Genomic DNA, 87,137 nt, shown 5'->3' with positions numbered 1-87,137 from the left:
ACATCTGTTTTGTTAAATTCGTACAAGATATTCTGTTTTTCGTTTTCTCCGACGAAATCCATATCTTTTATCAGCTGGCTCGGATCGTTCAGTGCGTTTTTCAGCACAGTAAGCAGATGGTGTTGAATCCGTTTGACTTCATCCGGTGTAAACAGACTTGTTTGATAGTCGAAATTAAGTTGGATGGTTCCGGTATCTATACGTTCTTTAATTAAGATAGACAGCTCGTTTGCGGTATGCCCGCTGAAATACATAGCCGTTTCATAATTCAAACAATCAGCCTGCTGCCATTGAAGAGGCTGATATTGCATCGAGATGCCCACAAGATTATGCAGGTCCTTGTATTCTTTTCTTAACTCATTAACGAGCAAATTATAAGGAAACCTCTGGTGACGCATGACAGAGAGCTGCTCCCTGCCGACACTGCGGACAAAAGAAAGAAAATCTTTGTCGGGATCAACTGTCATTCTAATTGGCAAAGTGCTGACAAACATCCCCAACATTTCTTTTTCGGCCTTGGAGCCTCGGTTACCATAGTAGGTTCCAATCGCAAGGTCGTGTTTAGATGTAAGGCGGCTGATACATATGTATAGAGAGGCCATAAACAAGGAAATGATGCTGATTTGCTGTTCTTGGCAAAAGTCTCTGATATTTCGTTCTACGTCATGTGAAAGAGTGAGTGTATCTCTGGAAGCGGTTGTGCCGTGCGTTTGAACGGAAGCCCGGTCTGTTAATGAGTGATATTCAGGCGGTTTGCGATAGGCTTGCGTCCAAAATAAACGGTCTTTTTCAAAACGGGAAGAATGTAAGTATTGGTTCTCTTTTTCTATGTAGCTAAGATATGAAGGTTCGTGGTGTGTAGGTACAGGGTCTTTTCGGATGAGTGTCAGATAGAGATCGATTATTTGATTTCCCATCAGGTTCAAAGAAATGCCATCCATAATGATATGGTGAAATTTAGCATATAGCCAAACTTCTTCAGTGTTAATTCTAAGGAAGTAAAATTGGTAAAGAGGCGAATGAAACAGCTTGAATGGAATGGAGGTCTGAACATGAATCCATTTTTCGACTTCTTCCAAGCTTTTATTTGCAAAATCAATAATCTCAATGGACATCGGTTCATGTTCAGTGAGGTAAAGATGAGGTTCTGTGTCTGTTCCTTCTGTCAGCCGAAATCTTATTGCGTCATTCCGGGAGATTGAAAGGTTCAATGCCTGTTGAAGAACTTCCAGGTCAACTGCACCTCTGAATTTCACGCAGGCGGCGAGATTGCAGATGCTTGTGCCGGGCTCCAGCAGTTCTGTAAACCATACTCTTCTTTGAGCATGAGTTAAAAAATAAGTGTTTCTTTTCAACGTATTCCCTCCAGTTCTAATTTTAAGAGGATAAGAAAGTGAAATAATGACAAAAAACAAAATAGTATATTACTTAATAATCCATATAAGCACTATTTTAAAACATATTTCATAAAGTACAATATAAAAATTTTAAAAAAGTTTAAATTTTTATAACATTTTTTTGAATTTACATCATTTTTCTTCTTATCCTCTTATTTTTCAACACTTATTTTTGAACTGGAAAAGATAGAAATCCTATGTTCTGCTCATTCAAATTTAGTTGTAAGCCTTCATGCTGAGCTGAGGACCGAAGCGTTCCACATGAATAGAATCTGCCGGCGCGCCAAGCTCTGTGGTAATCAGATGCTGCATATGAGCCATAAACGCCTCGGAGCCGCATACATAATAATCTGCTTGCGGATTTACAACCAGCCGATTAATCAAGCTCTTATCAATGCGCCCTTCACAAAAAGCGATACCTTTTTTGTAATCATCATTTGTCGGTTCACTGTATATAAAAACCGGTTGTGCAAAAGAGTCTTTTGCGACCTCTTCCGTTTCTTGGCGAAAAGCATGGTGTTCGCTGTTTTTAGCTGCATGAATAAATAGAATGTGGCGTTCCGGCTGCTGTTTTACTGCTGTGTGAAGCATACTCATCATCGGAGTAATCCCGACTCCCGCGCTAATCAGTACTAAAGGCTTTTCAGAGGAGTCATTTAAAACAAAGTCTCCGGCAGGCGCACTGACTTCTATTGAATCTCCCTCCTCTAATTGATCGTGCAAGTAGGTTGAAACAACGCCGTCTTTTTTGACTGAAATACGATACACATTTCTATGAAAAGCGTCTGACAGGCTGTATTGGCGAATATGTGTGTATGCAGATCCAGGAATACGAACTTTGACACTGATATACTGTCCTGCTTCAAATGGTGGTAAAGACTGTCCGTCGGCCGGCTGCAGGTAAAAAGATGTAATCTCCTTGCTCTCTTCCTCCTTTTTCAAAATGAGAAAACGTTTATAATCGATCCATCCGCCCTTTTGTTCACCCGCATGCTGGTACATGTCTTTTTCAATTCCTATGAACGCATCTGCGATTACGCCATAAGCTGTTTCCCAGGCTTGCATAATGTCAGGTGTGGCTTTGTCTCCTAACACATCCTTGATCGCTTTTAGTAAGTATGTTCCTACAATTGGATAGTGTTCAGGTTTTACTCCGATACTGCGGTGTTTATGGCTGATCATTTTTACTACAGGAATAATGTTTTCCAGCTGATCAATATTGGCTGCTGCTGCGTAAACCGCGGCAGCTAAAGCTGTTCTTTGTGTTTTTTTCTTTTGGTTGGTTTGGTTAAACATGTTTAGCAACTCAGGGTGAGCTTGAAACATGAGATCATAAAAGCGTCCTGTTATTTCTTCTCCGTGGGTTTCTAATACCGGCACTGTACTTTTGATTATGCTTATTGTTTGTTTACTCAACATGATTCATCACAACCCTTTTATAAGATGTATTACTAATACATGTTTATAATAAGGGTTATTTTGTATTAAAGATATATTTAAAATGAATGTTTAATAAAGTTGACACATTATTGTTAAATTAAAGGGATTTCTAGGGTTTTAAAAGATATCATATAGTAAAAAAGAAACGCATAAAAAAGACCAGTTTTCATTAAAACTGGCCTTAAAGTCATAACTTGCTCGGTGACAATTCACTGATTTGCCAAAACCACGGCGATTTTATCTTCAACGTCTTTGCCTTTAGAGTCATCTATCAGATGATCTAAGAGAATAGAAAAAACAAGCGTTTCTCCGCTTTTTGTATCGACATAGCCTGAAAGGGTGCTGACAGTGGTTAGAGAGCCGGTTTTCGCTTTCACTTTTCCTTCTGCAACCGTGTTTTTCATGCGGTCACGCAGTGTGCCTCCCGTTAATCTGTCACTTGCGCCAGCGACAGGCAAGGCATTTATATAAGAGGGAAACCACTTTTCATCTTGAACGGAATATAAAAGAGCAGACACTTGATTAGCAGAGACCAGATTGATGTGGGAAACACCCGACCCGTCTCTTATTACTAATTTGCTTGTATCTACATCAAATGTAGGCAGTTCTTTTTCTAGCACCTCAAGCCCTTTTTCCCAGCTTCCCTCCCCTTTTTGCACCTTCCCCATTTCTTTTACAAGGATTTCAGCGTGCCCGTTGTTGCTTAATTTCATAAATGGAATCATCAGCTTTGATAATGGCATGGAATGGTGAGTTGTTAAGAGACGGGAATGTTTGGGGGCAGCGCCTGTTTTTACTTTTCCGCGCAATGTTATGCCATGTTCCGCCAACGATTGCTTAAATAAGTCCAGCGCGTATCCGGTTGGCTCCCACACAGAGATCCATTCCCTTGTCCTTGAGGCGCCGACAGGTATCGTGCCTTCAATGGTAATCGTATTGGTTCCGTGCTTCCGCTCAATGGTTATGTCTTTGTTTTCATCTGCTGATACGGTTTTAGCATGATTCTCTATATTCACATAGTCGGTTTTCGGTGATAAGGTCACCAATGGCTTTTTTCCTGATTTGCTGTCGGGATTTACCTCTACGATAATAGTGCCTGCATCGTAATCCTCGTTTGGTGATGCTGTCAGCGCCGATACTTGAGCTCCGTAATACGTATGCTCATCACTCCACGGCAGGTCGGGCGAGTAACGGATGTCATCGTACCAAGTATCATCACCGATGAGGTGTCCGCGGATGACTTTTATCCCCTGTTGCTTGATTTTTTCCGCAAGCTTATCAAAATCGGATTTTAAAAGGGTGGGATCTCCCTTTCCCTTCAAATATAGATTTCCATTCAGATTTTTTCCTTTTATCGACCCGTCTGTTTGGACTTCTGTTGCGAAGCTATAATCTTCTCCTAATACAGAAAGAGCCGCAGCAGCGGTAAAAAGCTTCATATTCGAAGCGGGTCTTAAGCGGGTATCACCAAGATGATCATAAAGAATATCACCTGTATCAGCTGATCGGATACTAATACCTGCCAGCGCTCCATCTAAGATCGGATCATGATTCAATAAGTCATCCAGTTGTTCAGCCAGATCCCCCTTATTTTCAGCGGCAATAGCAGCATTGGCTGTATCATGGATGTAAGGAACCAATGCAAAAATGAAGATCAACAAAATACAGACACTCAATTTAAGCTTTTTTCTCATCATTTTTCCTTCCCGCCTTTCGAATGGTTCCTTCCCACTACATAATATGGATGACAGCCATTCATTATATGATAACGGATATCTCAGTTTTTACAGTTGCTTGTTCTCCTGGCTTCAATTCTCTGAGACCTGTAAGGGATGGCGGCAATTTGAGATTGGGCGCGTTGGTTACCCAAGTATACGGCTCCACACTTACAAAGCCTTGTGTGCCGTCTGCGTTGTACACAACCCAATGTTCAATATGTTCATCTCCTCGATAAACGACTTTTACGCTGGGATTTTGATGGTAAATGACTGCTTGATTTTCTCTGCCGCAAGAGTCAGAAGAAAGAAACACATCATCCAGCGCCTTATTTTTAAGGCTGATTCCTGCGTGTAACTGCTCTTTTTCCGCAATGTCCTCTACTTGTCCTGTCGGCAAAAAACGTTCATCTAATTCCCATTTTTGATCTGCCGTTAAAGAAAAGGCGGAGCTGTCTTCCGGGAAGATAAATGAGGTGTGATAGCCGAGACCCCATGGAAACGCTTCTTCCCCTTTATTGGTAATCACTGCGTGCTGACGGAGTGTCGCTTCTTCAAGGATATAAGACATTCGGATGACCGCGCGGCGGGGAAATTGCTTATAAATATGAGGATGCTGGGAAATATCAATTTCAGTTTCAAGAATCACTTGATTTCCCGCTATTTTTGACATTGTAACCTCCCATTTTTCTTTGTAAAGAAAACCATGGATATGATTATGTTTATCTTTTTCGTTTATTTCAAAATGATAGGTTTGTCCCTTGTAATCAAAAGTACCGTCACTAATCCGATTGGGCGGAAACAAAATCGGCGTTCCATATAAGATGGGATTGTCATGGAATTGTTTCTCGGATTCGGGTTCTCTTAATAAATGCATGTCTGTTTCCTTATGCACAATAGAAATGAGATTGCTTCCCCATTCTGGAACGAGGATAAACTCCATGTGCTGATTCCCGGCTCTTATCGCCGGTGCGCCAAGATATGTGGTTTCTTCAATAAAGTTTGTCATCGCCATTCAACCTCTCCTTTTTATACTGACCGTTTGTATAGAAATTCAATGTCATCAGCCATACTCCTTTTAAAATCGCACAAATGGTTATGAAATATGTCATTTTCGACACTTTAATCTTGGCCATGAATAGAGTAAAACAATCTATCATATATATAAAAAGACGTGAAATGTAAGTCCGGAAAATTTTTCTTGAAAAACTATTGTAATCTATACGTAATTATTGTAACATTTGTAACATAAGAGTAAGACAATTTTTCTTAAGGAGAGAGAGACATTGAAAAAACTAATCCTATTTCTAATAACGGCATCATTATTTCTATCAGTCGGCACGGCATCTGCCGCAAAAAATACATCTAGTGATTTAACACAAAAACAAGCATTGCAATTGGCGCTTCAGGCGCGTGAACATTTTTGGAATACAATGAGCGGGCATAATCCGAAGGCGAAAAACTCAACTTGCACGAACAAAACGTTTGAATATCAAAACCTTCAATATATTTATATGTGCAGTGAGTTCGATACAAAAGCAAAAGTCGTACATTACTTAACGCCAGTCTTTACAAAAGAAGCTGTTACAAATGGTTTAAAAGATTATCACTTTACGGTTTACAAAGGAAAATTTGCAGTTCCGATCGGTGATGGCGACAACCTTCTGAATTGGGAAAAAGCATCATCCAAGCTAGTATCTAAAAAAGGCAGCGTTCGAACATACGAATTCACAGTGCCGCTCTTAGATGGTTCCCCTGCAGTGAAGCGGAAAGTGACGTATGTGAAAGAGAATAACAAATGGAAGATCAATCAGTTTGATGCAGTGATTTAGAGAAAAGCCCGCCATTTGGCGGGCATTTTCTTTTTACTTGTCTCCGGCCTCGCTATAATAAAAATAAAATACTGTTCAGGCGAAGCACTAAATGACCGGATTTGATTCCTGTCAGCTGATACCATAAATGACAGAGAGGGGCGGCGGGAGCATGCTTGAAGATCTGAGTAACAGCCTTGATTATATCGAAGAGAATTTACAGGAAGATATAACGATTGAAGTGATTGCGAAAGCGGCGTACACATCAAAATTCCATTACCAGCGAATGTTTTTTATGCTGACAGGATCGACCGTATTTGAATATATCCGAAGGCGCAGGCTGACATTGGCGGCCCAAAAGTTAGCCGCTTTCAAAGCAAAAGTGATCGATGTCGCCTTAAAATATGGATATGATTCGCCTGAATCTTTTTCGAAAGCTTTTCGGAAGCTTCATGGCATCAGCCCTTCCCAAGCGAGAAAAGAAGCGCTCCGCTGCGGGCTTTTCCTCGTCTCTCCTTTCAATTCCAATTACAGGGTGTTGAAGATATGAATTGCAAAATTCAGCAAAAAGAAACATTTCAATTGATCGGAAAGGAAATTCGCGTCACGATCGAAAATGAGGAAAACAAAAGATTCCTGCTTTTTGGGAAGAAAGCAACAGCAATGGCTTTACGAATCAGCTTATCGCTTCAACTGGTGCTTCTCATGTCTATGCGGTTGGCCTGATGGATGCAAAGTAAGAACGATACCAGCGGCAACTTGGGCCGTGTTCGAGGATCGGGTATAATGTCCCTAATATAAAATGTAGTTGGATATAATACAATCATCCATAATAACGTATTTAAAATATGTTTAATTGCTTTAAAGCTAAACATTTGTTCTTTTGAAACCAATTTTCGTTCAACAACATAGCTGAAAAAAAGAAACAGGTTTAATATTCTTTAAAATAAAGAATATACAAGTTAAAATACCAGGATCTTTAATAACTTAAATAATTCACTTAAAGCTTGATCTAAACTCATTTAGTTCCCCTTCTCACTTATTATTTCCATTTCATTCTATCAATTTATAATCTCCTCCTCAACGCCTATGCTGCAGCTGCATTTGGCACGCATTTGGCCGGATTTCTATATTTAAACTAAGTTCACAAAACATTAACAAAAATTACCTTGTATATTTTTGCATATAAAGAGATAATACAGTTGTACTAAAAAAACAAAGGGAGTGTTTAAAATGAAATTGAAAAAAGTTTTAACTGGTTCTGCATTGTCCCTTGCTTTACTTGTTTCTGCCGCTCCTGCCTTTGCTACAAGCCCTACAAACCATAGTACAAATCACGAATCAGTATCACCCCAAGCAGTTTTACAAGATTATTATCTAGGGGCTAATTCTAGAGCAGAACTGAAAAATGTAATTGAAGTTTTCGGTACAAAATTTTATTTAAAAGATGCATGGCAAAATAGTGACGGATCTTGGACTGGCTTTTATCAAGGCTGGGTTTAATCTTTTCAGGAGATAGGGACTTTCATCCCTATCTTTTTTAATTCTGTTGTATTGAGCGTAATCATATTCAGGGCAGCTGCATTCGATCAAACACCGCACATCCCTTCCCACTCATTCAAAAAGTGATCAATGTCGAGCTGATCCTCATTGAAATCAATTTCCTCCAATAATTAAAGAACTCCGTGAAGAAGATACACGAAACACCCTTGAATTATTTGAAAAAATGCCGACCGCGAAAACATTTGTATAGCAATGTGCAAAAAATGTGCAAAATAATATAAATTCACATCGTTTTCCAGCGGGTTCTTACACAAATAAAAAACTCACGAAAACGACAAAAACCCTTGTTTCACAAGGGTTTTTCTGTTTTACAGACATTATTAACCTGCACCTATCTTATGTAAAAAACGCTCTAGGAGAGATTCGAACTCCCGACCTACAGTTTAGGAAACTGTTGCACTATCCGCTGTGCTACTAGAGCCTGAACCACTTATCTATCTTAGCGCGTAAAATGATAATTTTCAAGAACTTTGTCTTTACAATCCACCGAATACTTTATAAGCCGCTCTTGTCGTATCTTCGTCAATTCCGATATACCTCATGGTAATCGACGGAGAAGAATGGTTTAAGATCCGCTGCAGTTCAGCAATGTCTTTGGTCCTCTGATAAAAATGGTAGCCGAATGTCTTTCTGAGTGTATGTGTGCCGATTTCTTCAAGTCCGCATGCCGCCGCTGCTTCTTTTAATATTCGATAAGCCTGAATTCTCGAGATCGGCTTGTTTGTTCTGATGGATTTAAACAAATATTCATGCTCCTTCATGTCTCTCGTATAAGCATAAATCTCAGCTTTCAATGATTCTAGTATGAGGATTTTCCGCTTCTTTTTTGTTTTGCTTTCCGTTGCCCATAGATGGTCTTTGTTTCTCACATCCTTTACTTTAAGCGGCAAAATGTCAGAAATCCTGAGCGCGCTGTTGATGCCGAAAATAAACAAAAAATGATCACGTTTGTTTTTTCGAATTAAATAGTTTTTTATTTCTTGAATTTTTTCTAAATTTCGTATGGGTTGAACGATATGCATCTTGCTTCTCCTTTAAAATTGCAGTCATTATGATGTCTCGGACAAATTGCCCTCAAAATCCTCTTTTTTAGCCTATGTAACGTTTTGAGTCTATTGTTACTAGTATAATAGAAAACCCTTGATTAATAAAGCTTAAACCTCTTTATGTAACATAATATACATAGTGTTACATAAAGGGTAAAAAACCTTAAAATGATCATCAATCTCATAAAAAGCATTTAACGGCTTGATATGCTGTTTTTCCTCTAGCGAGACTTATAGTATTCAAATGAACGAAAAAATTGATTACAGCTCAATCTGAGACCTCGTCAATTTTGATATTTTTAAAAAATATGTAAAAAAAGACACAATATGAAATTGTGTCTTTTTAATCTTCATCCTTTACATCAATGTCTTCGGGAATCGGCTCATTTAATATTTCCTGTATCAGTTCTTTGTATGTTTCCAGCTGTTCCAAATGGGTATTAAATTGTTCTTTGTTAATTAAGTACTGCTGCCCGTCATGGACGGCGCGAATTTTATTCGCCATGACTAGATTTTCAATATACGCTTCAGGAAGATTAGTAAACTCTGCTGTTTCTTTAATCGTTAAATACATGACCCAACTTCCTTTCAGACTCATATTCTCCGGCCATTCTGAGCCTTTAAAGAATGGCTTGCTTTTTATTTGTTGCCTGCTCCGTATTCTCAGATTTTATAATGCTTGATAAAATAAATCAATAGAATGAATTTAATGGCTTTCTTAAATATAATAACCTTGTTTCATTGAGCTATCCGTCTTGAGACAAATGACTAGTCTCATCTAATCAAATATACACATAAATACTCTCTATAAATATTCAGAATATTTCGTTTGTCACTTGTAAAATCATCATAATTTCCTTACGCTATAGATGTAAGATATTAACTTTAGGAGGGAGAATATGAAAAAAACGTGGAACCTCTGTTTAACCGTCCTGCTCAGTGTCATGTTGGCCGCCGGAATTGCGCCTTTCCAGGCAGAGGCGAAAAAGCCGCCAAAAAACTATGATGAGTACACTCAGGTAGATGTCGGGAAAGACGGCATGGTCGCAACCGCCCATCCCCTTGCGTCTGAAATCGGGGCTGAAGTCTTGAAAAAAGGCGGAAACGCCATTGACGCCTCAGTTGCCATTCAATTTGCATTGAATGTGGTTGAACCTATGATGTCCGGCATTGGTGGAGGCGGATTCATGATGGTCTATGACGGCAAGACAAAAGACACTACGATCATTAATAGCCGTGAACGCGCTCCAGCCGGTGCCACTCCTGATATGTTTCTTGATGAAAACGGAAAAGCGATCCCATTTTCTGAAAGAGTAACAAAAGGAACAGCTGTTGGTGTACCTGGGACATTGAAAAGTCTTGAGAAGGCTCTGGATATGTGGGGAACGCGTTCGATGAGGCAATTAATCGCTCCTTCTATTAAACTCGCAGCAAAAGGATTTCCTATTGATTCTGTCTTAGCAGAAGCTATTTCAGACTATCAAGACAAATTATCCCGCACTGCAGCCAAAGATGTTTTCCTTCCGAATGGCGAGCCATTAAAAGAAGGTGACAAACTAGTTCAGAAAGATCTTGCGAAAACCTTTAAATTAATTTGGCTTAAAGGCACAGACGCCTTTTATGACGGAAAATTCGCCAGAACCTTATCAAACACGGTGCAAGATTTTGGCGGATCAATGACTGAAGAAGATTTAGAGAACTATGATGTGACGATCGATAAGCCAATGTGGGGAGAATACCAAGGCTATCAAATCGCCACTACGCCTCCTCCGAGTTCAGGCGGTGTATTCTTACTGCAAATGCTGAACATTTTGGATGATTTTAACCTTTCACAATACGATATCCGCTCATGGGAAAAATATCAACTGCTGGCAGAAACGATGCATCTGTCTTACGCAGATCGCGCGGCTTATGCAGGTGATCCTGAATTTGTAAATGTTCCTCTCAAAGGTTTGCTCCACCCCGACTACATTAAAGAACGCCAAAACTTAATCAGTTTAGATAAAGTGAATAAAAAGCCTGCAGCCGGTGATCCATGGGTTTACGAAGAAGGTTCAGCAAATTATAAGCAGGTTGAACAGCCGAAAGATAAAATAGAAGGCGAAACCACCCATTTTACCGTGGCGGATCGCTGGGGCAATGTTGTTTCCTATACGACAACGATTGAACAACTATTCGGAAGCGGTATCATGGTTCCGGGATATGGTGTTGTCTTAAACAATGAATTAACCGATTTTGACGCAGTCCCAGGCGGGGCGAATGAAGTTCAGCCGAATAAACGGCCGTTGAGCAGCATGACCCCAACCATTTTATTTAAGGATGATAAGCCTGTGTTAACTGTAGGTTCACCAGGCGGCGCAACCATTATTTCCTCCGTTCTCCAAACCATCCTTTACAACATCGAGTACGGGATGGAACTGAAGGCAGCCGTTGAGGAGCCGAGAATCTATACCAACAATATCAACTCTTATCGATATGAAGATGATGTTCCTGAAGACGTGATCAGCAAGTTAAATGGCATGGGGCATAAATTCGGCAAAAGCCCTGTGAAAATCGGAAACGTACAAAGCATCTTTATAGACCATGAAAACGGAACTTTTAAAGGAGTCGCCGATTCAAGCAGAAATGGAGCGGCGATTGGTGTTAATTTAAAGCACAAGCGATGATCTGTTAACCGAACAACATCAACAAGCCGTTTTTATCCAAAATCGGCTTGTTTTCTATTATTATTTTATTGATTGATCATATTCTCCGCTCTATTAAACTCAGTAATTCCTTTCAAAAATTCATTCTTCTTTACTCCAATCAAAGCGAACTATGCGGCATTTTTTTCAAATCGTCAATCAATTTTTGAAAAGCGCAAGTCGCAAAAAGGTCCTTCCTGTAAATAAATGATACATTCATTTCCCGGTATGGCTCAGGCAATGTATGAATGTATAAATTCTCTTTATTTCTCAAATGGCTAAGAGTCGATTTCGGCAGTAATGATATCCCTAATCCGGCGGAGACGCCGCCTAAAATCGCCTCTAATGTCCCGAATTCCATCATTTTATGTTGTAAAATACCTTCTTCGTTTAGCAATCTCTCCACTCTTGCCCGGTGAGAGCAGCCCGCCCCAAAAAACAGCAAGGGCCTTTGCAGTAATTCATTCAGCGTGCTTTCTTCTGTTTCTGAAATTAATATTAATTCCTCATCAAAAGCAGCAATTTGCTTAAGATCCGGATGTTCAACGGGTCCGTATACAAAGGCGCCGTCCAGTTCATAATGGAGAACTTTTTGTACCAGGGTGTGCGTATCCCCTGTGATCAGTGATAAATCAACCTCGGGAAACCGGCTATGATAGGCCGCCAAAAGCTGCGGAAGATGAATCGCGGCTGTGGTTTCCAGTGAGCCGAGCCGCAGCGGCCCTTTTGGATACTCTGTCAGCTGCGCCGATTTTTCAGCTTCCTTTAATAAGTGCAGAATGTTGTTTGCATAAGCCAATACATTTTCTCCTGATGCTGTTAAGACCATTCCCCGATTCGTTCTATAAAAGAGTTTGGTGTTTAGGTGGGACTCCAGCTTATGAATTCGATTTGTTACGTTGGACTGTACATAGTTTAAGGCATCAGCCGCCTTGGTGATGCTTTTTTCCCTGGCAACAGCCTGAAAAATTTTCAAATCTCCGCTTTCCACTTAAATCAGCCTTCCTGATATTATTTATATTGATCGCGTCTATCACTTTTGTTCATTTTACTTGATGTGAACAGATGTGTAAAATATGTAAATACAAAAGAGATCTCATCATTTAGGGGGAGAATGAAATGAAAGCGATTATTCATGATGGAAAGAGCGGCATTGAGGGACTGAAATATAAGGACGTGCCTAGTAAAACACCGGCGTACGGCGAAGTACTGGTGAAAATAAAAACAGCGGGATTAAACCACCGTGACTTATTTTTAATGAAAGCCAGAACTGAAAATGATCCAGCTTTCATTCTTGGTTCTGATGGTGCAGGCATAATCGAAGCAGTAGGAGAAGGTGTAAAGGGTCTTTCTGCCAATACAGAAGTCATTATCAATCCAACGATGAATTGGAAATCAGCTGATAACCTCCCGGAGGTTTTAGATATTTTAGGAGGACCTTCTGACGGCACATTCTCTGAATATGTAATCATACCTGCGGAAAATGCAGTGAAAAAACCAGCCTATCTGTCATGGGAAGAAGCGGGCGTTCTGCCATTATCAGCACTGACAGCCTATAGGGCACTTTTTACAAAAGGCAAGTTAAAAAAAGATGAACACATCATTATACCGGGAATCGGAGGCGGTGTGGCGACTTTCGCTTTATTAATGGCAAAAGCTGCGGGAGCGAAAGTAAGCGTCACCTCCCGCAGTGAAGATAAAAGGAAAACAGCTTTAACCATCGGAGCCGACTTCGCCTTTGACAGTTACGGCAATTGGAAGAAAAGCCTGAATGGCGAAAAGGCTGATATCGTTCTGGATAGTATAGGTCCCGCAGTATTCTCTAGCTATTTTGAAGTCCTGAAGCCTAACGGCCGCATTGTAAGCTTTGGGGCAAGTTCAGGTGATACAATTGACATCCCGCTGCGGTCCCTTTTCTTTCCGCAGATCAGCATACTGGGTACTTCAATGGGCAGCAGTGAAGAATTTACTCGCATGGTTCATTTTATGGAGCAGCATTCGCTTCGGCCTATTATTGATCAAATGTATCCTTTGCAGGAAGCTGCTGCTGCATTCAGCCGGATGAAACACGGAGGCCAATTTGGGAATATCGGACTTTCCGTGATTTGAAAGATTTATTTTCTTACGACACGACATTTTAACAAATTTAGACACCAAGCCTTCCTTGGCATTTTTTCTTACTGGGGTACCATCAGGAAAATGCGGATTTACAACGCTAAGCAATTTTCAAGACGATTCCCCTGTCTTTAACAACGTTAAGAAAGTTTTAGTGGTCCTAAAGAATGTAATGATACCAATTTCTCCGAATTAAAATGGTATTCTCCTAGTAAATTAATAATGTTCCCAGCCTAAAGATGACATATGATGATATGCAACTGCTTTTGTTAGATGTAGAGTATTCCCAATTAAATCACTCGCTGTCACTAAAGCATCTTCATATAAACCCCGTTAAAGCTTAGACGAATCTAGTAAACTTTCACGGAGCGAAGTGATAAATCCTTATTTTATATTAGATTCTATTTCTAGCGAAACATTACATCGAAGAATTCGGGATTGCAATAAATAAAGATTAAAAATCTATACATAAGCCAAATTCCTAAACATACAGGAATTTGGCTATATTTATGTTGAAATTTACTTCCGAAAAGTTATCGGTATCCCATTTTAGAATTTCTTTAACGGTGTAAAATAAGCACTTTCCTGACGCTCCCCCTTACTCACAGATTTGAAATGTATGAAACCTGAATAACGGCCAAAGATATTCGGATTTAACGCAAATAAAAAATTCAGGAACCGACTAATGCAAAACCGGTTCCTGAATCATATATAAAAACCCCTTTATTTACGGTAATACTGAACTCCCCATCAAATAACGGTCAACTTCGCGCGCCACTTCACGGCCTTCGTTAATTGCCCATACAATTAAGCTTTGGCCCCTTCTGGCATCCCCTGCAGCGAAAACTCCGTCAATATTTGTTTTATAATCCCCATATGCTGCGTTAATTTTATGATTTGTTGAATCTACGCCAAACTGTTTTAACAGCGGCTTTTCTGTGCCTTCAAAACCGATGGCGATAAAGACAAGCTGAGCGGGCCATACTTTTTCCGTTCCAGGCAGTTCGTGGAATTCGTATTTTCCGTGCTCATTTTTTACTTTTTCCATTTGAATGGTATGAAGCTCTTTTAAACGTCCGTTTTTGTCAGCGACGATTTTTTTGGTTTGAATCGAGTATTCTCTCGGATCTCTTCCAAACTTGGCTTCTGCTTCTTCATACGCATATTCAAGTGTAAAGACGTGAGGCTGTTCAGGCCACATGTTGTCGCTAGTGCGGGCTGCCGGAAGCTTAGGATGCTTACCGAATTGATACACACTCCGCGCTTTTTGGCGCAATGCCGTTGCCACACAGTCAGCACCTGTATCTCCCCCGCCGATGACAATAACATCTTTCCCTTTTGCGTCAATGAATCGTTTGTCTTTAAAATTAGAATCTAAATAACTTTTTGTAGCAAGCGTTAAGTAATCCATCGCTAAGTGGACACCTTTAGATTCCCTGCCTTCCATTAATAAATCACGCTGTTTTTGAGCCCCCGTACAAAGAATGACAGCATCAAATTGCTCTTTCAATTCATCAGCCGTGATATCCACGCCGATTTCGGTATTTGTGACAAAGTCGATTCCCTCTTGTGTCAGCAGTTTGATGCGGCGTTCTACAATTCCTTTTTCAAGTTTCATATTCGGAATCCCGTATGTTAAGAGGCCGCCTGCCCTGTCTGCGCGTTCAAAGACAGTGACGGAATGCCCGGCTTGGTTCAGCTGGTCGGCGCTGGCAAGACCGGCCGGACCCGAACCTACAACAGCAATTTTCTTGCCTGTGCGTTTTTTTGGTATTCTCGGTGTAATCCAGCCGTTTTCAAACCCTTTGTCAATAATAGTCCGTTCAATATTTTTAATTGAAACGGACGGGTCAGAAATCGCTACTGTACAAGATCCTTCACATGGAGCGGGGCAAACCCGCCCTGTGAATTCCGGAAAGTTATTCGTTTTAACGAGACGTTCTAAAGCTTCCTTCCATCTGCCCCGATAAACAAGGTCATTCCATTCGGGAATCAAATTGTATATCGGGCACCCTGATGTAAATCCGTTAATGTCCGCACCGATTTGGCAAAACGGTGTACCGCAATCCATACACCGCGCCCCCTGCCGTTTCGATGCTTCCTCTGAAAAAGGAGCCGAATATTCTTTCCAATCTTTTAAGCGAGTGAGAGGGTCCCGCTCAGCTGGTTTTTCTCGTTTGATTTCCATAAATCCAGTTGGTTTCCCCATGTTCCTCTCCCCTTTCTTACTGTGCTACTGCTTGTTTTTGATCTGCAGATGCTTTCGTTTTTGCCGCCGGCTTCGTGTTGGCTTCAAAAGCATACATAATAGCCTCTTCTTCTGATAAGCCCGCCGCTTTTTGTTCTTCGATGCTGAGGAGCATTTGTTTATAATTTTTCGGAATGACCTTCACAAACTTCTTAACGGTTTCTTCCCATTGAATAAGGAGATTTTCCGCTTTTGAACTGTCTGTGTATGCCGCGTGTTTTTCAATCATTGCCTTGACGTCTTGAATTTCTTGCTCATCCTCTAATGCTTCGAATGAGATCATTTCAAGATTACATTTGCGTTTAAACGCTTTTGGATCATCCGTTAAGACGTAGGCGATACCGCCAGACATCCCGGCCGCAAAGTTTTTGCCTACATCTCCAAGTACGACAACCCGGCCTCCGGTCATGTATTCACACCCGTGATCCCCGATCCCTTCAACAACAACGTTCACTCCGCTGTTCCGAACGGCAAAGCGTTCTCCGGCACGCCCGCTGATATACGCTTCTCCATTTGTAGCACCGTAAAATGCCACGTTGCCGATAATGACATGATCGTGTGAGGAGCAATTGAAGGTCTCAGGCGCTTTGACGATAATTTTCCCGCCAGAAAGTCCTTTTCCGACATAGTCATTTGAATCTCCAGTCAAATAAAGTGACATGCCTTTCGGGACAAATGCGCCGAAGCTTTGGCCGGCCGATCCTGTGAAACGGAGCTTAATGGTGTCATCCGGAAGGCCTTCCGCACCATAGCGTTTTGATATTTCGCTTCCCGTTACGGTTCCTGCCACACGATTTGTATTATTAATCTCTACATCGACAACCGCTTCTTTTCCTGATTCAATCGCTTCTTTTACAGCAGGGAAAATCGTCGTAATATCAAGAGATTGATCAATTTTATGGTTTTGCGGTCTTTGGAATGTACGCACACCCTCTGGCTGATACAGAAGTGTGGACAGATCAAGCTGGCTTGCTTTCCAATGAGCTTTCGCCCGTTCGCTGATTTGCAGCACATCCGTACGGCCGATCATTTCATCAAATGTTTTGAAACCTAATGCTGCCATAAATTCACGGACTTCTTCAGCGATAAACAGCATGTAGTTCACAATATGGTCAGGGTCGCCCATAAATTTTTTGCGCAGCTCCGGATTTTGGGTCGCCACGCCGACCGGACATGTATCTAAATGGCAGGCGCGCATCATGACGCAGCCGAGAACAACTAGCGGAGCTGTCGCAAATCCGAATTCTTCCGCTCCTAGTAATGCTGCCATTACCACATCACGTCCCGTCATCAGCTTCCCGTCCGTCTCTAATACGACGCGTTCGCGCAAACCGTTTAACATCAATGTTTGGTGTGCTTCGGCAAGCCCGAGCTCCCATGGAAGACCAGTATGCTTAATGCTTGTTTTCGGTGAAGCGCCAGTGCCTCCGTCGTAACCGCTGACCACGATAACATCCGCGGTTCCTTTTGCAACGCCGGCAGCAATCGTTCCGACTCCCGCTTTTGAAACCAATTTGACACTGATTCTGGCGTCACGATTCGCATTTTTCAAATCATGAATCAGCTGTGCCAAATCCTCAATCGAATAAATATCATGGTGAGGCGGCGGTGAAATTAGTCCGACTCCCGGTGTTGATCCGCGAACGTCCGCAACCCAAGGGTATACTTTGTTGCCCGGAAGCTGTCCGCCTTCTCCCGGTTTCGCGCCTTGCGCCATTTTTATTTGCAGCTCATCTGCATTAACAAGATAATGGCTCTTCACACCAAAACGGCCGGATGCGATTTGTTTTATCGCACTTCTTCTGTCATCACCGTTTTCATCAGGGGTGAACCGTCTTGGATCTTCTCCGCCTTCTCCGCTGTTGCTCTTTCCGCCAAGGCGGTTCATTGCAATCGCCAATGCTTCGTGTGCTTCCTGACTTAATGAGCCAAATGACATCGCTCCGGTTTTAAAACGTTTTACAATAGATTCAGCCGATTCTACCTCTTCAACTCTGAGAGGTTTCCGGCCATCATGGAAGGAGAACAAGTTGCGTAAAAATCCGATTCGTTCTTTATCAGCCGCTTTAGAGTACTGCTTAAATAAATTATAATCATTATTGCGACAAGCCCATTGCAAGGTATGAATGGTTTTCGGATTGAATGCGTGATGCTCTCCGCCGTTTCTCCATTGGAAATCACTTCCGGAATCAAGCGTTTGGGTGTAATCATCATGGTAGGCGTCTTGATGGCGGCGTTTGGCTTCTTCCGCAATCGTATTCAAGTCAATTCCGCCAAGCTGTGATGCCGTACCGGTGAAGAAACGGTCAATGACATCGCTGCTGATTCCTACAGCTTCAAAGATTTGGGCGCCTCTGTAACTTTGCACAGTGGAAATACCCATTTTAGACATCACCTTTACGACACCTTCTGTAATGCTTTTTCCATACTTGCTGACAGCCTCTTCATAGCCGATATTCAGCCGGCCTTCGTCAATTTCTTGTTTATAGGTTGCATAAGCTAGGTATGGGTTGATGGCGTCTGCTCCATATCCGATTAATGCCGCGAAATGGTGAACTTCACGCGCTTCACCGGATTCAACGATGATACTGACTTTTGTGCGTTTGCCTTGCCGTATTAAGTGCTGATGCAATGCACTTACTGCAAGAAGCGGCGGTATTGGAGTCAGGTTTTGATTCATCGCTTTATCGGACAAAATCAATAGGCTCACACCTTGGTTAATGGCTTTCTCAGCTTGTGCAAACATATCCTCAAGGCCGCGCTCCAAATCTTCATCGAACAAGACATTGATTTTTTGGCTTTTAAAATCAGGATGGACGATTGTTTTCAGTGCATAAAATTGCTCATTTGATAAAACCGGTGTGTATAGCTTAATACGGCGCGCGTTTCTTTCATTTGGGTGAAGCAGGTCTCCTTCCGCCCCGAGCCAAGTCATCGTGGATGTCACAAGCTGCTCGCGGATTGCATCAATCGGCGGATTCGTCACCTGGGCAAACAGCTGTTTAAAATATTGGAACAATGATTGCGCGCGGTCAGATAAGACGGCAAGCGGCACGTCATTCCCCATGGAGCCTAGCGGGTCTTTGCCTTCCGTAATCACCGGGATTAAATATTTTTGAATATCCTCATACGTATAGCCAAAGGCTTTTTGACGGACTAGAAGGTCTTTAAACTGTTCTTCTTCCCTTGTCTCAGGGTCCGGGTTCACTTGGACAAGCTCTTCCTCAAGCCACTTCTGGTATGGGTATTCATTTGCAATTTCAGATTTTACTTCTTCATCTGAAATAATGCGCCCTTCTTCAAGGTCAATCAAAAGCATTTTTCCAGGCTCCAGACGATCTTTAAACAGCACATTTTCCTGCTCTACCTCAATGACGCCGACTTCAGATGAGAAAATGATATGATCATCCTTTGTGACGTAATAGCGTGCCGGGCGAAGACCATTACGGTCCAAAATGGCGCCGATCTGTCTGCCGTCAGTAAACGAAATGGCAGTCGGCCCGTCCCATGGTTCCATCAGTGAGCTGTGATATTCATAAAATGCTCTTTTTTCTTTAGACATGTGTGTGTTTTCTGTCCATGGCTCAGGAATCAGCATCATCGCTGTGTGTGCCGGTTTTCTTCCTGCCATGACAAAGAATTCAAACGCGTTATCGAGAATAGATGAGTCACTGCCTTCTGCATTCAAGATTGGTAGGATCTTTTCGAGATCGTCCCCAAAACTTTCAGATACAAATTGCTGTTCACGCGCTCTCATCCAGTTGATATTGCCGCGCAGTGTGTTAATTTCTCCGTTGTGGATCAAATATCGGTTTGGATGCGCTCTTTCCCAAGTCGGAAATGTATTGGTGCTGAATCGAGAATGGACAAGTGAAAAAGCTGAAACAAAGGATTCATCCTGCAAATCAATATAAAAAGCGTCAACCTGCTCAGGCGTTAACAGCCCTTTGTAAACAATGGTTTGGCTAGACAAGCTTGCAAAATAGAAATCGAGTTCCTCTTTGACTCCCCAATTTTCAGCCTGTTTGCGAATGACATACAATTTACGTTCGAAGGCAAGATTGTCTTTCACCTCTGAACCTGCCCCGATAAATACTTGCCGGACGAACGGACAGGTGCCTTGTGCCACTGTTCCGATTTTTCCGACATTTACAGGTACAGTTCTCCAGCCAAGAACGGTTTGCCCTTCCTGTTCAATATATTGATTGATTTGTTTTTCAATTTTTTTTCTTTCCTCCGCCTTATTTGAGAAAAAGACCATTCCTACCCCGTAACGTCCTTTTTCCGGCAGCTCCATCTCTCCGCACTCTTTTTTAAAAAAAGCATCAGGGATTTGAACCATTAAGCCTGCACCGTCTCCGGTATCCGGATCGCTGCCTTGACCTCCTCTATGGTCTAGCTGGCAAAGCATCTTAAGCCCTTGTTTGACGATGTCATGTGTCGGATGGCCTTTCAAGTGTGCATATAGGCCGATTCCGCACGCATCATGTTCAAATTCTGGACGGTAGAGACCTTGAGCTTTCGGCATGTGATTGTAAGTCATAATTCCTCTCCCCCGATCAATTTCCGTTAATTACCGGTCATAAAATCTAACAACTCTATGTTCATTGTAGGTTTTCAAAACAATATAAACAATATATAATTTAGATCAAAAGCATCTCAAAATGAGATAGATGGGTGTGAGACTAGAATGGAACTGCGCCAGCTGCGTTATTTTATGGAGGTCGCTGACAGAGAACATGTGTCAGAAGCCGCTGATCATCTGCATGTCGCCCAATCGGCCATCAGCAGACAAATCGCAAATCTCGAAGAGGAACTGAATGTTACTTTATTTGAACGGGAAGGCAGAAATATTAAGCTGACACCAATAGGAAAACAGTTTTTAGATCATGTAAAGACGGCCATGAAAGCAATTGACTACGCGAAGGAGCAAATTGATGAATATCTTGATCCGAATCGCGGAACGGTAAAAATCGGCTTTCCGACAAGTCTTGCCAGTCAGCTCTTGCCGACTGTAGTCTCAGCATTTAAGGAAGAATATCCGAATGTAGCATTTTTGCTGCGCCAAGGCTCTTACAAATTTTTGATAGAAGCCGTGAAAAACAGAGATATTGATATCGCTTTACTAGGACCCGTTCCGACCCATTTCCCAGACATAGCAGGAAATATTTTATTCACAGAGAAAATTTACGCGCTTGTTCCATTAAATCATCCGCTTGCAAAACAAAAAAATGTTCACTTGGTTGATTTGCGAAATGATCAGTTTGTGTTGTTTCCGGAAGGTTTTATACTTAGAAATATGGCGATCGACGCTTGTAAACAGGCTGGCTTTGCCCCTATTGTCTCAACAGAGGGCGAGGATTTAGATGCGATAAAAGGGTTAGTTTCTGCCGGGATGGGTGTGACTCTTCTGCCTGAAAGCACTTTTGCCGAGACCATTCCGCGCTTTACTGTGAAGATTCCGATTGAATTTCCTGAAGTGAAACGAACTGTCGGCATCATTAAGCCGAAAAACAGGGATCTTGCTCCGTCGGCGAAGGATTTTTATGAATTTGTCATTCGCTTTTTCTCCAGACTGGAGCAATATAAATAAATGAAAAAACCCGAGCTTCAACATGAAGCATCGGGTTTTTCTGTGCCCGTATATCTTATTTCTTCTATTAAAGAGGCATAGACAATTCAACATGACAAACAAACGCTTCTTGGTCAATCACTGCTTTGTTTAACATGTCTTTATGCTTCAGAGGGTCTTTCTGCCAGGTTTGAAGCTGGGCTGAAGAAAAGTTTACAATGCCGAGTCCGAGTTCCTCGTCATTTTGATCCAGCAGCCGGACGACTGATCCGCTGCTGAACCTCCCTTTAATTTCATTTACCCCTTCCGGATATAAGCACAATTGTCCGCCCGCGATTTGATCAGTGCATTCATCAGCAAGCACAATTTCGCCTTCCGGGCCGGAATTAAATGCGATCCACTGTTCTTTATGATTTAAGGGAAGTGTTCCTTCCGCTTCAAAATAAGTGCCCTCGGCTAATTCAGTAACCGCATGCCGCAGAATATCCGGAGAATCCGCCTGACCGAGAAACCCTTTAATGCCAGAGGCCATAACGATTTTAAAGGCATCAAGCTTAGATCGCATTCCGCCAGTCCCGACCTCGCTGCCCGCGTCACCCGCGCATGCTTCTATGTCCGGTGTGATGTCACTGACTTTCTTTAATCTTTTTGCTTTAGGATTCCTTCTCGGATTATCATTGTATAAGCCGTCGATATCAGACAAAATGGCAAGCATATCGGCGTCGATTAATCCGGCGACCTTTGCAGCAAGCGTGTCATTATCCCCGAATTTAAGACGATTGACCGTTACGGTGTCATTTTCGTTAATGATCGGGATAATCCCGCGCTCCAGCAGCACATTCATAGTATTACGAACATTGTTATACCGATATTCATCCGAAAAATCACTTCTCGTAATTAGAATTTGAGATGCAATATAACCGTGTGATAAAAACAATTTCGAGTAAGCTTCCATGAGAAGTCCCTGCCCGATTGAAGCTGAGGCTTGCTTTTCGGGCAGACTCTCAGGCCTTTGGATTAATCCGAGCTTGCGGTATCCCGCTGCAACAGCACCGGATGAAACCAAAATTACTTCATATCCGCTATCTTTAAGTTTAACAATTTGATCGACTAATGTTTCTAACTTGCGTCTGCTGATTTCCCCTTGAAGACTCGTCAGTGAACTGCTTCCGATTTTCACAACGACTCTTTTAATCTCTGTATCAGACGTCACTGTATCACTCCTGTTATCCGCTTTTATAGTGTTGCTGTCGCTTTTTCGATATTTTCACTAATTTCAATGGAACGGTCAGTGGCGTTTTTAATTGCCTGAGAAATCGCTTCTCCGCCGCCGCATTTTTTCAAAGCTTCCAGTCCGGCTGCTGTCGTTCCGTTAGGCGAAGTGATATTTTTTCTAAGAACATTCGGCTGTTCTCCTGTTTCCATTAACATTTTGGCGGCGCCTAACAGCGTTTGTGCGCCGATGCTTCGTGATAATTTCTTATCAAGTCCGGCTTCTTCTCCCGCTTTTTCGATGAATTCCATTAAATAATAAAAATAAGCAGGTCCGCTGCCGGCAATGCCGGTGAAAATATCCATTTGGCTTTCCTTAATGATATACACTTCACCCATGCATTTAAGCAATAATGCCGCCAGCTTTTTCGAATCGCCTGACACATAATTGCCGAGCGCCATGGCTGTAGCAGAAGCACCGATCATGCTTGACGTGTTTGGCATCGCTCTGATGACCGGCTGTTGGTTATGCAATGATTGTTCTATAAATGAGGTTGTAATGCCGGCTAGCACCGACAGTATTAATTGACGGGGTTGGATGCGCGTTTTTAAGGATGACAGAGCGCTTTCTGCGTCTTTTGGTTTCATGGCCAAAATAAACACATCAATATCTTCACAAGGCATATTGTCCAGCGTAACGCTTTGTATCCCGTATTTGCGTTGAAGTTCAGTTAAACGCTCTGTATTGCTGCGGTTTGTAACGCAGATGTTTTGTTTCGGAATTTTGTTGGCCCGAACGATACCTGATATCATTCCCTCTGCCATAGATCCAGCTCCAATAAAAGCTACTCTTTTTTGATCAAAGATCGGTAACATCTCCTTTATTGCTCAAATTTTCACACGTTTAAAATGTTACCACGTGAGGATATGATGTCAAGTTTGAAGGTCTTATTGATTCTTATTGTTTCTTTTCGACAAATATGTATAATGGAAAACAGAAACACCCGCTCATATACTGGATTTCGGGTGTTTTGGTTTTTATTAAAAATTATCTGACAGTGCTTTTTCAATCAGGTTTTTGCAGCGGTCAAGTTCGATTTTCAGCTGTTTTTTATATAGTTTCGCTGCTTCATAATCTTTGAACTGATAGAGAACAACCTCCTGCAGCTTGGCCCCTTCTTTTTTGACTTTTATTTGTTTTAAGATCCCGTCATCGAGCAGTTCATGGAGCGACCGGTAAACTTCCGTATGATTCGGTTTAAAGCCGATCTGTTTAAACTCAGATCGCAGCACTTCGAGCAACTTCAGGCCATACAGCCTTTCTTGTTCTGTCATTGTAATCATGTAGAGTTTTAAAAACGCGCGTTGTTTCACTAAAAATCCGGTAGAACTTCTTTTTTCTTCTTTCATGCGTATACACTCCTTCTATTAACTGAAAACACTATGTACTAAATATTCAATTTCCACCTCATTTTTCCTGCTTTTTTCTTAAATCATTATTTCGTATATTTGTATGTGCTGTTTATATGGCTAGAGAGCGAAAAAACAATAATGAACATTTGGTACATAGTTTATTTAGTTCATTTTATCGTATTTTTCGTTCAAGTTCTCGTGTCAGTGCTCTTTTTTAAAAAGAAATTCTATTATGATTTATGAAAAATTTTAAAAAATCTTTTGTTAGATTTACTTTTTCTTCAAAGTGTACCAGTTGAAATAGGACTCACTTTTATGTTTCTGTATAAAAATACTACCAAGTCCTTTTTTGAGAAGTTTCCTTTGAGAGTAGTGTGACACTCTATAGCGCTTAAAACATCAGTGTCCTTCACTTCAAAAAATCTCTCGGCCATTACCCGAGAGATTTTTTGATATATATGATCATTACGTCCTCCTATAACCGTTTTTTCTAAACCAATGAATAGGAGTCATTTGATGCAGCGATAAGTATCATAAGGGCAACTAACCGCCTTCTCCCCTAGATTATAGCAGAATGGGAGACTAGCAATAATGTCACACCAACCTATCGAACTACCCATTATCTTCTATCAAATTTTGTGTCTCTCACAAACGGTTCCAATGGCAGTTGTTCATGAAGCACTAGTTCACCATGATGTCGCTCATCAATACTTTTCACAATAGACCGAATCGTATTCACATTCTCTTCAATATATTGAAGATCAAAGATCGTAACATGGTCTCCCTTTAATTCATATTCCAGGTAATTGTGTGCAGTTGATTGCGCCCATCCTCTTTCGAGCAAATCGTCGCATAACAAATGATGAATGTTGGCGTTGACGGCACCCGAGTTAATCAGCCGATTATGATACGCAAGATAGCATCTAATTTTATCCTTAATCGAAGGAATGGTTAATATTTCCCTGTAATAAAACGGTATAACATCCAGATTGAGATAGACAATCTCTTCGATTTCCTTTTCAGATAAATGAGTCACCGAAGTGGTTATTTGAGAATCCAACATAATAACATCGGATACGGCATGTCCTCGCTGCTCCATGGTTTTGGCAACCTCAAAAGCCAAATTCGATCCTGAAGAATAACCAAGCAAAACAAAAGGCCCTTGTTCTTGAATGCCTATTATGCTTTCTACATACCGGTCGATTATCGCTTTCTCATGAGACGGCTCTTCTATAAAATCAGCAGCATAGACGACACAGTCGCCATCAAGTCTGTTAGCCATTTCATTATAAACCAACCCATACCCAATTAAAGGAGGGAAACAGAATACAGGGATTGAACCATTCTGATTCAACTTGACGAATACGCTATCCTTCTTAGACTCTAAGGCCGCGGCTTGAATGGCGAGTGCCATTGTTTCGATGGTAGGAGAGTCGTAAACGACGTGATAATGCATTTTGATTCCCATGACCGCGTTAATTTGATGAATTAATTGCAATACTTTGAGCGAATGGCCTCCAACGTCAAAGAAGTTATCTTTAATCCCCAGGTCAGAATGAGCCAAAACTCCCTTCCATATCTCGGCCAGCTGCTTTTCAATCAACGTTCCGGGCGCCACGTATTCGATTCCGGTCGGCATATTTCCAGGAGCAGGCAAAGCTTTCCGATCAATTTTACCATTAGCTGTTAATGGCATTTCCTCTACCCGTACAAAATAGGCTGGAATCATATACGCAGGAAGTTTGTGAAGCAATTGCTGCTTGAGCTGCAGCGTTTTTAATGATTTGTCTCCTACCAAGTAAGCACACAACTGCTTTGAGCCCTCTTCTTCGACCGCGAATACGACCGCTTCTTTGACGGATTCAACTTGCAATAAAGCCGCTTCGACCTCGCCAATTTCAATGCGGTAGCCTCGAATTTTCACCTGATGATCGATTCGTCCCAAATACTCCATATATCCATCCGGCAACCATCGGGCGACATCTCCCGTTTTGTACAATTTCTCGCCTGCGGTAAACGGATGTTCGACAAATTTCTCAGCCGTTAAATCGGGGCGGTTCAAATATCCTCTGGCTATGCCGGCCCCGCTAATGTATATTTCTCCGGGGACGCCGATCGGCACCGGCTTCATATCCACATCCAGCACATAAATGTTCATATTGGCCGCGGCCGTACCGATTGGCACCGATTCTCGTCTGTCTTTCTGCGGATCAAAGGAATAAATCATACATCCGACGACCGTTTCCGTTGGCCCGTATTCGTTAAAGATTTCAATTTGATCTTGAAATTGCTCGCTGATGCTCCGGGCCAGCCGCGCGCTTAAATTGTCGCCGCCAACAATCAGTTTCCGGATCGTGCACTCATGGGGAATGTTCATTTCATTTAATAACTGCAAATGAGCCGGGGTCAGCTTGATAATATCCACCCTGGAATCCTGTACAATAGATGAAAGCAAGGCAGCCCTGTCTTCTCCTCCGAAGACAATGATGGCATTGCCGCTGATGAGCGGCGTAAAAATAGACGTTACCGTTAAGTCGAAAGCGATGGACGAATATAGTGGAAAGTTGGTTTTCTCCCCCTTCACATATACCCTGTCAGCCCACCAAATATAATTGGTTAAGCCTCGATGCTCGATTAATACGCCCTTGGGCTTGCCTGTGGAACCTGATGTATAGATCACATACGCTAAATCCTTCGCATCGCTGATCCGCTCAAGATTAGAGTGCTCTTCGTGATAAGAGCTTTCCTCATCCAATAGAACGATCGTTCCTGCATGTGCCAATCGCTGCCGAAGATGGCTCTGTGTCAAGACGATCTCCGCTTTGGAGTCGTCTAATATATACTGTATGCGGTGCTCCGGATAATCCGGATCAATAGGCACATAGGCGCCGCCGGCTTTTAATACGGCCAGTATTCCCACAACCAACTCGGTGTTGTGTTCGCTGACGATGGCTGTGAGCCGGTCTGCTTGCACGCCATTGGCCCTTAACGTTCGAGCCAATTGATTGGCCCGTTCATTGAGCTGCCGATACGTTAGTTTCTCATCCTCAAAAACAATCGCCACCTGCTCCGGCGTTCGCTCTGTTTGTTCCTCAAACAATTGATGAATTGTCTTTTCCTTTGGATACTCGGCCGCCGTATCGTTAAACTTGTCTACAAGGAGCGATCGTTCATCCGCTGTTATTATATCCAGTTCTTGGACGGGAGTCGCCGTATCGTCCGCCATTTGCTTGATGATTTGCATAAAATGCGCCTGCATCCGCTCTACACTAGCTTGGTCATAAACATTGGCATTGTACACAAAACGAATTTCAATTTCCCCAGCCGGCATGACAATGAAAGTAAAATCATAATGGGTATGTTCTTCCATATGAAAATTGATAATATCTAATGTGGTGTCACCCTGCTTCATATGTTCCATTTGTTTCTCGACCGGGTAATTCTCAAATACCATAATATGATTGATCAACTGCTGCTTTTGTTCGGTTTGAGCCTGAATTTCATACAAGGGATAAGTATCGTATGATTGAGAAGCCAGCGCCAGCTCCTGATTCAATTTCAATACTTGTGAAACCGTCATCTCAGATGGACCATGAATTCGTACGGGAATGGTATTGATAAATAAACCGACCATAGATTCAATACCCGAAATTTCTGCCGGCCGACCGGATACGACCGTGCCGAAAACGACATCCTGACTGCCGTTATAACTTTGCAGCAATAAGCCCCATGCGGTTTGTATCCATGTGTTGACGGTGACTTGATGGCGGCTGGCGGTTCGTTTGATCTCCTCTGTGAGTTGCTTTCCTAAACAAAACACATGCTCTTCTTTTTCGTATCCTTTGGCCTGATTGGAAGGTTGTTCTTTCAACAAAACGGTTTGCCCTTCATAGCCGTCCAAATAATCCCGCCAATAGGCTGCAGCTTGCTCGCGATCTTGTTCATCCAGCCATTCGATATATCGGCTGTACGGAGTAACGGCCCCCCGCTTCGGTTGCCTCTGCTCAAGAATCGCATAATAGGTCTCAAACACTTCTTTCGTAATAAGCGGCAAACACCAGCCATCCATTAAAATATGATGAAAGCTCCATATCAATCGCGCTTGATCTACCTCTGTTCGCAGGATCGATACGCGCATTAAAGCATCTCGGGTGAGATCGAATCCTCGCGCCTTATCTTTTCTCGCAAAAGCGGCAATGAACTCGCTGCGTTGATGAACGTTCATGCTGCGAATATCTTCAACGACCGTTTCAATCGGCTTTTGCCGGAATACGATCTGCAAAGGCTGATCTTTCCATTCGGTATAAAAATGAGTTCGAAGAATGTCATATCTTTCGGCCAGCTGCGCCAAACTCATCGTAAAGGCCTCGATATCCAAGAGGCCTTTCAGATCAAAAGCGGCTTGTTCAAAGTAAGCTCCGGAAGCCGAATCGATCAAGCTATGGAACAGCATCCCCTTCTGCATAGGGGTTAATGGGTATATATTTTCAATGTCGCCAAGATGCTGCGTTTGCTGCACAAATTGATCTAATTCGTCGATTGTTATTTCTTTTAACGAAATATCGCTGGGTGTCAGCTGAATTTGATCTTGAGCTGCACAATGTTCAATGACTTGTTGCAAACTGCTTTTTAAGAGATCGGCACATGTTTCCATTGTTTTTCTTTGATATTGTTTACCGCAATAACTGATTGCCAGTGACAATTGGCCGTTTGAAATCATGCCGTTAATATCAAGCGCATAGGTTATGGGACGCTTGTCGCTGGCGATTTCCCCGCCAGAGTAAGGAGATACCTCGATCTTCCCATTTCGGAAATCTTGATCGAATTGACCCAAATAATTGAAACTAATTTCCGGAAGTCCGATAAATTCGGACGCCATCGGGTGATCTGACAAATACTTGATCAGGCCATAACCTATTCCTTTTTGGGGGATCTTACGCAAATTTTCTTTCACTGTTCTAATCCGTTGCGAGATATCCTGGTCTGCCTTGATTTGGAGCGAAACCGGATATTGGCTTGTGAACCAGCCCACTGTACGTGAAATATCGAGATCTGGAATAATAGACTCTCTGCCGTGTCCTTCAAGATGAATGAGAATGTCTTCATGTCCAGTCCAACGATGAATAGCGATTCCTAGTCCGGTCAGCAATAAATCGTTCATTTCGGTCGAATAAGCCCTGTGAGCGTTTTTTAATAAACGTTCGGTTTCCTCTGCCGTCCATTGGACGATGATCGTTTCCTGGTCTTTGGCCTGGCCGATTTCCTGTTCGTTATCCTTCGGCAATACATTTGCTCGAATATGTTCATGCCCGAACCAGTATTGATTTTTCATTTCAAATTCCGGACTACTTGCATAACGTTTCAACTGTTCGGCCCATAACAGGTAGGAGTCCGTTTTCTTCGGAAGCCGGATCGCTTCCCCGTTTTGAAGCTGCTCATAAGCAGCCGCTATATCCTCGATTAAAATTCTCCATGAAACGCCATCGATGACCAAATGATGGATTGCAATCAGCAAATGATCCCCTTCTTTACACTGAAACAATCCCAATTTCATGAGCGGGCCTTCGGCTAGATGAATGGATTGCTGAATCTCATTGGATACCGTTTCTATCGCTTGGGCCACATTGTTTTCTTCGAGTAATGAGATCACTTCAAGGCTGAATAGATCTCCTTCATCGATTCCCCGATTTCGGGCTTCGTATCCATATTCCGTTGAATCATAGACCATGCGCAAAGCATCGTGATGCTCCACAATCTTCTCCATGACTTCCCGAAGCTTTGATTCATTCAATCCCTCTTTCCAATAAAGCATAACCGATTGATTATAATGGTGTAAGTCGGGGTATTTCTGGGCAAAAAACCAATGTTGAATCGGGGTCAGCAGCGCCTGGCCTTTGATTTCTCCTTGTTCTGCGATTCGGGTTACCGACTCTATGTAGGGAACAAGCTCGGAGATCGTTTGGTACTTAAACAAGTGTTTGATTTCAAGCTTATAACCGGCTTGGTATAAGCTTGAGGTCACTTGAATCGACTTAATAGAATCCCCCCCTAATTCGAAGAAATGATCCGAGACTCCGACCCGTTCTACGCCTAATACCGACTCCCATACTCCGACTAGTATTTTTTCCAGTTCTGTGCGTGGAGCTGCATAGTTCATACCTGTGAGATTCCCTCTTGGAGAAGGCAGCGCCTGACGATCTATTTTTCCATTGGAAGTAAGCGGCATCGCTTTCAACTGAACGAAATAAGCAGGTATCATATAGGAAGGAAGCTGCCGGGATAGTTGTTCCCGAAGCTCGCCTGCTGTCAAAGCATGGTGTGCGGTATAATAGGCGCACAAGGATGTTTCTCCGTTGATTTCTTGTGCAATAACGATGGCTTCTTGAATCGACGGTATATGGAAAAAGGCGGCTTCGGCTTCGCCAATTTCAATGCGATAACCGCGGATTTTCACCTGGTGGTCGATTCTTCCGAGATATTCGACGTACCCATTCGGCAGCCATCTGGCCAAATCCCCCGTCCTGTACATTTTCGTTCCGGGCACGAAGGGATGCTGGACGAACTTCTCAGCCGTTAATTCCGGGCGGTTCAAATATCCTCTGGCTACACCAGCACCGCCAATATACATTTCTCCGGGAACGCCGATCGGCACCGGCTTCATATCTGCATTCAGCACATAAATGTTCATATTGGCCGCGGCCGTACCGATTGGCACCGATTCTCGTCTGTCTTTCTGCGGATCGAAGGAATAAATCATACATCCGACGACCGTTTCCGTTGGCCCGTATTCGTTAAAGATTTCAATTTGATCTTGAAATTGCTCGCTGATGTTCCTGGCCAGCCGCGCGCTTAAATTGTCGCCGCCAACAATCAGTTTCCGGATCGTGCACTCATGGGGAATGTTCATTTCTTTCAATAACTTCAAATGAGCCGGGGTCAGCTTGATAATATCCACCCTGGTATCCTGTACAATGGATGAAAGCAAAGTCGCCCTCTCTTCTCCTCCGAAGACAATGATGGCATTGCCGCTGATGAGCGGCGTAAAAATAGACGTTACCGTTAAGTCGAAAGCGATGGACGAATATAGTGGAAAGTTGGTTTTCTCCCCCTTCACATATACCCTGTCAGCCCACCAAATATAATTGGTTAAGCCTTGATGCTCGATTAATACGCCTTTGGGCTTGCCTGTGGAACCTGATGTATAGATCACATACGCTAAATCCTTCACATCGCTGATCCGCTCAAGATTAGAGTGCTCTTCGTGATAAGAGCTTTCCTCATCCAATAGAACGATCGTGCCTGCATGTGCCAATCGCTGCCGAAGATAGCTCTGTGTCAAGACGATCTCCGCTTTGGAGTCGTCTAATATATACTGTATGCGGTGCTCCGGATAATCCGGATCAATGGGTACGTAGGCGCCGCCGGCTTTTAATACGGCCAGTATCCCCACTACCAACTCGATGTTGTGTTCGCTGACGATGGCTGTGAGGCGGTCTGCTTGCACGCCATTGGCCCTTAACGTTCGAGCCAATTGATTAGCCCGTTCATTTAGCTGCCGATACGTTAGTTTCTCATCCTCAAAAACAATCGCCACCTGCTCCGGCGTTCGCTCCGCTTGTTCCTCAAATAATTGATTCATCGTCTTATCTCTCGGATATTCGGCCGCCGTATGATTATAGTCCACGAGGAATTTATTTGTTTCCGCGTCGGATAAAATATCAAGCTGGCGGATGGCGAGGTCGGGTTGAAATAATATGATCGAAAAAATACGATTTAAATGTTCGAGCACTTGCATCATATACTGACGATCATAAGCTTGTTCATTATAAGTTAACTTTAATTGAATAGAATCATTCCCCATGTCAAATTGAAATAAAGTATCCGAAGCAACAGTTTCTTTGAAGCGAGTGGGATGAAATTGATCTAATGATACGATCGTATGAATCATTGGCAAATGATTTGAATTGTAGTTCAGACTCAATGGACCAACCATTTTATCAAAGGGAACGTGCTGATTTAAGATCGCTTCGCCCAACGTATGTTTGAATTCATTAAATATAGATTTAAACGTACAGCCCGCATTTATGTTTTGTTTGATTAACATAATTTGATCCAAACGAAGGTCTTCATCGGTTTCGTCTTCAAAGGTTGGAACACCTACAATAATGCCCTCTTCTCCTGTATATTTGTACAAAAGACACTCGATTCCAACCAAGAGAACCATATAAACGGCCATTGGCGATTTATTCGTCATAGTCATGATGCGCAGGGATACATCGGATCTCAATGAACTGTAAATACAGTTAGGGGCACTCGACTCATCGTGCTCTATTGTTGAGTCCGACATTTGAAACGAAGGGACTGCACTGGGACGATCTTCCGCATTGAACATGCTGCTCCAGAACAACTCCTGTTGTTTAAATTCTGACATTAATATCCCTCCAGTAAGTTTTAATTCCTGTTTCGAAGGCGGCTGGTAGCTGTCCCCACATGAATCATGCCGGGGACAGCCGTTACCGACCGTTTTTTAGAAATCCAATTCGATTGCGCTTGCGAAGTGTTCACTTTTGTTTACTTTCTCGCTTAATTGGATTTCTTTTATAGGAATCGATGGGTTTTGTATAATCGCCGACAGGATCATGACGTAATCCTTGGCCAACGTAGCGATGGTTTTCTTTTTAAATAGCTTCGTACAGTAATCAAAGCTGCCTTGAATCTCTTGCGGGTTCATCACGAAGGTCAACTGCAAATCAAATTTGGCCGCCGTATGCGTTTGTTCATAAGGCCTGACGGCGAGAGAATCCACTTCAATATCCGTGTGTTCCGTATTTTGCACAACGAACATCGTATCGAATAACGGATTACGGCTTAAATCTCGTTTCACTCCCAGCTTCTCAACTAATTCTTCAAAAGGATACTCTTGATTTTCATAAGCTTTCAGCATTATTTCTTTGGTTTCCGTTACATAATTCATAAAGGTCTTTTCTCCAACCGGAGCTGTACGAATGGCTAATGTATTCACAAACATTCCGATGATATGTTGTAAATCTTCATGCACTCTTCCAGCAATGGGCGTACCGACGACGATATCTTCTTGACCGCTATATTTGGCCAGCAGTATGTTATAGGCTGCCAACAAGATCATATAAGTGGTTGATCCGGTCAATTCTTCGATCTGTTTTACACCTTGGACCACAGGCCCATCTAGGACAAAATTGTATCGGTTCCCATCAAAGCTTCGAACTCGCGGTCTGGCAAAATCTTTCGGCAACTCAAATGGCGGAAGCTCCTCATGAAATACATCCAACCAATAGTCCTCCTGCCTTTTGATGCGTTCCCTCTGCCCTGCCTGTTGCTGCCATGCAGTGAAGTCTTTGTATTGAATCCGGAGCGGAGCTAATTCTTTGCCGTCATATAGTTCAATCAGTTCTTCGACAAAAATATTCATGGAAGCGCCGTCCGTAACGATATGGTGCATGTCAAACATGAAAATATGCTTGTCCTGTTCCAATTCAATGAGTCCAGCTCGAAGCAATGGGGCCTGGCTAAGATCGAACGTTCGTACGAAGGTACGGAACAGCTCCTCGACCTCCTCAGCCGTTGCCTTGTACCTCTCTATAGAGAACTCCACCTGTGGCTTGATCACCTGCATCGGTTCTCCGCGGATCATTTCAAATCCGGTGCGCAGCGATTCATGGCGCTGAATCAGTCTATGGAACGCGGTTTGTAAACGATCCATGTCGATCCTTCCCTCCAACGTCAAAATTCCCGGCATGTTGTAACTTAGTTCTCCGCCTTCAATTTGCGTAGACAGGTAAACCATCTTTTGTACGGAAGATACAGGATAAACATCTTTGACCTCTGCAGCAGGGATATCATCCGGTCCGCACGTTTCCGCGCCTGCAATGACCTTCGCCATTTCTTCAATCGTCGGGCATTGAAACACTTCTCTCAACGAAATGCTTTTGTGGAATTGTTTATGGATTTTGGCAACGAGCGCCATCCCCCGTAACGAATGCCCGCCGATATCGAAAAAGTTATCTTTCACGCCTACTTGTTCTAACTTCAATACTTCTTTCCAGACGTAAACTAACTGCTCTTCCATTCTCGTCCTTGGAGCAACGTAATCAATCCCGGTTTGCAAGCCTGCTTCGGGCAGCGGCAATGCTTCGCGATTCACTTTTCCATTGGAGGTTAACGGAATTTGCTCCAGTTGCATCAAGTATGAAGGAACCATGTAGCCTGGTATTTGATCGGAGAGCTTTTCTTTAAGCTGACTGCTCGGCAGTGATTGCTCCGCTGCAAAATAGGCATACAAATCGCTTTGCCCCTCTGCATTTTCTCTGGCCAGGACAACCGCTTCCTGTACATACTCGATGTTGAGAAGAGCGGCTTCAACCTCGCCAAGTTCGATCCGGTATCCGCGAATTTTGACTTGATGGTCCATTCTTCCGGCATATTCAATGTTTCCATCGGGCAGGTAACGGGCAAGATCGCCTGTTTTATACATCCGTTGATTCGTATCATAGGGATGCGGAACAAATTTTTCGAGCGTCAAAGATTCCCGGTTATGATAACCTCTGGCTAAGCTGACCCCGGAAATACAAAGTTCACCGACGATACCGACAGGCTGAAGCGTCCCGGCTTCATTCAGAATTAAAATTTCCGTATTCGAAATCGGTTTTCCGATAGGCTGAAGCTCCTGATGAATTTCCGGATCAACGGTATACATGGTCACGACATGCGTTTCCGATGGACCGTAATGATTATGCAGCGTGACATGATGACGCGCCAGCATTTCTCGCAGCATACTCGACACGATGAGCTGTTCTCCCGCGGCGATCATATGATCCACGCATTCGGCAAACGGTTCGAAAAATTGTTTCTCCGATGCAAGGAACTTAAGGAACGCGGTAGGAAGAAATGCCGTTTGTATCCTGTATGTCTTGACAAATTCGTTGAGATGACGAATTTCGCGTTTTGCCTCATTGTCAATGATATAAAGTGTCCCGCCGCTTAAGATCGTGGAGAAAATCTCTTGATAGCAGACATCGAAGCTCATCGCGGCAAATTGCAGCACCCTGTCAAAACGCAGCTGCGTATGTTCCCGCTCATAAGCGAGCAGATTCAACATGGTTTTATGCTCTAATTGAACCCCTTTAGGCTTTCCTGTTGTTCCTGATGTGTAAATGACGTACAATAAATGATTTTCCGCATAAGAAAGGCTAAGATTGCTTTCCTCGCCCTGATATACCAACTGATCGTCAAGCAGAACCACAACACCTTCAAAAGAAGGCGGAACGTTTTGATCGGCACAAGTCAATAGCACACTGGCACCGCTGTCTTTCATTAAAAAAGCACGTCGTTCATCAGGAAGCTCCGGATCTATTGGAAGAAACGCCCCACCGGCCTTTAATATCGCTAAAATCCCGATAATCATATTTGCCGAGCGTTCCGTGAGAATGGCAACCACCTGATCGGCGCCTACCCCCTGGTTCCGAAGCACGCGCGCAAGTTGGTTGGAGCGTTCATTCAACTGACGATAGGTCCAGGTTTGATTTTCAAACAAAACGGCGACATGGTCAGGAGTGCGCTCAGCCTGCTGCTCGAATTGTTGATGAATCGTTAATGGGATATGTTCATCGTTTACTGCAGTATCGTTAAACAGTTCCCAAATTTCACTTTTCTCTTGCAGCGACATCATATCTAAAGAAGCCAGCTTGGCCTCAGGATGTTCGATGATCGCATCGATCAGCTGCACAAAATGCCGTATCATGCGTTCGATCGTTTCCGGCTTGAACAGTGTCGTCAGGTATTCCATTGTGAAATGAATGCGCGTTTCTACTTCCACAGCTGTTAAGGTTAAGTCGAATTTAGCCATCGTATGTTCGTTGGGATATGGATTGAATGTCAAGCCATCCATCACTAATTGTTCTTGCTCCGTGTTCTGCAGCACAAACATGGTGTCGAACAACGGATTGCGGCTTAAATCTCTGGTGATGTTCAATTGATCGACCAGCGCTTCAAACGGATAATCTTGATGCTCATAAGCTTTTAATGCATTCTCCTTCACTTCGGCAAGATACTGAGAGAACGTCTTCTCTTTGGCAGGGAAATTACGCATTGCCAGGGTGTTGACGAACATACCGATGATCGAATCCAAATCCGCATGCGGTCTCCCCGCTATGGGGCTGCCCACAATAATGTCTTCCTGGCCGCTGTATTTAGACAGCAATAAGGTATAGGACGCAAGAAGCACCATATATAAAGTAGATTCGTTTTTAAATGCCAGTTGCTTTAAGCCCGCGCTTCTTTGCTCATTAATCGTAAAGTGCAGCGTAGCTCCCGTAAAATCCCTTCCGGAAGGCCGCATATAATCGGTTGGCAGATGAAGGATGGGGATATCGCCGCTGTACAGCTCCAGCCAATAGGCTTCTTGCTTTTGTACTTGCTTTAATCGCGCTTCCCCGGTTTGCCACACTGCATAGTCTTTGTACTGAATCCGCAGGGGTGGTAATGCCTCACCTTCATACATTCGGACAAATTCTTTGATCAGTACGCTCATGGATGTTCCGTCCGAGATAATATGATGCATATCAAACAGCAGGATTCCGTGATTAGGTTGAAGCTCAATCAGCCCGACACGAAGCAGCGGAGGCTCCTCCAGTTGAAATGTACGAACAAATTGACGGATACAAAGGTCCGCTTCATCTCCCCTGGCCTGATACGATTCTACTGCAAATTCAACGTGATCCAAGACATACTGAACAGGTTCTCCGTCCACCATTTTAAAGCCGGTGCGTAAAGATTCATGGCGCTGAATCAGTTGAGCAAAGGACTCCTGTAACTTGTCCCGATCCAGCTCCCCTTCGACAGCCATCATGCCCAGCATGTTGTAACTGAGCTCTCCGCCTTCCAAATGGTTGAGAATGTACAATCTTTTTTGTGCAGAGGATACCGGATAATAGGGCCTTTTTTCGATTGCAGGAATACAAGCATATCCGGTTTGCTCCATCATCGTAATCGCCTGCGCAAGCTGTTCAATGGTTGGGAACTGGAACACGTTTCGCAAAGGGATTTGAACATGCAATTGCTTTTGAATCTTTGCAATTAGCGTCGTCGCACGCAGGGAGTGTCCCCCGATATCAAAAAAGTTATCTCGAATCCCCACCTGCTCTAACCCGAGAACATCCTGCCAAATTTTCGATAGCTGTAGTTCTGTCGAAGTTCGCGGCGACACGTATTCCGCGGCACCATATCGCTTTCCGTCCGGCGCCGGTAATAATTGACGATTCAACTTTCCGTTCGGCGTTAACGGCATCTGATCCAGTTGTACAAAATAAGCCGGTATCATATATCCTGGTAAATGTCGGGCGAGAACATCCCGAAGTTCGCTAGACGGGAATGGCTCGTCCGCCAAATAGTACCCGCATAAATATTGCTCGCCCTCTGCATCTTCAAAGGCAGAAACGACGGCTTGTTGAATCTCCGGAACGTTCAACATCAGCGATTCGATTTCACCGAGTTCAATCCTAAAACCATGAATTTTCACCTGATGATCGATTCGCCCAATAAATTCTATATTTCCATCCGGCAGAAGGCGAGCCAGATCGCCGGTTCTATACATTTGGCTCGATGGGACAAACGGATCGTCAACGAATTTTTCATTCGTCAATTCCGGCAAGTTCAAGTATCCGCGCCCTACGCCGTCCCCTGCAATGTATAACTCGCCCTGGACGCCCACTGGCTGTAATCGCTGCTGCGAATCGAGAATGTACATGCGATTGCTGCCTAGGGGCTTCCCTATTGGGACGTGAATTTGACTGCGAGTCCAAGCATCGGCAGAAACTTCAATGTTGAACAGGGACGCATCCACGCAAGTTTCGGTAGGGCCATATACATTGGTAATGGCAGGTACTGCGCCCTGAGCGGCAAATAACTGCATGAACTTGGTTACCGTCGTTTTGGGAAGCGCCTCTCCTCCGATTAAGAGATGACGAAGCGGTGCTCCTTGCCTATCATCTGCAGCTACCAGCAGCTTCAAGTGGGCAGGCGTTCCGTCGGTTATGTCAATACGATGCTCTCGATAGTAATGCCATAAGGCTGCACCATCAGACACCGTCTCTTTGGGAACGATAAACAAGGTATGTCCTAACAACAAGGAAGCGTACAATTGCTGGACCGAAGCATCGAAATAATATGGAGCGAGCATGGCCACATGCAAAACCGCATCATAGGCGGAGTAAACCTGAAGACGCAGCCCTTCGATGAGGTGAATCACCTGGCGATGTTCAATCAGCGTGCCTTTTGGCCTTCCCGTCGTGCCAGAAGTATAAATGGCATAGGCCAGTTGATTGGACTGACATGGCAGCGCCAGGTTGACATCTGTTTCCTGACAGGCATGTTCCTCTTGCATATCGATACATGTTCCGGAAAAGACGACGTTGTCTGGAATTTTCCCGCGCATAAGTAATACGTTAATGCCCGAATCCCTTACGATATAATGGATGCGTTCCAAAGGAGAATACGGATCTATTGGCAAATACGCTCCGCCCGCTTTTAAAACTGCTAAGATCCCTGTAATCATCTCCAAGGAACGATCAACCATAATGCCGACAAGTTGACCCGCTCGCACTCCTTCATCTTGCAAGGTTCGCGCAAGATGATTGGCTCGCTGGTTCAGTTCCCCATACGTTAACTGTTCTCCCTCGAATACAACCGCTGCACGGTCCGGCGTACGGCGCGCTTGTTCCTCGAACCGCTGATGAATCGTTTGTTCACGAGAGTAATGCATTTCGCTAGACTGAAAACGGTTGAGCAGGTGTTCTTTTTCTTGCCGGGTCAAAAGTTCCAATTCTTCTATTTTGATGTGCGGATGCTGCAATACTTGATGCATGAGCTGTTCAAAATGTCCACGAACCCGCTCCACTTCTGATTGTTCATATTCGTTTTGGTTAAAACCAAAATGAACGGCGAGTTGTTCGCCAGGGATGACAGCCACATTAAAATCGTAATGGGAATGCTCTTCCATATGAAAATTCTCGATGTTTAATTCCGCAGCATCATGGCCTGCTTGCTCGACTTGTTGTCCTATCGGATAGTTTTCAAAGATCATAATATGATCAATTAAGTCTTGCTTCTGTTCCGTTTGTGCCTGAATTTCGTACAAAGGATAGGAATCGTACGATTGGGAAGCCAATGCCTTTTGTTGAACCATTTGCATTGCTTCGACGAAAGAGCTACCCTCATCGCAACGGATTCGAACCGGAATGGTATTGATGAACAGACCAATCATCTGTTCCACACCGGGGATATCCGCCGGCCTTCCCGACACGACACTGCCAAAGACAACGTCGCCGGTCCCGCTATATTTCTGTAATAAAATTCCCCACAACGTTTGGATCAACGTATTTAACGTGACTTGATGCTGATTTGCGATCTGCTGTAATTGTTTTGTCTGTTCTTGATCTAATTGGCAGATCACATTGGCATAAGCATATGCTTTTCGTTCATGCTGCGGTCTCCTATGAAGAATCCGGGTTTCACCTTTATAGCCTTCAAGATACTCGCTCCAGTACTGTTTGGCCGCCTTATGATCTTGACGATCAAGCCATTCCATATAGTCGCTGTAAGGAGCTGTATAAACGGATTCTATTTCACTGCCCTCTTGCAGAGCGATATAATGTTCAAATACTTCCTTCGTTATAAGAGGCAGGCACCAGCCATCCATGACAATATGATGGAAGCTCCAAATGATATGATATTTGTAATCTTCCATACGGAAAATCGCCATGCGCATCAGCCGATCTTGAGCCAGGTCAAATCCGTTCGCTTTATCCTCCCGTTGATAGGATCGGATTTCATTCTCACGCCGGTTCTTATACATGTCACGCAAATCTGCAAAATGAACTTTCGGTCTTTGCGTCTTATAGACAATTTGTAAGGGGACATCGTTCCAGCCGCTATAAAAACGGGTTCTGAGCACGGCATATTTTTCAAATAAACGCTCCAAGCTTTCTGCAAACCTATCAATCTCTAACTCTCCCTGCAAATCAAACGATGCTTGTTCGAAATAAGAACTTGAGTCCTCATCCAACATGCTGTGAAACAGCATTCCCTTCTGCATCGGAGTGAGCGGATACACATTTTCGATCTCACCTGCATGAGGCAGTTGAATAAGGAGCTGGTCCAATTCGTCAACGGTCATGCCTTTTAACAAAATATCGCTTGGCGTCAGTTCCGATTGTTCTTTATGAACACAATGCTCAATGATTGTCCGAAGGCCGCTTTGAATAAATGCCGATAACCGCTTGATGGTTTCTCTTACGTACTGTTTGTTGCTATAGCTAATCGTCAGCATCAACCGACCCTTGGAAATCATCCCGTTTATATTCAATACATACGGTCTGACTTGATTGCCGCTCGAGTCTGAACCGCAGGAGTAAGGAGATAATTGAATCGCATGATGCTGCAAATCTTGATCAAACTGCCCTAGGTAATTAAAACTAATCTCCGGACTCATTTTCACTGGCATTGAACTGCTTAAATACCTTGCTATTCCATATCCGATCCCTTTATGCGGAATTTGGCGCAGCCCTTCTTTGGTCGTCTTGATATAATAAGATATTTCTTTGCCTTGCTGCGTGTGAAGCACAACCGGGTACAGACTTGTAAACCACCCCACCGTGCGAGAGATATCCATATCAGGGATAATCTGTTCTCTTCCGTGTCCCTCTAAATGAACCGCAATCTGTTCAAGTCCTGACCAATGGGATATGGAAAGCCCCAGTGAGGTTAACAGCAGGTCGTTTATTTCAGTGTTATAAGCGCGATTCGCTTGTTTTAATAACAGCTCCGTTTCTTCTTTGGTCCATTCCACGGTTACCGTTTCACTGCTTTTTGAGAACGTACGCGTTTCATGAAAATCTTTAGGCAACGGTTTCACGTCGGTTTGTTCGATCTGTGTCCAATATTCCTGTTCTTGCTTGATGGCCGCACTTTGCGCATACTCCGACAGCTTATCCGCCCATAGCCGGAAAGAGTCTGTTTTTTCCGGCAATTGAATCACTTGCCCATTCTCGGCTTGCCTGTAACCACTAACGATATCCTCCAGTAAAATGCGCCATGAAACCCCGTCTACAATTAAATGATGGATGACAATGAGCAAATGATCCCCATCTGTACATTGAAACAATCCGGCTTTCATTAACGGTCCAGCACTTAAACGCATACTGCCCTGTATCTCGTTAGCCTTGGCTTCAATTGCCGGGCCAGGGTCGGCTTCTGCTTTCAGATTCATGACTTCAAGATGGTACAGCTCGCTTTGGGCGATTTCTGCATTCCAAGCCTCGTATCCGTTATCCGCTGTCCGGAACATCATGCGAAGCGCATCGTGATGCTCTCCAAGCTTTTGCAGTGTTTTGCGAAGCGGTGATTTCTGAAAGCCTTGCGGTGCATACAGCATGACAGCTTGATTATAATAATGTGGATCTATCGTTGTTTGGTCAAAGAACCAATGCTGAATAGGAGTCAGGCTGACCTTTCCTTTGACTTCACCTTGATCGGGTATACGCAGATTCTGTTCGATATGCGGACTCAATTCGGCAATGGTCGCATATTGAAACAAGTGTTTGATTTCCATTTTGTATCCTTGCTGATTTAATCTGGAAGACACTTGAATCGATTTGATGGAATCTCCGCCAAGATCAAAGAAATTATCAAGAATACCTACGTTTTCAGCGTCTAATACCGATTTCCAAGCAGAAATTAATATTTGTTCCACTTTTGTTCGGGGAGCCTTATACTCTGCTCTATTCTGCAGCCGTAAATCCGGGGCCGGCAGCGCTTTCCGGTTTATTTTCCCATTAGAAGTTAAAGGCATTTTCTCCAGCTCGATAAAATAGGCCGGAACCATATAGCCAGGCAGGGCATGAGACAATTGTTCCCGGAGGCGGGATACCGTTGATGTCTGGCCGCTTACGTAATAGGCACACAATTGCTTAAATCCATGTGCATCTTCTCTGGCTATGACGACCGCTTCCTTGATCGCTTCTGCTTGATGCAGCGCCGCCTCGATCTCGCCTAATTCGATGCGATAACCTCTGATTTTGACTTGTTCATCCATTCTGCCTGCATATTCGATGTTCCCGTCAGGCAGCCACTTTGCCAAATCACCGGTCTTATACATTTTGGTTCCGGGTACAAACGGGTCATCGACAAATTTCTCTGCCGTCAATTCCGGACGGTTCAAATATCCTCTTGCTACACCGGCGCCGCTAATATATATTTCTCCTAGGACACCGATCGGCACCGGTTTCAAGTACTCATCCAGCACATAAATGCCCATGTTTGCTGCTGCTGTACCAATTGGTACCGATTCTCGTCTGTCTCTTACGGAGTCGTAACGGTATATCATGCATCCGACAACTGTTTCCGTCGGCCCGTATTCATTGCATATTTCAATACGGCCTTCGAATTGCTCATAAATGCTTTGAGCTAACCGGGTGCTCAGATTCTCGCCGCCCACAATCATTTTTCGGATAGCTGTTTTATTGTCAATATTCATTGCTTTCAAAACCTGCAAATGGGCCGGGGTCAATTTAATGATATCTACCCTCGGGTCCTGCACAATCGATGCAAGTAAAGCTGTTTTGTCCTCTCCGTCGTAGACGATGATTGTATTACCTGTGACCAACGGTGTGAAAATGGAAGTCACCGTTAGATCAAAAGAGATCGACGAGTACAACGGGAAGTTGGTTTTCTCGCCTTTTACATAAACCTCTCTCGCCCACCAAATATAATTGGTCAAGCCCCGGTGCTCGATTAATACGCCTTTGGGCTTGCCCGTCGAACCTGACGTATAAATCACATACGCCAAATGGTTTGCATCACTGAGCGGTTCAAGGTTAGAGGCATCTTCGCGATAGGAACTTTCCTCATCCAATAAAACCGTGACGCCTTTATGGGTGAGCTGCTCCCGGACATCACGCTGCATCAAGACGATCCCGGCTTTGGAGTCTTCCAGCATATACTGGATGCGATCTTGTGGATATTCCGGATCTATAGGGACGTAGGCTCCGCCGGCTTTTAGAATGGCAAGTATCCCTACCACCGATTCGATACTGTTCCTGCTGATGATAGCCACGGGGTGATCCGCTTGCACGCCCTTCGCTCTTATCGTTCGCGCCAGTTGGTTTGCCCGCTCGTTGAGCTGCCGGTACGTGAGCTGCTCGTCCTTATCGATAACGGCTGCTTGATCGGGCGTTCGCTGCGATTGGTCTTCAAACAATTGATAAACCGCCTTCTGCGGATATGGCGCAGACGTGTCGTTAAGCGTCTGAAGAAGATGTCTTTTTTCGCCTTCCGTTAACAATTCCACTTGATTCACCTGGATATCCGCATCTGCAACGACTTGATGCAAGATTTGTACGAAATGCTCCCGAATCCGCTCCATGCTTGCCCGGTCATACACCTTGGCGTTGTATTCAAAATAGATGTTGAGCGATTCACCCGGTATAACGGTTATATTAAAATCATAGTTGGTTTGTTCCTCCATTTGCACATTGGAGATTGCGATAGATGATCTGTTATCCTGACCTATGCTTTCCATATACTGACCAACAGGGTAATTTTCAAATATCATTAAATGTGTAATTAAATTTTGCCTTTGGGTAGTACGTGCTTGAATATCGTACAACGGATACGTCTCATACTTTTGAGATGCTACGGCCTTTTCCTGCACCTGTTTCATGAGTTCGCCAAAAGTCGTTTCAGCTTCACATTGAATTCGCACAGGAATGGTGTTAATGAATAAGCCGATCATGGTTTCCACGTTTGGAATCCCCGCCGGTCTTCCGGATACAACACTTCCAAAAACAACGTCCCGGCTCCGATTGTATTTCTGCAGCAAAACCCCCCATGCCGTTTGCAGCAGCGTGTTCAGCGTGACATGGCGCTTGCTGGCCGTCTGCTTCATTTTCAATGTGAGATCGGCGCCTATTTCACATGTCACTTTCTCCGGAATGTAATGTTCATCTTCCGCCAGGTGATTGTCCTTAGGGAGGACGGTTTGTTCTTCATACCCCTCAAGATATTGATCCCAATAACGCTGGGCCTCTTTTGCATCTTGCCGATCGAGCCATTCAATATATTGACTATACGGAGTAATCGTCGCTTGTTCAGGCTGCTTTTGCTGAAGCAAAGCAAAGTAATGGTCGAATATTTCTTTCGTAATAAGCGGCAGGCACCAACCGTCCATCAAAATATGGTGAAAACTCCATATAAAACGATAGGTCGTTTCATCCGTACGAAGGATAAATAACCTCATTAACGCGTCTTTCGCTAAGTCGAATCCCCGAATCTTATCTTCTCTGGCATATGCTTGAATCATCTCTTCTTTCTGCGCTTCAGTCCTCTCGCGTAAATCGATGAATTGAAATCCGATCTTTTTGGTTTTCAATATGATTTGCAGCGGCTGGTCTTTCCATCCTCTGTGAAAATTCGTGCGGAAAATATCGTGTCTTTGCGATAAGCCATCTAAGCTTTTTGAAAATGAATCGATATCCAAATCTCCATGCAGATCAAACGTCGTTTGCTGAAAATAAGCGCCTGAATTTGGGTCAAACAAGCTGTGAAACAGCATGCCCTTCTGCATCGGCGTTAATGGATAGATATTTTCTGCTTCGCCTAATTCACGCGTTTGCTCCAAAAGCTGTTCTAGTTCGTCTATCGTGATATCCTTTAACAGGATGTCGCTTGGCGTCAATGATGTCTGCTGCTGGCTTACGCAATGCGCAATGACTTCTTGCAAACTATCTTTCAAACTTTGGGCAAATTGCGCCATGGTTGATCTTTCGTATTGTTTGTTGCTGTAGCTGAGTGTCAGCGATAATTTCCCCTCTGCAATCATGCCATTCAAATCAAGCACGGACATTCTCACTTGGTTTTCATTCATCGATATCCCTGTGGAATAAGACGATGCCTGAAAAGCATGGTGCCGCAGGTCTTGGTCGAACTGACCCAAGTAATTAAATGAAATTTCGGGATTCAGCTGCAGGCTGTCAGCTTCCGGACGCCCGGATAAATATTTGATAACACTATAATTCATTCCTTTATCGGGGATCTGGCGCAGCCCTTCTTTTACGGACTTGATGCGCTGCGACAGCTCTTTTCCTGCTTCCATCTTTAGTACGACAGGATACTGGCTTGTAAACCATCCTACCGTGCGAGTGATATCCGCATCCGGAATAACCGGTTCTCTTCCATGCCCCTCCAAGTTCACGACAACTTCTTCCATGCCTGTCCACCTGTGAACAGCCAGTCCTAACGAAGTCAGCAGCAGGTCGTTGATTTCCGTGTTGTAAGCACGATTCGCTTGTTTTAATAATTGCTGCGTTTCTTCTTTTGTCCATTGGACCGTTATGACATCACTGTCTTTCAATAATGAACCTTCGCTGATCTTATCCTTAGGCAATGGCTGCAGCTCCAGGCTTGAAAGCTCGGTCCAATAGGCAAGCTCCTGCTCCATCTCGGTTTCCAGTGCATACTTGGATAATTGCTCCGACCAGAATGGAAATGAGTCTGTTTTTTGCGGAAGCCGGACCATTTGTCCGCGCTCAGCCTGCTCATAGCCGCTGGCGATATCCTCAAGTAAAATTCGCCAGGATACCCCGTCAATCACTAAGTGATGGATCGCGATAAGCAAATGATCTCCGTCCGGACATTGGAACAAACCAAGCTTCACCAAAGGCCCTTGGCCTAATTCCATGCTGCTTTGAATCTGGGTCGCTTTACTGGCAACAGCTTTGGCCGGATCGGCATCTCCTTTACAATTCATCACTTCAAGATGGTACAAGTCGCTTTCTTCTGCTCCCGCAATCCGAGCAACGTATCCGTTCGGTGTTTCTTCAAAAATCATCCGCAACGCATCGTGGTGCACAGCGACGCGTTCCATCGCCTGGCGAAGAGGTGCCTCTTTAAATCCTTGCGCCGAAAATAACATCACGGTCTGATTATAATGGTCTGCATGCGGCATCTTTTGTTCAAAGAACCAATGTTGAATCGGGGTCAGACTTGTCCTTCCCTTCACTTCCCCTTGATCGGCCATTCTGCTTACCGGCTCTACAAAAGTACTTAGCTCAGCAATCGTGGGATATTTAAACAAATGCTTCATGTCCACCTTGTATCCGGCTTGATACAATCTGGAAGAAACCTGAATTGATTTAATTGAATCTCCGCCAAAATCAAAGAAATTATCCATAATTCCGATACGCTCAGCGCCTAATACCTCTTGCCAGATGGACGCCAGCAGTTCTTCTATTGGGTTTCGCGGGGCTATGTATTCGTTTTCCGTCCGCGTTTTTTCTTCGGTAACAGGCAAAGCTTTCAGATCAATCTTTCCATTGGGAGTGAGCGGTATGCGTTCCAAATGGATAAAGTAAGAGGGAATCATATAATCTGGCAGTTCACGGGACAACATGGCTCTGAACTGCGCGGCGGTCAAAGAAGGCTCTCCGACATAATAGGCATACAATTGCTTGGCTCCGTCTGCGCCCTCCCGCGCAACGACTGCCGCCTCACGAACCTCTTCCAGGTTGAACATGGCCGACTCCACTTCGCCAAGCTCGATACGGTATCCGCGAATTTTCACTTGATGGTCGATTCGTCCCAAATATTCGATCCTTCCATCTGGCATCCACCTGGCGAGATCGCCCGTTTTATACATCTTTTGACCAGGAAGAAGCAAATGTTGAACAAACTTTTCTTTCGTCAATTCAGGCCGATTGAGGTAGCCGCGTGCCACTCCCGCTCCTCCGACATACAGCTCTCCCGGTACGCCGATCGGCTGTATTTGATGGTGCGCCCCTAAAATATAGGCTTGGTGATTAGCCACTGGCTTGCCAATCGTGATCTGTTCATCGGCAGAATGAACAGGCTGAAACGTAGATACCACGCTATTTTCGGTCGGACCGTATTCATTATTGAGCCGAATCTGAGACTGCAGGGAATACAGCCTTTCTACGGTATCTGGTTCAAGTTGTTCTCCGCCTACTACGACATGTTGAACATGAAGAAAGTCCTTTGCGTTCATCTGTTCGGCCATAGCTTTTAACAGACGGGGAGAAGTCGAGAAATGGGTAATCCTTTCCTGCCTCAGTACGTTTTGAATCGCGAAAAGATCTTTGTTGTCTTCATTAGGCAAAAGATACAAAGTTGCACCCGAGATGAGCGGGCCGAAGAAGTTTAAAATGAACGCATCGAAAACATAGGGGTACAAAACAAGTACCCGATCCTCTTCGGAATGCTTGAAAAACGCCTTCTTCCACTGGAGCGAGTTCACAATCCCGCCATGTTCAGCCATCACTCCTTTCGGCTTACCCGTTGTGCCCGAGGTATAGATGACATAGGCCAAATGATTGTGTTCTGCTATTGGCGATAACAATGAGTAATCGGTGTGGTAAGATGTTTCATCATTCAGATCAATCGTCGGGCCGTCAAAGACGAGGCTGTTTTTGAAATGCTGCTGAACAACAAGTACGTCTGCATTCGCATCATTCAGCAAATATTGAAGCCGCTCTTTTGGATATTCAGGATCCAGAGGCACATAAGCGCCCCCCGCCTTCCAAATGGCAATAATGGACACAATCATTTCCAACGAACGCTCAGCCATAATGGCGACCAATGTATCGGCTTGAACCCCGCAGTTTCGTAACGTTCTTGCCAAACGATTGGCTTTTTCATTCAATTCCCTGTACGTCAGGCGGCTGTTTTCGAACTTGACGGCTGGATGATCAGGCGTTCTTTCAGCTTGCTCTTCAAACAATTGATATGCAGTTCGGCTTCCAGAATAATCTGCGTTGGTGTCATTAAATTCAAACAACATTTGATGTTTTTCCGCCTCGGGTATGACATCTGCCGTATGAATTGCTGCTTGGGGCTGGAACAAGATTACGGACAACAGGTGATCAAGATGGGACACGATTTGGTCCATATAGCGCTCATCATAAAGCTTGCCGTTATAAAAAAGCTTCAAATGAATCCCGTTGTTCTCCAAATCAAAGTGAAACAACGTATCAGTTGCAACGTCTTCCTTAAATAGCAAGGAATGAATTTCATTGAGCGAAACGACGGTATGGATCAACGGAATGCGCTCATCGTCGTATTGCACGGTTAAATGCTGGACCATTTTTCGAAATGGCAGGTTTTGATTTTTCAGCGAATCATTAACCGCTTCTTTCAGTTGCTCGAACACGGTTTTAAACGTACTCTGGGAGCTAAGCGTATTTTTCAATAGGACAATGGTATTGACAGCCGAGCTGCTTTTTTGCTTGGATACCGTTGGAATGCCTAGAATCAAGTTCGTTCGGTCCGTATATTTATACAACAAGCATTCAATGCCAGCTATTAAAATCAAATAGGCTGCCATTTCGGAATGATTAGCCATTGTCATTATTCTTTGAGATACTTCTGGAGATAAGGAACGATAGATGCATTTTTCCTGATAGCCGGTACGGGCCAATGACGCTTTTTCCGCTGCTTTAAAGGAAGGGAATACGCTTAGGCCATCCCCTTCATCAAACAGGTTATCCCAGTACGTTTCTTGATTTTTAAATACCGACATTGGAGCACCTCATTTTGTATAGTTTAAAGAACTGTCTGCTTTTCCCTAAAAGTTCAATTGAATAGAATCGATCATGTTCTCTTCTTCCACGCCGCTGCCGCTCAATTCGATATGTTCGATTTGAACGCTTGGTTGTTCTATAATCGCGGATAAGATGCGTAAATAGTCGTTTGATAAAGCTTCGATTCTGCTTTTCTTAAATAGTTTCTTCGAGTATTCGAACAGACCGTGATATTTGTCTTGATCCGCTTGAATCGACAAGGTCAGGTCAAATTTGGCAACCGGATGCTGAAGTTTATACGGCGTGAATCGAAGGGAATCCAGTTTCAATTCAGCTTGATCGAGATTTTGCAGCACAAACATCGTATCGAACAAAGGATTACGGCTTGAATCTTTTGAAAGATGTAAATGTTGGATCAATTCTTCCAATGGATAGTCTTGATTTTGATAGACATTCAGCATGTTTTCCTTTACTTCGTTTAAGTAAGCATCGAATGTTTTACCGCCTGCCGGGTGATTGCGAATGACTAACGTATTGACGAACATTCCCACAACAGGCTCTACATCTATATGAGTTCGCCCGGTGATCGGCGTCCCTATGACAATATCCTCTTGTCCGCTGTATTTGGATAAAAGAATCGTATAGGCTGCCAATAAAATCATATAAAGAGTTGCTCCTGTGGTTTCTTCCATTTGGCTTAAGCGCTGTTTCAATTGTTCCGGTATCAGAAATTCAAATGATTCGCCTTCATAATTGCGTATGGAAGGTCTCTCGTAATCCGTAGGCACATCCAGTACAGGAATGTCATCATGAAACCGATTCAGCCAATACGCTTCCTGGTTCTTAATGTTCCGTCTCTGAACTTCTGTTTGCTGCCAAACCGCATAATCTTTATATTGAATGGAAAGCGGATCCAGTTCGTTCCCCTCATAGAGTCGACTTAAATCTTTCATCAGAATATTCATGGACACGCCATCGGAAATGATATGATGCATATCAACCAGCAGCACATGCCTTGAAGGTTCAAGTTCAATCAGTCCTACTCGCATCAACGGCGGCTTGGTTAAATCAAACGCTTTGATGAAATCAAGCACACGATCTTCAACTTCTTCTTCTCTCGCTTGAATTCGTTCTATTGTAAATTCGACGCTCGGATGAATACGCTGTGCCGGTTCGCCTTCATATAGGTCAAAGCTGGTCCGCAAAGCTTCATGACGTTCGATTAATTTTTGGAAAGCGGCGTTTAATCGGACCAGATCGATGTCCCCTTCTACACTCATGGCACCCGTCATATTGTAAGTCAGCTCGCCGCCCTCAGCATGGCTTAACAGATACATCCGTTTCTGAGCTGAAGAAACTGGATAATAGGGCATTTCCTTTGCAGCAGGAATCGATGCATATCGATTTTTTTCCGTGCGCAACGCCATGTCAGCCAACTGTTCAATGGTAGGAAACTTAAATATGTCTTTTAGAGACAGATTCACATCAAGCTCTTTGTGAATTCTGGCGGCTAAGGCCGCCGCTCGAATGGAATTTCCTCCAAGATCAAAGAAATTATGCTTGATCCCTGCATGGCTGATCCCGAGCACCTCTTGCCATAAGGCTGTCAGCTTGGATTCAATCTCATTGCCCGCTGGGACATATTCGGCTGTCTGCTGCAAACTTGCCTCTGGCGCGGGCAGTGCTTTACGATTTATTTTCCCGTTGGACGTTAACGGCATATGTTCCAACTGGACAAAATAGGACGGCACCATGTAATCCGGCAGCTCCAGTGACAATTGTTCTCTAAGCTGCGAAACTGTTGCAGGTTTGCCGCTCACATAGTACGCACACAATTGTTTTAAGCCGTCCTCTTCTTCTCTGGCTAAAACTGCGGCCTCTTGCACCGCTTCCACCTTATGCATCGCTGCTTCGATCTCACCAAGTTCGATTCGATGTCCTCTGATTTTGACTTGTTCATCGATTCGGCCCAAATAGACAAGATTTCCATCCCGCAATCGCTTAGCCAAGTCCCCTGATTTGTACATCTTCGTTCCCGGGGTATACGGGTTATCAACGAACTTCTCTGCCGTTAAATCCGGGCGATTCCAATAACCTCTGGCCACACCTGCTCCGCTGATATAAATTTCACCTGGTACCCCGATCGGAACCAGATTCCTGCTGGCATCCGCCACATAAATGTTCGTATTGGCGGCCGCAGTGCCTATCGGTACAAATTCTCGTCTATCCTGTTTAGCGTCGTAACGATAAATCATACATCCGACGACTGTTTCCGTCGGTCCGTATTCATTGAATATGTCCAGCCGGCCTTTAAACTGCTCGCTGACACAGTGGGCCAGGCGGGTGCTTAAATTTTCTCCGCCCACAATCATTTTTCGAATTGTCGTTTTATCGGCTATATTCATTTCTTTGAGTACATGCAAATGCGCCGGGGTCAATTTGATCATATCTATTCTTGGGTCCTGCATAATCGTTGAAAGCACCGCGCTTTTGTCTTCTCCATCGTAGACAATGACGGTATTTCCCGTGACCAACGGTGTGAAAATCGAAGTCACTGTTAAATCGAAAGAGACGGACGAGTACAATGGGAAGTTGGTTTTCTCGCCCTTCACATAAACCTCTTTCGCCCACCAAATATAATTGGCTAACCCTTGGTGCTCAATGAGTACGCCTTTCGGATACCCCGTGGAACCCGACGTATAGATCATGTAGGCCAAATCATGCGCATCGCTGATCAATTCGAGATTTGAGCGGTCCTCATGATAAGAGCTTTCCTCATCCAAAAACACAACGTCACCATCATACGTTAATTGTTTATGCAGTTGGTGCTGTGTCAAAACAATTTCCGCCTCTGAATCTTTCAGCATATATTGTATCCGATCCTTCGGATACTCCGGATCAATGGGCACGTATGCGCCGCCGGATTTTAGAACAGCCAAAATTCCAACAATCAGCTCGATACGATGCGGGCAGATAATGGCAACGAACCGATCCGCTTGTACGCCCTTCGTTCTTAACGTTCGCGCCAATTGATTTGCCCGTTCATTGAGCTGCCTGTACGTGTACCGCTCATTGCCAAATATAACGGCTTCATGGTCAGGCCGCTGTTTTGCTTGCTTTTCAAACCATTGGCATACTGTTTCGTCGTGCGGAAACGGCGTCTTAGTGTCATTAAACTCCATCAGCAATTGATGCTGTTCGGTGTCAGACAGCATAGGAATGGAAGACAAAGCCATCTCCGGCTCCTTGATAAGGCTGTCCAAAATGTGGGTATAGTGTCTTGTTATTTGTTCAATGGTTTCCTGTTCAAACTGCCCTGGATTAAAATCGAAATGCATTTCTAACTGCTGTCCGTCATCTTCGATCGTTAGCATCAAATCATATAAAGAGACTCCGGGATTTCGTTCTTTCACCCTATACGTACATCCGTTTTTCTGGATCTCATGAAAATCAATATTTTGAAAAACAAACATCGTGTTAAACAGCGACTTTCCAGTTGTTTCCCGTTGTACATTTAATTTCTCCACCAACCAGTCAAACGGATAATCCTGATTCTCAAATGCATCAAGCGTTTGCCGCTTGACTTCTTCCAAGTAATCCGCAAATCTTTTATTGGCGTGCGGCTTGGTCCGAATCCCGATGGTTTGAATAAAAATTCCGATCATACTTTCGATATCCGGATGATTTCTTCCGGAAGCAGGCGTACCTACGACGATATCTTCTTGGCCCGTATATTTGTGAAGCAGCACTTTGTAAGCAGCCAGAAGCACCGTATACAGAGTCGTTCCCGCTTTTTGCGCCATTTCTTGAAGCGAACGGATTACATTTGGCTGCAAGGAGCACGTCACGCGCTGTCCCTCAGAAGACCATTCCATCGCTCTTGAACCGTCTGTCGGCAGTTGAAGGATGGGGATTTCTTCTTTGAATTGCTCCAGCCAGTATTTCTCCTGCTGCTCCATGGTCTCTCCAATCAGCCACTGGTTTTGCCATTCTGCGAAATCTTTATATTCAAATTCAATTTCCGGCAATGGCTCATGGTGATATAGAGCAAACAGCTCATTTGTAAGTATGCTGATGGAATAACCGTCCGAAATGATATGATGCATATCGATGAGCAGTTCCGCCTGCTCGTTATCAATCTTGATTAACTCCGCGCGAACCAAAGGTGCTTGTTCCAAACAGAAAGGTTTTACAAACCGATCTGCATAGGCATCAAATTCATTCCGGTCCATCGCACGGACCTGAACGTTAAAATCAAGCTCACTTGCAATTTTCTGGACAATATCGCCATCTATAATGTCAAAATAAGTGCGAAAAGCTTCATGCCGCTGCATGACTTGTTGAAGCGATGCGATCAAGGCTTGCTCATCGTACTGCCCTATAATCGATATTTGGCCAAACATATTTTGCGACAGTTGATTCGGTTCCATTTGATGCAGGAAATATACTCTTTGCTGCGCTGGCGATGTCCGGTAATAGGCTTTCTTCTCAGCAGCCTTTATCGGGAGGTGCATGACTTTCTTTTCACTCCCGATCAAACTCGCCAACTCCTTAACCGTCTGATGATTGAAAAATTGCCCGATGGAAACTTTTTGCTGAAATGTTTTCTGAACTTTGGAAAGCATAAGCGTCGCTTGCAGCGAGTTTCCCCCCAGAGCCAGGAAGTGATCTGATCTGCCCACCCGCTCAAGGCTGAAAAGGTCCTCCCAGATCTGTGCCAGTTGCCGCTCCGTTTCATTTTCCGGCTCTTCGTAGACGGCAGCACGGTCCGCCGTATTGCTTAATGTTGAAGAGACTCGCTGCTGATGACCGGCATACAGCTCTTGTAAAGCTTGCTCTTCTTCATCGGAAAACATTATCAAGGCGTCAAGAGGGACTGAATCCCCTTCAACCATTTTTCGCAGCAATTTCGCAAAGCCCGCTCCCCACTTTTCCATGATCTCCGGACTGATGACGTTCGTATTAAAATCGAAATCAAGAACATATTCTTGATCCACGTCCGTTACGTTAAGAAATAAATCGTATGAAATGCATTTCATAGGGTACGCAATGGGCTCAGCCTCCGCCTTTCCGAAATGCAGCTTTCGAAAAGGTCTGTCCAAATTAAAAATAATACGCATATCCGGCACTTGATCATGCGGAAGCTGTCTGGCCACCAGTGTCATCGGAACAGCTTGATGCCGCATGGCTTGATTCACGGTTTCCTTCATACAGTCGAGGTAACCGGATAAGGTGCTTTCTGCAGAAGCCGTATTCTTCACCGGAACCATATTGACACAATTTCCAATTAACACATGGTGTTTCATATGTGATTGACCTGCTGTTGGAATCCCGATCACAAGGCCGGACTGTTTGGTAAGCTGGTGCAGAAAAAGATGAAATGCGCCCAGCATGGTCACAAATACGCTATTTTTCATGCGAATGCTTAATGACTTTAAAGCCTCGCTTAAAGGCCGCCCCAGTCTAACCGTACACCTATCACCCTCATACCCGTGCGAATAACGGGAAGAAGCCACGCTGGGCAAGGCTGCCTGCGGTATCGGTTCGGAGAAGTGCTGCCGCCAGTAACGGACTCCTTCTTCATAATGGCCGCTGTCGATCTGCGCTTGCTGCCAATCTAAATATTGGCGAAACGAAGCAGCCTCATCCGACGGAAGCGGTTTTCCTTCTGCAATGGCGGCGTAAGTGCTCTCCAGCTCTTGTACAAAAACAGCGATCGACCACCCATCGGCAATGATATGATGGAATGTAAGCACAATCAGATGTTCATCTTGGTTCGATTTAAGTACATGAACCCTAAACAAGGGCTTCTGTTCGTGAAAATGAAACGGACGCTTTGCATCTTCCGTCAGCCATTTTTGAATTTCCGCCTCATGATCCGGGTGACCGGTAAAATCGATGACAGGAATTTCCACATTCATCCGTGGTTGCACTTGCTGTACTTCGTCATCGACATGAATGACCGTACGTAAAGCGTCATGGCGGTTGACAATATGTTGCACCGCTTGTTCTAACAGCGTATGCTGCACTGCCTCTTTCACTTTTAGCATAATGGATTGGTTCAGAGCCGCAGAAGCTTCATTCCCATAATGGGATACCATGACCAATTGTTGTTGTTCAGGAGAAAGCTCGTACGTCTCGTGTTCTTTATGCCCTCCGTCATCAGGGGAATTCGGCCCTTCCGGAATAAATCCGCCCCGGCGAAGATCTTTCACCGTTTCTTGAACGGCTTGAATGATATAAGCAATATCATCAGAGGTATGAGCCGTAGACAAGAAGCAGTTGCGGCCCTCCCAAACATAGACACCTTTATAATTGAGATGGTAAAAGAACAAATCATTATCAACCGATGAGACAAACCGGAATAAGGAACCGAATTGAACCATACGAATAGGCACTTTCGATTGTTCAAAATAGTGATTCAATTGATCCACCAAGTAGGTCGTCTTTTGATTTAATCGCTCATACAGATTTTCTCCCTCGGATTGTAGATGACGAAGCACGGCTAATGACATTCTCATGGTAAGCGGATGAGTATTGAAGGTGCCGGCCACAAACGTGCGTTTCTCCTCGTTCGTTGGATAGGAGTCGTCTCCATACTGCCAGACTCCGCCGTCGATCGTATTCATGAACTCAGCTTTTCCGGCAACAATACCTAACGGCTGCCCGCCGCCGATGATTTTCCCATAGGTCACCAAATCGGCTTGAATGTCGAACCATTCCTGCGCGCCGCCGAGACCGATCCGAAATCCCGTAATAATTTCATCCATAATCAGGGCTGTCCCGGATTGTTGCGTGATCGCCCGCAGTTCTTTCAAAAATAATTTCGGCTGCATGTCCGGTCTTCGGCTTTGCACCGGTTCCACCAGTACGGCTGCCAATTCATTTCCCAGACTGCGAATCACGTCCAGCGAATCCGGATTGTTGTAATGCAAAATAATTAAATCATTCATAAAGTTTTGCGGTATGCCCGGAGCCAGCGGATTTGCAGGCGCAGCCCCGCCCTTCGTATTGGCTACCCCTAATACGCCGTCAAACGTACCGTGATAAGAGCCCGAGAACACCACAACTTTCTTTCTTCCTGTTGCCGCCCTCGCCAAACGAAGGGCAACCATGACTGCCTCTGTTCCGGAATTATAGAAAGCGACCCTTTCTACCCCAGTGCATGCGCGGATTCGATCTGCAACTTCTCCGGCGACATTCGACATCGGACCAAGCGGCGGCAATGCCGATTGGGTTGAATCAAGGATGACTTGCGTAATAAAGGACGGATGATGTCCAAAAAGGTTTACCCCGAAGCCCATGGTGATATCGATATATTCGTTTCCATCAATATCCCACATCTTGGAACCGTCCGAATGTTCGGCAATAATCGGGTATACCATTTCCTTCCAATACGAACGGAAACTGGACAAGTTGCGGTTATTTGCATGGGCAAATCGGGTTTCGTCCGTATATTGCTTGGAACCTTTCGTTTTGTCTACGTATTGCTCGATAAAAGTTTCTAAATATTGTCTTTGTTGTGCAGTATAGTGTCCCTGTTCATGCAAGTGCTGCGGCTGGAAAGGAACATAAGGCTTCGCTTCTTGAGTCAATTTCTTTTCTGCAGTGACAGATGGAGTCCCCTGCTTGGAAGAAGGATTCGATTTTTCTTGCGCTTTCACGTATTCTTCCACTGCAGAATGATGGCTGCTGTTTCTCAACAAATTAAAGCTATTCAATTGAGCTTGTAAGGTGTCCTGGATTAATTGATTCTGAGAAGCAATAATTTTTTCCAGCATATGCCCTTGATGATCTTCTCTATGATCCGATTCGAGCTGTGGTTCTGAAATGACAAGCTTTTCTTGCGCCGTAACACTCTCTTGAGCCGGAGCGGATGCAGACGATGGAGCGGCCTCTGCCAAGTAATCTACGACACTTTGAATGTTGTTCATCGTATCAAAAAAGCGTTCCATCGGGATGTCCACATCAAATTCATCTGCAATGGCTTTTTTAACCTGGGTCAGCATGATGGAATCCATTCCGAACCCGATAAAATGGGCATTCAGATCGATTTCATCCGCTCTGATTCCCGAAGCATTACTAATCACAGTCTTCAAGAAGGATTCAATATGCGTCTTCGTCTGATTGATATCCAATGCTGCTTCTCCTCTCTCTTTGCCTTCCTTAGAGCGCAAATGGTCAGCTTCAGCCCAACACCGATTCCGTTCAAACGGATACAAGGGCAATGGAGTTTTTTGTACAGCTTCATTGGAATATATCGTGCGCCAATCAATCGCGGCTCCTTGCACAAATAATTCGGCGGCGCGATTCAGCCATGTGATTCGTTCATCCTTCGTACGGATACGCTCCTCGACCAGACGAGCAGCTTGTTTATTCAGCTGTTCTTTATCCGCAGGCAGCATTTCCTTCATGTTCTTGTAACCAAAGAATACCCGGGGAAGATTTCTATCGCCTTGAATCAAGCAGGTCAGTTTATCCAATAATTCTTGCGTACTGGATACAACCATGGCTATACAATGATCCAAATGTGCCCTGCCTGTACTGGCTGTATAGCAAATTGACTTCAATGAAGCTTGACTGTCATCCGAGATATTTTGCCGATACCGCTGAGCGAGTTCATAGAGTGAAGTTTCGGTATGGGCGGATAAAACAAATAGGTGCGGCTCATTTTCGGCCTCCGGTATATCCTTACCTTCAGGAGTATATTCTTCCAGTATGACATGCGCATTCGTTCCGCTAAAACCGAACGAACTGATTCCGCATCGCAGCGGTCGGTCACCAGGCGTGAAATCCATAACTTCTTGATTGACGTAAAATGGTGAAGATTGAAAATGAATTAACGGATTCGGTTTACTAAAGTGCGCTAATGGCGGGATTTTTTTGTGATTCAACATGAGGACAGATTTTATCAGTCCAACGATGCCTGCCGCTTCAAACAAATGTCCGATGTTTGATTTAACAGAGCCAATCGCACAAAATTGTTTCTTTGCCGTATACTTCTCAAACGCTTTACAAAGACCGTTAAATTCAACCGGATCACCAAGCTTGGTTCCGGTGCCATGCGCTTCGATGAAAGAAAGCGTTTCAGGAGCAATGCCCGCGTCTTTCCAGGCCATCTCAATGACCTCGGTCTGAGCTGCCGGATTCGGTGCGGTGATTCCAGCGGTTGTCCCGTCTTGATTTATCGCGCTCCCCTTTATCACGCCATAAATATGATCTCCGTCACGAACCGCATCCTGCAAAGGTTTCAACAGGACTGCCGCCGCGCCTTCGCCAGATCCTGTGCCGTCCGACTCTTCGCTGAACGTTTTGGTGTACCCGTCTGATGACTCCATATCGAGCCCGATACGCATCGGCAACAGCGATGTTCGAATACCCCCAGCGATCGCCATTTTACAATCGCCTGTAAGCAAAGATCTGCATGCCATATGAACGGCAACGAGCGATGAAGAGCAAGCCGTATCCACAGTGACCGCCGGCCCTTTTAAATTTAAAAAGTAAGCGATACGACTTGCTAACACGGAGGGAAGATTCCCTACAATATATTGATGAAGTTCCTCCGGATAATTCGCAGAGAGGAGATGTTCATAATCGTAGCCAACCTTCGAGTACCCTGCATATACCCCGACCTGACTCCCGCTAATGGTGTTACCGGCATAGCCTGCATCTTCAATCGCATGCCATGCGGATTGCAAAAACAGCCTTTGATTGGGGTCCATGAACTGTGCAGTTTTGGGAGCTAAACCAAAGAACGAATAATCAAATCGATCGATTTCATCTAAATAACCGCCCTTAACAAACTGACTTTCAATGAATTCACTTCGAATGGATCGTAAATAATCCGTCGCATCTTTGACTCTTGGTTCAGGATATTGTCGAATGCCGTGCTCTCCTCTTTCCAGCAGGTTCCAAAAATCACTTTTATCCGATGCTCCCGGAACATTGAGCGACATCCCGATAATGGCGATGTCTTTCGACGAAACATGGCTTGGCTTCGCTGTATTGGCTTGCTTAATTGCAGCATGGCTTTCAGCGAGAAATGCCGCTAAATCCACAATGGAAGGATATGTAAATAAATCAGCGACCGCAAGCTCGCGCCCAAACCTTTGTTCTACGCGTTCGGCAATTTGAGATAACTGTAATGAAGTTGCGCCCATATCAAAATAACTATCGTTTAGGTGAATCTTTTTCCCAGCAAGCTCTTCGGAAAAGATAGACAGCAATTCCGTTTCTATCTCATGAATGGGGGTCTGACCCGGTTCCTTCTGATGGCTCTCCAGAAATTCCTTGATTGTGGCAGACTCTATCGAAAATTCCCCTGTCTCATACTGCTTAGCCAGTTCATATCGCTTAACCTTTCCGCTTGTCGTTTTTGGCAGCTTTCGGATCGGAAGGACTTCTTTTATGCTCCAGCCGCCTCGTTGGTACAAATGCTTTTTAATGTCTTTGACAAGCGGTGCAAATTTTTCAGGGGTTTTTTTGAAAACAACAAAGAGCACGATTTCTCCGCTTCGCGTCTCTTGATCATATACACCGCAGGCTGCAACTCTTCCCAAATCAACCTCTTCCATTTCAATCGCGACCCGTTCAACATCATGAGGATACACATTTTTTCCATTCACAAAAATAATGTCTTTTTCTCTTCCGGTTACGACTAAGTTACCTTCTCTGATAAAACCAAGGTCTCCCGTTTTCACCCATCCATCGGGAGTCAGCGCTCTGTTCGTACTTTCGGGATTGTTATAATACCCTTGGGTCACATTTTCCCCCTTAATCTGGATATGCCCGATAAATCCGTCTTCCAATCTCTCGTTTGCCTCATCGCAGATTCGAATTTGACAGTAATCAATAGGCTGTCCCACTTCGACAAAAGAAGCGCAATTTTGATCCTCTTTGCTGACTTCAACCGCTCTTTCACCCAGATTTAAATGATCGCGATGCAAATGCACAGGGACAAATTCTTCTCCAATTTTAGAGCACGCTGCGCCAACGGAAGCTTCCGCTAAACCGTAAACATTCAAAATGGCAGTTCTTTTCATATTGAACACTGCGCATCTACTCAAAAATTCGTCACATAGCTCTGGCAATATAGGTTCTGCTCCGTTTGCGATAACCCTGATATGGGATAAATCCCAGTCAAAGCTTTTGTCTTTCAGAAATTTAAGGAAGTAGTTATATCCAAAATTAGGAGAGGATAAAATGCTGGCTTTATGTTCATGGGCCTTTTTCATCCAAAGAATGGGTCTGCGGATAAATAATTCTGTCGGCATTAAATTTTGATTGATTCCGACCAAGACGGGAGTAAGGTGGAAAGCAATGAGCCCCATATCATGGGTTAATGGCATCCAAGATAAAAAAGCATCTTTCGAGTCAAGAGCCAGAACACTCCGAATGGCGCGCGTATTATGTACTAAGTTATGATGCGTTAACATGACCCCTTTAGGGTCCCCTGTCGATCCGGAAGAAAATTGAATAAAGGCCAGTTCATCCGCATCAGGTTCATATACTGAAGCGGGATGATCGTAGATTCGATCTTGAATAATGTCAGATTTCTTGTTTAATTGCTGATGGAAATCTTGTAAATCGTGTTCTGCAGCGTATTTTTTTATTTTTTCCAATACCTTTTCAGAGGCAATCAGAAACGGATTGTTTAATATATTCCAAATGCGCCATACCTTTAGCTTATGGTCATCATCTTCTCCGATACTGACTGGTACCGGGATCATTCCTCCTAATAAACAAGCCCAAAAAGCGACGACAAATGATTTGTTTTCTTGGATTTGAAACACAATTTCTTGCTTTGGCTGAATGCCGATATGTTGTAAGTAACCCAGAAATCCTTGCGCCTCATCAAACAATTGGCGATAAGATATAAACGTCTCGTTTTTATCGGACTCGATAAAACGGATTCCGTGATCCGTTGTATTGCTTCTTTCCCGAATGACATCGACTAAAGTTTGAAATTGATTGGTAAACATAGGTTTCCTCCAAGGCAGCTTTATTTTAAAATCCGCAATTGTTCCAAAGCCGGAATTTGTTTAGCCTCAAAAATGAATTGACATAAATGGATCGAATGATCGAGCTCTTCTTCTGAAAGTTCATGTTCGTTTCTTTCCATTCTCTCTTTGAGCAGTTGTAACTGCGCAAATAATGGCGTCACCAGATTGGAATAGGCCAATGCATCTTTGTTATAATTTCGCGCAATGATGGATTGAATCATCATTTTATGCAGCTGCTTCTTGCGTAAATGGACGACATTTTTATGTCTTTCCGCCGAATTGGAAAGGTAATGAACGTCAGATGTTTGACCTAAAGAATAAGCTGCAATATAATTCGTTATTTTTTTCAAAAGACTGGACAAGACGTTCTTGGGACCCATTTCGATGACTTCCGTGACCCCATGTAAAAGCAAGTAATGCATTGATTCTGCCCACCTTACCGGGCTCGTCATGTGCTGTTGCAAATGTTCCCCGACCGAATTTCCATTGCGGTACGGCCTTGCTGTGACATTCGAAATGATAGGCCATGCAGCATCCTGAAAGGTATACTGATGTAATGCAGTCTGGAATTGTTCAGACGCTGATTGCATCATCGAACTATGAAAAGGAGCGCTGACGTTCAAATAAGTGTGCTTAGCCCCCATTTCCTCCGCCTTCTTGATGACAAATTCCACAGCTTGCCGATGCCCGGAGATTACATGCTGCTGATCTGAATTCATGCAAGCTACGCCTGCCGGAAAGTCTTCCGTCGACATTTCTGAACATATGTCTTGCAATGTTTGGAGATCGATCTGAGTTATTGCGGCCATCGTTCCCAGCTGCTGGGAATCTGCATTTTGCATGAGAACTCCCCGCTGCCTTACAAGCTTAACGGCATCTTGAAAAGAAAGAGCGCCGGCACAGACAAGAGCTGAGTATTCTCCTAAGCTATGACCTGCCAGACAGTGCGGTTTAACTCCTATTTCTTGCATATACACTTGATAAGCAATGACACTGACCGTTAAAATGGCGGGCTGCGCATTCATCGTCTTAGTCAATTCTTTTATATCTCCGTCAAAACACAGCTTTTTTACATCTATGGAGATAGCATCGCTCGCCTCTTCAAATAATCTCTTCGCGAGCACAAAATCATTCCAAAAACTTTTACCCATCCCTACAAATTGAGAACCTTGTCCAGGAAATAAAAAGGCAAGACTGTTCATTAGCTCCCTCCAATCCCATCGCAAAAACATCCATAATAATACAAAATATTACTTTATATAACACCATATCATAATTATAGAAACCCTGTATAGAAGACTTTTGGAGGAGTTATATCGTTTTTGCAAGCGACTAGATACCATCTATCCATAAAATAAAACATAGTGCCAAAACCGAAAAATCAGTCTTGTGCCATGTTAATCGTATTTCACTTTCCGCTAAATATAATAGACCTGATGGGGGTATCGTCAGGAAAATGCAGATTTACAACCTTAAGAAAATTTCAACATTAAAAAACCTAATTTCTCAATTTAATGCTGAAAAATTAGGCTCCGTTGTTCAATAAGATTAAAAAGAGATTTAGTTACCAGTTCTATTTATAACAACTTCAGGATTGCTTTGTAAGTTTTTTTCTTGCATAAACATTTTTAAGTTATATACAAAAAACACACTTTGAACATCGTCTAAAGCATGGTATTTATTTAAACTAATATAAAACTGCTAAGTTGATTTTTCCAGCTCATCTATTTATTGAATTCATTAACTGGAAGAAGTATTCAGGTTGATGAGTCTTATTTAGGTTATACCATGAATGCAATGTATTCGGTGCAAATACATCTAATTTTTTCAGTACTTCCATCGCAAATTCCAGAGGAGCTACTCCTGATGCAGTAACCAAACTCTCACCAGATACCGCAGGCCCCGCCTCATAAAATTCTTCTCCTTTGTAATGAGGACAGACCATTTTAATGTACTCTAAGTTATTGCTTGTATGCTTTCTAGAGTCTAGGTACCCCATATTCGCCAGTCCCTCTGTTGCACCGCAAATTGCAGCTACAATAGTGCCAAGCTTTAAAGCTTCGCCAATTTTTTTCAAGATAGGCTGATGAGTATCTTCTCCCCACGTATTCCCTCCAGGTAAAATTACAAGATCTTTACTCTCAAGGGTACACTCATCAAGGGAAATGTCTGGTTTTATGCTCAGCCCTCCCATCGTAGTAATCATTTCTTTATTAGCTCCTACTGTAACTACTTTTAAAGGTGCTGCATCTTTTTTGAAATATCTTCCCGAATTTAGTTCAGCAATTAAATATCCATATTCCCAGTCTGACATTGTATGAAATACATAAAGATAAGCTTTTTTTGTTTGCATCCAATCACACTCCAATCACAATTGATATAGCCTATTATAATATAACTTTCCTGACAGCTAACGTCAGGGAAGTTATCATACTTGATGACATTTTATTCATTCCGGCAAAACTTCAATAAGTCTCTTCTTAAGGCTTATTGGCTAGGTAACTTGAATACTTTTACCGTACGATAAAAGTAAATAAGGTACATATGTATGTATCATATTTTTTTCAAGAAGAAATACTGCTTGACTTGAAGTCCGTTCTTGTAATTAATGTTCTAAAAAACAATGTTGGCTAATATCACCTAACACCCTTTTGTTTCCATGAATACCCTTCTATAGTTGGAAGGAGGTTTTTCATAAAAAAGTCGCGTGCTGAAAAATGTTCTGGCCGGTAAAAATTATTTTCGGTTAGCATTAGACTTTCTATTCGATCTGCTCTAAAAATACGGATATCATTCCTAAGATGACAAAATCCAATCACATACCGCTTATTATTCCGATAAATAATTCTGTACGGATCAACCAATCTATACTTTGACCGCTCTTCGCCACTTAGAATTTTTACAGAGTATCCATCAGTTGCGGCCTGCTCCAACTCCTTTAAGAAAGGTTCCATAGAGAGGGAACTTAATCGACTTATTACTTCAAGGCTGAGGAAATGTTGGTTTATCTTTGTTTTCCTGCTCTATTTAGTGCTTCTTCTCCATAATATCCGGCTTCTTCTACAAAAACAGCAGCGTGAAATAAGTATTTAGAATCACTGTTTTCATTCTCATAAAATCGGTTTCTAGTAACTTATCCATACTTCTATACGGTCCAAAAAGCGTAGTGTCAATATTTGCATTCATTTTCCCATGATAGTAAACGGCGCTCTCTGCTTTACTGTCTTTGCCAGATTCTATCGAAATGGCTGATGACGGCCAGCCGCTAGAAACGATTCCAAGTCCGTTTATGTTTGGCGTAAAACATTTTTTGATGCGGATTCCATTCAAAAAAAAGCCCGTCAATAGACGGGCCATTATGTGTTTACGGATTTGTCGACCATAAACCTGCAGTTTTAATAAAAATACGGGGATTCAATTTCAATTGAGCCACCATATATTCCGCCAAGTCTTCAGGCTGCATAACCTTTTCGGGATTGCCGTCCGTTAAATTCAAATCAATGGACATGTCACTCGCAACTGTGCTTGGCGTTAAAGCACTTACTCTGATATTATGTTTTCTCACTTCTTGCATGAGAGATTCCGTCAGTCCGAGAACTGCAAACTTAGAAGCGCTGTACGCACTTGTGGCAGGCGCTCCTTTTTGTCCGGCAGTAGAGGAAATATTAATAATATCCCCTGTTTTCCGTTCAATCATTTCAGGAAGAACAGCACGGGTCACATGATATACTCCCATCAGGTTCACTTGAATGATGTTTTCCCATTCATCAGGCGTCAGCTCTAAAAAGCCTCCGAATTTACTGATTCCGGCATTATTAATGAGGATATCAATAGAACCGAGTTCTTTTTTAATAGATGCCACCGCTTGCTCAACCTCTGCTGCCTCTTTTACATCAGCAGTCGCATAAAAAGCCTTCACTCCAAGGGCTTTTACCTCTTCAGCAACCTTTTCCACATTGCCGGCAGTCCGTCCGACCAACCCGATGTTAACTCCTTCTTTGGCAAGGGCAAGCGCTGTTGCGCGTCCGATTCCTCTGCCTCCGCCTGTGATAAGAGCCGTTTTGTTTTGTAAACTTTGCAATTGAAGCACCCTTTCTTTGTTTACATATGTACGATACCACATTATAAGCAGAACCTCAGCAATTCGCAAATAATGTGCCCGCGGCTCTTCATATAGATTATTACCTTTCATTCAAGGGTAATAATAAAAATAATATAATTGAAGAAAGGAGTGATGTGATGTTTATCGTATATGCAAGTATTGCACTTTTACTGATTTCCGTTATTTTTTTAGGAATTTCTGTTATGAAAAGCAAGAAGAAAATGGACCCGATATTGGAGGATATCGCCGTGATGATCGGCTCTATGCAAAAAGATGTAGAAGAATTGAAAACCGAAACGCAAAAGCTTTCTCATCACCAAGCTTTGATTCAGAATGATTTTCAGTACAAAAAAACGACCCTTCAAAAAACGGCAGCTGAAATAAAAGAAGTTCCTCGTTCTGTAAATGAACTAAAAAACGCACAAAAATCAAACACACTATAATACAAAAAGCTATCCCATTGTTAGGTACACAATTTGACAATGAGATGGCTTTTTTTGGCAGATCAGAAATGCTTAAAGACAGTGACCGCTAAACGACATTTTTTCACACAATAACCATTTACCTTCGGGAAGCGACACGTTTTTTCAACAACATGCCTTTTTTATTAAAACCCTTCACGAGGAACATAAGTTCGTATATAATGATGTACAAGTGATATCAAACATGTAAAGGAGAAATTTTAAATGGCACATCTCGAATTACAGTTGTACGAATACAATACATGGGCAAATCAACAAATTTTTAATCGGCTAAAAGAGCTTCCAAAGGATGTTTATCGTCAAAAGGTTCAAAGTGTGTTTCCATCGATAGCTCATGTATTGGCTCATGTTTATCTTTCTGATCTTGGTTGGATAGAAGTTTTTTCTGGTAAAAGTTTGAAACAATCACTGATGTTAGCTGAACAACTAAAAGAACAAACTGAGTCAAAAGAAATAGAAGAAATGGAAACGATGTTTTTTGAATTATCAGAACGATACAAATCGTTCCTTCATCAAGACGAACATATAGATAAACCTCTTGTCATTGAGAATCCTTCTGGCGATTTGAAAACTAGTGTGTCCGAACTAGTGCCCCATGTTGTGAATCACGGAACATATCATCGCGGTAACATTGCAGCTATGTTAAGACAAATAGGCCACGCTTCTGTTCCGACAGATTATGGTGTTTATTTATATTTAATAACAAAGGGAGAGTAACTGGGGACACCGTAACAACATTTACATACCATCTCAATCATAAAATAACTTATTTTATGACAACGGCAAAATGATACGGGCTGCCGCACGCCTGTCAGCAGTTTCACTATCCTTCAGTCCTATGTTTCAGAAAGGGTGAGAACCTCCCATGTTCTTCTCATCCTGCTGGGCAAACTGCCAGCGGGATATCACCGTAAATCAGATATCGTTTAAGGGAGCAGACTTATCATTTTATTTCTTTACGTCTAAATAAAAAGATGCCTCCGTTAAAATGAGGCATCTTAACTCAAACTAAGTCGCGTACTCCGGAGCCGCTTTTATAGCTTTTTCCTCAGGCACTTGAATGAATTTTGTCATAACGGCGCTAGTGAAATATAGCGCAGCGAAGATCCATACAACTCCCTCCGCGCCGACAAGCCCGATAAACATCCAAGCCAGTGCCGGGCCCACAAACGCTGATAAGCCTGCAGCCAAATTCAAAACAGACATGGCAGCTCCCTTGTCTTTTCCAGCCACCGTCGGAACAATAGCGCCAATCGGCACATAGCCCGCGAGCAGTCCGCCCCAAATAAAGCCTACAATGCTGACGATAAGCAAGTTTCCGCTGAAGAGAACAGGTGTATAGTACAAAAGCACAGTGAAAATTCCGCAGCCGACTCCGCCGAACCAAATGACGGTGTTTTTCCAGCCGAATTTATCACCGATTATTCCAAAAATAAGATTGAATAAAATATTGCCAAAAAAAATTGTTCCCCAAATTTGCAGCCAAACATTTGTTGGTATGCCATGCTGGGCCATATGCATAGGTAGAAAAACCGGAAATCCGTAAGTGCCTATGCTGTTAATGATGCGGATGACTCCCCCTGTCAAAACACGAGGGTTTTTCACTAAAATCGTAACGCCTTTTAACAGCTCGTTTGCTGTATCTTCTTTGCTTACTTTTTTCTTTTCAAAGCGGTCACGGTTCATGACTAAGGCGAAAAATGCACCGAGGCATACCCAGAAAATAGAGCTCCAAAGCGTGTTAATGTAGCCAAACGCCTTAATGGCATAGCTTGAATACCAAGCTCCAAAGACAAACATCCCGCAGCAATAGGCAATCCAGAACCAGCCGACCGCCGTGCTGAGTTTCTTTTGAGGCGTGCGGTAGATGACCCATGTCAGGAAAGAATAAGCAAACAGCGGGTATCCTAACCCTTTAATAACGTATGTGATATACATGACAGGCAGGTTTAATTGTTCGAATCCAAAGGCGATAAACCCGGCAGTTCCGATGATATAAAATAATAAGCCCATAAACATTGTACGTTTCGCGCCAAAGGCTTCAAGGCATACACCTGAAAACCATGAAGCGATGGCGAGCGAAATGCCGTACACCGTAAAAATAGATGCAGACTGCTGCACAGTGAGCCCGTTTTCAATCAAAAAAGGACTTAGCCAGCCCTGTTCAAGACCGTCTCCCATCATAAAGATAAGCACACCTAAAAATCCCCAGCCAAGCTGCTTTGGTATTCCGATTTTTTGTAACATATCTGTTTCCTCCCATAGATGCTTAAGTCTTGTAACGAATTAACTCATTAAAGTAAAGAAATGTATATAACCTTTAAAGACGGCTGAAACCTGTCTTTTATACCAGCACTCTTTTTTCAGAAGAGAGGGACAAATCAGAAAAAAAGCGCTGTGTTTTCTTCCATTCTTCATATAGATCAGTTTCATCTTGAAAGTCAGTCGGCTCAATCACCTTGACCATATTTGAGAATGAATCTTTTATGCCGAGAGCTTGATTGCAAATGACCGCGGCTCCAACAACAGAGGCCTGACTGAAACCTTCTTTGACATATACTTTTTTCTGAAGCAGATTAGCAATATATTGGGTCAGGGCATCGCTTTGAAATCCTCCGCCGCACGCCCATACATAATCTCGGCTTGTGGCGCTTACCTCTGTTAAAATGTTGTAATTCCACTTAATCGAATACGCAATTTCTTTTAAAGCCGCCCGAACAAAATGCGCTCTGCTTAATTGAGATGAAAGCGGTGCATCAAATATAAAACCGCCTTTAGTAAGCGCGTTTTTTTCTGTCGATAAATATGATCCGAGAGCTGATACACAAGCGCTGTCTTCCTGAGAAAGCAAAGAGATTTCTTTTTCAATGACGTCATATCCTTCATTGGGATAGAAAATGGTTTTTAATTTTTGATAATTAAGTCCGGTGATTCCGGGATTCGTCTCAACAAGCCACTGCCCCTTATCCGTATGACAATTCAGCCAGGCCAGCTTTTGCCCGTCTTCTTGATTGTCTTGGACAATTTTGATAATAGGAGTCGTTGTGCCTGATACAATGACGATATCTTCCGGCACGGCGTCCGTGCTCTTAACAGCCAGTTGTGTATCACCGCCCCCAGCAATGACAGGCACACTTCCCGAAAGCCCCCATTCATTTGCAAGCTGTGCATCAACCTCTCCAATTGCTGTGCCTGCTCTCACCAGTCTCGGCAAGATGGATGGTGAAAAGCCGAATATGCCGCACAGCTCTTCTGACCATATATTTTGATTTACATCAAAGAGAAGCGTTTCTGTTGCTTGCGACGGCTCGTATGTCAAAATCCCGGTCAGCTTATACGTTATCCAATCGCTGATGCTCGTAAATTGACTGACTTGTTTCCACAAAGAAGGCTGCCTTTGTTTTAACCCATAAAGCTTCAGTGCTGAAAAGAGCGCTGTCGGAAGCCGTCCGGTGCGGCGGTATTCCTCTTCTTTCATCTCAATCTCTTCTTCCCACTCCCGTCCCCGATTGTCAATGTTAGGAAGCCCGAGGAATGATGTTCCTTTTTTATCAATCAGAACAATTCCCTGCCTTTGGCTGGTTGAAGTGATGCCAATAATGTCTATAGCTTTGCTATGGGCAAGAGCCCGCTTCGCTAAGCCTGACACTTGTTCCCATAATACCTGCGGAGAAAAATAACGGCTGTCCGGGTAAAGAGGTTCTGTTATATATTCAATATCCTCGCGCTCAATTCGATGAACCTTACCTGAGGCCCCGACAATCGCAACTCTTGCATTTCCTGTTCCGATATCAAATACGAGATAGCCTTTTTCGTATGTCATCGTAAGCTCCTCCTTTATACGTCTGTTTCCAGCTCTTTTTTGTTATATAACGTCGGAATCGCAAGCGTCTGCTCCGTTTTCCACTTTTTGAGGGCCCCGTTCATGATAGCGACGTGATGATCTTCCACTTCGTTGGTAGCGCCCGCTAAATGTGGTGTCGCCAATACATTAGGCAAAGAAATCAGCTCATAATCGGAAGATTCCGGCGGTTCATTGTAGAAAACGTCTAAAATGGCTCCCCTGATTTTATTTTGTTTTAATACAGCCAAGAGGTCTTCTCTGTTTACCACTACGGCTCTTGATGTATTCACAAATACCGCGTCCTTTTTCATAAGATCAAAATAGGTTTTGCTGATAAGTCCGGCGGTTTCCTCTGTACGCGGCAAATGTACAGACACAATATCGCTATCTGAAAAGATGTTCTCAAGCGCGACTTTTTCATATTGCGGATTGTCGTGGGTCACAAACGGGTCATAATATTTCACCTTGCAATCAAATGCAGTTAAAAGCTTGGCGATTCTCTGTCCTACTGCCCCGAAACCGACCATGCCGACCGTTTTTCCGGTGATCTCATTGCCTTTAAATTGAACATAGGCCTGTAAATAATCACGGTTCCATTTTCCATCTTTTAACCACTGATTGGACGGCATTGTGTGGCGGAGAAATGTAATGACATTGCCAATAAACATTTCCGCCACTGCTTGGGCATTGCGGGCCGGGGTATAAAAGACCGGGATGCCTCTTTTGGTGGCTGCTTTGATATCAACATTTGACGGCATTCCTCTGCACACGCCCACAAACGCAAGCTCCGGCGAGGACTGTAATACATGTTCTGTTACTTGATCGAGCTCAGCAATCAATCCAGTCGCATTCGTGTCCTCGATCAGCTGAATTAATTCGTCTTCCTGGTAAGCCCTTCCCCTGCCTTTCCAAGATTGATAAACAACGGCGCCGAAGAGTCCTTCGAGTTCCTTTCGGCCACGTTTGTTGTATGGCGCTGTAATTAATACCGTCATGCTGCAAAACTCCTTTTCATGTTGTAGTATTTTTGAATAAAAAAATCTCTTTCCGCAGACGGAAAGAGATTCATGTATATGTGTTTTCTGCTAAAGCAAAAAAACATGTATAAACCTTACTTTCCTATCTTTCAAGCCTACGCTTGCTGGAATTGGCACAATAATGTTGCCGAGGTTTCATGGGGCCAGTCCCTCCACCTCTCTTGATAGAAAATTAATATATGAAATTTTCAGCATATTAAAAGAATAAATTCATCATAAAGAAGTCACGTATTGATGTCAATCTTTTTTTCTGAATTGACGCTATAATGTGAAATGTTTATAATTCTTACAATATATCTATAGATAAGGGGAACTGGGGCATGAATTCTTTCGCCACTCAACAAGATGGAGTCTTTAAATCTGTATGTTCACTCGACTGTCCGGACCAATGCGGATTACTTGTCCATAAAAAAGACGGCAAAATTGTAAAAGTCCAGGGTGATCCGGATCACCCTGTGACACAAGGAAATATATGCAATAAAGTTCGAAATATGGCTGAGCGCATTTATGATGAAAAACGATTATCCGTTCCGCTGAAACGCGTCGGCAAAAAGGGCGAGGCGGCATTTGAACCGATTTCATGGGAAGAAGCCATCAGCACCATCAGCGCACGCTGGAAACGTCTCATCGCTGAAGAAGGCACGGAAAGCATTCTCCCCTACAGCTTTTATGGCAATATGGGGAAATTAACAGCGGAGGGCATGGACCGCCGCTTCTTCCATCGTCTTGGCGCAAGCCAGCTGGAGCGCACCATTTGCAGCAAAGCCGGCTCAGAGGGTTATAAATATACAATGGGCGTGAGTGCAGGAACAGATCCCGAAGAAACCATTCATACAAAGCTGTTTATTTTTTGGGGGATAAACGCTGTCAGCACAAATATGCATCAAATTACAATCGCACAAAAAGCCCGTAAAAATGGTGCGAAAATCGTTGTAATCGATGTTCATAAAAATCAGACAGGCCGGCTTGCCGACTGGTTTATTCCGATTCGGCCCGGAACAGACGGCGCACTCGCCCTTGGCATCATGCATATTTTATTTAAAGAAAATATGCATGATGAAGCATTTCTTTCTGAATATACTGTGGGTTCTGAAGAGCTTCGAGACCATGTCAAACAGTATACGCCTGAAAATGTCTCTTTCATTACAGGCATCAGCACGGAAGATATTTATCAGCTTGCCAGAATGTACGGTGAGACTTCTCCTTCTTTTATCAGAATCGGAAACGGGCTGCAGCATCATGATAATGGCGGCATGATTGTTCGGACGATAGCCTGTCTGCCCGCTGTTACCGGCCAATGGCTGCAACTTGGCGGCGGTGCGATCAAGCATAATAGCGGCATTCTGGAATATAACAGCCGTGCCCTCCAGCGTCCAGACTTGCTGAAAAGCCGCACGCCAAGGTCATTCAATATGAACCAGCTGGGCAGAACGCTTTTAGAAACCGATCCGCCCGTCCGTTCACTATATATATATGGGACAAATCCCGCCATTGTAACGCCGGAAGCCAATAAAGTAAGAGAAGGGCTGGTGCGGGAGGATTTATTCGTTGTAGTGCATGATTTATTTTTAACGGAAACCGCCAAATACGCGGATATTATACTGCCCGCCACCTCTGCTTTTGAAAATCTTGATTTTTACACCTCTTACTGGCATCACTACATTCAGCTTCAGCAGCCGGTTATTGAGAGATATGGAGAAAGCAAGCCGAACACTGAAGTATTCAGATTATTGGCGGAAGCCATGGGTTTTGAAGATCAAGAGCTGAAAGATTCGGACGATGAATTAATTCGCCAGGCGCTTGATCATCCGGACAATCCTTATTTGGAAGGAATGAATTACGAAGATCTTATTCAACATTCATATATAAAAGCAAAAAGAGCTAAACCGCTGTTTCCGGGCAAACTGCCGACACCGAGCGGTAAGATAGAATTATATTCTGACACAATGAAGAAAGACGGCTTTCCGCCTGTGCCGACTCATATACCGCTTGCCGAGGATGAAGATTACCCTCTTATGTACGTGCCGGGTCCTAATCATAATTTCTTAAATTCGACGTTCTCCAACAATGCTAAGCATATCAAGCTGGAAAAAGAACCTAAGCTTTTTATGAACACGCAGGATGCAAAAGAACGGGGAATTGAAGATGGAGAGCGAGTCCTCATTTGGAACAGCCGGGGCGAATGCGAATTAACCGTCTCAGTCGGAGAACAGGTCCTTCCTGGAGTGACAGTGAGCCAAGGGTTATGGGCCGATGAGCCAAACAAAAAACAACTTGTCAACTCACTTACACCGGACCGCTTGTCAGATATGGGCGGCGGCGCAACCTTTTTCTCAGGAAAAGTCCAAGTCGAAAAAATCACAAACACATCAGTTTAATCGTATACAAACTAACCGCCAGACATCTAGTCCTGGCGGTTAGTTGTTATTGATTTATTCACTTTCATCAAAAATGGCGACGCCCCGGCTCCATCCTGCGAGGCATCAGCGATATTTATAGAAAAAACGCTTACTGTAAAACCATAAGGCTTCGAAAGCTGATCAAGATTGCAAAGTTTTTCGAATCTGGCAGTACTCTTTCCTTTGAAGGAATACAAAAGCAATAAATAAAAATCGAGATAATGTCGACTATAATTGATGTATTTTGTTTCTCATGGTTGGATGGGAACCGACCGATGACCGGATAAAAGAGAATATGAAAAGCCCCTTCTCAATTTAAGAGGAGCTTTTATTTCATACTCTCCAAATACTTTTTATGTTCTTTTTTAAAAACTTTAATATCCTTTTTAAATATCTCAATTTCATACTTTTTTTTGCTTCCTTAGACAAATTCTCACCTAAGATAATGCCGATGTCTTTCCTCACTTTTTGTTTATTCATACCAATTGTTATAACCGGGTCTGTGTCTCCAATTCCAAAACTAAACAAACCAAATTCATTACATGCACTTTCCAAAACTTCCTCAGTTGATTTTGACTTTTAAATGGATGAAAAACCATATTAAACATGAACAAAGAAGATGCTACGACAATTATGTTAAAGATTCAAATAAATTTCTTATTCATTCTTCCCTCCTTTTTTCTTTGTTGGCCGGTTTATGTTTCTACTCTGTCAGCGACTTTAAAGATATTGAATAGCAGAGAAGATAATAAAGCAATTACAAAGAACACCCCCACAAATCCACTCCAGAATGTAAGTCCTTCAAACGGAATATTAAACATTCTAATAATGATTCTGTGAACAATCCCCGCAATAATAAGCAGGACACTAGTTAATAATGAAAATCTAATATGTTTCATTCACCACAAACTCCTTTCATAAGGAAAAATCCTCTCTTCCTTTTTTTGTATTTATTCAACACTTTTAAAAAATCTCCTTTATGATTTAATATTGGTGGTGAAATTTTTTAGCTTGATAAGTCTTAGTTTAAATAAGTTGTAGTAATACAGCTCCTATAACTGCTGTTTTATTTAGATTATTCATCTCCGAAAGACAACTCATAATCTTCCCATTCATCACTACCATTGCATTCCACTAAATAAGTTTTTTGCCTCCAGGCTGCCTCACGCTTAGACATATTTATAACAAGCTTTTCCTCATAAGACTGCTGATACTACTGTTTAGAGTTACTTCTGTCATCCTTCACCCTTCTTAACCTGCTGCTACCGCCATTCCTTAATCTCTTGGACATAAAAAAGCGTATCTGGCTTCAGCTTCCGGCACGCTTTCTCTCTTAGTGTAAAGTGCCAATAAAGTTGTTTAATTTGCAAAAAAGTCGTTTAAAAACAAATAAAATTGTTTGAATAGGCAATATCAGTATCCACACGATTGTTTTAATTAAAAGAGTATTATGGTTAAGGAGTGTAATGAATGGTGTTCTTTATGAGCACTTCATTTTCCATTGACTAAACGTTCATTCAATAATAAAGTAGTGTTAAATATTGTAATTGAATGGAGGGTTTGCAATGGATTTGTATTATGAGGTTAATGGAAACGGGCATCCTGTCGTTCTTCTTCATAGTGGTGGTGCTGATTTGCGTGATTGGACATTTGTAACGCCGCTTCTAGCCAAGCACTATAAGGTCGTTACTTTTGATGGACGTGGTACTGGGAAATCACCATCCCCTTTAGAACATACCAACTATGTTGAAGATTTGCTGTCGCTGCTTGACCATCTAGAAATCGATAAGGCAGCACTCATAGGACACTCCTTCGGCGGCCAGATTGTCACTGAATTTGCTCTGAATTATCCTGAAAGAGTATCGAAACTTGTTTTGGTTGCTCCTGCTTTGTCAGGATTTAGCTATTCACAAGAGTTTACTGCGTATTTGAATAAAATTAACGAGGCTGCCCCAGATATAGAAAAGATGCTTGAGCTTTCGCTTAGCGCCTCATTATATCATGTTGTAATGGCCGGTCCCCACCGGAATCTGATGGTTCAAATGCAGCGGCATTATTTCAGACGGATTTTAAAATGGCCAGCTTTTGAAATGATTTGGCCGCAGCCTCCAGCTATTGACAGGTTAGAGGAATTGAATGCCGATACACTATTCATTATCGGCAAGGAGGATTTCCAAGATAACCATCGAGTTGCAGATTGTTTTCGAAAAGTCCCAAAAGCTCGTTTCGTTGAAATCGCCGATGCAGATCATATGGTAACACTCACCCATCCTGAAAATCTATATCACCATATTACTTGCTTTATGGAGGAATGAAGTTTACCATGCCAAGATCTCGGAAAGAAAATGAAAGAATTCGTCAGTTAGCCAAAGAGAATATTCGTAGTGCAGCTATGAGGTTGTTCATCAAACAAGGGTATCATGCTACTTCTATTAGCGATGTAGCTAAAGAAGCAGGCATATCTAAAGGGCTGCTATACAATTATTATAAAGGCAAAGAGGAACTTCTTGCTACAATGGCCGAGGCCAGAATCGGGGAATTGATTGAGGTAATGGAAGGTGCGACCGCTTTTGAGACACCTTCTGAACAACTTAGGTTTATTATAGAAGGTGCGATCGATAACGTCTATCAAAAGCCGGAATTATTCCGTTTCTATCTGCACCTGCAAACACAGCCAGAAGCAGATCAGGAGCTGATCAAATACAGTAATATGCTGATTGAAGAAAGTGCCAGACAGTTCGAGTTACAGTGTGAGATGTTCGAAAAGCTGGGTGTAAAGGAGCCGCGGAAACGGTCGTTATACTTTTCATCCACGCTTCAAGGGATCATGTTAATGATATCTACTTATCCGCAACAGTTTCCCATTGAAGAAGTAAAAACACAGATGATTCGTGAATTTTGCTTCTTGTCTTCCGAATAAGTACCCAACACCAGCACCTTTAATTAAACCAGATCAATAAAGAGAAATAGCATTTGGGGAACCAAAAATAATTCCTTCGGTCAAAAGTTTGACTGACTGAAAAAACGATGTCCTTTTTAGGGCATTTTTTTGGGGATAAAAAAGACCTGGAAGGAATCAATTCCAGGTCACATGAATTCCTTGTGTCGGCTTTTACTTTTAGTACGTTTTATAAAATTTTGATGTGTGTTCAACGTTTAGCGTATTCTTTAATGCACTCTAGGTCACTGTTAGATCTCACCATTTTGCTTTCAATTATATACTGTCATCAAATAAACAATCAAACTGAAATTTCTGCTTATCATCGGTAATACCCGCCGGCCCTGCTAGACCATTTCAAACATGGAAATCAATAAAAACTTGCTAAATATCTTCTTCCATGCTATATTCATATAGCGATGAGCTGAATTGTGTAAGCCGATGGACATGCCCTTTGCGGGCGCACACGAATGTGGCGTGTGGTACATCGCCTCAATACGCAAAAGACGTTTGCTTTCGGGCAAACGTCTTTTTTTATGTTAACCTATTTTTGTTCCGTTGGGAACGGGATGTTCCGGCGCAAGCAGGACGACGTCGCCTTGTTCCGGAATGCCGCCGAGGACGAGCACTTCTGATTTGAATCCGGCGATCCTCCTGGGCGGAAAATTGATGATAGCTGTGACTTGCTTGTCGATCAAGTCTTCCGGCTGATAGCGTTTCGTAATTTGCGCGCTTGATTGTTTCAGACCAATTTCTTCGCCGAAATCAATCACAAGCTTAATGGCCGGTATGCGCGCTTCCGGAAATTCCTCTGCTCTTACAATCGTGCCTGTCCTGACATCGAGGGCTAAAAAATCTTCAATGGATGCCAACTGAATCACTCCTTTTTCTTCTTATTATAAAAAGAAAAACACATCCCTGCGCTTTACCATATATCAGAACGTTTTATCCGAATGAAAGGTGTTTCTGTAGTCCCGCGGAGCCATTCCCGCCGATTTTGCAAACCACCTTGTAAATGAAGAAGGGTTTTGAAAACCGAGCTTCTGACTAACGGCAGTAAGTGGTTCATTTTTCTCTGCCAGCATTCTTTTCGCTTCCGCAAGCCGAAGGTCGGCAATGTATTTTTGCGGTGTTTTCCCTGTACGGTTTTTAAACCAGCTTGAGTAGTACGCCGGATGATAATGTTCGAGTTCCGCCAGTTTTTTAATAGACAAAGTTTCCGATAAATGACTGTGTATGTATGCGATAGACGAGTGGGAATACGTTTGTATTTTTTCCGTTATGTATTGAACAAGCAGGTACAGGGTATGTGATGACTTACTATTTGCTTCCTCCTTCAGCAAATAGCGGATTGAGGACCAAAAGGGGTCCACTTTGGCTTCTAGCCCAGAAGCCATATCATGATGCTCTATGTTCATGACGTGTAATGGAATATCCAGAACTAAACATTCGTTTCTGCCGATGGAGCGAAAGCGATGTTCACACTCAGGCGGAATGTACAAAAAATGCTCTGGCGTTAACTTCACCCTCTGTTCTTCTGTTTCAAGATCAATATGGCCCTCAAGCGGGAATAAAAATTGGCTGAATTCGTGTTTATGCGAATGGTAGAGGCGTGTATAGGTCCTTTTTTCACAAGTAATATTTTGCAGTATGTCCATCTCATTCTCCATCCTTTTTTATGCGGTAATGATGTTTGGATATAACCGAAAAACAGTCTATGATACAGAGAAATGGCAGGTTGATTTTCCTTCGTTACATGAAAGTATTATGTGCGGCGCCATTGGCCTTTGACCAATCTGTTTAAACTCTGATAAGCTGGCTTCCCGCTTTCTTTCCCCGATGGCGCTTTGCACCACAATTTGTTACACCGAAATTCGCCGTGAGCACCCATTCACCGAGCTTCACTTGAATATGCGCAGACCATGAAGATGCCGCTAATTGTTGTGTTTTATGTTTGCTGCAAATTTGAGTGTCTCCCATGCATTTTAATATTGTCATTATACAATATTCAGAAATATATGTCTTAAACAAAAAGAGCCTTATTCAAAATAAGACTCAGTTTACATAATATTATTATGATTTACTAATGCTTCTGCAGGCCTGCTGCAAATGCCCGAATTGAAAATAAAAAACTCTCCGAAATATCTTGTGAAAGTTCAAACGCATGCTGTCTCATTAGGACGGCAAATCCATGCAGCATGCTCCTTAGTCCCCTCGCCGCATGAATGGCCGTCTGTTCATTGGCATAGCCAAATTGAATGAGCAGTTGAACGACAAGCTGGACAATTCGGTCCGACAGCTCTTCTGTCCTGCCATCGGAAACTTTCAGCAAGGAGGCCTCGTAAAGTCCGGGGCTCGAATGTGCAAATTCAATATAGGCGTTTGCTAAGGCAAGAAGTGCTTTTTCTCCTGTTAGTCCCCGGACGGAAGAAGACATTTGTTCATAAAGCTGTTCTAATCCGCTCACACAAAGTTCAACTTGAATGCCTTGCAGTCCGCTGACATGATTATAAAGAGACGGAGGACGCACATTTAATTTCTTTGAAAGCGTAGACAGTGTGACTCCCTTCATGCCTTCTTGATTTGCAAGCTCAGCTGCTGCATCTATGATAATTTCAAGGTTCATCCCAATTCTCGGTGACATCACTCATTATCCTTTCGTAAGACGGCGCTTCGCATTTTGAAGCGCGTGCTTCATAGAATTTATTGGACTATGTAAAAGCTCTCCGTGTCCTACTGCGAGACAGCTAGGAGCTGTGTCAATTAGAATTTGTGCGCTTTTAATGGCTTTTTTCTTGTTCCAAGTCGCGAACGCCGGAAAAGGAAATGACCATTTCAGCTCCCCGGAAACAGCAATTCCTCCTCGCAATTGAAACGCGTCTCCTGCTATTAGAATACCATTTCTTTCGTCAAAAAAAGATACGCTTCCGGGGGTATGCCCTGGTGTTGGAATAACAAGCAGAGAACCGATCCACTCACCGCCTTTTACCAAAAGATCAGGTGTTGTTTTTATGTTTTTCGGCACGCCTCCTTTTATAGGCGTTTGCGGTTCATCATCCCGCAGTGTTACGTCCCCCTGTAATAAGAATGAATCCCGTTCTGATATGATCTTTTGTGCGTGTGGGTATGCTGCGGCCAATGTATCAAGTGAACCGACATGGTCACTATGGGCATGAGTCAGCAAAATTTTGTTCAGCGGTTTTCCAATGCGGCTGACCGCTTCTGAAATGCCTTTAAAGCTGTTCGGAATCCCTGTATCGATCAGCGTTAATCCATCTGCTTCTTCGACCAAATAACAATTGACGGGAAAAAGCTTTGGAAAAAAGGTCAGCTGCCAAACCGATTGATGTTGTATGATTCTCATATTTTTTTATCCCCCTCGAAAACTAATGTTGTTAGTTTCATTATAACTAATGCCATTAGTTTTACAAGCGTTTTATGATAAATTCACTGCTATATATATTTTTACCTTCGCTTGTCTAAGTGCAACAGCACCTTGATCATACACTTCAAAATCGCCTGAGAATGTACGCAAATGACGCTTCTCCCATGACCAGATCTCTTTCCACGTTTCAAGCACAATCTCTTCAATCGGTCCAGTTCTTGACGAAAACACGGCGTACGTTGAAGAGGGTAAAGTGTTTTCTTTAAATGGTTCATACACTTTTCTTGCCTGATTTGTAAACGTTCCGATTGAGAACGTGTACATGCCATGCTCTTTTTGTTCATAGTCTGAATATAAGGTGATGATTTTTTTATCCTGAGGGGGTTCAGCTAAGATGCCTTGCGGATTTTCCTGCCAAAATGAGTTCCACAGTCGCGGAATTTTCCCCTCCGAAGTCATTTCCAATGCATTGCTTGTCCTTACTGACATTCCGATAAAGTGTTGTTGTTCCATTTGTACATAATGTGAAAAACTCATGTGCATTCTCCTCTTTTTTCAAAGTATCTACAGTATAAAAAAAGAAACCTGACAGCACCGTGTCAGGTTTCATATATTTTTTGCATGTGATTAATCGTATCCTTCACTTTTTCTCGGATATGGAGCGGTTTCAGCACTTCAATTTCCTTCCCGAATTGCAATAAAAAACCGATCAGCCATTGATCTTCGGGCAGTGAAATAACGGCTTTGCAGTTTCCGCTTTCATCAAATTGAAGGGAATCTTCTCCAAACCATTCGCTAAAACGCTGCTGAGCGGGAGGCAATACGAGAAGCAGGAGGTCAGTTAAACGATCTTTTTGATACCAATTGGCATCCCAAGGCAGTGTTTTCAGCTGAATATTTTTCCTATCAAATGATTTCTGAAGAATAGCCAGTTCTTTCATTCGCTGGAGCTTAAAAAAACGAAAATCCTTTTTTGCTAAACAGTAAGCATACAGATACCAATGCCCGCTTTTAAATACCATTGTGTAAGGTTCCGTTTCTCTTGTTCTTGTCTCTCCCTTTGCGTTTGTATATGTAAATGACACTGTAGATGTACGGTCAATTGCTGCGCTGAGTTCCTCTACGAGCTTTTTTTGGTGCTTCGTATCACCCCAGGCGGTCATGTCAATAAACCACTTTTCGGTTTGCCGCTTAAATGTTTCTAAATCCTGCTCTGGAACAAGGTGCTGTATTTTTTCAAAGGCGTCATTGTTAGAAGCCGGTTCATACATAGAAGAAACACTTTGAAGAGCAAAAGCGATCGCGGCTAGCTCCTCCTCCTTAAGCCATTGCCGCTCCAGCCGATATGTTTCCATTATGCTGATTCCCCCGCCATTTCCTTGAGCCGTTACAATCGGAATGCCCGCTCGGCTTATCGTCTCAACATCACGGTAAATGGTTCTGACAGATACTTCAAACAAGTCAGCTAGCTCAGCAGCCTGAACCTGTTTTTTACTGACTAACAGCACAACAATAGCTAAAATACGTTCAAGTTTCATATCGTGCCCCTTTTTCGACAGCCCGGGCACATCTCTTATGCAAATGGAGAAAGGCGCGCATATTGTGATAAAGCCGGGTTCTGCCTCTTTTTTGCTTCAATAGGTCTTTTATGAAGACTACTATTTGCAGACGGATAAGCATACACTACTCAACGGAGGGGATTTCTCATCATGCATCTTACACTTCAAAGCGTCTGCCCTGTCATGATTATTGTCTTTTTTCTGTATAAAAAAATTAAGCGGTCCATCGGATATCAGCCGCTAAGACCTCGCTGGCTTTTTATAAGAGTCATTCTTTTTTCATTATTTGCGAGCGGGCTCGCCATTTTCAGCTTGACTCATCCATTTTTGTACGCGTATCTCACTCTCGGTATTCTTGGCGGCTTCCTGCTCGTATTCTTCGCTAAACGAAATATCTCGTTTGAAAAACGCAGGGGAAAGATTTATTTTCGCACCCATATTTGGGTTGAACTCATACTCTTATCCTTATTTCTGTCGAGATTTCTGTATCGCGTCTCAGAACTGTACCTAGCCCATCCAGATTTAAAAAACCCTAATTCATACAGCCAGACAATCGGAACGGATCCGCTGACAATCTGTATTTTTTTTCTGATTGCGGTGTATTATATCGGATTTTCCTCATTTGTTTTAAAAATCAGCCGACATGACGACGATGAAAATCAGACCAGCCAATATGGCTGATCATGGCTTCTTGCTTAAAGTTTGTCACTTAAGCAAGAAGTTTTTTAGTCATGGCGGGTATGATGAATCATTTGCTGAAGTACATCTAAAACATGCTCATCCTCGGGAGAATAATAAATTGATGTGCCTTCTCTGCGCGATTTGACCAGACGCAGGTTCTTTAAAAATCTCAACTGGTGAGAAACGGTTGATTGCAGCAAATTCAAATGCTCCGCAATACCGTTTACAGCATGCTCGCCTTGAGAAAGCAGGTGAAGAATCCTGATTCTTGTTGGATCAGAGAGCGCTTTAAAAGTTTGAGCAACAAGAAATAACGTCTCCTCATCCAAATCAACTGCAGGATCTTCCATTCTGTCCATGTCTTGAAATTCAGTCATGTGCCTCACCTTTCTTTTTTCATTATTTCAATCATATAACAAAAGCGGATTCATGCAAACTGCGGGGAGTTTTTGATCTTTCATTTCTTATTTTAAATTTATGTTTCAAACACAGGATATCACTTGGTCTCATGAGCGTTCTATGTCATAATAAAAAAGTCATAATGCTCCAAAAATTGAGGGTGAAACACAGTGAAGAAAAAGAAAAAAGGCTGTTTCGCTGCTGCGGGTTTTATGATGATTTTTGTCTTTGTCATTGCTTCCTTTTTAATGGTCTTGCTTTTTTCGAATCATGATCTGCTCAAAAAACTGCCGTTTGATACGAAGTCAATTGTTCTGGAAAGATTAACAGATTACAAACCTCTCGTTGAAGATGAGCTGGACGAGCAGGGCCTCTCCAACTATACATCACTTATACTTGGTATGATGTATCAGGAGTCAAAAGGAAAGGGAAATGATCCCATGCAGTCCTCTGAATCTCTTGGTTTAAAGAGAAATGAGATACAAGACCCTCAACTCAGTATTAAACAAGGCATCAAGCAATTTACTCTCATGTACAAAACCGGAAAAGATAAAGGTGTAGATTTGGAAACCATTATTCAAAGCTACAACATGGGAGCGGGTTATATTGATTTTGTAGCTGAACATGGAGGAACGCATACCGAGGAATTGGCAAAACAATACTCCGAGCAGCAGGTCGAAAAAAATCCTGAGCTTTACACTTGCGGAGGAAATAAAAATAATTTCCGTTACCCATACTGCTACGGCGATTACACGTATGCAGAAAAAGTAAAAGAAAAAACAAAAACTGTAGAAGAATCTTTAAATGTGACAACTCTTGAAACGTTAGAATAAAGGGCTCCTAAAAGGGGCCTTTTATTATTTGCTGAAACAACAAAAAAAGCCATAAAAATATGGCTTTTAATAATACGGCGATATCATTAAGTACACGATGACGCCCGTCAGACTGACATAGAGCCAAAGCGGCATTGTCCATCTGGCGATTTTTTTATGTCGCTCCACCTGCATGCTGAATCCTCTGATGAGCGTAAACAGCGCAAGAGGTACAATAACTGCTGAAAGAAAGATATGCGAAATTAATACAAAGAAATAAATCGAGCGCATAATCCCTTCTCCGCCGTACAATGTGTTCTCTGCGACAGCATGGTACACCACATAGCAAATTAAGAACAATAATGTCGTCGTAAATGCAGCTAATATGAATCGTTTATGGGCTTTAATATTTTTCTGTTTAATCATAATAAGCGCCGCCAACAAGAAGATAAAGGTAAAGCTGTTGAATATCGCATTTAACATCGGCAAAATGTGAATATTCGCATGGCTGAACTGATCCTGTTTCGGCATAAAAAACAGCAAAGCAATTAATCCGTTGATGACAACTGTCAATGTCAGGACAATTCCGGTATAATTTTTCGGTTTATTTTCTGTCTGATTCATCTGATGACCTCTCCTATTTGTACTGGCTACCCAAATCGTATGCAAATTTAAAGGAGATGTCAACGTTTTCGCGTGCTTCGTCAGAATTTAGACACACTTTAAAGGCCGGGCGTTTTGATAAGCCCGGCCCATGGCTCATGCCTCTTGTAGTAAATCCTCAATCACTTTATGTTCATTTTCATTCAGCAGATTCTTCTGAATTTTCGTGTGAATCGGTTTGTTCATATGACGATCAAGAATATCTGCGGTTTCTTTATCCCCGGCTATAATGAGCCGTTCCCACTTTTTCGCGGCTGCCTTTTCGTCAAGTCTTGAGGCAAGACGCTTATACAGCCTTTTTTGATTATCTTTTATGTGATCTTTTACATCCTCCTGATCCATAGAGGAAGGCGGGCTCTCATGTTTTGCTTCATGCGGCTCCCACGTCTCATTCACCAGATCATATTCATAATGCTCAATCGCTTCGATTTCACCCAGAACCGTTTCAATAATCTTCACTTCATTTTGCTGCGTTAATACAAAAGCGGTGCTTGGATATTCCTCGTGAAGGGCTTCCAACTGATCGAGAACCGCTGATTCTTCCCAGTAAAATCTAGTTTCAACAGGCATTTTCAGTTCAATTACTTCCCATATGCGGCTGTGGTGAGAAGCGAAGAATACGAAACTGCGCGGCATGTCTTTTCCCTTTCCATCAATGTATTGATAGATTTTTTTTATAAGGGCCTCCAGACATTTTTCCTCCTCCGGATCACTGGCAGCCAAATATTCTTTTAATCGGCTAAACCCGGTTTTCAAAGCGATTTTCCACTCTCCCCCCTGTTGTTCAGGATCCCTTACATCCGTATTCACATATAATGAAAGCATTTTATCAGGCGATTCCAATTGGACATATTTCAGCTTCTTTATCAATGTGTTAAACGACATTCATGTTCCTCCTTTATCATACGAATTACTGTTCCTTATCCTCTCTATTCACACGCAAAACCTCATTTAACAAACCGAGGAAGATATTGATACACCTTTTTTATCAAAAATACTGATTTTATCATTTACAAATACCCTGCATATCTACTACAATTGGTTATTGTGTTCCAATTCACATAGACTGTTTTTCATTCTGGAAAGGAGTTTGGTTTTGTTTACTGAAACGATAGAAAAAAACCGGGAAGAGCTGAAGGAAGAGCTCAATCAATTAGAAATTCAAATGTACCGCATGCAGGAAAATATCAAGGATATTTCAAAAGATTCCCGAGTGCTTGGTATTGATCAATCGAAAGATGAAGATTGGCTGATTGTTTCCTCGATTGATGATGGCCAAACATGTAAAATTATGCTTACGGATTGTGAAACGGCATACAGAGGAAGAAGCCGATTTTCCCTTGTGGCTTCGTATCAGAACGATGCCATTCATATTGGCGACATTAAAGGACCTCCGAATCTTGGATACGGTTCCATTTGCATCAAATTTTTAAAGGAAATCGCCAGGGACCATAATATTCCGAAGGTAACCGGTGACATAGCGAAGCGCGATTGGGACCACGTTGAGCGCCTGATCCATTTTTATAAAAAGCACCACTTCGAAGTCAGCATTGATTGCGATTCACAATCTGGCGAGATCAAATGGGTTGATTTGTAAAAAGCAAATAGAATGGGCTACAGAAATACTAATTGAACTATCCTTATTCCTTTTATCGCAAATATGGACTTCTGCCAAACCACATCGATTGCAGCGATCCTGCCGCATTAAGGCTTTAGCCGGATCATGAGCGTATAAGGATAGATTAATAGTAAACGGCTGGCTTTTTATTGCCGGCTTTTTATTTTTTTACACCTACAATACTTCCTTACCCTTGCAGCTTCATACTGTTGCTGGGTGAAAATGAGTTCATTCTAAATTCAAACATGACAAATGTCATATATGCACTATGATGTGTGCTACTACAAAGGCATCCTCTCTGCCCTTATACTTGGTATAGACACACAATGAGAGGATACTTTAAAATATGAATGATCAAACTATTGCTCATAAACAAAAAAAGCTTACGAAGCAAGTGGCTGCATTTGCTCAAGCCGATACTAAAAACAGTATGTTGCAGCTCCTTAATACATTTATTCCTTTCTTCGGCTTATGGTTTCTTGCTTATTTCAGCCTCAACATCTCCTATATTCTTACTTTAGGTTTTACAGTCGCGGCTTCCGGATTTTTGACACGGATATTCATTATCTTTCACGACTGCTGCCACCAATCCTTTTTCAAACAAAAGCGTTATAACAATGTTCTCGGTTTTATCACCGGCGTTCTGACCTTATTTCCCTTTCTTCAATGGCAGCACAGCCATTCAATCCATCACGCGACAAGCAGCAACTTGGATAAACGAGGTACAGGTGACATTTGGGTGTTAACGGTAAACGAATATAAAGCCGCCTCCAAATGGACAAAAATCGCTTACAGACTTTACAGAAACCCGTTTGTCATGTTTATTCTCGGACCTATTTATGTTTTCTTGTTCACAAACCGTTTTAATAAAAAAGGCGCAAGACGTAAAGAACGCATCAACACGCACCTCACAAATATCGCAATCGTTGCTTTGGCTGTTGTATCCTGCCTGATCTTCGGATGGCAATCGTTTTTGCTTGTGCAAGGACCGATTTTTCTTATCTCAGGCTCGATCGGCGTATGGCTGTTTTATGTTCAGCATACATTTGAAGATTCATATTTTGAAGCGAATGAAGACTGGAACTATGTTCAGGCCGCTGTTGAAGGAAGCTCTTTTTATAAACTTCCGAAACTGCTTCAATGGCTGACAGGCAATATCGGATACCATCATGTCCACCATTTAAGCCCTAAAGTGCCGAATTACAAGCTTGAAGAGGCGCATGAGAATCATGAACCTTTACAAAACGTACCTACAATTACGTTGAAAACAAGCCTGCAATCTCTTAAATTCCGTCTTTGGGATGAAGAAAAGAAGCAATTTGTTACGTTTCGGGATATTAAAAAACCGTCATCACATAATCCGCCTTCTCCAGTAGAGAAACAGTCGCTGCGGAAAAACGCCTGACCCGCAAGGAGGCTCTTTCCTGAAATCCAGAAAGAGCTTCCTTTTTCTATTGTTCAAGGGATGCAATCAGACCGTTACAGTGGTAAAGTTACTTTTAAGATGAAATGCTGAAAATGAGGTTATATCATGGTCAAAAAGTATTTAAAATTCCAGAAGCTAAGCGGAATTTCACCTTATATTTGGACAATATTTTTTATATTGCCTTTTTACTTTATATTCAAATCGTCTTCGACACTCGTTATCATTATCGGCATTGTCCTGACGCTCTTATTTTTTTCCGTGTACAGATTTGCGTTTGTCTCAAAGGGCTGGGCCGTTTACATGTGGGCATTTATTTTAATTGGCATCTCCACTGCCTCTATTACGCTGTTCAGCTATATTTACTTTGCTTTTTTTATTGCGTATTTTATCGGAAATATACGAGACCGCGTTCCCTTTTATATTCTATATTATGTACATTTAACAAGCGCTGCGGTTGCCGCAAACTTCAGCTTTGTCTTAAAAAGAGAATTGTTTCTCACGCAAATTCCCTTCGTCGTCATCACTCTGATCAGCGCGATTTTGCTGCCGTTCAGTATCCGCATCCGAAAAGATCGTGAACAGCTTGAAGAAAAGCTTGAATTTGCTAACGAACGGATTTCTGAGCTGGTGAAAATGGAGGAGCGTCAGCGGATTGCCCGTGATCTTCATGACACTCTCGGCCAAAAGCTTTCTTTAATCGGTTTAAAAAGCGATTTGGCGAGAAAATTAATTTATAAAGATCCGGAACAGGCGCGCGCTGAAATAAAAAGCGTCCAGCAAACCGCAAGAACCTCTTTAAATGAAGTAAGAAAAATCGTCTCCTCCATGAAAGGAATTCGGCTGAAGGATGAATTGGTCAATATCAAACAAATTCTCGAAGCAGCCGGCATTAAGCTCATCTATGAAGAAAAGCAAACACCTGCCAGCATATCGTTGCTTAATGAAAACATTCTG

General features: G+C 43.1%; 51 protein-coding genes, 1 tRNA gene, 1 pseudogene and 1 riboswitch (1 of these 54 only partly in view). Of the genes and pseudogenes, 17 read left to right on the top strand and 36 right to left on the bottom strand.

Annotated elements, in window-relative coordinates:
• The 4 genes from GXP75_RS19935 to GXP75_RS19920 all read right to left on the bottom strand — a co-directional run.
• Window positions 1-1,355, bottom strand: a 1,355-nt coding sequence (locus GXP75_RS19935) for a condensation domain-containing protein (protein WP_242557706.1), incomplete at its 3' end; no start/stop codon positions are given.
• 258 nt (window positions 1,356-1,613) lie between these two features.
• Entirely contained in the window at window positions 1,614-2,816 is a 1,203-nt protein-coding gene (hmpA, locus tag GXP75_RS19930) for an NO-inducible flavohemoprotein (RefSeq protein ID WP_242557705.1), read from the bottom strand.
• A 230-nt stretch (window positions 2,817-3,046) separates the two neighbouring features.
• Entirely contained in the window at window positions 3,047-4,531 is a 1,485-nt protein-coding gene (gene dacB / locus GXP75_RS19925) for a D-alanyl-D-alanine carboxypeptidase/D-alanyl-D-alanine endopeptidase (RefSeq protein ID WP_242557704.1), read from the bottom strand.
• Window positions 4,532-4,595: 64 nt separating this feature from the next.
• The gene (locus GXP75_RS19920; RefSeq protein ID WP_242557713.1) at window positions 4,596-5,561 is read right to left on the bottom strand and encodes an aldose 1-epimerase; all 966 of its coding nucleotides are present in this window, start codon (window positions 5,559-5,561) and stop codon (window positions 4,596-4,598) included.
• 277 nt (window positions 5,562-5,838) lie between these two features.
• On the opposite strand from GXP75_RS19920, the gene GXP75_RS19915 reads away from it, so the two are divergent.
• The 4 genes from GXP75_RS19915 to GXP75_RS19900 all read left to right on the top strand — a co-directional run bounded on the left by GXP75_RS19915 (window position 5,839) and on the right by GXP75_RS19900 (window position 7,866).
• A complete protein-coding gene (locus tag GXP75_RS19915; RefSeq protein WP_106359491.1) occupies window positions 5,839-6,384 on the top strand; it encodes an IseA DL-endopeptidase inhibitor family protein in 546 nt (181 codons plus the stop codon).
• A gap of 151 nt (window positions 6,385-6,535) precedes the next feature.
• Window positions 6,536-6,913, top strand: coding sequence for a helix-turn-helix domain-containing protein (locus GXP75_RS19910; RefSeq protein WP_242557703.1), 378 nt, complete (start codon window positions 6,536-6,538; stop codon window positions 6,911-6,913).
• Window positions 6,910-7,089 carry a hypothetical protein gene (locus GXP75_RS19905; RefSeq protein WP_214918584.1) on the top strand — a complete coding sequence of 60 codons (180 nt, stop codon included), beginning with the start codon at window positions 6,910-6,912 and terminating at the stop codon, window positions 7,087-7,089. Before GXP75_RS19910 ends, GXP75_RS19905 begins: the two co-directional genes overlap by 4 nt.
• Window positions 7,090-7,596: 507 nt before the next feature.
• Complete coding sequence (locus GXP75_RS19900; RefSeq protein WP_061670228.1) at window positions 7,597-7,866, top strand: LCI fold-containing protein; 270 nt, start codon at window positions 7,597-7,599, stop codon at window positions 7,864-7,866.
• 408 nt (window positions 7,867-8,274) lie between these two features.
• On the opposite strand, the gene GXP75_RS19895 is transcribed toward GXP75_RS19900, so the two are convergent.
• The 3 genes from GXP75_RS19895 to GXP75_RS19885 all read right to left on the bottom strand — a co-directional run bounded on the left by GXP75_RS19895 (window position 8,275) and on the right by GXP75_RS19885 (window position 9,546).
• Window positions 8,275-8,347 (bottom strand) — tRNA-Arg (locus GXP75_RS19895).
• 55 nt (window positions 8,348-8,402) lie between these two features.
• Complete coding sequence (locus GXP75_RS19890) at window positions 8,403-8,948, bottom strand: site-specific integrase (RefSeq protein ID WP_003326013.1); 546 nt, start codon at window positions 8,946-8,948, stop codon at window positions 8,403-8,405.
• A gap of 367 nt (window positions 8,949-9,315) precedes the next feature.
• Window positions 9,316-9,546 carry an excisionase family DNA-binding protein gene (locus GXP75_RS19885; RefSeq protein WP_003326012.1) on the bottom strand — a complete coding sequence of 77 codons (231 nt, stop codon included), beginning with the start codon at window positions 9,544-9,546 and terminating at the stop codon, window positions 9,316-9,318.
• A 325-nt stretch (window positions 9,547-9,871) separates the two neighbouring features.
• Between GXP75_RS19885 and ggt the strand changes: the two genes are divergently transcribed.
• The gene (gene ggt / locus GXP75_RS19880; protein ID WP_106271321.1) at window positions 9,872-11,638 is read left to right on the top strand and encodes a gamma-glutamyltransferase; all 1,767 of its coding nucleotides are present in this window, start codon (window positions 9,872-9,874) and stop codon (window positions 11,636-11,638) included.
• Window positions 11,639-11,777: 139 nt separating this feature from the next.
• Here the strand turns inward: ggt and GXP75_RS19875 are convergent, their stop codons facing one another.
• Window positions 11,778-12,647, bottom strand: a complete 870-nt coding sequence (locus GXP75_RS19875) for a LysR family transcriptional regulator (RefSeq protein WP_242557702.1) — start codon at window positions 12,645-12,647, stop codon at window positions 11,778-11,780.
• Window positions 12,648-12,775: 128 nt separating this feature from the next.
• On the opposite strand from GXP75_RS19875, the gene GXP75_RS19870 reads away from it, so the two are divergent.
• Complete coding sequence (locus GXP75_RS19870; protein ID WP_242557701.1) at window positions 12,776-13,765, top strand: zinc-binding dehydrogenase; 990 nt, start codon at window positions 12,776-12,778, stop codon at window positions 13,763-13,765.
• 733 nt (window positions 13,766-14,498) lie between these two features.
• Here GXP75_RS19870 and gltD read toward each other — a convergent pair.
• Together gltD and gltB are read right to left on the bottom strand one after the other, a co-directional pair.
• Window positions 14,499-15,980, bottom strand: a complete 1,482-nt coding sequence (gltD, locus tag GXP75_RS19865; RefSeq protein ID WP_242557700.1) for a glutamate synthase small subunit — start codon at window positions 15,978-15,980, stop codon at window positions 14,499-14,501.
• Window positions 15,981-15,996: 16 nt separating this feature from the next.
• A complete protein-coding gene (gene gltB, locus GXP75_RS19860; protein WP_242557699.1) occupies window positions 15,997-20,562 on the bottom strand; it encodes a glutamate synthase large subunit in 4,566 nt (1,521 codons plus the stop codon).
• Between the two features lie 147 nt (window positions 20,563-20,709).
• Here gltB and gltC point away from each other — a divergent pair, with 147 nt between their 5' ends.
• Window positions 20,710-21,612, top strand: a complete 903-nt coding sequence (gene gltC, locus GXP75_RS19855) for a glutamate biosynthesis transcriptional regulator GltC (protein ID WP_214918575.1) — start codon at window positions 20,710-20,712, stop codon at window positions 21,610-21,612.
• A gap of 67 nt (window positions 21,613-21,679) precedes the next feature.
• On the opposite strand, the gene proB is transcribed toward gltC, so the two are convergent.
• The 11 genes and pseudogenes from proB to GXP75_RS19800 form a co-directional block, all read right to left on the bottom strand.
• Complete coding sequence (proB, locus tag GXP75_RS19850; RefSeq protein ID WP_214918573.1) at window positions 21,680-22,804, bottom strand: glutamate 5-kinase; 1,125 nt, start codon at window positions 22,802-22,804, stop codon at window positions 21,680-21,682.
• A gap of 23 nt (window positions 22,805-22,827) precedes the next feature.
• The gene (gene proC / locus GXP75_RS19845; protein ID WP_214918571.1) at window positions 22,828-23,679 is read right to left on the bottom strand and encodes a pyrroline-5-carboxylate reductase; all 852 of its coding nucleotides are present in this window, start codon (window positions 23,677-23,679) and stop codon (window positions 22,828-22,830) included.
• A 165-nt stretch (window positions 23,680-23,844) separates the two neighbouring features.
• Window positions 23,845-24,213: a replication termination protein gene (gene rtp / locus GXP75_RS19840; RefSeq protein ID WP_003326000.1), complete on the bottom strand. Its 369-nt coding sequence runs from the start codon at window positions 24,211-24,213 to the stop codon at window positions 23,845-23,847.
• Between the two features lie 622 nt (window positions 24,214-24,835).
• Window positions 24,836-32,647: a non-ribosomal peptide synthetase gene (locus GXP75_RS19835; protein WP_242557698.1), complete on the bottom strand. Its 7,812-nt coding sequence runs from the start codon at window positions 32,645-32,647 to the stop codon at window positions 24,836-24,838.
• Between the two features lie 96 nt (window positions 32,648-32,743).
• A complete protein-coding gene (locus GXP75_RS19830) occupies window positions 32,744-48,835 on the bottom strand; it encodes a non-ribosomal peptide synthase/polyketide synthase (RefSeq protein WP_242557697.1) in 16,092 nt (5,363 codons plus the stop codon).
• 45 nt (window positions 48,836-48,880) lie between these two features.
• Complete coding sequence (locus GXP75_RS19825) at window positions 48,881-60,817, bottom strand: non-ribosomal peptide synthetase/type I polyketide synthase (RefSeq protein ID WP_242557696.1); 11,937 nt, start codon at window positions 60,815-60,817, stop codon at window positions 48,881-48,883.
• A 20-nt stretch (window positions 60,818-60,837) separates the two neighbouring features.
• The gene (fabD, locus tag GXP75_RS19820) at window positions 60,838-62,040 is read right to left on the bottom strand and encodes an ACP S-malonyltransferase (RefSeq protein ID WP_242557695.1); all 1,203 of its coding nucleotides are present in this window, start codon (window positions 62,038-62,040) and stop codon (window positions 60,838-60,840) included.
• A 518-nt stretch (window positions 62,041-62,558) separates the two neighbouring features.
• Window positions 62,559-63,191, bottom strand: coding sequence for a type 1 glutamine amidotransferase family protein (locus tag GXP75_RS19815; RefSeq protein ID WP_242557694.1), 633 nt, complete (start codon window positions 63,189-63,191; stop codon window positions 62,559-62,561).
• Window positions 63,192-63,287: 96 nt separating this feature from the next.
• Window positions 63,288-63,923 (bottom strand): annotated as a pseudogene (locus GXP75_RS19810) (helix-turn-helix transcriptional regulator); the annotation flags it as partial.
• Entirely contained in the window at window positions 63,899-64,195 is a 297-nt protein-coding gene (locus GXP75_RS19805; protein WP_242557693.1) for a hypothetical protein, read from the bottom strand. The pseudogene GXP75_RS19810 and the gene GXP75_RS19805, both read right to left, overlap by 25 nt.
• A 7-nt stretch (window positions 64,196-64,202) precedes the next feature.
• The gene (locus GXP75_RS19800) at window positions 64,203-64,919 is read right to left on the bottom strand and encodes a 3-ketoacyl-ACP reductase (RefSeq protein WP_150224213.1); all 717 of its coding nucleotides are present in this window, start codon (window positions 64,917-64,919) and stop codon (window positions 64,203-64,205) included.
• Window positions 64,920-65,077: 158 nt separating this feature from the next.
• Here GXP75_RS19800 and GXP75_RS19795 point away from each other — a divergent pair, with 158 nt between their 5' ends.
• Together GXP75_RS19795 and GXP75_RS19790 are read left to right on the top strand one after the other, a co-directional pair.
• Window positions 65,078-65,383, top strand: coding sequence for a DUF948 domain-containing protein (locus GXP75_RS19795; RefSeq protein ID WP_106044365.1), 306 nt, complete (start codon window positions 65,078-65,080; stop codon window positions 65,381-65,383).
• Window positions 65,384-65,626: 243 nt separating this feature from the next.
• On the top strand, window positions 65,627-66,139 hold the full coding sequence (locus GXP75_RS19790; protein ID WP_214918557.1) for a DinB family protein: 513 nt from the start codon (window positions 65,627-65,629) through the stop codon (window positions 66,137-66,139).
• Between the two features lie 291 nt (window positions 66,140-66,430).
• Here the strand turns inward: GXP75_RS19790 and GXP75_RS19785 are convergent, their stop codons facing one another.
• From GXP75_RS19785 to GXP75_RS19775, 3 genes are all read right to left on the bottom strand, one after another.
• Window positions 66,431-67,669: an RbtT/DalT/CsbX family MFS transporter gene (locus tag GXP75_RS19785; protein WP_242557692.1), complete on the bottom strand. Its 1,239-nt coding sequence runs from the start codon at window positions 67,667-67,669 to the stop codon at window positions 66,431-66,433.
• 97 nt (window positions 67,670-67,766) lie between these two features.
• Window positions 67,767-69,245, bottom strand: coding sequence for an FGGY-family carbohydrate kinase (locus GXP75_RS19780; protein ID WP_242557691.1), 1,479 nt, complete (start codon window positions 69,243-69,245; stop codon window positions 67,767-67,769).
• Window positions 69,246-69,259: 14 nt separating this feature from the next.
• The gene (locus GXP75_RS19775) at window positions 69,260-70,261 is read right to left on the bottom strand and encodes a 2-hydroxyacid dehydrogenase (RefSeq protein WP_214918548.1); all 1,002 of its coding nucleotides are present in this window, start codon (window positions 70,259-70,261) and stop codon (window positions 69,260-69,262) included.
• 121 nt (window positions 70,262-70,382) lie between these two features.
• Window positions 70,383-70,474: riboswitch (SAM riboswitch) on the bottom strand.
• Window positions 70,475-70,623: 149 nt separating this feature from the next.
• Here GXP75_RS19775 and GXP75_RS19770 point away from each other — a divergent pair.
• Entirely contained in the window at window positions 70,624-72,681 is a 2,058-nt protein-coding gene (locus GXP75_RS19770; protein WP_214918546.1) for a molybdopterin oxidoreductase family protein, read from the top strand.
• Window positions 72,682-73,035: 354 nt separating this feature from the next.
• Here GXP75_RS19770 and GXP75_RS21700 read toward each other — a convergent pair whose 3' ends face one another.
• Window positions 73,036-73,230 (bottom strand): YolC/YozM family protein, encoded by a 195-nt coding sequence (locus GXP75_RS21700; RefSeq protein ID WP_483861627.1) that lies wholly within the window; start codon window positions 73,228-73,230, stop codon window positions 73,036-73,038.
• 167 nt (window positions 73,231-73,397) lie between these two features.
• Window positions 73,398-73,601, bottom strand: a complete 204-nt coding sequence (locus GXP75_RS19765) for a bacteriocin-like WGxF protein (RefSeq protein ID WP_214918545.1) — start codon at window positions 73,599-73,601, stop codon at window positions 73,398-73,400.
• A 666-nt stretch (window positions 73,602-74,267) separates the two neighbouring features.
• On the opposite strand from GXP75_RS19765, the gene GXP75_RS19760 reads away from it, so the two are divergent.
• Both GXP75_RS19760 and GXP75_RS19755 read left to right on the top strand, forming a co-directional pair.
• Window positions 74,268-75,017 (top strand): alpha/beta fold hydrolase, encoded by a 750-nt coding sequence (locus GXP75_RS19760; RefSeq protein WP_242557690.1) that lies wholly within the window; start codon window positions 74,268-74,270, stop codon window positions 75,015-75,017.
• Between the two features lie 8 nt (window positions 75,018-75,025).
• Entirely contained in the window at window positions 75,026-75,622 is a 597-nt protein-coding gene (locus GXP75_RS19755; RefSeq protein WP_242557689.1) for a TetR/AcrR family transcriptional regulator, read from the top strand.
• Window positions 75,623-76,179: 557 nt separating this feature from the next.
• Here the strand turns inward: GXP75_RS19755 and csaA are convergent.
• From csaA to GXP75_RS19720, 7 genes are all read right to left on the bottom strand, one after another.
• Window positions 76,180-76,512 (bottom strand): chaperone CsaA, encoded by a 333-nt coding sequence (csaA, locus tag GXP75_RS19750; RefSeq protein WP_214918539.1) that lies wholly within the window; start codon window positions 76,510-76,512, stop codon window positions 76,180-76,182.
• Between the two features lie 63 nt (window positions 76,513-76,575).
• Window positions 76,576-77,298: an AraC family transcriptional regulator gene (locus GXP75_RS19745; protein ID WP_214918537.1), complete on the bottom strand. Its 723-nt coding sequence runs from the start codon at window positions 77,296-77,298 to the stop codon at window positions 76,576-76,578.
• Window positions 77,299-77,440: 142 nt separating this feature from the next.
• Window positions 77,441-77,638, bottom strand: coding sequence for a hypothetical protein (locus GXP75_RS19740; protein WP_242557688.1), 198 nt, complete (start codon window positions 77,636-77,638; stop codon window positions 77,441-77,443).
• Window positions 77,639-77,723: 85 nt separating this feature from the next.
• Complete coding sequence (locus tag GXP75_RS19735; RefSeq protein ID WP_242557687.1) at window positions 77,724-78,284, bottom strand: TetR/AcrR family transcriptional regulator; 561 nt, start codon at window positions 78,282-78,284, stop codon at window positions 77,724-77,726.
• Window positions 78,285-78,290: 6 nt separating this feature from the next.
• Complete coding sequence (locus GXP75_RS19730) at window positions 78,291-79,004, bottom strand: MBL fold metallo-hydrolase (protein ID WP_242557686.1); 714 nt, start codon at window positions 79,002-79,004, stop codon at window positions 78,291-78,293.
• Between the two features lie 72 nt (window positions 79,005-79,076).
• Complete coding sequence (locus tag GXP75_RS19725) at window positions 79,077-79,562, bottom strand: GyrI-like domain-containing protein (protein WP_214918530.1); 486 nt, start codon at window positions 79,560-79,562, stop codon at window positions 79,077-79,079.
• Window positions 79,563-79,624: 62 nt separating this feature from the next.
• Window positions 79,625-80,563 (bottom strand): helix-turn-helix transcriptional regulator, encoded by a 939-nt coding sequence (locus GXP75_RS19720; protein ID WP_106044346.1) that lies wholly within the window; start codon window positions 80,561-80,563, stop codon window positions 79,625-79,627.
• Between the two features lie 171 nt (window positions 80,564-80,734).
• Between GXP75_RS19720 and GXP75_RS19715 the strand changes: the two genes are divergently transcribed.
• Window positions 80,735-81,265, top strand: coding sequence for a CcdC protein domain-containing protein (locus tag GXP75_RS19715; protein WP_061573119.1), 531 nt, complete (start codon window positions 80,735-80,737; stop codon window positions 81,263-81,265).
• 44 nt (window positions 81,266-81,309) lie between these two features.
• Here GXP75_RS19715 and czrA read toward each other — a convergent pair whose 3' ends face one another.
• Window positions 81,310-81,642 carry a Zn(II)-responsive metalloregulatory transcriptional repressor CzrA gene (gene czrA / locus GXP75_RS19710; protein ID WP_061573118.1) on the bottom strand — a complete coding sequence of 111 codons (333 nt, stop codon included), beginning with the start codon at window positions 81,640-81,642 and terminating at the stop codon, window positions 81,310-81,312.
• A gap of 192 nt (window positions 81,643-81,834) precedes the next feature.
• Here czrA and GXP75_RS19705 point away from each other — a divergent pair, with 192 nt between their 5' ends.
• A complete protein-coding gene (locus GXP75_RS19705) occupies window positions 81,835-82,497 on the top strand; it encodes a lysozyme family protein (RefSeq protein WP_003325818.1) in 663 nt (220 codons plus the stop codon).
• Window positions 82,498-82,563: 66 nt separating this feature from the next.
• On the opposite strand, the gene GXP75_RS19700 is transcribed toward GXP75_RS19705, so the two are convergent.
• The gene (locus GXP75_RS19700; protein WP_003325817.1) at window positions 82,564-83,100 is read right to left on the bottom strand and encodes a DUF420 domain-containing protein; all 537 of its coding nucleotides are present in this window, start codon (window positions 83,098-83,100) and stop codon (window positions 82,564-82,566) included.
• A 135-nt stretch (window positions 83,101-83,235) separates the two neighbouring features.
• Window positions 83,236-84,024 (bottom strand): VLRF1 family aeRF1-type release factor, encoded by a 789-nt coding sequence (locus GXP75_RS19695; RefSeq protein ID WP_242557685.1) that lies wholly within the window; start codon window positions 84,022-84,024, stop codon window positions 83,236-83,238.
• Between the two features lie 211 nt (window positions 84,025-84,235).
• Here GXP75_RS19695 and GXP75_RS19690 point away from each other — a divergent pair, with 211 nt between their 5' ends.
• The 3 genes from GXP75_RS19690 to GXP75_RS19680 all read left to right on the top strand — a co-directional run.
• Window positions 84,236-84,736 (top strand): hypothetical protein, encoded by a 501-nt coding sequence (locus GXP75_RS19690; protein WP_242557684.1) that lies wholly within the window; start codon window positions 84,236-84,238, stop codon window positions 84,734-84,736.
• A gap of 367 nt (window positions 84,737-85,103) precedes the next feature.
• The gene (gene desA, locus GXP75_RS19685; protein ID WP_242557683.1) at window positions 85,104-86,162 is read left to right on the top strand and encodes a Delta(5) desaturase DesA; all 1,059 of its coding nucleotides are present in this window, start codon (window positions 85,104-85,106) and stop codon (window positions 86,160-86,162) included.
• 126 nt (window positions 86,163-86,288) lie between these two features.
• Window positions 86,289-87,137 carry the 5' portion of a sensor histidine kinase gene (locus tag GXP75_RS19680; protein ID WP_242557682.1) on the top strand. Its footprint extends 288 nt past the window's final position, so the window shows 849 of its 1,137 coding nt (coding positions 1-849); it begins with the start codon at window positions 86,289-86,291; its stop codon lies beyond the right edge, outside the window.

Origin of the sequence: Bacillus sp. HU-1818 (assembly GCF_022695965.1) — a bacterium.
Lineage (GTDB): Bacteria > Bacillota > Bacilli > Bacillales > Bacillaceae > Bacillus > Bacillus atrophaeus.
Note: the sequence above shows the minus strand (reverse complement) of the source record. Positions and strands in the feature narration are given on the sequence as shown.

Excerpts from the sequence above, each read along its gene's own strand:
- GXP75_RS19780 (WP_242557691.1), bottom strand. The coding sequence starts at position 69,245 with ATGACATACGAAAAAGGCTATCTCGTATTTGATATCGGAACAGGAAAT.
- GXP75_RS19775 (WP_214918548.1), bottom strand. The coding sequence starts at position 70,261 with ATGACGGTATTAATTACAGCGCCATACAACAAACGTGGCCGAAAGGAA.
- GXP75_RS19830 (WP_242557697.1), bottom strand. The coding sequence starts at position 48,835 with ATGTCGGTATTTAAAAATCAAGAAACGTACTGGGATAACCTGTTTGAT.
- GXP75_RS19805 (WP_242557693.1), bottom strand. The coding sequence starts at position 64,195 with ATGGCCCGTCTATTGACGGGCTTTTTTTTGAATGGAATCCGCATCAAA.
- ggt (WP_106271321.1), top strand. The coding sequence starts at position 9,872 with ATGAAAAAAACGTGGAACCTCTGTTTAACCGTCCTGCTCAGTGTCATG.
- hmpA (WP_242557705.1), bottom strand. The coding sequence starts at position 2,816 with ATGTTGAGTAAACAAACAATAAGCATAATCAAAAGTACAGTGCCGGTA.
- GXP75_RS19825 (WP_242557696.1), bottom strand. The coding sequence starts at position 60,817 with ATGTTTACCAATCAATTTCAAACTTTAGTCGATGTCATTCGGGAAAGA.
- GXP75_RS19725 (WP_214918530.1), bottom strand. The coding sequence starts at position 79,562 with ATGAGTTTTTCACATTATGTACAAATGGAACAACAACACTTTATCGGA.
- GXP75_RS19890 (WP_003326013.1), bottom strand. The coding sequence starts at position 8,948 with ATGCATATCGTTCAACCCATACGAAATTTAGAAAAAATTCAAGAAATA.
- rtp (WP_003326000.1), bottom strand. The coding sequence starts at position 24,213 with ATGAAAGAAGAAAAAAGAAGTTCTACCGGATTTTTAGTGAAACAACGC.
- GXP75_RS19745 (WP_214918537.1), bottom strand. The coding sequence starts at position 77,298 with ATGGACATACTGCAAAATATTACTTGTGAAAAAAGGACCTATACACGC.
- GXP75_RS19905 (WP_214918584.1), top strand. The coding sequence starts at position 6,910 with ATGAATTGCAAAATTCAGCAAAAAGAAACATTTCAATTGATCGGAAAG.
- GXP75_RS19735 (WP_242557687.1), bottom strand. The coding sequence starts at position 78,284 with ATGTCACCGAGAATTGGGATGAACCTTGAAATTATCATAGATGCAGCA.
- GXP75_RS19795 (WP_106044365.1), top strand. The coding sequence starts at position 65,078 with ATGTTTATCGTATATGCAAGTATTGCACTTTTACTGATTTCCGTTATT.
- GXP75_RS19870 (WP_242557701.1), top strand. The coding sequence starts at position 12,776 with ATGAAAGCGATTATTCATGATGGAAAGAGCGGCATTGAGGGACTGAAA.
- GXP75_RS19760 (WP_242557690.1), top strand. The coding sequence starts at position 74,268 with ATGGATTTGTATTATGAGGTTAATGGAAACGGGCATCCTGTCGTTCTT.
- GXP75_RS19715 (WP_061573119.1), top strand. The coding sequence starts at position 80,735 with ATGCATCTTACACTTCAAAGCGTCTGCCCTGTCATGATTATTGTCTTT.
- GXP75_RS19700 (WP_003325817.1), bottom strand. The coding sequence starts at position 83,100 with ATGAATCAGACAGAAAATAAACCGAAAAATTATACCGGAATTGTCCTG.
- gltD (WP_242557700.1), bottom strand. The coding sequence starts at position 15,980 with ATGGGGAAACCAACTGGATTTATGGAAATCAAACGAGAAAAACCAGCT.
- GXP75_RS19790 (WP_214918557.1), top strand. The coding sequence starts at position 65,627 with ATGGCACATCTCGAATTACAGTTGTACGAATACAATACATGGGCAAAT.
- GXP75_RS19815 (WP_242557694.1), bottom strand. The coding sequence starts at position 63,191 with ATGCAAACAAAAAAAGCTTATCTTTATGTATTTCATACAATGTCAGAC.
- GXP75_RS19785 (WP_242557692.1), bottom strand. The coding sequence starts at position 67,669 with ATGTTACAAAAAATCGGAATACCAAAGCAGCTTGGCTGGGGATTTTTA.
- GXP75_RS19695 (WP_242557685.1), bottom strand. The coding sequence starts at position 84,024 with ATGTCGTTTAACACATTGATAAAGAAGCTGAAATATGTCCAATTGGAA.
- gltB (WP_242557699.1), bottom strand. The coding sequence starts at position 20,562 with ATGACTTACAATCACATGCCGAAAGCTCAAGGTCTCTACCGTCCAGAA.
- czrA (WP_061573118.1), bottom strand. The coding sequence starts at position 81,642 with ATGACTGAATTTCAAGACATGGACAGAATGGAAGATCCTGCAGTTGAT.
- GXP75_RS19835 (WP_242557698.1), bottom strand. The coding sequence starts at position 32,647 with ATGTCAGAATTTAAACAACAGGAGTTGTTCTGGAGCAGCATGTTCAAT.
- GXP75_RS19920 (WP_242557713.1), bottom strand. The coding sequence starts at position 5,561 with ATGACAAACTTTATTGAAGAAACCACATATCTTGGCGCACCGGCGATA.
- GXP75_RS19730 (WP_242557686.1), bottom strand. The coding sequence starts at position 79,004 with ATGAGAATCATACAACATCAATCGGTTTGGCAGCTGACCTTTTTTCCA.
- proC (WP_214918571.1), bottom strand. The coding sequence starts at position 23,679 with ATGTTACCGATCTTTGATCAAAAAAGAGTAGCTTTTATTGGAGCTGGA.
- GXP75_RS19765 (WP_214918545.1), bottom strand. The coding sequence starts at position 73,601 with ATGAAACATATTAGATTTTCATTATTAACTAGTGTCCTGCTTATTATT.
- gltC (WP_214918575.1), top strand. The coding sequence starts at position 20,710 with ATGGAACTGCGCCAGCTGCGTTATTTTATGGAGGTCGCTGACAGAGAA.
- GXP75_RS19910 (WP_242557703.1), top strand. The coding sequence starts at position 6,536 with ATGCTTGAAGATCTGAGTAACAGCCTTGATTATATCGAAGAGAATTTA.
- fabD (WP_242557695.1), bottom strand. The coding sequence starts at position 62,040 with ATGAACAGTCTTGCCTTTTTATTTCCTGGACAAGGTTCTCAATTTGTA.
- desA (WP_242557683.1), top strand. The coding sequence starts at position 85,104 with ATGAATGATCAAACTATTGCTCATAAACAAAAAAAGCTTACGAAGCAA.
- GXP75_RS19770 (WP_214918546.1), top strand. The coding sequence starts at position 70,624 with ATGAATTCTTTCGCCACTCAACAAGATGGAGTCTTTAAATCTGTATGT.
- GXP75_RS19900 (WP_061670228.1), top strand. The coding sequence starts at position 7,597 with ATGAAATTGAAAAAAGTTTTAACTGGTTCTGCATTGTCCCTTGCTTTA.
- dacB (WP_242557704.1), bottom strand. The coding sequence starts at position 4,531 with ATGAGAAAAAAGCTTAAATTGAGTGTCTGTATTTTGTTGATCTTCATT.
- GXP75_RS19755 (WP_242557689.1), top strand. The coding sequence starts at position 75,026 with ATGCCAAGATCTCGGAAAGAAAATGAAAGAATTCGTCAGTTAGCCAAA.
- GXP75_RS19885 (WP_003326012.1), bottom strand. The coding sequence starts at position 9,546 with ATGTATTTAACGATTAAAGAAACAGCAGAGTTTACTAATCTTCCTGAA.
- GXP75_RS19720 (WP_106044346.1), bottom strand. The coding sequence starts at position 80,563 with ATGAAACTTGAACGTATTTTAGCTATTGTTGTGCTGTTAGTCAGTAAA.
- GXP75_RS19740 (WP_242557688.1), bottom strand. The coding sequence starts at position 77,638 with ATGACAATATTAAAATGCATGGGAGACACTCAAATTTGCAGCAAACAT.